General features: G+C 66.2%; 110 protein-coding genes (2 of these 110 cut by a window edge). 55 read left to right on the top strand and 55 right to left on the bottom strand.

Going from position 1 to position 112,145, the window contains the following annotated elements:
- Both LK540_RS04205 and LK540_RS04210 read right to left on the bottom strand, forming a co-directional pair.
- A protein-coding gene (locus LK540_RS04205; protein WP_229435772.1) for an ATP-binding protein crosses the window boundary here: on the bottom strand, positions 1-2,210 show its 5' portion. It extends 112 nt beyond the left edge of the window; only the first 2,210 of its 2,322 coding nucleotides appear in the window; the start codon lies at positions 2,208-2,210; the stop codon falls past the left edge of the window.
- A 259-nt stretch (positions 2,211-2,469) separates the two neighbouring features.
- Positions 2,470-3,099 (bottom strand): TetR/AcrR family transcriptional regulator, encoded by a 630-nt coding sequence (locus tag LK540_RS04210; protein ID WP_229435773.1) that lies wholly within the window; start codon positions 3,097-3,099, stop codon positions 2,470-2,472.
- 114 nt (positions 3,100-3,213) lie between these two features.
- Here LK540_RS04210 and LK540_RS04215 point away from each other — a divergent pair, with 114 nt between their 5' ends.
- The 4 genes from LK540_RS04215 (at position 3,214) to LK540_RS04230 (ending at position 7,709) form a co-directional block, all read left to right on the top strand.
- The gene (locus LK540_RS04215) at positions 3,214-4,692 is read left to right on the top strand and encodes an NAD(P)/FAD-dependent oxidoreductase (RefSeq protein ID WP_229435774.1); all 1,479 of its coding nucleotides are present in this window, start codon (positions 3,214-3,216) and stop codon (positions 4,690-4,692) included.
- Complete coding sequence (locus LK540_RS04220; RefSeq protein ID WP_229435775.1) at positions 4,689-5,498, top strand: SDR family oxidoreductase; 810 nt, start codon at positions 4,689-4,691, stop codon at positions 5,496-5,498. Before LK540_RS04215 ends, LK540_RS04220 begins: the two co-directional genes overlap by 4 nt.
- Positions 5,495-6,460, top strand: a complete 966-nt coding sequence (locus LK540_RS04225; RefSeq protein ID WP_229435776.1) for an alpha/beta fold hydrolase — start codon at positions 5,495-5,497, stop codon at positions 6,458-6,460. Before LK540_RS04220 ends, LK540_RS04225 begins: the two co-directional genes overlap by 4 nt.
- Before the next feature lie 406 nt (positions 6,461-6,866).
- Positions 6,867-7,709 (top strand): DUF817 domain-containing protein, encoded by an 843-nt coding sequence (locus LK540_RS04230; protein ID WP_229435777.1) that lies wholly within the window; start codon positions 6,867-6,869, stop codon positions 7,707-7,709.
- 6 nt (positions 7,710-7,715) lie between these two features.
- On the opposite strand, the gene LK540_RS04235 is transcribed toward LK540_RS04230, so the two are convergent.
- Complete coding sequence (locus LK540_RS04235; RefSeq protein WP_229435778.1) at positions 7,716-9,878, bottom strand: TonB-dependent siderophore receptor; 2,163 nt, start codon at positions 9,876-9,878, stop codon at positions 7,716-7,718.
- A 200-nt stretch (positions 9,879-10,078) separates the two neighbouring features.
- Entirely contained in the window at positions 10,079-10,915 is an 837-nt protein-coding gene (locus LK540_RS04240) for a class I SAM-dependent methyltransferase (protein ID WP_229435779.1), read from the bottom strand.
- 76 nt (positions 10,916-10,991) lie between these two features.
- Here LK540_RS04240 and LK540_RS04245 point away from each other — a divergent pair, with 76 nt between their 5' ends.
- The gene (locus tag LK540_RS04245; protein WP_229435780.1) at positions 10,992-11,408 is read left to right on the top strand and encodes a helix-turn-helix domain-containing protein; all 417 of its coding nucleotides are present in this window, start codon (positions 10,992-10,994) and stop codon (positions 11,406-11,408) included.
- A 178-nt stretch (positions 11,409-11,586) separates the two neighbouring features.
- Entirely contained in the window at positions 11,587-12,693 is a 1,107-nt protein-coding gene (locus tag LK540_RS04250) for a metallophosphoesterase (RefSeq protein WP_229435781.1), read from the top strand.
- Positions 12,694-12,849: 156 nt separating this feature from the next.
- Here the strand turns inward: LK540_RS04250 and LK540_RS04255 are convergent, their stop codons facing one another.
- The 10 genes from LK540_RS04255 to LK540_RS04300 all read right to left on the bottom strand — a co-directional run bounded on the left by LK540_RS04255 (position 12,850) and on the right by LK540_RS04300 (position 19,905).
- The gene (locus LK540_RS04255) at positions 12,850-13,263 is read right to left on the bottom strand and encodes a hypothetical protein (RefSeq protein ID WP_229435782.1); all 414 of its coding nucleotides are present in this window, start codon (positions 13,261-13,263) and stop codon (positions 12,850-12,852) included.
- A gap of 68 nt (positions 13,264-13,331) precedes the next feature.
- Complete coding sequence (locus tag LK540_RS04260) at positions 13,332-13,691, bottom strand: hypothetical protein (protein WP_229435783.1); 360 nt, start codon at positions 13,689-13,691, stop codon at positions 13,332-13,334.
- Positions 13,692-14,088: 397 nt separating this feature from the next.
- Positions 14,089-14,493, bottom strand: coding sequence for a hypothetical protein (locus LK540_RS04265; RefSeq protein ID WP_229435784.1), 405 nt, complete (start codon positions 14,491-14,493; stop codon positions 14,089-14,091).
- 128 nt (positions 14,494-14,621) lie between these two features.
- Positions 14,622-14,879, bottom strand: a complete 258-nt coding sequence (locus LK540_RS04270) for a hypothetical protein (RefSeq protein ID WP_229435785.1) — start codon at positions 14,877-14,879, stop codon at positions 14,622-14,624.
- Positions 14,880-15,033: 154 nt separating this feature from the next.
- The gene (locus LK540_RS04275) at positions 15,034-15,444 is read right to left on the bottom strand and encodes a DUF4279 domain-containing protein (RefSeq protein WP_229435786.1); all 411 of its coding nucleotides are present in this window, start codon (positions 15,442-15,444) and stop codon (positions 15,034-15,036) included.
- Between the two features lie 527 nt (positions 15,445-15,971).
- Positions 15,972-16,328 carry a tyrosine-type recombinase/integrase gene (locus LK540_RS04280; RefSeq protein WP_307729149.1) on the bottom strand — a complete coding sequence of 119 codons (357 nt, stop codon included), beginning with the start codon at positions 16,326-16,328 and terminating at the stop codon, positions 15,972-15,974.
- A 220-nt stretch (positions 16,329-16,548) separates the two neighbouring features.
- Positions 16,549-17,244: an aspartate/glutamate racemase family protein gene (locus tag LK540_RS04285; RefSeq protein ID WP_229435787.1), complete on the bottom strand. Its 696-nt coding sequence runs from the start codon at positions 17,242-17,244 to the stop codon at positions 16,549-16,551.
- 146 nt (positions 17,245-17,390) lie between these two features.
- Positions 17,391-17,762, bottom strand: coding sequence for a hypothetical protein (locus LK540_RS04290; protein WP_229435788.1), 372 nt, complete (start codon positions 17,760-17,762; stop codon positions 17,391-17,393).
- 129 nt (positions 17,763-17,891) lie between these two features.
- Positions 17,892-19,289 carry a chloride channel protein gene (locus LK540_RS04295; protein ID WP_374041317.1) on the bottom strand — a complete coding sequence of 466 codons (1,398 nt, stop codon included), beginning with the start codon at positions 19,287-19,289 and terminating at the stop codon, positions 17,892-17,894.
- Between the two features lie 118 nt (positions 19,290-19,407).
- A complete protein-coding gene (locus tag LK540_RS04300; RefSeq protein ID WP_229435789.1) occupies positions 19,408-19,905 on the bottom strand; it encodes a hypothetical protein in 498 nt (165 codons plus the stop codon).
- A 207-nt stretch (positions 19,906-20,112) separates the two neighbouring features.
- Here LK540_RS04300 and xth point away from each other — a divergent pair, with 207 nt between their 5' ends.
- Entirely contained in the window at positions 20,113-20,901 is a 789-nt protein-coding gene (xth, locus tag LK540_RS04305) for an exodeoxyribonuclease III (RefSeq protein ID WP_229435790.1), read from the top strand.
- A gap of 258 nt (positions 20,902-21,159) precedes the next feature.
- Here xth and LK540_RS04310 read toward each other — a convergent pair whose 3' ends face one another.
- The 4 genes from LK540_RS04310 to LK540_RS04325 are packed head-to-tail and all read right to left on the bottom strand — an operon-like array spanning position 21,160 to position 24,165.
- Positions 21,160-21,888, bottom strand: coding sequence for an amino acid ABC transporter ATP-binding protein (locus tag LK540_RS04310; RefSeq protein WP_229435791.1), 729 nt, complete (start codon positions 21,886-21,888; stop codon positions 21,160-21,162).
- Between the two features lie 11 nt (positions 21,889-21,899).
- Positions 21,900-22,616: an amino acid ABC transporter permease gene (locus tag LK540_RS04315; RefSeq protein ID WP_229435792.1), complete on the bottom strand. Its 717-nt coding sequence runs from the start codon at positions 22,614-22,616 to the stop codon at positions 21,900-21,902.
- Positions 22,617-22,626: 10 nt separating this feature from the next.
- Positions 22,627-23,322, bottom strand: coding sequence for an amino acid ABC transporter permease (locus LK540_RS04320; RefSeq protein ID WP_229435793.1), 696 nt, complete (start codon positions 23,320-23,322; stop codon positions 22,627-22,629).
- A 9-nt stretch (positions 23,323-23,331) separates the two neighbouring features.
- Complete coding sequence (locus LK540_RS04325) at positions 23,332-24,165, bottom strand: ABC transporter substrate-binding protein (RefSeq protein ID WP_229435794.1); 834 nt, start codon at positions 24,163-24,165, stop codon at positions 23,332-23,334.
- A 235-nt stretch (positions 24,166-24,400) separates the two neighbouring features.
- Here LK540_RS04325 and LK540_RS04330 point away from each other — a divergent pair, with 235 nt between their 5' ends.
- A complete protein-coding gene (locus LK540_RS04330; protein WP_229435795.1) occupies positions 24,401-24,790 on the top strand; it encodes a cupin domain-containing protein in 390 nt (129 codons plus the stop codon).
- A 305-nt stretch (positions 24,791-25,095) separates the two neighbouring features.
- Here the strand turns inward: LK540_RS04330 and LK540_RS04335 are convergent, their stop codons facing one another.
- From LK540_RS04335 to LK540_RS04350, 4 genes are all read right to left on the bottom strand, one after another.
- Positions 25,096-26,373 carry an RNA polymerase sigma factor gene (locus LK540_RS04335; protein ID WP_229435796.1) on the bottom strand — a complete coding sequence of 426 codons (1,278 nt, stop codon included), beginning with the start codon at positions 26,371-26,373 and terminating at the stop codon, positions 25,096-25,098.
- On the bottom strand, positions 26,373-26,783 hold the full coding sequence (locus tag LK540_RS04340; protein WP_229435797.1) for a VOC family protein: 411 nt from the start codon (positions 26,781-26,783) through the stop codon (positions 26,373-26,375). The genes LK540_RS04335 and LK540_RS04340 overlap by 1 nt, the downstream gene beginning before the upstream one ends.
- Positions 26,784-26,828: 45 nt before the next feature.
- Positions 26,829-27,251 (bottom strand): YciI family protein, encoded by a 423-nt coding sequence (locus tag LK540_RS04345; RefSeq protein WP_229435798.1) that lies wholly within the window; start codon positions 27,249-27,251, stop codon positions 26,829-26,831.
- A gap of 126 nt (positions 27,252-27,377) precedes the next feature.
- Positions 27,378-27,734 (bottom strand): YciI family protein, encoded by a 357-nt coding sequence (locus LK540_RS04350; RefSeq protein ID WP_229435799.1) that lies wholly within the window; start codon positions 27,732-27,734, stop codon positions 27,378-27,380.
- A gap of 214 nt (positions 27,735-27,948) precedes the next feature.
- On the opposite strand from LK540_RS04350, the gene LK540_RS04355 reads away from it, so the two are divergent.
- The 3 genes from LK540_RS04355 (at position 27,949) to LK540_RS04365 (ending at position 29,698) form a co-directional block, all read left to right on the top strand.
- Complete coding sequence (locus LK540_RS04355) at positions 27,949-28,404, top strand: hypothetical protein (RefSeq protein WP_229435800.1); 456 nt, start codon at positions 27,949-27,951, stop codon at positions 28,402-28,404.
- Between the two features lie 130 nt (positions 28,405-28,534).
- Positions 28,535-29,086, top strand: a complete 552-nt coding sequence (locus tag LK540_RS04360; RefSeq protein WP_229435801.1) for a M23 family metallopeptidase — start codon at positions 28,535-28,537, stop codon at positions 29,084-29,086.
- Positions 29,087-29,155: 69 nt separating this feature from the next.
- Positions 29,156-29,698 carry an ankyrin repeat domain-containing protein gene (locus tag LK540_RS04365; RefSeq protein ID WP_229435802.1) on the top strand — a complete coding sequence of 181 codons (543 nt, stop codon included), beginning with the start codon at positions 29,156-29,158 and terminating at the stop codon, positions 29,696-29,698.
- 98 nt (positions 29,699-29,796) lie between these two features.
- Here LK540_RS04365 and LK540_RS04370 read toward each other — a convergent pair whose 3' ends face one another.
- Positions 29,797-30,963 carry a 4-hydroxybenzoate 3-monooxygenase gene (locus LK540_RS04370; protein ID WP_229435803.1) on the bottom strand — a complete coding sequence of 389 codons (1,167 nt, stop codon included), beginning with the start codon at positions 30,961-30,963 and terminating at the stop codon, positions 29,797-29,799.
- Between the two features lie 125 nt (positions 30,964-31,088).
- Between LK540_RS04370 and LK540_RS04375 the strand changes: the two genes are divergently transcribed.
- Positions 31,089-32,021, top strand: a complete 933-nt coding sequence (locus LK540_RS04375; RefSeq protein ID WP_229435804.1) for a helix-turn-helix domain-containing protein — start codon at positions 31,089-31,091, stop codon at positions 32,019-32,021.
- A 51-nt stretch (positions 32,022-32,072) separates the two neighbouring features.
- Here the strand turns inward: LK540_RS04375 and LK540_RS04380 are convergent, their stop codons facing one another.
- The 3 genes from LK540_RS04380 to LK540_RS04390 all read right to left on the bottom strand — a co-directional run bounded on the left by LK540_RS04380 (position 32,073) and on the right by LK540_RS04390 (position 36,381).
- Positions 32,073-34,493, bottom strand: a complete 2,421-nt coding sequence (locus LK540_RS04380) for a TonB-dependent siderophore receptor (protein WP_229435805.1) — start codon at positions 34,491-34,493, stop codon at positions 32,073-32,075.
- Between the two features lie 304 nt (positions 34,494-34,797).
- A complete protein-coding gene (locus LK540_RS04385; RefSeq protein ID WP_229435806.1) occupies positions 34,798-35,451 on the bottom strand; it encodes a hypothetical protein in 654 nt (217 codons plus the stop codon).
- A gap of 156 nt (positions 35,452-35,607) precedes the next feature.
- Positions 35,608-36,381 carry an IclR family transcriptional regulator C-terminal domain-containing protein gene (locus LK540_RS04390; protein ID WP_229435807.1) on the bottom strand — a complete coding sequence of 258 codons (774 nt, stop codon included), beginning with the start codon at positions 36,379-36,381 and terminating at the stop codon, positions 35,608-35,610.
- A gap of 141 nt (positions 36,382-36,522) precedes the next feature.
- Between LK540_RS04390 and pcaH the strand changes: the two genes are divergently transcribed.
- The 5 genes from pcaH to LK540_RS04415 are packed head-to-tail and all read left to right on the top strand — an operon-like array spanning position 36,523 to position 40,892.
- Positions 36,523-37,215: a protocatechuate 3,4-dioxygenase subunit beta gene (pcaH, locus tag LK540_RS04395; protein ID WP_229435808.1), complete on the top strand. Its 693-nt coding sequence runs from the start codon at positions 36,523-36,525 to the stop codon at positions 37,213-37,215.
- 10 nt (positions 37,216-37,225) lie between these two features.
- On the top strand, positions 37,226-37,759 hold the full coding sequence (locus LK540_RS04400) for a protocatechuate 3,4-dioxygenase (protein ID WP_229435809.1): 534 nt from the start codon (positions 37,226-37,228) through the stop codon (positions 37,757-37,759).
- A gap of 27 nt (positions 37,760-37,786) precedes the next feature.
- Entirely contained in the window at positions 37,787-39,181 is a 1,395-nt protein-coding gene (gene pcaB / locus LK540_RS04405) for a 3-carboxy-cis,cis-muconate cycloisomerase (RefSeq protein WP_229435810.1), read from the top strand.
- Between the two features lie 10 nt (positions 39,182-39,191).
- Entirely contained in the window at positions 39,192-40,454 is a 1,263-nt protein-coding gene (pcaD, locus tag LK540_RS04410; RefSeq protein ID WP_229435811.1) for a 3-oxoadipate enol-lactonase, read from the top strand.
- Positions 40,455-40,514: 60 nt separating this feature from the next.
- Positions 40,515-40,892, top strand: a complete 378-nt coding sequence (locus tag LK540_RS04415) for a cupin (RefSeq protein WP_229435812.1) — start codon at positions 40,515-40,517, stop codon at positions 40,890-40,892.
- 260 nt (positions 40,893-41,152) lie between these two features.
- On the opposite strand, the gene LK540_RS04420 is transcribed toward LK540_RS04415, so the two are convergent.
- Together LK540_RS04420 and LK540_RS04425 are read right to left on the bottom strand one after the other, a co-directional pair.
- Positions 41,153-42,109 carry a PDR/VanB family oxidoreductase gene (locus LK540_RS04420; RefSeq protein ID WP_229435813.1) on the bottom strand — a complete coding sequence of 319 codons (957 nt, stop codon included), beginning with the start codon at positions 42,107-42,109 and terminating at the stop codon, positions 41,153-41,155.
- Positions 42,106-43,155 (bottom strand): aromatic ring-hydroxylating dioxygenase subunit alpha, encoded by a 1,050-nt coding sequence (locus tag LK540_RS04425; protein WP_229435814.1) that lies wholly within the window; start codon positions 43,153-43,155, stop codon positions 42,106-42,108. The genes LK540_RS04420 and LK540_RS04425 overlap by 4 nt, the downstream gene beginning before the upstream one ends.
- A gap of 129 nt (positions 43,156-43,284) precedes the next feature.
- On the opposite strand from LK540_RS04425, the gene LK540_RS04430 reads away from it, so the two are divergent.
- Positions 43,285-43,767: a MarR family winged helix-turn-helix transcriptional regulator gene (locus LK540_RS04430; RefSeq protein WP_229435925.1), complete on the top strand. Its 483-nt coding sequence runs from the start codon at positions 43,285-43,287 to the stop codon at positions 43,765-43,767.
- Between the two features lie 185 nt (positions 43,768-43,952).
- On the opposite strand, the gene LK540_RS04435 is transcribed toward LK540_RS04430, so the two are convergent.
- From LK540_RS04435 to LK540_RS04470, 8 genes are all read right to left on the bottom strand, one after another.
- The gene (locus LK540_RS04435) at positions 43,953-45,080 is read right to left on the bottom strand and encodes an ABC transporter substrate-binding protein (RefSeq protein WP_229435926.1); all 1,128 of its coding nucleotides are present in this window, start codon (positions 45,078-45,080) and stop codon (positions 43,953-43,955) included.
- 132 nt (positions 45,081-45,212) lie between these two features.
- Positions 45,213-45,914 carry an ABC transporter ATP-binding protein gene (locus tag LK540_RS04440; protein WP_229435815.1) on the bottom strand — a complete coding sequence of 234 codons (702 nt, stop codon included), beginning with the start codon at positions 45,912-45,914 and terminating at the stop codon, positions 45,213-45,215.
- Positions 45,907-46,659, bottom strand: coding sequence for an ABC transporter ATP-binding protein (locus LK540_RS04445; RefSeq protein WP_229435816.1), 753 nt, complete (start codon positions 46,657-46,659; stop codon positions 45,907-45,909). The genes LK540_RS04440 and LK540_RS04445 overlap by 8 nt, the downstream gene beginning before the upstream one ends.
- The gene (locus tag LK540_RS04450; protein ID WP_229435817.1) at positions 46,656-47,708 is read right to left on the bottom strand and encodes a branched-chain amino acid ABC transporter permease; all 1,053 of its coding nucleotides are present in this window, start codon (positions 47,706-47,708) and stop codon (positions 46,656-46,658) included. Before LK540_RS04450 ends, LK540_RS04445 begins: the two co-directional genes overlap by 4 nt.
- On the bottom strand, positions 47,705-48,571 hold the full coding sequence (locus tag LK540_RS04455) for a branched-chain amino acid ABC transporter permease (protein ID WP_229435818.1): 867 nt from the start codon (positions 48,569-48,571) through the stop codon (positions 47,705-47,707). The genes LK540_RS04450 and LK540_RS04455 overlap by 4 nt, the downstream gene beginning before the upstream one ends.
- An 84-nt stretch (positions 48,572-48,655) precedes the next feature.
- Complete coding sequence (pcaF, locus tag LK540_RS04460; protein ID WP_229435819.1) at positions 48,656-49,858, bottom strand: 3-oxoadipyl-CoA thiolase; 1,203 nt, start codon at positions 49,856-49,858, stop codon at positions 48,656-48,658.
- Complete coding sequence (locus LK540_RS04465; protein WP_229435820.1) at positions 49,855-50,520, bottom strand: CoA transferase subunit B; 666 nt, start codon at positions 50,518-50,520, stop codon at positions 49,855-49,857. Before LK540_RS04465 ends, pcaF begins: the two co-directional genes overlap by 4 nt.
- Positions 50,517-51,182, bottom strand: a complete 666-nt coding sequence (locus LK540_RS04470) for a 3-oxoacid CoA-transferase subunit A (RefSeq protein ID WP_229435821.1) — start codon at positions 51,180-51,182, stop codon at positions 50,517-50,519. The genes LK540_RS04465 and LK540_RS04470 overlap by 4 nt, the downstream gene beginning before the upstream one ends.
- Positions 51,183-51,350: 168 nt before the next feature.
- Between LK540_RS04470 and LK540_RS04475 the strand changes: the two genes are divergently transcribed.
- Positions 51,351-52,205: an IclR family transcriptional regulator C-terminal domain-containing protein gene (locus LK540_RS04475; protein ID WP_229435822.1), complete on the top strand. Its 855-nt coding sequence runs from the start codon at positions 51,351-51,353 to the stop codon at positions 52,203-52,205.
- Between the two features lie 357 nt (positions 52,206-52,562).
- On the opposite strand, the gene LK540_RS04480 is transcribed toward LK540_RS04475, so the two are convergent.
- Complete coding sequence (locus LK540_RS04480; RefSeq protein WP_229435823.1) at positions 52,563-53,660, bottom strand: porin; 1,098 nt, start codon at positions 53,658-53,660, stop codon at positions 52,563-52,565.
- Positions 53,661-53,871: 211 nt separating this feature from the next.
- Between LK540_RS04480 and LK540_RS04485 the strand changes: the two genes are divergently transcribed.
- Positions 53,872-55,053, top strand: coding sequence for an ABC transporter substrate-binding protein (locus LK540_RS04485; RefSeq protein WP_229435824.1), 1,182 nt, complete (start codon positions 53,872-53,874; stop codon positions 55,051-55,053).
- A 102-nt stretch (positions 55,054-55,155) separates the two neighbouring features.
- Here the strand turns inward: LK540_RS04485 and LK540_RS04490 are convergent, their stop codons facing one another.
- Positions 55,156-56,253, bottom strand: a complete 1,098-nt coding sequence (locus LK540_RS04490; protein WP_229435825.1) for a DUF1176 domain-containing protein — start codon at positions 56,251-56,253, stop codon at positions 55,156-55,158.
- A 241-nt stretch (positions 56,254-56,494) separates the two neighbouring features.
- Between LK540_RS04490 and LK540_RS04495 the strand changes: the two genes are divergently transcribed.
- The 3 genes from LK540_RS04495 to LK540_RS04505 all read left to right on the top strand — a co-directional run bounded on the left by LK540_RS04495 (position 56,495) and on the right by LK540_RS04505 (position 59,953).
- Positions 56,495-57,496 (top strand): aldo/keto reductase, encoded by a 1,002-nt coding sequence (locus tag LK540_RS04495; protein ID WP_229435826.1) that lies wholly within the window; start codon positions 56,495-56,497, stop codon positions 57,494-57,496.
- Positions 57,497-57,639: 143 nt separating this feature from the next.
- Positions 57,640-59,319: an AMP-binding protein gene (locus tag LK540_RS04500; protein ID WP_229435827.1), complete on the top strand. Its 1,680-nt coding sequence runs from the start codon at positions 57,640-57,642 to the stop codon at positions 59,317-59,319.
- A 10-nt stretch (positions 59,320-59,329) separates the two neighbouring features.
- Entirely contained in the window at positions 59,330-59,953 is a 624-nt protein-coding gene (locus tag LK540_RS04505) for a 2-hydroxychromene-2-carboxylate isomerase (protein ID WP_229435828.1), read from the top strand.
- Positions 59,954-59,966: 13 nt separating this feature from the next.
- On the opposite strand, the gene LK540_RS04510 is transcribed toward LK540_RS04505, so the two are convergent.
- Complete coding sequence (locus LK540_RS04510; RefSeq protein ID WP_229435829.1) at positions 59,967-60,434, bottom strand: MarR family winged helix-turn-helix transcriptional regulator; 468 nt, start codon at positions 60,432-60,434, stop codon at positions 59,967-59,969.
- 91 nt (positions 60,435-60,525) lie between these two features.
- Here LK540_RS04510 and LK540_RS04515 point away from each other — a divergent pair, with 91 nt between their 5' ends.
- From LK540_RS04515 to LK540_RS04535, 5 genes are all read left to right on the top strand, one after another.
- A complete protein-coding gene (locus LK540_RS04515; protein ID WP_229435830.1) occupies positions 60,526-61,359 on the top strand; it encodes a p-hydroxycinnamoyl CoA hydratase/lyase in 834 nt (277 codons plus the stop codon).
- A gap of 95 nt (positions 61,360-61,454) precedes the next feature.
- Entirely contained in the window at positions 61,455-62,900 is a 1,446-nt protein-coding gene (locus tag LK540_RS04520) for an aldehyde dehydrogenase (protein ID WP_229435831.1), read from the top strand.
- 12 nt (positions 62,901-62,912) lie between these two features.
- On the top strand, positions 62,913-64,790 hold the full coding sequence (locus LK540_RS04525) for a feruloyl-CoA synthase (protein WP_229435832.1): 1,878 nt from the start codon (positions 62,913-62,915) through the stop codon (positions 64,788-64,790).
- Positions 64,791-64,827: 37 nt separating this feature from the next.
- Positions 64,828-65,994 carry an ABC transporter substrate-binding protein gene (locus LK540_RS04530; RefSeq protein WP_229435833.1) on the top strand — a complete coding sequence of 389 codons (1,167 nt, stop codon included), beginning with the start codon at positions 64,828-64,830 and terminating at the stop codon, positions 65,992-65,994.
- A gap of 121 nt (positions 65,995-66,115) precedes the next feature.
- Positions 66,116-67,849, top strand: a complete 1,734-nt coding sequence (locus tag LK540_RS04535) for a tannase/feruloyl esterase family alpha/beta hydrolase (RefSeq protein WP_229435834.1) — start codon at positions 66,116-66,118, stop codon at positions 67,847-67,849.
- Positions 67,850-68,307: 458 nt separating this feature from the next.
- On the opposite strand, the gene LK540_RS04540 is transcribed toward LK540_RS04535, so the two are convergent.
- Both LK540_RS04540 and LK540_RS04545 read right to left on the bottom strand, forming a co-directional pair.
- Positions 68,308-69,438: a branched-chain amino acid ABC transporter substrate-binding protein gene (locus LK540_RS04540; RefSeq protein ID WP_229435835.1), complete on the bottom strand. Its 1,131-nt coding sequence runs from the start codon at positions 69,436-69,438 to the stop codon at positions 68,308-68,310.
- A 97-nt stretch (positions 69,439-69,535) separates the two neighbouring features.
- Complete coding sequence (locus tag LK540_RS04545) at positions 69,536-70,258, bottom strand: GNAT family N-acetyltransferase (RefSeq protein WP_307729151.1); 723 nt, start codon at positions 70,256-70,258, stop codon at positions 69,536-69,538.
- Here LK540_RS04545 and LK540_RS04550 point away from each other — a divergent pair.
- The 5 genes from LK540_RS04550 (at position 70,257) to LK540_RS04570 (ending at position 74,439) form a co-directional block, all read left to right on the top strand.
- Complete coding sequence (locus tag LK540_RS04550; RefSeq protein ID WP_229435837.1) at positions 70,257-70,631, top strand: hypothetical protein; 375 nt, start codon at positions 70,257-70,259, stop codon at positions 70,629-70,631. The two genes, LK540_RS04545 and LK540_RS04550, sit on opposite strands and share 2 nt — an antisense overlap.
- A gap of 410 nt (positions 70,632-71,041) precedes the next feature.
- Positions 71,042-72,742, top strand: coding sequence for a 2-isopropylmalate synthase (gene leuA, locus LK540_RS04555; RefSeq protein WP_229435927.1), 1,701 nt, complete (start codon positions 71,042-71,044; stop codon positions 72,740-72,742).
- A 116-nt stretch (positions 72,743-72,858) separates the two neighbouring features.
- The gene (locus LK540_RS04560; RefSeq protein ID WP_229435838.1) at positions 72,859-73,356 is read left to right on the top strand and encodes a hypothetical protein; all 498 of its coding nucleotides are present in this window, start codon (positions 72,859-72,861) and stop codon (positions 73,354-73,356) included.
- Between the two features lie 70 nt (positions 73,357-73,426).
- Positions 73,427-74,047: a TetR/AcrR family transcriptional regulator gene (locus tag LK540_RS04565; RefSeq protein ID WP_229435839.1), complete on the top strand. Its 621-nt coding sequence runs from the start codon at positions 73,427-73,429 to the stop codon at positions 74,045-74,047.
- A gap of 14 nt (positions 74,048-74,061) precedes the next feature.
- Positions 74,062-74,439 carry a cytochrome c family protein gene (locus LK540_RS04570; protein ID WP_229435840.1) on the top strand — a complete coding sequence of 126 codons (378 nt, stop codon included), beginning with the start codon at positions 74,062-74,064 and terminating at the stop codon, positions 74,437-74,439.
- Between the two features lie 38 nt (positions 74,440-74,477).
- On the opposite strand, the gene LK540_RS04575 is transcribed toward LK540_RS04570, so the two are convergent.
- Positions 74,478-75,023 carry a GNAT family N-acetyltransferase gene (locus tag LK540_RS04575; protein WP_229435841.1) on the bottom strand — a complete coding sequence of 182 codons (546 nt, stop codon included), beginning with the start codon at positions 75,021-75,023 and terminating at the stop codon, positions 74,478-74,480.
- A gap of 165 nt (positions 75,024-75,188) precedes the next feature.
- On the opposite strand from LK540_RS04575, the gene LK540_RS04580 reads away from it, so the two are divergent.
- Together LK540_RS04580 and LK540_RS04585 are read left to right on the top strand one after the other, a co-directional pair.
- Positions 75,189-75,965, top strand: a complete 777-nt coding sequence (locus LK540_RS04580; RefSeq protein WP_229435842.1) for a DeoR/GlpR family DNA-binding transcription regulator — start codon at positions 75,189-75,191, stop codon at positions 75,963-75,965.
- The gene (locus LK540_RS04585; RefSeq protein ID WP_229435843.1) at positions 75,962-77,167 is read left to right on the top strand and encodes an MFS transporter; all 1,206 of its coding nucleotides are present in this window, start codon (positions 75,962-75,964) and stop codon (positions 77,165-77,167) included. Before LK540_RS04580 ends, LK540_RS04585 begins: the two co-directional genes overlap by 4 nt.
- Before the next feature lie 267 nt (positions 77,168-77,434).
- On the opposite strand, the gene LK540_RS04590 is transcribed toward LK540_RS04585, so the two are convergent.
- Positions 77,435-77,911 (bottom strand): MarR family winged helix-turn-helix transcriptional regulator, encoded by a 477-nt coding sequence (locus LK540_RS04590; RefSeq protein WP_229435844.1) that lies wholly within the window; start codon positions 77,909-77,911, stop codon positions 77,435-77,437.
- 33 nt (positions 77,912-77,944) lie between these two features.
- On the opposite strand from LK540_RS04590, the gene LK540_RS04595 reads away from it, so the two are divergent.
- On the top strand, positions 77,945-78,676 hold the full coding sequence (locus tag LK540_RS04595) for a siderophore-interacting protein (RefSeq protein WP_229435845.1): 732 nt from the start codon (positions 77,945-77,947) through the stop codon (positions 78,674-78,676).
- A 26-nt stretch (positions 78,677-78,702) separates the two neighbouring features.
- Here LK540_RS04595 and LK540_RS04600 read toward each other — a convergent pair whose 3' ends face one another.
- Positions 78,703-79,179, bottom strand: a complete 477-nt coding sequence (locus LK540_RS04600) for an acyl-CoA thioesterase (protein ID WP_229435846.1) — start codon at positions 79,177-79,179, stop codon at positions 78,703-78,705.
- Positions 79,180-79,245: 66 nt separating this feature from the next.
- On the bottom strand, positions 79,246-80,103 hold the full coding sequence (locus tag LK540_RS04605) for a MaoC/PaaZ C-terminal domain-containing protein (protein WP_229435847.1): 858 nt from the start codon (positions 80,101-80,103) through the stop codon (positions 79,246-79,248).
- Between the two features lie 173 nt (positions 80,104-80,276).
- Here LK540_RS04605 and LK540_RS04610 point away from each other — a divergent pair, with 173 nt between their 5' ends.
- From LK540_RS04610 to LK540_RS04625, 4 genes are all read left to right on the top strand, one after another.
- Positions 80,277-81,374 carry a branched-chain amino acid aminotransferase gene (locus LK540_RS04610; RefSeq protein WP_229435848.1) on the top strand — a complete coding sequence of 366 codons (1,098 nt, stop codon included), beginning with the start codon at positions 80,277-80,279 and terminating at the stop codon, positions 81,372-81,374.
- 194 nt (positions 81,375-81,568) lie between these two features.
- A complete protein-coding gene (locus tag LK540_RS04615; RefSeq protein WP_229435849.1) occupies positions 81,569-82,195 on the top strand; it encodes an outer membrane beta-barrel protein in 627 nt (208 codons plus the stop codon).
- A 48-nt stretch (positions 82,196-82,243) separates the two neighbouring features.
- Entirely contained in the window at positions 82,244-83,161 is a 918-nt protein-coding gene (locus tag LK540_RS04620; protein WP_229435850.1) for a LysR substrate-binding domain-containing protein, read from the top strand.
- A 79-nt stretch (positions 83,162-83,240) separates the two neighbouring features.
- Positions 83,241-84,089 carry an alpha/beta fold hydrolase gene (locus LK540_RS04625; protein ID WP_229435851.1) on the top strand — a complete coding sequence of 283 codons (849 nt, stop codon included), beginning with the start codon at positions 83,241-83,243 and terminating at the stop codon, positions 84,087-84,089.
- A gap of 150 nt (positions 84,090-84,239) precedes the next feature.
- On the opposite strand, the gene LK540_RS04630 is transcribed toward LK540_RS04625, so the two are convergent.
- The 3 genes from LK540_RS04630 to LK540_RS04640 all read right to left on the bottom strand — a co-directional run bounded on the left by LK540_RS04630 (position 84,240) and on the right by LK540_RS04640 (position 86,639).
- A complete protein-coding gene (locus tag LK540_RS04630; protein WP_229435852.1) occupies positions 84,240-84,941 on the bottom strand; it encodes a pirin family protein in 702 nt (233 codons plus the stop codon).
- 183 nt (positions 84,942-85,124) lie between these two features.
- Positions 85,125-85,712 carry a flavin reductase family protein gene (locus LK540_RS04635; RefSeq protein WP_229435853.1) on the bottom strand — a complete coding sequence of 196 codons (588 nt, stop codon included), beginning with the start codon at positions 85,710-85,712 and terminating at the stop codon, positions 85,125-85,127.
- Between the two features lie 18 nt (positions 85,713-85,730).
- A complete protein-coding gene (locus LK540_RS04640) occupies positions 85,731-86,639 on the bottom strand; it encodes a LysR family transcriptional regulator (protein WP_229435854.1) in 909 nt (302 codons plus the stop codon).
- 130 nt (positions 86,640-86,769) lie between these two features.
- Here LK540_RS04640 and LK540_RS04645 point away from each other — a divergent pair, with 130 nt between their 5' ends.
- From LK540_RS04645 to LK540_RS04655, 4 genes are all read left to right on the top strand, one after another.
- Entirely contained in the window at positions 86,770-87,987 is a 1,218-nt protein-coding gene (locus LK540_RS04645) for an MFS transporter (protein WP_229435855.1), read from the top strand.
- Positions 87,988-88,890: 903 nt separating this feature from the next.
- Complete coding sequence (locus LK540_RS04650) at positions 88,891-89,322, top strand: hypothetical protein (RefSeq protein WP_229435856.1); 432 nt, start codon at positions 88,891-88,893, stop codon at positions 89,320-89,322.
- Between the two features lie 133 nt (positions 89,323-89,455).
- Complete coding sequence (locus tag LK540_RS25390) at positions 89,456-89,806, top strand: ankyrin repeat domain-containing protein (protein ID WP_374041318.1); 351 nt, start codon at positions 89,456-89,458, stop codon at positions 89,804-89,806.
- A 95-nt stretch (positions 89,807-89,901) separates the two neighbouring features.
- Positions 89,902-90,336 carry a DUF6678 family protein gene (locus LK540_RS04655; RefSeq protein WP_229435857.1) on the top strand — a complete coding sequence of 145 codons (435 nt, stop codon included), beginning with the start codon at positions 89,902-89,904 and terminating at the stop codon, positions 90,334-90,336.
- 50 nt (positions 90,337-90,386) lie between these two features.
- Here the strand turns inward: LK540_RS04655 and LK540_RS04660 are convergent, their stop codons facing one another.
- Entirely contained in the window at positions 90,387-91,190 is an 804-nt protein-coding gene (locus tag LK540_RS04660; protein ID WP_229435858.1) for a ferritin-like domain-containing protein, read from the bottom strand.
- 177 nt (positions 91,191-91,367) lie between these two features.
- On the opposite strand from LK540_RS04660, the gene LK540_RS04665 reads away from it, so the two are divergent.
- Together LK540_RS04665 and LK540_RS04670 are read left to right on the top strand one after the other, a co-directional pair.
- Positions 91,368-92,366 (top strand): sulfate ABC transporter substrate-binding protein, encoded by a 999-nt coding sequence (locus tag LK540_RS04665; RefSeq protein WP_229435859.1) that lies wholly within the window; start codon positions 91,368-91,370, stop codon positions 92,364-92,366.
- A gap of 73 nt (positions 92,367-92,439) precedes the next feature.
- Positions 92,440-93,075, top strand: coding sequence for an FMN-binding negative transcriptional regulator (locus LK540_RS04670; protein ID WP_229435860.1), 636 nt, complete (start codon positions 92,440-92,442; stop codon positions 93,073-93,075).
- 29 nt (positions 93,076-93,104) lie between these two features.
- Here the strand turns inward: LK540_RS04670 and LK540_RS04675 are convergent, their stop codons facing one another.
- Positions 93,105-93,779, bottom strand: a complete 675-nt coding sequence (locus LK540_RS04675; RefSeq protein WP_229435861.1) for a hypothetical protein — start codon at positions 93,777-93,779, stop codon at positions 93,105-93,107.
- 22 nt (positions 93,780-93,801) lie between these two features.
- The gene (locus LK540_RS04680) at positions 93,802-94,338 is read right to left on the bottom strand and encodes a hypothetical protein (RefSeq protein ID WP_229435862.1); all 537 of its coding nucleotides are present in this window, start codon (positions 94,336-94,338) and stop codon (positions 93,802-93,804) included.
- Between the two features lie 25 nt (positions 94,339-94,363).
- Between LK540_RS04680 and LK540_RS04685 the strand changes: the two genes are divergently transcribed.
- Both LK540_RS04685 and LK540_RS04690 read left to right on the top strand, forming a co-directional pair.
- A complete protein-coding gene (locus LK540_RS04685) occupies positions 94,364-94,624 on the top strand; it encodes a hypothetical protein (RefSeq protein WP_229435863.1) in 261 nt (86 codons plus the stop codon).
- The gene (locus LK540_RS04690) at positions 94,575-95,207 is read left to right on the top strand and encodes a PEP-CTERM sorting domain-containing protein (protein ID WP_229435864.1); all 633 of its coding nucleotides are present in this window, start codon (positions 94,575-94,577) and stop codon (positions 95,205-95,207) included. The genes LK540_RS04685 and LK540_RS04690 overlap by 50 nt, the downstream gene beginning before the upstream one ends.
- A gap of 50 nt (positions 95,208-95,257) precedes the next feature.
- Here LK540_RS04690 and LK540_RS04695 read toward each other — a convergent pair whose 3' ends face one another.
- From LK540_RS04695 to LK540_RS04710, 4 genes are all read right to left on the bottom strand, one after another.
- Positions 95,258-96,223, bottom strand: a complete 966-nt coding sequence (locus LK540_RS04695; RefSeq protein WP_229435865.1) for a sensor domain-containing diguanylate cyclase — start codon at positions 96,221-96,223, stop codon at positions 95,258-95,260.
- Between the two features lie 67 nt (positions 96,224-96,290).
- Positions 96,291-98,513 (bottom strand): molybdopterin cofactor-binding domain-containing protein, encoded by a 2,223-nt coding sequence (locus LK540_RS04700; protein WP_229435866.1) that lies wholly within the window; start codon positions 98,511-98,513, stop codon positions 96,291-96,293.
- Positions 98,510-98,995: a (2Fe-2S)-binding protein gene (locus tag LK540_RS04705; protein ID WP_229435867.1), complete on the bottom strand. Its 486-nt coding sequence runs from the start codon at positions 98,993-98,995 to the stop codon at positions 98,510-98,512. The genes LK540_RS04700 and LK540_RS04705 overlap by 4 nt, the downstream gene beginning before the upstream one ends.
- Positions 98,992-100,302 carry a cytochrome c gene (locus LK540_RS04710; RefSeq protein ID WP_229435868.1) on the bottom strand — a complete coding sequence of 437 codons (1,311 nt, stop codon included), beginning with the start codon at positions 100,300-100,302 and terminating at the stop codon, positions 98,992-98,994. The genes LK540_RS04705 and LK540_RS04710 overlap by 4 nt, the downstream gene beginning before the upstream one ends.
- A gap of 120 nt (positions 100,303-100,422) precedes the next feature.
- Between LK540_RS04710 and LK540_RS04715 the strand changes: the two genes are divergently transcribed.
- From LK540_RS04715 to LK540_RS04745, 7 genes are all read left to right on the top strand, one after another.
- Positions 100,423-104,814, top strand: a complete 4,392-nt coding sequence (locus LK540_RS04715; RefSeq protein ID WP_229435869.1) for a DEAD/DEAH box helicase — start codon at positions 100,423-100,425, stop codon at positions 104,812-104,814.
- Positions 104,815-105,040: 226 nt separating this feature from the next.
- A complete protein-coding gene (locus tag LK540_RS04720) occupies positions 105,041-106,504 on the top strand; it encodes an APC family permease (RefSeq protein WP_229435870.1) in 1,464 nt (487 codons plus the stop codon).
- Position 106,505: 1 nt separating this feature from the next.
- Positions 106,506-107,102, top strand: a complete 597-nt coding sequence (locus tag LK540_RS04725; protein ID WP_229435871.1) for a cyclopropane-fatty-acyl-phospholipid synthase family protein — start codon at positions 106,506-106,508, stop codon at positions 107,100-107,102.
- Positions 107,103-107,400: 298 nt separating this feature from the next.
- A complete protein-coding gene (locus LK540_RS04730; RefSeq protein ID WP_229435872.1) occupies positions 107,401-108,651 on the top strand; it encodes a DUF2325 domain-containing protein in 1,251 nt (416 codons plus the stop codon).
- Between the two features lie 136 nt (positions 108,652-108,787).
- Positions 108,788-110,032, top strand: coding sequence for an alpha/beta fold hydrolase (locus tag LK540_RS04735; RefSeq protein WP_229435873.1), 1,245 nt, complete (start codon positions 108,788-108,790; stop codon positions 110,030-110,032).
- A 321-nt stretch (positions 110,033-110,353) separates the two neighbouring features.
- Positions 110,354-111,796, top strand: coding sequence for a nucleobase:cation symporter-2 family protein (locus tag LK540_RS04740; protein WP_229435874.1), 1,443 nt, complete (start codon positions 110,354-110,356; stop codon positions 111,794-111,796).
- A 185-nt stretch (positions 111,797-111,981) separates the two neighbouring features.
- On the top strand, positions 111,982-112,145 hold the 5' portion of the coding sequence (locus LK540_RS04745) for a DUF4148 domain-containing protein (RefSeq protein WP_229435875.1). 100 nt of this gene lie beyond the right edge of the window; 164 of the gene's 264 nt are visible here — the first part of the coding sequence; the start codon lies at positions 111,982-111,984; its stop codon lies off the right edge, out of view.

A 112,145-nucleotide genomic window follows, 5' to 3' on the forward strand; every position in this document is an offset into this window, starting at 1 on the left:
TCCTCGACGATGCGCTTGCAGATGGCCAGGCCCAGGCCGGTGCCGCCGGTGCGCGGCTTGCCGCCGTCCTTCTGCCCGATCTGCACGAAGGGCTGGAACACGCGTTCGCGCAGCTCGGGGCGGATGCCGGGGCCGCGGTCGGCCACCGACAGGCGCGCGCCGTGCGCCTGGGCGATCACATGCAGGATCACGGCGCTGCCGCGCGGCGCCACCTTGATCGCATTCGACAGCAGGTTCGTCATCACCTGGGTCATGCGGTCGTAGTCGATGGCGGCCACGGCCTCGTTGGCGTCGGCCCCGGTGTCGAGCACCAGCGAAACGTCGTTCGCGGTGGCCATGCCCTGCATGGTGCGGATCGCCTCGCGCGCCAGCGGCAGCACCGGCTGGGTCACCGGCACGAAGGACATCATGCCGGCCTCGATCTTCTGGATGTCGAGCATGTCGTCGACCAGGCGGTTCAGGCGGATGCAGTTGTTGTAGCAGATGTCGATCAGTTCCTGCACGTCGGGCGTGAGTTCGCCCATGGCGCCGTCGGCCAGCAGCGACAGCGAGGCGCGGATCGAGGTCAGCGGCGTGCGCAGCTCGTGCGACACGGTGCCCACGAACTCGTTCTTGGCGCGGTCGATGCGCTTGCGCTCGGTGATGTCGCGCAGGAAGATGCTGAGCATGGTGGTCTCGCCCTCGCCCGTCAGGCTGGTGCTCATCTCGACCGGGATCTCGGCGCCGTGGCGGTCGGTCACCACGCGTTCCACGCGGCGGTCGAGGGCGCCCTGGCGGTTCGAGGCCAGCAGCTGGGGCAAGGCGTCGCTGTCGCTGGTGCGCAGCGGGTCGGCCAGGTTCAGGTCGTCCAGGCGCCGCCCCAGCGCCTCGGCGCGGCGCCAGCCCAGCATCTGCTCGGCCTGCGGATTCCACTCGCTGATGCAGCCCTTCAGGTCGACGCCGATAAAGGCGTCCTGGGCGGTGTCGACGATGGCGCGGATGCGCGCTTCGCTGCCCTGCACGGTTTCCAGTGCGCGCCGCAGCTCCACGGTGCGCGACTCGACCAGCTGCTCCAGGGTGCCGTTCAGCTGCTGCAGCTGGCGCCGGCGCTCGCCCAGGTCCTGCACCAGCAAATTCAGCGAGCGGCTCAGTGCCGATACTTCCGCATAGGGTCCACCGCTGGCGATCTGCACGGACCCGCCATCGCGCAGTTCGCCGGCGCTTGCCGCCAGCTGCTTGAGCGGGCGGGTGATGCGACGCGCCAGGGCTACGCCGGCCAGCGAGAACAGCAGGGCCAGCAGCAGGCCGCTGACCAGCGCGTGGCGGCGCATGTCGAACAGCGGCTGCCAGGCGGTGTCGACCTGCTGGCGCACCAGCACCACCCAGCCCAGGCCGGGGTAGCTGGCGTAGCCGCTGCCCTTCTGGAAGCCGACCACGTAATCCTTGCCGTCGGGCCAGCGCTCGACCGTGAAGTCGCCGCGCTGGGTGGGGCTGGCGTTGCGGAAGCTGTCCAGGGCCAGCGTGGTGTCCATCAGTTCGCGCGGACCGAGCAGCACGCGCCCGGTGCTGCTCAGGATCAGCGTTTGCGTATCGCTCTCGCGGTCGGCCGAACCGACCACCGAGCGTTCGACGTCGCGCGCCCAGTTCCACGACAGGTGGGCGCCGAGCACGCCGCGTACCTTGCCGTTTTCGTCGGCATACGGGAAGGCGACGTCGACGAAGCGGCGCGGCGCCTTGTCCGCCTGCGGCGGCAGCAGCTTGTCGAGCAGCAGCGCCTCATGCACGTCGCCGACGTGGCCGCCGCGCATGCCCTCGATGAACCAGGGCCGCTTTGAGACGTCGGCGCCTTCGAGCAGGCGGTTGCCCGAGACCAGCACCTTGCCGTCCGTGTCGGTGAGGCCGATCCACTCGTAATAATTATAGCTGCGCTGCACCCGCTCGAGCGCCTGGCGGCGCTGGTCGAGGGTGTATTCCTCGGTCGTCAGGACCGGGCGCGAAGTGACCAGCGCGATCTCGCGGTAGCGTTCGAACATGCCGCGTTCGAGCTTGTCCGAGGTCTGGGCGGCGAGGTCGGCCAGGCTGTGTCCGATGCGGTCCTTGATCTGGTCGATGGCGCGCCGCTCCACCACGAGGATCAGGGCGATCGTCAACACGACCGACAGCAATGAGAAGGCCAGCGCCAGCTGGGCGCCGAGGCCACGGGGAATGAAACTGGTGAATGTGCGTTGCAAGGCAGCCCTCTGGTTCGATCCGCTGATGCCGACGTGGCCGAGCCTATCACAGGGCATATTGCCGAGCGATTGACTTGCCAGGCGTGCGCATTCATGCGTCCTGCATGACGTGCAGTCCTGGCTGCCACGGAGGTCTCACCGCCGCCGCGAACACGGCCGCAGGGGCGGTCTTGCGCAGTATAGGGAGGGTCGCGTTGCTTGTTGAGAACTAAAAATGCGTAACCAAAAAGCTGGGCAAGAGGGTGCCCGCGGGTTCGTTTCAGCCGGCCTTGCGGCGCGGCGCCGGCCCGGCCAGCACCATGCCCAGGCGCAGCGCGGTCTCGACCACGCTGTCGAGCGGCGGCTGATAGCCCTGGTCGATCCAGCGCAGGGCGATGTGCATCACGCCGCCGATGACGCCGGCGCGCAACAGTTCATCGTCCGCGGCGCCGGGCGCGGAGTGGCGCGCGATCTCGTCGCCGATCGCCTGCAGCGAGGCGTCAAAAGCCTGGTCGACGGCCCGGCTCACGCCGCGGATCTCGACCAGGAACACGCGCGCCGACTGCGGGTCGCGCTGCAGCGCACCGAAGTAGGCGCGCAGCATGGCCCGCGCCCGCTCGCCGCGCGCGCGCCCCGCCGACTGGCCGGCGGCGGCGATCTCGCCGAACACTTTGTAGGTGACGGTCCGGTAGGACGTGATCAAGAGGTCTTCGCTGTTCTCGAAGGATTCGTAGAAATAGCGTTCGGTGAGCCCGGCTTCCTCGCACACGGCCTTGACGGTGGCCTGGCGGTAGCCGCGCTTGCCGTACACGGCGATCGCGGCGGCGATCAGCTTGCTGCGCCGCTGGGCGCGGCGTTCTTCGATGGATACGCCGCGGTAGGCGCGCGCTGGTTGGATTTCTGGCGTCATCCATCTATTTTGACACAGGCCGGGTGCGCTACGGAAAGTTTCAGCTTGCAAAGGCAAAGTTGACAATGTACAGTGTCAATTACGTTCTTAATACTAGATCAATATCGAGACACCATGCTGAACCCTCCTGAAGAGGACGGCCTGCTGGACGTGCTGATCGTCGGCGCCGGCCTCTCGGGCATCGGCGCGGCAGCCATCCTGCAGGCGCGCTGCCCCGGCAAGCGCTACGCGATCCTGGAAGCGCGCGACGCCAGCGGCGGCACCTGGGACCTGTTCCGCTATCCCGGCATCCGCTCCGACTCCGACATGTACACGCTGGGCTATGCCTTCAAGCCCTGGCTCGACGCCAGGGCGATTGCAGACGGCCCGTCGATCCTGCGCTACATCCGCGAGACCGCGCGCGAGCACGGCATCGACGCCCACATCCGCTACGGCCACAAGGTGGTGCGCGCCGAATGGTCGAGCGCGGCGGCCTGCTGGACCGTCCATGCCGATGGCCCCGATGGCGCCACCCGCACCGTGCGCGCCCGCTTCCTCTACATGTGCAGCGGCTACTACAGCTACGACCGGGCCTACCGCCCCGAGTTCGAGGGCGAGGACGGCTACCGCGGGCGCATCGTGCAGCCGCAGTTCTGGCCGCGCGACCTCGATTACAGCGGCAAGCGCGTGGTGGTGATCGGCAGCGGCGCCACCGCCGTTACCCTGGTGCCTGCCATGGCGCAACAGGCCGCCCACGTGACCATGCTGCAGCGCTCCCCGACCTACGTGGTGGCGCGCCCCTCGGAATACCGCTTCGCGCGGCGCCTGCAAAAACTGCTGCCGGCCAGGGCCGCCTACTGGGGCACGCGCTGGCGCGTGATCCTGGAATCGATGCTGCTCTACCGCCTGGCGCGCGCGAAACCTGACCTGGCGAAACAGCGCATCGTCGAGATGGCGCGCCACCAGCTGGGGCCGGGCTTCGACGTCGCCACCCATTTCACGCCGAGCTACAAGGTGTGGGACCAGCGCGTCTGCGTGGTGCCCGACGGCGACATGTTCCGCGCCATCCGCAAGGGCCAGGCCTCGGTGGTCACCGATCACATCGCCCGCTTCACCGAACGCGGCCTGCTGCTGGAGTCCGGCCGGGAACTCGAGGCCGACGTGGTCGTCATGGCCACCGGCCTGAGCCTGTCCATCCTCGGCGGCGCGGCGATCACGGTCGACGGCCGGCCGTTCGCGCCGAACGAGGCGATGTCGTACAAGGGCATGATGCTGTCCGATCTGCCGAACTGCGTAATGAGCTTCGGCTATACCAACGCCTCGTGGACGCTGAAGGCCGACCTTACCGCCGAGTGGGTCTGTCGCCTGCTGAAACACATGGACCGGCGCGGCCAGCAGGTCGCCGTGGTGCGGCGCGAAGCGGGCGTGACGCCCGCGCCCTTCCTCAGCTTTACCTCAGGCTACGTGCAGCGCGCCGCCGCCCTGCTGCCGCAGCAGGGCTCGCGCCGGCCGTGGCAGGTCTATCAAAACTATTTGCAGGACATGATGACGATCCGCTACGGCCGCATCGCCGACGGCGTCATCCGCTTTGGAAGAGAAGGAACCATGCCTTGAAGGTCTCGAACCGTGTCGCCCTGATCACCGGCGCCGGCAGCGGCATCGGCCGCGCCACCGCCCTCGCCCTGGCGCGCCGCAGCTGCCACCTGGCGCTGGCCGACATCAGCGCCGAAGGCCTGCGCGAATCGGCCCGCCTGCTCGCCCACATGGGCGTGCGTGTTACCACCCACCTGCTCGACGTGGCCGACCGCGAGGCGGTGCAGTCGCTGCCGGCCGAGGTGCAGGCCGCGCACGGACGCATCGACATCCTGATGAACAACGCCGGCGTGGCCCTGGGCGGCAGCTTCGAGCAGGTATCCGAGGCCGACTTCGAGTGGCTGATGGACATCAATTTCAACGGCGTGGTGCGCATGACGCGCGCCTTCCTGCCCATGCTCCGCCGCAGCGACGATGCGCGCGTGGTCAACGTGTCGAGCATCTACGGCATCGTCTCGCCGCCGGGCCAGTCGGCATACTCGGCCAGCAAGTTCGCGGTGCGCGGCTTTTCCATGGCCCTGCGTCACGAGCTCGAAGGCAGCACGGTCAGCGTGAGCGTGGTCCATCCGGGCGGCGTGGCCACCTCGATCGCGCGCAACGCCCGCATCCCGGCCGGCGCCCCGCCTGAGGAAATCGAGCGCGGCCGCAAGATCGCCGAACGCCTGCTGCGCCTGGCGCCCGAGGAAGCGGGCGAAATCATCGCGCGCGGCATCGAACGGCGCGACGCACGTATCCTGGTCGGCAGCGATGCCAAGGCCGTCTCCATCCTCGAACGCCTGGCGCCGGTGAATTACTGGCGCTACCTGAAGAAAGCGACTTCCCGATGAAAACCCTCCTCTTCTTCCTGGGCCTGGCGGCGCTGCCGCTGCTCGGCCTGGCCTGGTTCACGCGGCGCACCGCGGCGCGCATCGTCCAGTACCTGCCTGCCAAGGGACGTTTCGTCGACGTGCCCGGCGGGCGCCTGCACGTGCTCGAGAGCGGGCCAGAAAACGCCCCGGCCGTGCTGCTGGTGCATGGCCTGGGCGGCCAGATGAGCCATTTCGACTATGGCCTGGCCGAGCAGCTGGCGCGCTCGTTCCGGGTGGTCGTGGTCGACCGCCCCGGTTCCGGCCATTCGCTGCGCGATGAGCTGACCTCGGCCGACGTCTCGACCCAGGCCGCGGCATTGGCCCTGCTGATCGACAAGCTCGCGCTGGGACGCCCGACCGTGGTCGGCCACTCGCTGGGCGGGGCGATTGCCCTGGCGCTGGCCGTCGAGCATCCTGCCTCGGTCGGCGCCCTGGCCCTGGTGGCGCCGCTGACCCATGCGCCAGAAACCGCGCCGCAGGTGTTCAAGGCCCTGACCATCGAGACGCGCTGGGTGCGCAAGCTGTTCGCCTGGACCCTGGCCACGCCGGGCGCGATCGTCGGCAGCAAGAAGGTGCTGGCGGCCGTGTTTGCACCCGAAAAGGCGCCGGCCGACTTCGCGGTCAAGGGCGGTGGGCTGCACAGCCTGCGCCCTTCGCAGTTCCTGGCCGCCTCCAGCGACCTGCAGGCGATCCCGTTGCGCATGCCGCTGGTGCAAGGCCGCTACGCCGAACTGGCGCTGCCGCTCAGCGTGCTGTACGCGCGTCAGGACGCCATCCTCGACTGGCGCGAAAACGGCCAGGCACTGGTCGACAAGGTGCCGGGCGCGCGTCTGGAACTGGTCGATGGCGGGCACATGCTGCCGGTGACCCAGCCGCAGGTGGTGGCCGATTTCGTCGAACGCGCCGCGCGTGCGGCAGCGCCGCAACAGCGGGCGGGGTGAGTTAGTCAGCGAATGGTGGGTTCGAGCCGCACGCGGACCGACCCACCCTACGGGCATCTGAATACATCGCCGAAATCCAAAAGCGCTCACAGATCCGTAGGGTGGACTCCTGAGTCCACGCGGTACTACGTAAGCATATCGAAACGGGCACTGTCGTCCCGGAACGCATATTGCAACGATGTTCGCAACTGTCGCGATGTACGAAGGCACGACCGCGTGGACTCAGGAGTCCACCCTACCGACCTGCTGTAGGGTGGGTCGGTCCGCGTGCGGCTCGAGCCCACCAACCGCAACGCTGACACCCCGGCGTTTTTCCATTGCCTCCCACCTCGGCTTGGCTCTACACTGGCGTTGGCGCCCGGCCGTCGAGCCGGGTTTTTCGCAACCGACCCCCAACCCGGCCACCATGCTTACCGCGCTCGACAACCTCCTGCTCGACGACCGCCCGCGCCAGCTGGCCGGCCTGCGCCGCGGCGCACTCGAATTCTGGTACTTCGGCATCAAGCAGGCGCGTGCCTGCCTGTTCGTGTTCACCTTCATGGCCGCCGTGCTGCTCATGCCGCGCACCGGCATCGCCGGCATCCCGCGCTACGACCTGCTGCTGGTGGTGGCCCTGGCCATCCAGTTCGGCATGGTCTGGTCGAAACTCGAAACCTGGGACGAACTGAAGGCGGTCTGCCTGTTCCATGCGGTCGGCTTCGCGCTGGAAGCCTTCAAGGTGTCGAGCAGTATCCAGTCCTGGAGCTACCCCGACTTTGCCTACACCAAGGTACTGGGCGTGCCGCTGTTCTCCGGCTTCATGTACGCAGCAATCGGCAGCTACATCATCCAGGCCTGGCGCATGCTGGATCTGCGCGTGCGCCACCACCCACCCTACTGGATGGCGGCCACGATCGCGATCCTGATCTACGCGAACTTCTTCACCCACCACTACATCGGCGACTACCGCTGGTACCTGGCGGCCTGTGCGCTCGGCCTGTATTCGCGCACGGTCGTGATCTACCGCCCGCTCGACCGCGAGCGCCAGATGCCGCTGCTGCTGGGCTTCGTGCTGATCGGCTTCTTCATCTGGCTGGCCGAGAACATTGGCACCTTCTGGGGCGTGTGGCGCTATCCGAACCAGCTCGGGGCCTGGTCGCTGGTCCACCTCAGCAAATGGAGTTCGTGGTCGCTGCTGGTGATCATGACCTTCACCATCGTCGCCAGTCTGAAGCACGTAAAGGCGCGCATCCATATTCCCGAAGACTGAGCGCCTTCAGAACCGGTAGTACAGGTGGAGCGTCGCGGTGCGTTCCGCACCCGGATTCACCCAGGCCTCGCTGTAGGAACTGGCGTAATAGGTCCGGTTGAACAGGTTGTCGATGTTCAGGGAGATGCGCAGCCTGGCGCTCGGCGCATACGAGGTCATCACCCGCGCCGTGGTGTACGAGGGCAAGGTGAAGCGGCTCGATGCTGCCACGTTGCCGAAGCGCTCGCCCACATAATTCAGTCCGCCGCCCAGCGTCGCCAGGCCGCCGCCGAGCGCGAAGCGCCGGGTGACGATCAGGCTTGCGCTCTGGCGCGGCACGTTCGGAAAGCGGCTGCCGGTGACGATGGTGTTGTCGCCGCGGGTGACGGTGGCGTCAGTGTATGCATAGGCGGCCGACAGGCGCAGGTTCCGCTTGATCTCGCCGGAGACGTCCAGCTCCACGCCCTTGCTGCCGACTTCACCGGCCGAGATCGCGTAGTCGGTATTCACCGGATTCGTGGTCAAAACATTGGTCTTGTCGATCTTGTAGAGCGCCAGCGTCGCGCTTGCCTTGCCGCCGGCGCTGTCGAGCTTTGCCCCGATCTCGTAGGAACGGCTGCTTTCGGCCGGAAAGGCCGTGTTTTCCAGGCTGATGCCGCTGTTCGGCCGAAAGCCCCGCGCCGCGTTCGCGTACAGCGCGACATTCGGCAGCGGCTGGTACACGAGGCCGATGCGCGGGCTGGTCTCGGACAGCGTTTGCGTGTTCGACAGCGCCGTGCGCAGGTTGGCCACGGTCTGCTCGTAGCTGTCGTGGCGCAGGCCGAGCAGCGCCTTCCAGCGCGCCGACAAGTCGATCTGGTCCTGCACGTAGAGGCCGCGCGCCTGCTGCCTTTCCCGCGTCGAGGTCGACAGGGCGAGCGGGTCGGCCACGCCGCCGTAGACGGGGTCGAAGATGTCGATGAGGTAGCCATTGGCGGCCGAGGGATTACGCCGCAGCAGGATGCGCGCGTCCCTGAAGCGGTAGAAGTCGGCGCCGGCCAGGACGTTGTGGACCAGCCCCGCCGCGCGCAGCTTGCCGACAATCTCGATACGACCGGAGGCGTCGGTCGAGGACCAGTCGCGGTAGCGGTGCTGCCGGCGCGCGGTGCGGCCGTCGGCCAGGATGTCGTTGACTTCGCTGGAGAAGCCGCGCAGCGAACTGTCGCGGTAGGACAGGCCGCTCTGCAGCGACCAGTCGGGGTTGAACTCGTGGCGCAGGAACAGCTGCTGGCCGAAGGACTTGACGGTGACCTTGCCGTCGCCCGGCTCACCGAGGAAGCGCGTGTTCGGCACCACGCCCAGCACGCCCTTCACCGCCGGCACGCCGCGGTCGAACGGCGTTTTCTGCTGCGCGGCCTCGATTTCGTAGGATAGCGTGGTCGCGTCGCCGATCAGCCAGATGAACGAGGGCGCCACCAGCGTGCGTTCGACCGTGATGACGTCGCGGAAGCTGTCGCCCTTTTCAAAGGCCGCGTTCAGGCGGTAGGCGAGATTCTCGCTCAGCGGCCCGGTCAGGTCGACCGCGCTGCGCCAGGTGTGGAAGCTGCCGGCGGACAGGTCGGCCGAGTAGCCGGGGGTGAAGCGCGGCTTCTTGGTCACGATGTTCACGGTGCCGCCCGGTTCGCCGCGTCCGTAGAGCGCCGAGGCCGGGCCCTTCAGCACCTCGATGCTGTCGGTATTCGCGTTGTCGCGCAGGCCGTTGTAGCCGCGGCTGGAACTGAAGCCGTTGACCATGTAGTCGGAGCCGAAGTTCGGGTCGCCGGTGAAGCCGCGCATGGCATAGCTGTCCCAGAGGCCGCCCAGGTTGCTCTGGCGCGTGACGCCGCTGGTGAGGTCGAGCGCGCCCGCGAGCGTCTGCACGCCGGCATCGGCCAGCAGGTCGGAAGTCAGCACGCGCACGCTTTGCGGCAGGTCGATCAACAGGGCGTCGGTCTTGGTGGCGCCGGTGGCCGACAGGCTGCGGTAGTGCTGGCGCTGTCCGGTCACGCGTACCGTGGACTGGGCCGGTGCGGCGGGCGTGCCCGCATTGGCTGCATTGGCTGCGTCGGCAGATGCGCCGGCGGTCTGCGCCTCGCCGTGTGCATTACTGTTTGCAGCGCAGGACAAGGTGGCGAGCAGCACGGCAAGCGTGATACGACGGGGTACGGGCATTCTTGCGGTCATGTGGTGTGTTCAGCAATACGGCTGCCGGCCAGCGTGGTCGAAGGCCGGCGAGGCGGGACAAGCACAGCGGGAACTGGGCTTTAACGATAACTCATTCTCATTATAAGGAAGAGCTATCTCCCTGGCAATTAAATAACTGCGATGGCGCGTCGTGCACGACCCCGCTCGTCCCGCCGGGCTGGCCCCCGTCAACCGGCTTGCGCGCTGACCATCCAGCAGGCCGCCCGGAACGACACCGTGTCGCCGCTGATAAAAGCGTTGAACGCGGGCCGCACCGCGCCGAGCACGCGCTGCCGCATGCCGGCATCCAGGCCCGCGAGCGCCCGCCCGACCGGGCCCATGCGGCTGAGGTAGCCGTCGAGTTCGCTCTCGGGAAAGCGGCATGGCACATCGAGGCGTTCGACTGTCGCCCGCTCCCAGCCGCCCCGCGCCAGGATGGTACGAATCCTGTCCTCGCGTGCAAAGCCGAACTGGCCGGCTTCGTCGGCGTGGCGCTGCGGCAGGCTAGGGAGCAAGGGGCGCGCCGCGTGTTCGGCCGCCGTCATGAAGGGGTTTTCCTCGGCCGTGCGCCAGGCGACGAAATACAAGCGGCCACCCGGGCGCGTGGCCCGGCGCAGGTTGGCAAAGGCGGCGACGGGGTCGTCGAAGAACATCACGCCGAAGCGCGACAGCACCAGGTCGACGCTGGCCGGCTCGAAGCGGTGATGCTGGGCGTCGGCGCAGACGAAGTCCACCGGCAAGCCCTCCTGCCGCGCCTGGCGCCGGGCGCTGGCGATCATCGGCTCCGAGATGTCGATCCCGGTGCACCTGGCGCCCGGCCCCAGGCGCCGCGCCAGCGCCAGCGTCGTGCCGCCGGTGCCGCAGCCGACGTCCAGCGCCCGTTCCACCGGCGCCGTTGCCGCCGCCTCCACCAGCAGCGTCTCGATCGGCCGGAACATCTGGTCGAGTACCGCCTGCTCGTCCACCCAGGCATTGCCGGCGCTGCCTGTCCACAATGCGCCCTGCCCGCTCGCTTCGGTTCCCATGCTTGTCTCCTTGTCTGGAATGATCGTCCGATGCTATCGTGCCAGCTCAAGTGGACTTGAAGTCAAGGACGAATCGATGGACATCGCGGAAGTGGCGGCACGCAGCGGCTTGCCGGCCTCGACGCTGCGCTACTACGAGGAAAAAGGCTTGATCGCCTCGACCGGCCGGCGCGGGCTGCGGCGCGTGTTCGGCGCCGGCGTGCTCGAACGCTTGGCCCTGGTTGCCCTCGGCCGCGCCGCCGGCTTCTCGCTGGCCGAGATCGGCGCCATGTTCACGGCGGACGGCAGGCTGGCCATCGACCGCACCCTGCTGAGCGCCAGGGCCAACGAGCTCGACCACACCATCCGCAAGCTGACGGTGTTGCGCGACGGCCTGCGCCATGCCGCCGCCTGCCCCGCTCCCAGCCACCTCGAATGCCCGCGCTTCCGGCGCATCCTGGCCGGCGCTGCCCGGCCCGTATCGAAAAGGCGGCGTGTGCCTGGGCAGACCTGAGCGGCACGCCTGAGCTGGGTGCTTGAGCTGCACACCTGAGCTGCATGCCTGAGCTGCACCCGTGCACGGCCGAGTCCGGCAAGGGGGCAGCGGATGGGTTAAGATCGCCGCTCTTCCGGCGCCGCCTCCAGGCCCGCCGGCCCCATTCGATACTGCCGCCCGGCGGCGCAGCCAGACCATGTTTTCGATCATCCTGAACGTCATCGGTTCCCTCTTCCACTTCTACGTCGCCCACCGCATCCACCGCGTCGGTCCGGTCCACCGCCGCGTTCCGGCGCGCGCCTGGTGGATCGCCGCCGTCCTGGTCTGGATCGTCTACCTGTGGGGCGTGCGCCTGGGCGACGAAGCGATCGACTGGCGCTGGTGGCCGGGGCAGTTCGCCATGACCTGGCTCGGGGTGCTGTTCTTGATGACCCTGTGCCTGCTGGTAGCCGACCTGCTGACCGGCTTCGGCCTGTGGTGGCGCGACCGGGCGCCGCGCCTGCTCGGCATGGCCGCCGTGGCCGGCGTGCTGGTGAGCGGCTTCGCGATTTTCCAGGCGGTGCGCGCACCAGCCATCAGCGAATACGAGGTGGCCTTGAAGAACCTGCCGAAGGAGCTCGACGGCATGGTGCTGGTGGCGGTGTCCGACCTGCACCTGGGCGCCCAGCGCCGCTCGGCATGGATGGCGCAGCGGGTCGAGCAGATCAACGCCCTGCAACCGGCTGCCGTGGTGATGGTGGGCGACCAGGTCGAGGACAATCCGCTGGGCGAGCCGGAACTGGCCGCCGTGCTGCGCCGCCTGAAGGCGCCGCGCGGGGTGTGGGCGGTGACCGGCAACCATGAGTTCTACGGCGACGTCGACACCACGATCACCGAGTTTACGGCAGGCGGCGTGCGCTGGCTGCGCAACGAAAAAGTGGAGCTGGCGCCGGGCCTGGTGCTGGCGGGAATCGACGACATCGGCCGCACCATGCGCGGCGGCGGCGAGTTCCTGGGCGGACTGGATACCGTCGTGCCGGCGGATAGCGGCGTGGCAACCATCCTGCTGTGCCATATTCCGGCGACGCGCATCGTCGAGGGTGCGGCGGCGCGTGGTGTGGATTTGATGCTGTCGGGGCATACGCACGGCGGGCAGATCTGGCCCTTCAATTACCTGGTGCAGCGCCAGTTCTCGCGCTATATCGGCGAGTACAAGGTGGGGGGCATGGACCTCGTGGTCAGCCGCGGCGCCGGCGGTTGGGGACCGCGCATGCGCTTGTGGCAGCCGGGGGAGATTGTGAAGCTAACGCTGCGGTCGAAGTAAGTTGCAAGGCACCAGGCCTGTGCGGGGTTGTGCTAGGTGACACCGGCGGAGTTGGCCGGGTGATTCAGGAGAGCCTGCAAAAACGCCCTGTTTGTCCTGGAAGCGACACCGCATACTGAGTCCTTCGAACGTCTGCTAGCGACCTGAAGCGGGCGTTCAAGCTGCTTCGTACATTCTCAGCAATTCATCCTCGCGGCTTGCTGCCGCAATGTGCAAAATAACGGTTTGTATCAGTGCAACGGTAGGATGTTCCGCATGCGTTTTCGAGTATCGAAATACTTCCTCGAGCGACTCGTTCTCGTGCCACGTCGTCATCACAAGCGATTCTGGTGGCGCGTCTTCGAAATCGAACTTTTCCAGACCGGCACAGTCGACGGAGTCGTCCCATGCGCTGCAGTCCTTACCCCATGCCATCATGTACAGACAGCCACAATCCACTATCCAGGTGCTCAAAATATTACGCCAGGCATCGGAAACTTGGTCCTCGATGACGACGACGCACTTCGACTCCGTGGTTGTCAGCACAGGTGGATCTTGCCCAGGCTTGAGATGGACGTAAGTAACGGTCATCAAATCGTTCGTGGAATAGCCGCTCGTGGCCGATTATCAACCTGAGCGGACGTCCAGCTGCTCCTGACTCATGATGTTTGGAGCCGCCGTGCGTCCATTCGATTCACTAAAGCTGAGGTAAGAAGAAACAAGCCAAACATCGGTGGGACAACTGGCCAATCTGGTGCTGAATCACCGATCAGAAACGCCGGCACGCCGATTAACAACACGGAGTAAAACGCCCTGCCAATTCGCAACTCAGCAAGAAAGGGAACTGCAGCTTTATTTGGTGAAGCCAACAAAGATAGCCACGACAGGATAACTGCAAATGACGGAACAAAAAAGTTTTCCTCCGCCGTGGCAAGCAACATGTAAATATAGCTGGCTCCCCAAATTGCCAGCAGTGCTAACACAGCGTTTTGTCGTCTTTTCACAGGTTTTTCATTCATCGTAAGCGTCTGCTTTTGGTCGATTGCAGTCCTATTGTAGAGCTCGCTACCGACCCTAAGCGGAAGTGCCAAAAAACATTGAACTGCGCAGCCTATCGCTCCTGCCTTTTCCTGGGCCACACGGCAGAGCAGACACCGCAGAAGGCACCCACGAATACGGCACGCCCCCAGTCAGGTTCATGTGCACTGCTCAAAAAGCCAGTATAGAGAAGTGTGCCGACCGCTGTCCCCGAAGCTGTGATTAAAAAATTTTTCATTATTCGTCATGTAATCGCTGAGTTGAGCATGTTATTGCTGGCGGCTGCACTAGCGTCCGGTTCTGGTCGGCTACGGATTTATTGTAGCGTCCACAAACAACCAAAATCAGACGAATCAGTCGCAATCTTGCGTGACCAGGTTAATCCATATCGTTTTGAAGCGGCGCTTTGAAATGCTTCGGTCTTGGAACCACATTACGGCGCGCCTTTCTCAGCAAAACGGAAACATCTTCCGGCGCGTTTGTGCTTCTCAAAGAACGGGCCGTCAATGTCCTGCTGACATAATCGGCTAACGGAGAGTCTGGAATCTTTCGCCAGGAATTCTTGCCAGTCTTTCGGACTACTGGATCGGCCTCGCCAAGGACGACAACCAATTTAATCGTTGCGACGTTTTGCGCACGTCGTAGCGATCGGCTTGCAAGCGCCTTTCTATTTGCAATAGCCTTCCTGCTTAGAGCTCGGGACTCTGCGTAGGTATTCCGTCGGTCCTTTTCGTAGCACAAAACTTTTTTCTCTTGTGGTGTCAAGAAGCGTTTCTTGGGCATTTCTTTCTCTTGTCGTTTTAACACAGCCACCAAATAATGGGTTCGCTTCGGAGGTCCGCTCCTGGCCGATTACGCACCTATTGTATCGTCCGCTTCCGCCCCGAAGCAGACGTTCCCAAACCGCGCAGTCAGTCCTCGAAAAGCACGCTCTCAACCCAGATGTGCTTTCCCGGGTGATGGTTTTCGATTGTCCATAAGGCACGTTGAATTGTCGCCTTTTCGGCATTCGCGAGCGAGTAAGTGAACCGGGTGACATTGCTACGCTCCAGCTTCGCAAACTCAGCTTCGGACAACACATTGGCCCCACACCATACAGGCGCCTCTGCTGCTTCGGGAATATCAAGGATTTCTTGCAGACCTTGCGGAGTCAGAGCTAAGTACACCATTTCAACCTCGTTATAACTTCATGATCTGGGCGGGTTGCGACGTCCGCTTCTGGCCGGTTGCAGTCATTTGGCCGCTTCTGCTTGCGACCCAAAGCGGACCAACCGCCTTCTGTATAGCCGCTTTCCCGGTACCAATCTCCCGATTAGGCTTGTACTAATTCCGATATGTGTCGATGTCAATCGTTGCACTTATTGCGGTCAAAAAGGCCAAGACCGGCCGTTCAAATCCGATCGCAGGCATTGACGCGGTTTCGTCCTGGTCAATCCAAAGTACGACTTGAAGGACGGCAAATAGTCGAAACGATCGTACGGCTTCTACTATTTTTGATTCATAGGGCGCTAGCTGTTCAAGAAGACTATTTGACATCTCATACACGTCGATGACATCGGCTTCGACCTTACCGAGAGAGAACTTCCAAGAAGATTCCCTTGGTAGAGGTACCACAGCATTGCGCTCGCCTCTGCGCGCGATTTTGGTGGCTGGAAGGCCGATGAGAGCAGTAACATCCTCTGGCTCAAAATCGTCTCCATACAGCCCAAGATACACTTCTTCGGTACTCGCCATGAACTTGTCCTAGTTGTCATCGTTGTCCGCTTCTGGCCGATAGCGACTGTTCGAGGCAGCATAGCAGGTTGCTGAGGCACCAATTCTCCGACTGTCACGGCCGGCCGCTACCGACCCGAAGCGGACTGTCACGGGTTGAACAAATGGTGACTAACGATGCCTACGCAGCGTAGGTAGATCCTCGCAATTCATCAGTAATGCGTACGTGTCTTCGCTTCTCCCGACTATCGAAATTGGAACAGAGGTGTCGCCGCTGTCGATGGAGATGCGAACTTCCAGTTCCTGATTTTCGAAGGTTTGAAGCTCTTCGATAAGTTGCCTGACGGTTTTACCTCTTCGAGTCCATTCGGCTGAAGACATCCCGACTCCAAAGAAAAATTGAACATATCCCAACAAAATATACGTCCGCTTTTGGCCGATTGCGGACGGTCGGTACTGCCCAGTGTACTCGGCTGTTGCCTGAACAGCAATTAAAGAGTTTTCCAGGCGCTCTTATGATCAGGCGCTTACCAAGTGGTTTCACTGCACTAGCACGCAAATTTGAAAGTCGAGCTATCTTCGGGGCCTTCCTCTCGGTGGTCGTATATCCTTGGGGTCGAGATGTTCGCATGACCGACCCACATTTGCACCTTGCCTAAGTCCCCCTTGTTATCGAGCGCGTTCGCGAAGGCAGTGGCGCGCAAGGCGTGCGGGCCGAAGCCGTCGACGTCGATGCCAACCTGGCCGGCAAACCTGACCAGCACACGATAGATGCCACCGGCCTGATCGCGCGCCGCGCGCGTTGTTGCTGACGAGCCGGAACATTGACGTCGCCTTGTCAACGCCGTAGCTAACCGCTTCCATAGGGTGGGCCGCGCCGCGCTAGGCACTCCGTTGGGCATCATTGGGACACGTGCGGCGACATGTCGCTCGAAACATCCACCCCTGACGAACACCCGTCACGCATATCCTGCCATGCTGCCGAGGCCACGGAAATCTGCGGCACGGCCAACGGAGAATGGGTACGTACGTACCGCGTGGGCACGGAGTGCCCACCCTACCGTTGCGCGATCCCGATAATTCCAGGCACCTGCTTCACGCCACTGAGTCGAGCGGTCACCCGCCTCAACCCGCGTCCGCAGCCCTGGCCAGCGCCGCACGCGCCAGCAGGCGGGTCGAATCCAGCGTGGGCAGGCGCGAATTGCCGGGATTGATCACCAGCGGAATCTCGGTGCAGCCGAGCACGACCGCGTCGCAGCCCTCGGCGGCCAGCCCCTGGATCACGCTCTGGAAACGCGGCACGGCCTCCGGCGTGATGTCGCCGCGCACCAGTTCGTCCATGATGAGCCGGTTGATGTCCTCGCGCTCCTCCTGCGGCGGGCGCACGCATTCGATGCCGAGCGGCGCCAGGCGTTCCGGATAGACCTCGCTTTCGACCAGCCAGCGCGTGCCGAGCAGCCCGAGCCTGCTGTAGCCGCGCGCCTGCGCCTGGGCCGCGACGGCATCGACGATGTGCAGCCAGGGCAGCGGCGAACGCGCGGCGATCAGGGGCAAGGCCTGGTGGATGGTGTTGTCCGGGCAGATCAGGAAATCGGCGCCGCTGCGCGCCAGTTTCTCGCTCGACGCCAGCATCAATTCGCCCACACCCTGCCAGTCGCCCGCCTCGATGCAGGCAAGGTAGTCGGCCAGCGAATGCGTGTGCATGCTGACTTCGGGATGGGCGTGCGGACCGAGCTGCTGTTCGCCTTCGATGCAGATGGTGCGGTAGCACAGGGCCGCACCCTCGGCCGAGCAGCCGACGATACCGATGTGTTGGGTCATAGGTGTTTCACTCCGCCTGTTCGTTCCCGTGCGCCGCAGTGTGCACCACGGCGTGCGACGACGCACGCAACGAGACGCCCGCGCGGCATATTGCCCGGGCGTCCCGTCTTGCAGAAGCATCCGGTACGGGCCGGATGCCCGCCCGCTTAGCGGTTCTCGCTGCCGCTGCCCGACTCGGAGGCGCCGCGCGCCTCGGATTGGGCCTTCTGTTCGTCCTGCTGGCGGTTGCCGGCGCCGTTGCCGCTCAGGCTGCCGATGCCGGCCATGCCGGTCTGGATCTCGCCCTTGCCGTTCGGGTTCTGGAAGCCCTCGGCGCCGCCTTTTTCGTCGGCGCCGGATGCGAGCAGGTCATCGGTGCGCGTATCCTGCTGGCTGCTGCCGGCGTCGGTATTGCCCGACATGCTGCCGATGTCGCCGGTTCCGCCGGCGCCCATGCTGCCGGCGCTGCTGGTGCCGTCCTTGGTGATCTGGTCCCAGGAGCGGCCTTGTACGTCCTGCTTGTTGTCTTTCGTATCCATCGTGCTCTCCATATCGTGACTGTGGTGTCGATACTAACAATCCGGCAGAGCATCGCAATAGGTACACGGGCGATGGTGTTGTAGGACTAGCCGCACGGGGCCGTATGCATGGGTGAAGGAGGCAAGTTCTCAGGCACCGGGCTTGTCGCCGGCGCCCGGAATGCGCTCGAGCTGCAGGCGCGCCAGTGTCGGGTACAGCGGCGGGCTGATCAGCCGTGAGACGAAGCTGGCTACCAGTGCGCAGCTCATCAGGCTGAGCACCATCGCGTGGCCGTTCACCATTTCCATCACGATGATGAAGGCGGTCAATGGTGCCTGGGTAGCCGCCGCCAGGAAGCCGACCATGCCCAGCGCAATCAGGGCCGGCACCTGGGTATGGAAGACCAGCAAGGCCACGTCGTTGCCAAGCGCGGCGCCGATCGCCAGCGAGGGCGCAAAGATACCGGCCGGCACGCCCGACCAGGTCGAGAGCCAGGTAGCAACGAACTTGAAGACCACATAGGCCGGGTGCATCACCTCGCTGCCTTCGACCATCGCGCGGGTCGATTCGTATCCGGAACCAAAGGTGGCGCCACCGGTCACGATGCCGATCACCGCCACCACCAAGCCGCACACTGCGGCAAAGACCACGGGCCGGCTGCAGCGCAGCCGGCTCATCGGGTCCCGCCCCTGGCCGCGCAGCGAGGCGATCAGCAGGCGCGAGAACAGCCCGCCGGCCACCCCGGCAAGCAGGGTCAGCACCAGGCCCGGCAACAGCAGGCCGAGGTCGAGCTGGGCCACGCGGATGATGCCGAAATAGGTGGCGTTGCCGTACACCGACACCGCGACCAGGCCGGCAAGCACGATGGCGGTGATGATCAAGCCGCTGTTGCGCTGCTCAGGGGCACGCGCCAGTTCCTCGATGGCGAACACGACGCCGGCCAGCGGCGTATTGAACGCCGCCGCGATACCGGCCGCGCCGCCGGCCACCAGCAGGCCATGCACGGGAATGCGGCGCAGGTCGGGCATCAGGCGCCGCGCCTGCAGCATGACGCCGGCGGCAATCTGCACCGACGGGCCTTCGCGCCCGATCGACAGGCCGGCCAGCAGGCCGCCGGTGGTCAGCGCAATCTTCGCCAGGCTCAGGCGAAGGGAAACGAACAGGCCGCGCGCACCGGGGCCGGAATCGAGGGCCGCCATCACCTGCGGAATGCCGGAGCCGGCCGCGCCGGGAGCGAAGCGCCGCGTGAGCCAGACCAGGCCGGCGGCCAGCGCGGGCGTCCACAGCAGCGGGAACCACCAGCCCATGCCGCGCAGGTCCTGGAAGATGTGGAAGGCGTGCTCGCCCAGCGCGGTAAAGGCGACGATGACCAGGCCCGAAGTGACCGCCATCGCAACCACCACGGCGCGCGCCCACCAGGTGCGCCAGTCCGAGAACTCGGTGCGCATTTCCAGGCGCCAGTCGTGCCGTTGCCCGCCCTTGCCTGCCGGTGGAGGTGAAGGGTCCTGCGCTTCCGGTGGCTGTGCACCCGGATCTGGAGCTGTCATGTGAAACGTGGCCTGGAATGAAAAAACGAGCCCGCAGGCTCGCCTTTCAGCTTACTCCTGTCAGCAAAACTTGGCAACTCCATTTGTGCAAATGAAGTTGCGTTTCGCCCTTTTCGGATTACTTGTCCTTGTACAGCACGCGGCCGACCAGCTTGATGGTGCCCTTGCCGGTGGCCATGTCTTCGCCGCCGCTCAGGACGCCGCCGCCGGTGATCTTGGCATACTTGCCAGTGCCGCCGGTCACCTGGAAGGTGGCGCCCGAGAACACGTACTGGGTGCCCTGGCCGGTCGGCACGAACTGGCCGCTGTAGTTGGCGTAGATCTGGTCGCCCGAGGTGGTCATCACGATGAACTTGCCGCCGCTGAAGTTGAACAGCGGGCCGATCGGCGTGATGCAGTCGGTGCCGATGAAGACCACCTTGCCCATGAGCGCGCTGTTGCCGTGGCCGCTGATGGTGCCCCCGAATTTCGACAGGCAACGGCTCGCCGGGCCGACTTCCTCGACCAGTTCGCCTTCGATCTCCAGCGGCTTGTAGACCCAGCCGCCGGCGGCGGCGTGGGCGGAAGCGGCCAGCAGAACGGAAGCGGTGAGCACGCGCAGGGGGTTTTTGAACATGAACATCTCCAGTGGTGGTGTGTAAAATCTCATGTTACCTATTTTGCAAATTACAGCGCGCACGCTCAGCAGTATCCGCGCGCAAGCGGTAGCCTCATGCACGGGGCATGAAAAGGCCATAAAAAAGGGCTGAGCCGGGCCGCTGGCGTGCGCCAAAACGGGCCGCACTGGCATATAAATCAGTTAACTCATCAGATCGGAGAATCCATGCGCATCGCCACGTTCAACGTCAACGGCATCGGCAGCCGCCTGCCTGCCCTGCTCCAGTGGCTGGAAGAAACCAAACCTGACGTCGCCTGCCTGCAGGAACTGAAGGCGCCGCAGGAGCGCTTCCCGCTGGCGGAAATCAACGCAGCCGGCTACGGCGCCATCTGGCACGGCCAGAAAAGCTGGAACGGGGTCGCGATCCTGGCGCGCGGCGTCGACCCGGTGGAAGTCACGCGCGGCCTGCCGGGCGACCCGAGCGACGAGCAGAGCCGCTATATCGAGGCGGTGGTGAACGACATCGTGGTCTGTGGCCTGTATTTGCCGAACGGCAACCCGGCGCCGGGGCCGAAGTTCGAGTACAAGCTGGCCTGGTTCGAGCGCCTGATCACGCGCGCGGCGCAGTTGCTGGAGACCGGTGCGAAGGTGGTGATTGCCGGCGACTACAACGTGATGCCGACCGAGCTCGACGTGTACAAGCCCGAGCGCTGGGGCGACGACGCTCTTTTCCGGCCTGAGACGCGCGAAGCCTTCCACCGGCTGGTGGCGCAGGGCTGGACCGATGCGCTGCGAACCATGCATCCGGGCGAGGTGATCTATACGTTCTACGATTATTTCCGGAATGCCTATGGGAGGAATGCCGGGCTGCGGATCGACCACCTACTGCTCAGCCCCAGCCTGGCGCCGGCCCTGGTTGCGGCCGGGACCGACCACGAGGTGCGCGGACGGGAGAAGCCGAGCGACCACGTGCCGACCTGGGTCGAGCTGGATTTGTCGAAGGTACAGAAATAGCGATTGTTGCGGTAACCGGATGACGCAGCGACAACCGTAGGGTGGGCACCCCGTGCCCACGCGGAACGCGCTGCTATGTTGGCGGTGTTTGAACCCGAGACGTGGCCATGTGGACGCGCATCCGAATGATTATCCCGAGACGTTTCGACGATCACATCGCGCGTCTGAAAGGACGCCAACGATATGCATGATTCCGCGTGGGCACAGCGTGCCCACCGTACGGTTACAGTCCGAGGCCACCACAGGCATGGCCGTTACTCAACGATTGCTGCGATCCGCCAGGAACTGCTGCGCCCGTGGATGTTGCGGGTTCGCGAAGAACGCCTCCGGCTCGGCTTTCTCGAGGATCTTCCCCTCCGCCATGAACCAGATCCGGTCCGCCACGTCGCGCGCGAAGCCCATCTCGTGGGTCACGCACACCATGGTCATGCCCTGCCCGGCTAGCTTGCGCATCACCTGCAGCACCTCACCCACCATTTCCGGATCGAGCGCGCTGGTCGGTTCGTCGAACAGCATGATCGGCGGCCGCATGGCCAGTGCGCGGGCGATCGCCACGCGCTGCTGCTGGCCGCCGGACAACTCGTGCGGATACGCGTCCGCCTTGTGCGCCAGCCCCACGCCGTCGAGCAGTTCCATGGCAAAGGCACGCGCCTCGGCCTTGCTGGCGCGCTTCAGCGACACCGGCGCCAGCATGCAGTTCTCCAGCGCCGTCAGGTGCGGGAACAGATTAAATTGCTGGAACACGAAACCGATCCCGGCGCGCAGCGTGTTCACGTCAAGACCGCGCGCGTGGATGTCGCGGCCATCGATGGCGATGCGGCCGCCGTCGATGTCTTCCAGCCGGTTCAGGGTGCGGATCAGGGTCGATTTGCCGGAGCCCGACGGCCCGCACACCACCACCACCTCGTTCTTGCCGACGGTTTCAGACACGTCGACCAGCGCGTGATACTCGCCGTACCACTTGTTGACTTGTTCCAGAACGATCATCGTTCGAATCCTTACAGCGAAATGGGCGCCACCGGCGTGCCTTGTTGGCTCGACCGGCGCCCGAGCCGGCGTTCCAGCATGAAGGCCAGCCGTGACAACCCGAAGCACAGCACGAAATAGGTCAGCGCCAGGATAATGTAGACCTCGACCGCCTTGGTAAACACCAGGGTATTAACCTGGGTGGCGATGAACGACACCTCGGACAGGCCGATGATGTAGCCGAGCGACGTCGCCTTGATGGTCGATACCAGCTGGTTCACCAGCGAAGGCAGCACGTTCTTCAGCGCCTGCGGCAGCACCACCAGGCGCAGCGCCCCGAAGTAGCCCAGGCCGAGCGAGCGCGCGCTTTCCATCTGCCCTTTCGGCAGCGCGCGGATGCCGGCGGCCACGATCTCGGCCAGGTAGACGGCGTCGAACAGCACCAGCGTCATCAGCATGGTGGTAGCCTGGCCGGTCTTCACGCCGGTCACGGCCGGCAGGAAGAAGTAGGCCCAGAACACGACCAGCAGCAATGGCACGGCGCGCACCACCTGCACCAGCGCGGTGGCGGGCCAGCGCACGGCGCGGAAGGGACTCACGCGGGCGATGCCCAGCAGCAAACCGAGCGGCATCGCCAGCAGCAGCGCCGCGCCGGACAGCAAGATCGTCAGCGACAGGCCGCCCAGCGGCCCATTCGGGTACTGGCCGACGAGGAAGTACAGCCAGTATTCCTGGATCAGTTCGATCATGCCGTCTCCCTTACACCGTGCGCACCGGGAAGCGGCGCCCGTACAGCTGCGCGGCCAGGGAAATCAGCAGCGAAACCGTCAGGTAAGCCAGCGTCGCAAACGTAAACGCCTCCACGCTGCGAAAGCTTGCGGTTTCCACGCGCGCGGCCTGGTACATCATTTCGGCGGCGCCGATCACGGTGGCCACGCTGGTGTCCTTCCACAGGTTCACGGTCTGCGACAGCAGCGGCGGCACGGAAATGCGGATCGCCTGCGGCATCAGCACCAGGCGCACGGCGGCGAAGCGCCCCAGGCCCAGCGAACGCGCGGCTTCGAGCTGGGCGGCTGGCACGGCGCGGATGCCGCTGCGGATGTCCTCGGCCATGTGCACGCCGGCGTACAGGCTGAGGGCGATCACGGCGCAAATCGCTTCCGGATTGCTGTCGTAGAGCGCCATCTTCACCGGCTCGGGCAGCAGCTCGGGAAAGGCGAAGTACCAGAACAGCAGGTGCGCCAGCAGCGGCACGTTGCGGATGCTCTCGACGATGACGGCGCCGATCGATTGCAGCACGCGGTTCGGCGAAGTGCGCATCAGCGCCACGAGCGCGCCAAACGGCAAGGCCAGCACAAAGCTGGCCGCCGTCAATTGCAGGGAAAGGATGAGACCCTGCACCAGCCAGTCATGGTACTGGCCGGATTGCAGTATGGATGGATCGAAAAAGCTCAAAGCGACAACTTAGATCTTGTCGGTGCTGATGGTGAAGTTGCGCTTGGCGATGTTCGGGCGGGTGCCCGGGCCGTACCACTTGTTGAACAATTGATTGGCCGCGCCGCTGGTTTCCAGCTCGCGCAGGGTGGCGTCGACCACGCCCTTCAGGTTCTTCTCGCCCTTGCGCAGGCCGAGCGCGATCGACTCGACGCCGATGCTGGTCGGCAGGATGGTGAAGTTCTTGGCTGCCGGGCCCAGCTTGCCGTAGTCGGCCAGCAGCGAGGATTCGTCGTTCACGTAGGCGATGCCCTTGCCCTGCTGCAGCGCCTGGAAGGCTTGCTGGGTGTTCTCGAAGGTGACGATGTTCGCGGTCGGGACGGCGGCGCGGATGTTCGTTTCCTGGGTGCCGCCGCGGACGGTAACGACCTTCTTGCCGGCCAGTTGCGGCAGCGCCTTGATGCCGCTGGCGCTGCGCACCATGACTTTCGAGCCGGTGACGAAGTGGGTCAGCGCGAAGTCGACCTGGGATTCGCGTTCCTTGTTGTGGGTGAGCGTGGCGGCCAGCACGTCGACGTGGCCCTGCTGCAGCTCCGGAATGCGGGCGGCCACCGACAATTGCTTGAACACCGGCTTGACGCCGATCTTTTTCGCCACGGCCTTGGCCAGGTCGATCTCGTAGCCGACCAGTTCGCGGGTTTTCGGGTCGATGAAGCTGTTCGGTTCGTCGGTGCCGAGCACGCCGAAGACGATCTCGCCCTTTTTCTTGATGTCGGCCAGCTGGTCGGCGTGTGCGGTGGCAGCGAACGACAGCTGCGCGGCAAGCGCGGCTGCGACGGCGATGAAAGTGCGGCGATTGCCCATGAATTCTCCAACGGCGAAATAACGAGCCGTGCAGTATAGGGCATGTTCACTTCTGCAAGAACGATAAATTTCCCATATAAACATCCGTAGTTGCTATAAGCGGAGCCGCAGTCCAGGTCCCATCGTTTCATCGATGGCAAGGAAAGGGCCGCTGCCAGCAAGCCCGGATTCGCTGCTATACAATCAATATTGAGCAGCGCTCAACACGGCGCAGCCAGTTTATTTTGGAGAAATCATGTCGGGCTTTAGCATTAACATCGAACAAAAAACGCTCGCGGGCAACAACTTCCGCGAAGTCCTGTACACCACCGAGCGCAGCCAGCTGGTCATCATGACCCTGCAGCCGGGTGAAGAGATTGGCCTGGAACACCACACCGGCCACGACCAGTTCATCCGCGTGGAAGCGGGCGAAGGCGTGGCGATCCTGGACGGCGAACAGCACAAGCTGGAAGACGGCGTCGCGGTCGTGATCCCGGCCGGCACCGAGCACAATGTGATCAATACCTCGCAAACCGAGCCGATGCGCTTGTACACGCTGTACACCCCACCGGAGCATCCGGATGGCATCGTGCACGCGACCAAGGCGGAAGCGGACGAGTACGAGAAAACGCATCACGCGGAGTAAGCTGGTATTGCCGTGGCGGCATGCCATCGTCTCGGTGGTGGGTTCGAGAACCCACCCTACGATCAGCACCACGGTTCTGTTTTTCCGCAGTTGTAGGGTGGACTCCCGAGTCCACGCTGTACGGCGGACGCATGTCGATATGCGGCAGGAGCCCCGGATTGTGTGCGCAATGGGTTATTGAAATAGCTTGTGGTTCGCATACGTACGACAGCGTGGACTCGGGAGTCCACCCTACGAACTTCGGCGCCCGTAGGCGATTTTGGAGTGGTGGGTTCGAGAACCCACCCTACGGCCCCGCGCCACGCTTAGTCGTTTGCGCGGGCACGCTCTTCCAATAAGGCGCGTTCGCGCGCATTTGCAGTGAGCGCCGCGGCGCGGGTGAACTCGGCGCGCGCTTCTTCCCTCCTCCCCAGCTTTTCCAGCAGGTCGCCGCGCACGCTCGGCAGCCACTGGTAATCCCTGAGCAGTGTTTCGCCCGCCAGCACGTCGACCAGCGCCAGGCCGGCCGCCGGCCCCTCGGCCATGCCCACCGCCACGGCCCGGTTCAGTTCGACCACCGGCGAGGGCATGGCGTGCGCCAGGTCGCCGTACAGCGCCGCGATCCGCGCCCAGTCGGTGTCCTGCGCCGTGCGCGCCCGCGCATGGCAGGCGGCAATCGCGGCCTGCAGCGCGTAGGGGCCGAGCTGGCCGCCGAGTTGTTCGGCGCGCGCCAGCGCCGCCAGCCCGCGCCGGATCAGCAGGCCGTCCCAGCGCGCGCGGTCCTGCTCCAGCAGCAGCACCGGCCGCCCGGCCGCATCCACCCGCGCTTTGGCGCGCGAGGCCTGCAATTCCATCAGCGCGATCAGGCCATGCGCCTCCGGCTCCAGCGGCGCCAGCCCGGCCAGCATGCGGCCCAGGCGCAGCGCTTCGTCCAGCAGCGCCGGGCGCATCCAGTCGTCGCCGGCCGTGGCCGTGTAGCCCTCGTTGAAAACCAGGTAGACCACCTCGAGCACCGAGCCCAGGCGCTCGACCAGCTCCGCGCGCGGCGGCAGTTCGAACGGCACGCCGGCCTGGCCGAGGCTGCGCTTGGCGCGCACGATGCGCTGCGCGACCGTCGGCTCCGGCACCAGGAAGGCGCGCGCGATCTCGTGCGTAGCCAGGCCGCCGACCAGCTTCAGGGTCAGGGCGAGGCGCGCCTCCTGCGGCAGGATCGGATGGCAGGCGATGAATATCAGGCGCAGCAGGTCGTCGCCGACGCCGCTGCGCGCCTCGTCCAGGCTGTCGACAAAGTCCGGCACGGTGGCGGCCTCCTGCGCTTCCAGGTCGAGCCCGATCTGCTGGAGCTTTTCCCGGAGCAGCTTGTCGCGGCGCAGGCGGTCGAGCGCGGCGTTCTTTGCCGTGCGCATCAGCCAGGCGCCTGGGTTGTCGGGCAAGCCGGCGCCCGGCCAGGTTTCCAGCGCGGCCACCAGGGCGTCGCCGGCCAGTTCCTCGGCCAGGCCGATGTCGCGCACCAGGCGCGCCACGCCGGCCACGATCTTCGCGGACTCGATGCGCCAGACCGCGGCGATGGCCTTGTCCGTGGCCGCCCTGGTGGTGGCGTGCATCAGGAGTGCGGCGGCACGGCGTTCGGGTCCATGTACATCAGCTCCCAACCGTGGCCGTCGAGATCCTCGAAGGCGTGGTAGTACATGAAGCCATGGTCCTGGCTGGCATTCGGCGCCCGCCCGCCGCCGGCAAGCGCTTTCGCCACCAGGCTGTCGACCTGCTCGCGGCTGTCGCACGACAGGCAGGTCAGCACCTCGGTGCTGGTCCTGGCGTCCGCCACCGGCTTCGTGGTAAAGGTCTGGAAGTAGCTTTCCTGCAGCAGCATGGCGTAGATGTTCTCGCCGATGATCATGCAGAGCGCGCGCTCGTCGCTGAACTGCGGATTGAAGGCGAAGCCGAGGCTGCCGAAGAATTCACGGGTCTTGCCGATGTCTTTGACCGGCAGGTTCACGAAGATCTGCTTGTGCATGGGATATCCCTGTTCTATGTGGTCGAGGATGGTGTCGCGCGGCGCTCAGTGCTGGACCGGGCCGCCGGCTTCCAGCTCGCGGAAGCGCTCGATGGCCGGCGTTTCCGGAAAATCGTCGAGCTCGATGATCTGGCGCACTTCGATTTCCGCGTCCAGGCCCTCGCCGCGCGGGTTCGGAAAGCGGCGCGCCCATTCCAGGGCTTCCTCGCGCGAGCGCACTCCAATCATGGTGAAGCCGGCGATCATTTCCTTCGACTCCGTAAACGGACCGTCGATCACGGTGCGTTCGCCGCCGCGGTAGCGGATGCGCATGCCGTGGCTGCTCGGATGCAGGCCGCTGGCGTCGAGCAGGACGCCGGCACGGGCCAGCTCGCCGTGGTAGTCGGCCATTGCATTGAGCAAGTCTTCGCCGGGCATGCAGCCGGCTTCGGACTCGGGCGTGGCCTTGACGATGATCATGTAGCGCATGTTCGTTCTCCTGTGCTTGAAGACACCGGTCCGGGTCGGGCGACCCGTGAAAACCGGCTTTCGACAACACGACGAACGGGCGCGCCGGAAATCGACACGCCCTGCAAAAATTATTTAGCGCACTGGTCAACGCTCGTAGCAAGGCGCCAAGCCGCGCACCTCCACAGTGGCCCACTCGGCCGCAGGGCAACGTGCGGCGAGCGCCAGCGCTTCTTCGCGCGTAGCCACGTTCACATGGAAAAAGCCGCCGATCATCTCCTTGGCCTCGGCAAACGGACCATCGACCACCCGCGCCTTGCCGCTGTCGACACGCACCCGCGCCGCCTGGCCCAGCGGCGCCAGCGATTGCGCGTCGAGCAGCACGCCTTCCTCGCGCAGGGCATCGCCGAAGCGCAGCATGCGCTCATACAGGGCGCGGCCCTCGGCTTCGCTGCGGGTGGCGCGCTGGCTGACGGGTTCGTGGATCAACAGCATGTAAGACATGGAGGCGGCCCCTGTGAATCGACATGGATGGGAGCACGTATTCTACGGGCGGATGGCCGAGTAAAGCACGCTGCGCTGCGGTATCCAGCCTTTTTGCTCGGACTAGGCTGAGGCGCCGTCCGACCATTCCTACAGACTTGTCGCCCTCTCTCCTATTGCCCCACACTGGCGACGCGCTACCATGGGTCATCGACATTCAAAGCGGGAGGCCAGAATGGGTGAAAACAAGGGTAAAGGTACGAAAGGCCGCAACTACGACGAACTGAGCGGCGTCGGCACCAGCAGTGCCGGCATCACCGGGACGACCGGCAACCTGAACAACGGTGTGCGCGACGGCGGTATCGGCAAGCCATCGGCACGCGACAGCGGCAACCGGGCGGGCAACATGCAATCGGCCGACCTGGACGACGATGTCACCCCGGCACTCGGCACGGGCAGCCGCTCGGGCGGTGCAGCCGGCAACCAGCAAAGCGGTCAGCCGCAGGGCCAGCAGTCGAACCTGCAGCAGTCCGGTTCGCAATCCGGTTCGCAACAGTCGGGCCTGCAGCAATCCGGTTCCCAGCAGTCGGGGTCCCAGCAGTTTCAATCCGGGCAATCCGGGTCGCAACAGTCCAGCACGCTGCAATCGAAGCGCAGCCTGGACCAGGACGTGTTAGGCAAGGAGAATTGAACTCCGGCGGCATCCTCCGCCGCCATGACTCCGACCGGCGCAGGCGCAGCGGCACACACCGCTCGCCTGCGCATTCTTGCGTCCGGCGCCGTCCCGCGCGCCGGGCAGCGCCTACCCTACTCCTTATCCCATGCGAATACTGCTGCGCAGCCTGGTCCTGATTGCCCTGTTTGTCGGCGCCTACGCGCTGTTCGGCCCGTATATCAAGAACGCGCTGTATGCGATGCGCCTGGCATCGCAACCGGTGCCGACAGCCCTGCCGGTGCCGGTGCGCGGCGTCGAAGCGCGCGCCCTGCGCGACACCTGGGGCGGCGCGCGCAGCGGCGGGCGCCGGCACGAAGGCATCGACATCTTTGCCAAGCGCGGCACGGCCGTGGTGTCGGCCACCGAAGGGGTGGTACTGCGCGTGAGCACCAATTCGCTCGGCGGCCAGGTGGTGTGGGTGCTCGGTCCCGGCGGCCAGCGCCACTACTATGCGCACCTCGACCGCTATGCCGACATCGAGAACGGCCAGCGCGTGCGTCCAGGCACCATCCTCGGCTATGTCGGCACCACCGGCAACGCGGCCGGAACGCCGCCGCACCTGCACTATGGTATCTACGAAAGCGGCGGCGCCATCAATCCCTATCCGCTGCTGCGGGCGAAAGCCGCGCCGGCGCGCACCACGACGCCCGCGCGCTAGGGTCCCGCGGCGACGCCCTTCGCCCGCCTGTGATGTAATGCAGTCCTGACTACCGAACAGGAGAACCCGATGCAAGCCCAGGAACCGACCCGCCCCGCCAACCCCAGCGAGCTCGACGAAGACACCCTCGCCTTCGTGCGCCGCGTGTTCCAGCACGCGCGCACCGGGGAAGCCGGCGAGCTGGCCACGCTGCTGGGCCAGGGCCTGCCGCCTAACCTGCGCAACGAACGCGGCGACAGCCTCTTGATGCTGGCCTGCTACCACGGCCACCTGGACGCCGCGCGCGTGCTGCTGGAACACGGCGCCGACCCGGAACTGCTGAACGACGCCAGCCAGACCCCGCTGGCCGGCGCCGCCTTCAAGGGCGACCTGGCCGTGACCACGCTACTGCTCGACAGCGGCGCCGGGGTCGACGCCGCCGGCCCGAACGGCAAGACCGCGCTGATGATCGCCGCCATGTTCAACCGCGTCGACATCGCCCGCCTGCTGCTGGCGCGCGGCGCCGATCCCTTCGCCGTCGACGCCGCCGGCATTTCGGCGCTGGACGCCGCCGCGAAGATGGGCGCCCACGACACGGTCGCCCTCCTGACCTCGATCACCGAAGAACGTTGATGTAGGGTGGACCGGGCCGCGCAAGACGGCTACGCCGTCCACGCGTTCAACGGACACCGAACATTCGCGCTGCGATTTCTTCTTCCGGATCACTCGCCCTAAAACGCCCCCACATAATTCTCCGCCAACGCCGTACTCATCGCCCGCGACGCCACCACATTCTCCAGCTCCGCCCTCTGCACCTGGCGTTCGAACGGCGACGCATCCGCGAACGTGTGCAGCATCCTCGTCATCCACCACGAGAAATACTCCGCGCGCCAGATGCGCTTGAGCGCCGTCTCCGAATACCCATCCAGCCCCGCCTCGCTGCCCTTCTTGTAGAAGTCGTCCAGCGCCTGCGCCAGGATCTTCACGTCCGAAATCGCGAGGTTCATCCCCTTGGCCCCGGTCGGCGGCACGATGTGCGCCGCATCCCCCGCCAGGAACAGCCTCCCCGAACGCATCGGCGCACACACGAAGCTGCGCATGCCGATGATCCCCTTCTGGAAAATCCGCCCTTCGTTCAGTTTCCAGCCGTCGTCGTTCTCCAGCCGGCCGTGCAGCTCGGCCCAGATACGGTCGTCCGACCAGTTGTCGACGTGGTCCTTCGGGTCGCACTGGAAGTACAGGCGCTGCACGGTGGGCGAGCGCGTCGACACCAGCGCAAAGCCGCGTTCGTGCTGCGCGTAGATCAGTTCATTCGATGACGGCGCCGATTCCACCAGGATGCCGAACCAGCCGAACGGATAGGTCCGTTGAAAGTCCTGGCGCAGCGAAGATGGAATCGCCGGGCGCGACACGCCATGAAAGCCGTCGCAGCCGATCACGAAATCGGCCTCGATGCGTTGCGCCTCGCCCGCATGCACGAAGCTCACCGACGGACGCACGCCATCGGTGCCGTCCAGCGCCACCTCGCTCGTCTCGAACAGGATCTGCCCGCCGGCAGCCAGGCGCGCCGCCACCAGGTCGATGATGACCTCGTGCTGCGGATAGACGGTGATCGCCTTGCCTGTCAGTTCGGTCAGGTCGATGCGGTGGCGGCGCCCGCCGAAGGCGAATTCGACGCCATGATGCAGCGCCCCTTCCGCACGCATGCGCGCGCCGACGCCGGCGTCGTTGAGGATGTCCATGCTGCCCTGTTCCAGCACGCCGGCGCGGATCGTGGCTTCGATCTCAAGACGGCTGCGCGACTCGAGCACCACCGACTCGATGCCGTTCAGGTGCAGCAGATGGGATAGCAAAAGGCCGGCCGGACCAGCGCCGATGATGGCGACCTGGGTACGCATGGTGATGTCTCCGTTTGTGTTTTGTATAAGGAGATCGTAGCGCGCAAGGCCACCGATATGAATGGATGAAACGCGATAAAACTTGTACTATTTTTGCATTCGCCAGCGGACACTCCAGACCAGCCATGCATTCGACGACCTCGCACCTTCCCGCCCGGATCCCGCAATTCGCCTTGTACGGCGAGCTCAAGCGGGGCACGGACGCCGAAGGCGTGCATATCGAGCTGATCGAAACGCGCAGCCGCAAATACGACTGGCATATCGACACCCACACCCATGCCGGCCTGTTCCAGGTACTTTTTTTACTGGGGGGACAAGTCCGCGCGAACATCGACGGCGACCTGTGGGAATGCGACGGGCCGGTGGCGCTGACCATCCACCCCTCGCTGCCGCACGGCTTCGATTTCTCCGCCGAGGCCCACGGCTACGTGCTGACCATCGACCAGGACATGCTGTTCGCGGCGGACGGCCACGAAGGCGACCTGTTCACGCCGCTGTTCGTGCAGCCGCTGGCTGTCCGGCTCGATGCCGTACCCGAGACCTGCGCCCGCATCGAAGCCCTGCTGCAGAACCTGATCTTCGAGGCCGCCTGGCCGCGCCAGGGCCATACGCTGATGCTGGAATGGCTGGCGCGCAGCGCGCTGTTGATGCTGGTGCGAGTACAGGCCGAACGGAGGATTGCCGACACCTCCGGCCGCGGCGATTTCGAGCTGTTCAGCCGCTTCCGGGTCGAAGTCGAGCGGCACTACAGGGAGCAATGGCAGGTCAGGCGTTATGCCGACCTGCTGCGGGTGGCGCCGACGCGCCTGAACCGGCTGTGCCTGAAGCTGTCGGGGAAGTCGGCCTTCGAGATCACGCAAGACCGGTTGATGCTCGAAGCCTGCCGCAAGCTGACCTACGTACCGGCGGGGATCGCCAGCATCGCCTACGAACTCGGGTTCCAGGACCCGGCCTACTTCAGCCGCCTGTTCAAGAAGCTGATCGGCGTAACACCCAAGGCGTTCCGCCAGCAGACCGCCGGCGGCGCGGCCAGGACGATCGAAGACGTCCCGGCCTGATCGCACACACCGGAATGCCGCCTGCGCCGCGGGAGCGCAGGCGGCTTTTCATCACCAGGTATAGCCCGCCTTCAGGTAGTAGTAGCGGCCATTGAAGCCGTTCGGCGCCCACACGCTGTACGGCTGGGTGCCGTTCACGTTCAGGTTGGCCAGCGAGGTCACCTGCGCCGGATAGCGGTTAGTGGCGTTGTCGATGCCGGCGGTCAGGCGCCACCCGCTGCCGACACGCACGCTGGCGGCCAGGTCGAGCACCCATTGCGGATCGTAGTCCTGGTCCAGCGCCGGGTCGTTCTGCGGCACGGTGAACTCACCGTAACGGGTGACGGTGGCGCGCCCGTTCCAGATGCCGCGGGTGTAGTCGCCGGCCAGGCTGAACTTGTCCTTCGGCGAGCCGACGGTCAGGCGGTTCACGGTCTGGCGGTCAACCAGGCGCAGGTTCTGCGCCGCCAGCACGGCCGGCGAGTCGGCCACGCGTTTTACTTCGTTGTCGTTGTGGTTGTAGGCGAGCGTCAGGTCGGCGCGGCCGTACTGCTGGAGGTTCAGGCGATAGGTGCTGACCAGGTCCACGCCCTTCGTGCGGGTGTCCACGGCATTCGTGAAGTAGCGCGCGGCGCCGACGTAGATGCCCTGGCTGGCCAGGGTATTGGCGAGCGCCGGCGCATTGGCCAGCTGCAGGTTCGACGAGAACACGATGCGGTCGTCGATGTCGATGCGGTAGAGATCGAGGGTCGTGGTCCAGTTGCGGGTTGGCTGCCACTGCGCGCCGATGCTCAGGTTGCGCGCCTTTTCCGCCTTCAGCGGCTGCGCGCCGAGGGCGGCGGCGGCGGCGCTGGCGACCGGGAAGGTGCCGGTTTCGACCAGCGCGCTGGTGCCGTTCACCAGCAGCGAATTGGTGGTCGTGATCGTGTAGAACGACTGGGCCAGCGAGGGCGCGCGGAAGCCGCTCGACGCGGTGCCGCGCAGCGCGAATTCCGGCGTGAATGCGTAGCGCGCCGAGGCCTTGGCCGAGGTGGTGTTGCCGAAGTCGCTGTAGCGCTCATGGCGCACCGCCAGCGCACCCGACAGGTCCTGCGTGATCTCGCCTTCCAGGTTCAGGTAGAGCGACTTGTTGTTGCGCGTGTTCTTGCCGGCGTTCTCGGGACGGAAGCCGGAGTAACCCTGGGCGCCGCCGCCGAAATACGAATTCGCTTCGCCCGCGCCGATCTTGTACGACTCGAAACGCGCCTCGGCGCCGAGGGCCACCGTCAGCGGGCCGCTCATGAAGGAGACCGGAATGTCGCGCGCGACATCGAGGTTGGCCAGCTTCTGGGTCGAGATCAGCTCGCCCGCATAAAAGCTGGTCGGGCTGGCGGCGCCCAGGCTGTAGTTGACGGTGTTGTCGACGTCGAGCGTGAAGCGGTTGCGGCCGAAGTTGACGCTCGCATCCCAGCGCCAGCCGGCCAGGTCGCCGCGCAGGCCGGTGACCAGCGATGAGTCTTCCGATTTGCTGTCCAGCAGCGGGCTGAAGCCTTCGGGATACAACGGGGTGCGCAGCGTGGTCTGCGTGTTGTCGGTAAAGGCGGTGCGGAAGGTCGCTGCCGACGAGGTCTTGCGCTCGCCGTAGTTGGCGAAGCCGTACCAGTCCATGTTCTCGTTGATGCGGATCTGGCTATTCAGGAACAGCGTGCGCGGTTTGCTGTCCGGGTCGCCGTAGCGCTGGGTCACGGTGCCTTGGCGCGGGCCGGCCGACGGACGCGGGTCGGCGAAGGCACGGTTGGTGTAGTCGCGGTCGGCCGCTTCCACCGCCACGCGCACCCAGCCATCCTCGCCGATCTTGAAGCCAGCCGAGCCGCGCACGGTCACCTGTTCGCCGTCGCCCTTGTCGTATTGGCCGTAGACCAGCTCGGCCTCGCCGCCATCGGCGCCCTTTTTCAGGATGATGTTGACCACGCCCGCGATCGCGTCCGAGCCGTATTGGGCGGCGGCGCCGTCGCGCAGCACCTCGATGTGGTCGATGGCGGCCAGCGGGATCGCATTCAGGTCGACCGGGGCCGAACCACGGCCGAGGGTGCCGTTGACGTTCACCACGCTCGACGCATGGCGGCGCTTGCCGTTCACCAGCACCAGGGTCTGGTCGGGCGACAGGCCGCGCAGCTGTGCCGGACGCACCGCGTCGCTGGCGTCGGCGCCGGTCGGGCGCGGGAAGTTCATCGACGGCAGCAGGCGGCCCAGCACGGTGGCCAGCTCGCTCGATCCGGTGCTCAGCAGCTCCTTGCTGCCGATGACGTCGACCGGGGACTCGGTTTCCAGGGTGCGGCGGTTCAGGGAGCGGGTGCCGGTGACGACGACGGTTTGCAGCTGGGCGTTGTCTTGTTGCGCGTCCTGGGGGACTGGGGCGGTCTGGGCGAAGGCCGCTGGTGGGACCAGGGCGGCGATCAGGCCGAGTACGAGGACGGCGCGGGCCGGGTTGGCGTGTGGGTGTCTGCAGCTCATGAATTCTCTCTGTTTTCTTGGATGTGAGGCGACAGCTCCATGGCTGCCGACGGTGACCAAGCTTAACAGGGAGGCCATTGTGACACCAATAACGATTCGTCCTATGCTTATGCAACAATTTGAGCGATATGCAGCCTTCGGCGCACGGATACCGTGCGAGCCGACTGGCTTACTGCCTGTCGTTCAACGAGGACAGGCATCGGGCATTAACGAACATTTGTTCGCGAAAAAGAGACAACTGTTGTCACTAAGTCAATTAAAGATTGATCGCAGATGACAAAGCCAGAAGGTACGGCATGTGAGCCTAGCGGGTATTGCCGCGCAGTTCGTACCATTCTTGAATGGTCGTCGACGCCATCTTTTCAGGCGTGTTGCCATCCCCTCTTTGTAGCACCCACCCCCGAATGTCCGTTTCGAGTGGAATCGCATTGATCGCTGTCGCTGCCCATTTTCCAACGACGCGTTTTTCGGGTTGCCGCACCCCGTTCGCATAGAAATCGAGCGTATAGCGCAATGAATCGCGTTCGCCCTCGACTGTCCCGGTAACCCTGTCGGCGCCCCTGCCCCACCCATCGTCCTTGCCGGGTGTTAGCTGGAACGCCGATGCCAGGAACGCATCGCATGGCGTGGCAAACTTCTTCTGGAGGATATGAACCGGTGCACTGGCCGCGAGGTCGGCAAACATGAAGTCCTTGGGTCCGTGAACTGCGCCACGGTAAAACTGTTCGCCTTTTTCCAGTTCGATCAAGGATTTCTCTGCACCAGCGCTGTCGATGTCGATGCGAACGGCATTCGTGTAACGCTGGATGCGCATACTGGTTTTGCTCTCTTCGGAATACATCGACACAAACGTCGCCGACGCCCAGCTTATGCCATTTCCGCACAAAACTGGTACGCCTGCATGCGCAGGAACGCTGACACACCAAACGGAAGCCATCAATGCGAGCGGGAGCATCATGCCTCACATGCTGTAGCGGGGTAAATCTTGCCTGCCAGGCTCGTTGGAGATTAAGGGCATGCGCGGCATCCTCTCGTTGACGCTAAATAGACGAATGATCCGCTTATATTAACAATAAAATAATTCCGAGAAACAGAAAATGACGGGAGCCCGCATTCATAGTAAAGCCCCCAATTCCACCTGGATCTTGATCATCGCCGGCAAACAGTGCTCGACCATCTGCTCCACCGGCAACCTGCCGGCGTGCACGCTGACATTCATCGCCGCCACCACCTCGCCGCGGAAATTGCGCAACGGGACAGCCACCGTGCGCAAGCCCAGCTCCAGCTCCTGGTCGACCAGCGCATAGCCCTGCGCCCGCGCCCGCGCGATTTCCAGCGCCAGGCGCTCCTTGTTGACGATGGTATGCCGGGTGATCTGCTCGGGCTCGGCGCGGCCCAGGAAGCGATCGATCTGCTCCTGCGACAGGCTGGCCAGCAGCATGCGCCCGTTCGCGGTGCAGTAGGCCGGCACCCGCGTGCCCGGCTGCAGCGTGGCCGACACCAGCTGCCCGGCGCTGACCGCCGCCACGCACACCAGCTGGTCGTGGTCGAGCACCCCTACCGAGGCGGCCTCGCCGAGCGAGTAGGCCAGCCGGTACAGCAGCGGCTGGGCAATGCGCGGCAGGCGCGCCGAGTGCAGGTAGGACTGGCCCAGCCGCAGCACTGCCGGCGTCAGCGAAAACAGCTTGTTTTCGTGGCGCATGTAGCCGAGGTGGGTCAGCGTGATCAGGTAGCGCCGGGCCGCGGCGCGGGTCAGGCCGGTGGCTTCGGCGACTTCGGCAATGGTCAGGCGCGAGCGCTCCTGGTCGAAGGCTTCGATGACTTTCAGGCCCTTTTCCAGGCCGGTGACGAGGTCGCGTTCGAGAGGTGCTTCGCTGTCTGGCGCCATTGTGAGCAGAAAATCCACGGTTTGTGCGAGTATCGCACACTTCGTGCGCTCTGCGATCATCGCCGTTACGCCACCGCTTGTGAGTAAATGCGTGATTGCCTACCATTTTTGGCACCAAGACCAAAGCGAAGGAGACACGCCGTGAAATTCGATACCGTCGAACCGGGCACCTGGCCGGAACTCATCTATCCCCCGTATAAATCCACCGTCAAGCGCGGCCCCCTGCAGCCGAGCCTGCGCATCGAGGCGCCCGTGCCGGTATCGCAGAACATCGCCGCCACCCCGCGCATCCTGCTGCCGCACGACGCCGACCTGACTGCGCACGGCGAATCCGAGCCGCTGGGCGAAAAGATCGTCGTCACCGGCCGCGTGCTCGACGAGGACGGCAAGCCGGTGCGCAACTCGCTGGTCGAAGTCTGGCAATGCAACTCGGCCGGCCGCTACTGGCACAGCCGCGACCAGCACGCCGCGCCGCTCGACCCGAATTTCTATGGCCTCGGCAAGATGCTGACCGACGACGACGGTCGCTACCGCTTCGTCACCATCAAGCCCGGCCCCTACCCCTGGGGCAACCACGACAAAGCCTGGCGCCCGGCCCACATCCACTTTTCCCTGTTCGGCAACGTGTACGCCCAGCGCCTGGTGACGCAGATGTACTTCCCGAGCGACCCGCTGTTCGACTACGACCCGATCTTCCAGAGCATTCCCGACGAAGCGGCGCGCCAGCGCCTGGTTTCGCGCTTCAGCCTGGAGCAAACCGTGGGCGCCGAGATGCTCGGCTACGAATTCGACATCGTCCTGCGCGGACGCAACGCCACGCCGATGGGCCTGTAAGGAGACGACCATGGAAAACATCACTGCAAAGATCACGACGTCGCAAACCATCGGCCCGTTCTCGCACGAAGCCTGGAAGTGGGCCACCGACGCCGCGCAGCCCGGCACCCTGAAGATCGACGGCCCCAGCATCCTGGTCAGCGGCGTCATCTACGACGGCGACGGCAACCCGATCAACGATGCCCAGATCGAAGCCTGGATGCCGGATGGCGCCGCCATTGAAGCCGAGCAGGCGATTCCCGGTTTCCGCCGCGTGCCGAGCGGCGCCGACGGCGAGTTCAGCATGCGCGTGTCGCTGCCGCAGCCGGCCACGCGCGGCGAGCCGGTCATGTACGTGACCGTATTCGCGCGCGGCCTGGTCAAGCACCAGTTCACTGCCGTCTTTTTGGAAGACGACACCGGCCTGGCCCAGTCGACCATCCTGAACCAGGTGCCGGAAGAGCGCCGCGCCACCCTGCTGGCGCGGAAAACCGGCGACGAGCAGTATCATTGGGACATCTGGATGCAGACCGAGAAGGAAACCGTCTTCTTCGACTATGCATAAGCCTACGCATCAACCACGGGAGCCTGCATGAGTGTGTCGATCTTCGACAGTTTCCTGACCACGCCCGACATGATCGCCGCCTTCGACGACGCGGCGGTCGTGCAGGCGATGTTCCGTTTCGAGGCCGCCCTGGCGCGGGCCCAGGCCGAGGAAGGCCTGATTCCAAAGGCCGCCGCCAGCGCGATTGCGGGCGTGTGCAATGCCCAGCTCTACGACATCCCGGCCCTGATCGTCGCCGGCCGCCGCGCCGGCAGCCTGGCCATTCCGCTGGTGAAGGAACTGACCAGGACCGTCGGCCTCTACGATGAAGCGGCGGCGCGCCACGTACACTGGGGCAGCACCAGCCAGGACGTGATCGACACGGCGATGGTGCTGGTCACGCGCGAAGCCCTGCAACTGCTCGACGACGGCCTGCACGACCTGTGCGGCCACCTGCTGCGCCTGGCCGACGCGCACCTGGCCACGCCTGTACTGGCGCGCACGCTGATGCAGCCGGCCCAGGTGACCAGTCTCGGCTTCAAGGCCGCCGGCTGGCTGGCGCCGCTGGTGCGCGCACGGGCGAGATTGCGCGAGGCGGCGTCGCGCGCGCTGCAGCTGCAGCTGGGCGGCGCGGTCGGCACCCTGTCGGTGATGGGCGAGGCCGGGCATGCCGTGGCCGAACGCATGGCGCGCGAACTGGGCCTGAAGGTGGCCGACGCCGCCTGGCATACCCAGCGCGACGAATGGGTGCGGCTCGGCATGGAAGTCGCCGTACTCACCGGCAGCCTGGGCAAGCTGGCCACCGACCTGAGTCTGATGGCGCAGGGAGAAATCGGCGAGCTGGCCGAGCCCTCCGGCGGCGGGCGCGGCGGCTCCTCGGCCATGCCGCACAAGCGCAATCCGGTGTCGGCCATGATCACGATTGCCGCGGCGCGGCGCACTCCCCAGCACGCGGCGGCCCTGCTGGCCTGCATGAACGGAGAACACGAGCGCGGGCTCGGCAACTGGCAGGCGGAACTGGCCGAGTGGCCGCAACTGTTCCTGTCGGCGCACGGCGCCCTGCGCGCGCTGCACGAAGCCTTTGCCGGCCTGAAGGTCGACAGCGAGCGCATGCTGGCGAATATCCACGCCCTGCACGGACTGGTGTTTGCGGAAGCGGCATCGAGCTACCTGGCTTCGGCCGTCGGCCGCCCGAAAGCGCACGCGCTGCTGGAAGACCTGAGCGGCCGCGCCGCCGGCGGCAAGCACGGCCTCGACGAACTGCTGAAGGAGGCGGTACAGGCCGATCCGGCCCTGGCCTCGCATGTGGACCTCGACAAGCTGGCCAGCATCTTCGACCCCGCCACCGCCGCCCTGCCCGCACGCCGCCTGGCCGAGCGCCAGCTGGACGGACTGCGCGCCGACATGGCCGCCTTCGGCCACCACCACCCTTTTCACGAGTGATTGACAAAACATGAGTTTCGACCCGATTGACCACGACTTCGAACGCGGCCTGCAAAACCGCCGCAATGTGCTCGGCGACGCCTGGGTGGACCGTTCGCTGGACAAGGCCACCGGCTTCAATGCCGACTTCCAAAATTTCATCACCCGCTTCGCCTGGAACGAGATCTGGGGCCGGCCCGGCCTGGACCACAAGACGCGCCGCGCGATCGTCCTGTCGATCACGGTCGCGCTCGGGCGCTGGGAAGAATTCGAGTTGCACGTGCGCGCCGCGCTGCTGGGCGACGAGGGCAGCCGCCTCACGCCCGACGAGATCATGGAAATCCTGATGCAGTCGGCCATCTACGCCGGCGTACCGGCGGCGAATACCGCCTTTACGCATACGCTGGCGATCCTGCGCGAGGTGGGCGAACAGATTGGGTACGTGCTGGAGCCTGCCGCCCCGGCCGATGCAAGCCACAGCGGCATCGGCCGCGAAGGCCGCACCGCCAGCAGCCCGGTACTCCACTACAGCGTGCGCGAACCGCGCAATGGCAAGGCGCCGCGCCACACGGTGGTGCTCAGCCACGCGCTGGGCTGCGACCTGACCATGTGGGATACGCTGGCCAACACCCTGGCGCTTGAACACCGCGTGATCGCCTACGACCACCGCGGGCATGGCAGTTCCGATGCGCCCGACGCCCTGTACTCGATGGCCGAACTGGCCGACGACGCCGCGCGCCTGCTGCGCGAACTCGATACCGGGCCGGTGGTGTGGGTCGGTTTGTCGATGGGCGGCATGGTCGGCCAGGAGCTGGCGCTGCGCCACCCTGCCCTGGTGCGCGCGCTGGTGCTGGCGAATACCACGAGCGGCTACCCGGAAGCCGCGCAGGCGGTCTGGGAGCAGCGCATCGCCACCGTGCGCGAACAGGGAATCGAGGCGATCGCCGATGCGGTGATGGGGCGCTACTTCCACGATGGCTTCCGTGCGCAGAAGCCGGGCACCGTGGCGCGCTTCCGCCGCCGTGTGGTGAGCACCGATGCGGTCGGCTATGTGGGCTGCTGCAATGCGGTGGGCAAGGTGGATACGGCTTCGCGCCTGGGCTCGATCGCCGTGCCGACGCTGGTGATTGCCGGTGAACTGGACCAGGGCACGCCGGTGGCGATGGCGCAGGCGCTGGCCGATGGCATTCCCGAAGCGCGCCTGGTGGTGCTGCAGGAGGCGTCGCACCTGAGCGCGATCGAGCAGCCGCAGGCGTTCCAGGAGGCGGTGGTCGGCTTCGTTACCTGGATCTGATCCGGGCGGCCGGTGTGATGCTAGGATGACGGGACTTCCTTCGCATCCATCGGAGCGGTCATGGTCCTGCATCCCCAGCACACCTACGTTCATCTTGCCGAAGACGGCGCTGCGCGCACGTTTTCCGCCGCCGAGTTCTGGCAGCTTCCCGAGGGCGAAGCTGAACAAAGCGGCCGGGGATGGCTGATCAGCGAGTACGAGTTCACCGAGGATTGGCCGACCTGGGAGATGCATCCGGAAGGTGACGAATTCGTTTACTTATTATCGGGCGCGGTGGAGTTGTTGCTGGAACGTGAAGGCACGATCGAGCGCATTGCCGTGGATGGCACCGGCGCCGTGGTCGTACCACGCGGCGTCTGGCACACCGCCAAGGTCCGCACCCCAAGCCGCATGCTGCACGTTACGCGTGGCGCCGGCACCCAAACCCGTCCCGTGTAGGGTGGACACCCGTGTCCACGCTGTACTGCACCTGCAAATCGAAACACCGCCCGGTAGGCATCGAGATGCCAGCACGGTTTCTTAGGGTGGGCTCCCGAGCCCACGCGGTGCGGCATCCGCAAGTCGAATCACCACCCGGTAGGGTCGGGACGCAGGCACAGAGATAGGTTTGCGGGCGAAACCTCCCTGTCACAGGTGTAAGCAAACGCACGTAGCCGCGTGGGCACGGAGTGCCCACCGTACGGGGAAGGTTCCCGATTTTATAAGCCCAGCACCAGCATTGGCGTCTTCGCCCTTGAACAGCACGGCGTAAACTGATCGTTCGCCGCCTGCTCCTCTTCGGTCAGGTACATGTCGCGGTGATCCGGCACACCCTCGATCACGCGCGTCAGGCAGGTCCCGCACACCCCCTCCTCGCAGGAATACGGAATCACCACACCCTGCTCTTCCAGGATCTTGATCACCGTCTTCCCGGCCGGGATGGTAAACGTCTGCCCGCTCGAGGCCAGCTTGACCTCGAACGACCCATCCCCGCTGGTATCCACCGCCGCCGCACTGAAATATTCCACGTGCAGCTGCGCCGCTGGCCAGCCCTGCGCATTGGCCGTGTTCATCACATACTCGATAAAGCCCTGCGGACCGCACACGTAGACGTGCGTGCCCTCTTCCGGCTTCGCCAGCAGCGTCGCCAGGTCGAGCTTCTGCCCCGCGTCGCCGCTATCGTAATGAAACTGCACCTGCGCCGCGAAGCCGCAGGTCGCCAGGCGCTCCTTGAACGCCGCCTTCTCCGGCGAACGGGCGCAATAATGCATCTCGAAAGCGGCTCCCTTGGCTGCCAGCGATTCAGCCATCGCCAGGATCGGCGTCACCCCGATCCCGCCCGCCAGCAGCACGGTGCGCTGCGCCTCAAGCAGCGGAAAATGGTTCTTCGGCGCGCTGATCTGCAGGACCGATCCGAGGTCCACATGATCGTGCATGGCCTGCGAACCGCCGCGCGAGTCGGCGTCGCGCAGCACGCCGATCTGGTAGCGGTGGGTCTCGCCCGGTGCATTGCAGAGCGAATACTGGCGGATCAGGTTCCCGGCCAGGTGCACGTCAATGTGGGCGCCGGCCTCGAAAGGCGGCAAGGCCTGGCCATCGGTGCGCACCAGTTCGTAGCTGCAGATGCCATCAGCCTCGCAGACACGGTTCGCCACCTTCACTTCGATGGTGCTCATGCCGCCACCTCGTGCTGTTGCGGCTGCTCGCGCGCCAGCCATGCGTCGATGACGCGGCGCGACTGCACGCCGCCGGCGTCGATGTTCAGCATCAGGAGCTTACGGTCCGGGTGGCGCAGGATGTTCTGCTGCTGCAGCTCCAGCATCTCGCGGTCTTCGCTGAAGATCTTGCCCTGGCCGGTGCGGATGGTGTCGGTCAGCGCCGCGTCGTCCGGCTTGAAGTGGCGCGCCATGCCCCAGAAGTACCAGTGCGAGGTTTCGGTTTCGGGCGTGATGAAGTCGACCACGATACTCGACGCCTTGCATTCGGCCGGCGCATGGTAGCCGCCCTTGCCCGCGTGCGCCACGCCGACCTCGATCATCACGTGGCTCGGCGCGTTGAAGCGGCAGATCTGCCAGCGGTCGACCGGTACATCGTCGGCCAGGCCGTTGCCGCGCAGCGCCGCCTGCCAGAACGGCGGCGGCATGATGTTCTCCATGAAGCGGCTGGTCACCACCTGCTCGCCTTCGAGCTTGGTGGTCACGGGCGCCTCGTCGATTTCCTTCTGGCCGATGGACGAGGCATGCACGTAGGTTTCGTGGGTCAGGTCCATCAGGTTATCGACCATCAGGCGATAGTCGCAGTTGATGTGGTACAGGCCGCCGCCGTAGGCCCACTCCGGGTTATCGGCCCACTCCAGGTGGTGGATGGTGGCCGGATCGGCCACCGCCTTGTCGCCCGGCCAGACCCAGATGAAGCCGTAGCGCTCTTCGACGGCGTAGCTGCGGATGCAAGGGAAGCCGCGCACGCGCTGGCCGGGCATGCTGACCGCCTTGCCTTCGCAGCCCATCTCCAGGCCGTGGTAGCCGCAGACCAGGTTACCGTCGCGGACGAAACCGAGCGACAGCGGCGCGCCGCGGTGCGGGCAGAAGTCTTCGACGGCGGCGACCTTGCCGCCTTGCCCGCGGTAGAACACGATTTTCTCGCCGCAGATCTGGCGGCCGAGGGGCTTGCCTTCTATTTCGTCGGGGGTGCAGGCTACGTACCAGGCGTTTTTCGGGAACATGCTCGTCTCCTTGATGGTTTAATCTTCAGTGCACTGAATGTAGAAAAAAGTATCACGCGTTTGCGGGACAAAGTAAACTAGGTTTTCAGACTTTTTGATGGTGCAGCGCACCAGATTTAGATGGGAAATATGCCGACAGAAAAAGCACACGAAAACCAGGGCAGGATGCTGGATTTGTACGAACATCCGGGGCACTTGCTGCGGCGGGCGCAGCAGATTTCGGTGTCCCTCTTTTACGACGAAATGGGCGATGAATTGACGCCGGTGCAGTATGCGATGTTGAGCCGGCTGGCGGAGCATCCGGGGATCGACCAGGTGTCGCTGGCGGGGCTGGCGGCGATCGATACCTCGACCGGGGCGACGGTGTGTGCGCGGCTGGAGGAAAAGGGGCTGCTGGAGCGGAAGGTGTTGCCGCATAATCGGAGGCAGCGGGCGTTGACCATTACGGCTGAGGGGACGCGGCTGTTGCAGGGGCTGGTGCCGGGGGCGCAGAAGTTGCGGGATCGGTTGCTGGCGCCGTTGAGTGAGGCCGAGCAAGCGCTGTTCATGGAGTTGCTGGGTAAGTTAGTGCGCGAAAATAACGGGCAGAGCCGGGCGCCTTTGACGTTGTAGGGTGGGCACCTGTGCCCACGCGGTCTCATCGAATGCGCATCGGCCCCGCAAATCAACACCGTATGCTTGCGCTAATGGGGCTGTTGCCTGTGCCGTTATTGGTGTGTTGAATCCGCGTGGGCACAGAGTGCCCACCCTACGGGAGACGTCCCGGACTGGCGATTGCGAAAACCGCGCTATTTGTCTTAATCCACGCCTGGGTCCTTGAACTTCTCGACCTTGTCGAACTCGACGTTGTAGATCCCGCCATCGACCTGCTCGGCCTTGCGGATATACACGGTCTGCACGATATCGCGCGTCGCGGGGTCGATGCTCACCGGCCCGCGCACGCTATTCCACGACAGGCCCTTCATCGCTTCGACCAGCTTCGGCCCCGTGCTGTCGCCGTTCGTTTTCTTCAGCGCCGCATACAGCATCTGCATGCCGTCGTACGCGCCAACGGCGTGGAAGTTCGGCCGCATGTCCTTGTTCGCCTTGGTGAAGGCGGCGACGAAGGCCTTGTTCTCGGGCGATGGGTGGGCTGCCGAATAATGGTGGCTGCTGACCACGCCCAGCGCAGCCTGGCCGATGCTCGGCATCAGGTCGTCATCCAGCACGTCGCCGGTGGCGATCAAGCGAATGCCGGCGGCAGCCAGGCCTCGGTCGGTGAACTGCTTCAGGACGGCGGCGCCCTCCCCCGACGGCACGAACACGAACACGGCGTCCGGCTTGGCATCCTTCACGCGCGCCAGGAATGGCGCGTAGTCGGGATTGCGCAGCGGTGCGCGCAGCGAGGCGACGATCTTGCCGCCGGCCGCGGTGAAGTCCTTCACGAAGACCTTTTCGGCGTCGATGCCGGGGCCGTAGTCGGAGACGAAAGTGACCACCGACTTGATCTTGTTCTTTGCCGCCCATTGCGCCATCGGCGCGGTCACTTGCGCCAGGGTGAAGCCGCTGCGCACGATATAGGGCGAGCGCTGCGGGATCACCGAGGTGGCGGCGTTCATGACGATCATCGGCACCTTGGCTTGCGTGGCGACCGGGGCGGCGGCAAAGGCCAGCGGCGTTAGCCCGAAGCCGGCCAGCACCTGCACCTTGTCGCGCGCGACCAGTTCCTGGGCCAGGCGCTTGGTGACGTCGGGCGAGACGCCGCCGTCGTCCTTCAGGATGATCTGCACCTGGCGGCCGGCGACCGTGTTGCCATTCTGCTGGAGGAAGAGCTTCACGGCTGCGTCGACCTGGCGGCCGGTGGAGGCGAAGGGGCCGGACATAGGGACGATCAGGCCGACTTTCAGGGGTTCGGCGGCGTGGGCAGTGAAGCCTGCTGTGAGCATGGCGGCGCCGAGCAGGATGTGGCGGCGGGTGGTGTTTGCTTTGTTTGACACGTTGTCTCCTCGTTTTTATAAGTTCGCCCGTCGGGGCGTCTGGAAAACCGCAGGGTGGACGGCGAACCCGTCCACCCTGCGTCAAGCAACTGCTACCAGCCGGTCCAGCTTCTCGCCATCGGCCAGCAAGCTAGCCGAATCCGAGTCATGCACGATCCGCCCACGATCCAGCACGATCGCACGCGAGGTCAGCGACAAGGCCAGCCGCGCATGCTGCTCGACCACGATCACCGACATGCCCTCGTCCGCCACCAGCCGCCGGATCACGCGCACCAGTTCCTGCACGATGATTGGGGCCAGGCCTTCCATCGGCTCGTCCAGCAACAGGATGCGCGGGTTCGTCATCAATGCCCGGGCGATGGCCAACATTTGTTGCTCGCCACCAGACAATTGATTGCCCATGTTCGCGCGACGTTCGTGCAAGCGTGGGAAGATCTCGTAGATCTTGGCCAGGTTCCACGGCCCCGGGCGTTCCACCACGGTCAAGTGTTCCTCGACCGTCAGCGAGGGGAACATGTGGCGCTCCTGCGGCACCCAGCCCAGCCCCGAGCGCGAGCGTTGATAGGTCGGCACGCGCGCGATGTCGCCGCCGGCCCAGCGGATCGCGCCCTTGCGCAGCTTGGTCAATCCCATCAGCGTCACGAGCAGACTGGTCTTGCCGACGCCGTTGCGGCCCAAGAGGGCCAGGCTGTCGCCCTCGTTCATCGCGAACGACACGTCTTCCAGCACGATCGACTCGCCATAGCCGGCGGTCACGCGGTCCAGCGCAAGCAATTCAGGCATGTTCGGCCTCCCCCAGATACACTTCCTTCACGCGCGGATCGGCCGCGATTTCCTCGGGCGTCCCTTCGGTCAGCACCTTGCCGCCCACCAGCACGGTGATGCGGTCGGCGAAGCGGAACACCAAGCCCATGTCGTGCTCGATGAAGAGCACCGTCACGTCGCGCGGCAGGCCGGCAATCACCTCAAATAGTTCCTTGCTCTCGGCCGATGGAATGCCGGCCGCCGGTTCGTCCAGCAGCAGGATCGTCGGCCTGGTGGCCAGCGCCAGGGCGATCTCCACCAGGCGCTGCTTGCCGTAGGCCATGCTGCGCGTGATGCTGTTCGCTTCCTTCGTCAGCTTGAGCGTGGCCAGCAAGGCCATCGCTTCCTCGACCACGTCGGCGTGGTTCGCCACCGTCTCCCACCACACCTTTTGCAGGCCGCGCCGCTCGCAGATCGCCAGCATCACCGATTCCAGCACGGTCATGCCGGCGAACAGGGTATTGATCTGGAAGGTGCGGGTCATGCCACGTTTTACGCGCTCGTGCTGGGCCAGGCGGGTGATGTCCTCGTCGCCCAGGAACACCTTGCCGCTCGATGGCGGAAAGCCGCCGGTAAGCAGGTTGATGAAGGTGGTCTTGCCGGCGCCGTTCGGGCCGATCAGCGCATGGCGCGCGCCGGGTTCGAAGGTCAGCGAAATATCCGTGTTGGCCTTGAAGCCGCCCCACTGCTTGCAGAGCGCTTCGGTGCGCAGGGTCATGGTCATGCTGCCTCCGAACGTTTGAAACGGGCGACGATCTTCTCCAGGCCGCCCAGGATGCCGCCGCGTGCGAACAGCACGATCAGCACCAGCAGCAGGCCGATGTAGAACTGCCAGTAGGTCGGATCGAAGCCCGAGATCTTGTCCTGCGCGACCATGAACACGGCCGCGCCGACGAGCGCGCCGTACAGGCGCCCGGTCCCGCCCAGCACCAGCATGATCAGCAGTTCCGCCGAACGCGGGAAGCCGAGTACGTCCAGGCCCACGAACTGCGTGGTCTGGGCCAGCAGCGCGCCGGCAATGCCCGCCACCGCCGCACCGAGCGTGAAGATGGCGACCAGGCGGCGGTCGACGTTCGCGCCGATGGCCGGCATGCGCCGCCCGCCTTCGCGGATGCCGCGCAGCGACAGGCCGAAGGGCGAACTCACCACGCGCCGCATGACGACGAACAGGATGAACAGCACGGCGAAGCTGTACCAGAAGGCCGTCTTGCCGAAGAGGTCGAACTCGAAGGCCCCGAACAGCGGCTCCATCACCATGCCCGACAGCCCGTCGACGCCGCCGGTGATGAAGGCCGCTTTATTCGCCGCCTCGAACAGCATCAGGCCGATGCCGAGCGTGACCATCAGGCGCGCCAGGTCCTGGCCGCGAATCACCAGGAAGCTGACGATGAAGCCGGCCACCGCCGCCACGACCGCCGCCGCCAGCAGCCCGGAAATCGGCCCGCCCCAGCCATGCACCGACAGCAGGCCGGCGGTGTAGGCGCCCAGCCCGAAGAAGGCGGCGTGGCCCAGCGAGACGATGCCGGCATAGCCCAGGATCAGGTCGAGCGACATCGCGAACAGGCCGATGATCATGATCTGGCTGATCAGGACCAGGTAGTCCGGGAAGAAGAAGTAGGAGGCGACCGGCAGCAGCCAGAACACGATTTCCAGCGCCTTCCAGCGGTCGTTCGGCAGGCGCAGCGCGCTGTGGTTCACAGGCTGGGAATCGGCCGCTGCCGGCGTATCGGTGGCAGCCTTGGCCTTGAGAGCCGTCGTCGAATAGGCGTTCATGCTTTCCTCCGTACCAGGCCAAACGGGAACAGGATGAGCAGCACCACCATCAGCGTGTAGATGACGAAGGCGCCCACTTCCGGCACATAGTATTTACCGGCGACGTCGAACACCCCGAGGATCACCGCCGCGATCAGCGGCCCCTTGATGGAACCGGCGCCGCCCACGGCCACGACCAGCAGGAAGTAGACCATGTACTTGACGGGGAAGCTCGGGTCCAGGCCCAGCACGTCGATGCCGAGGCCGCCGCCCAGGCCGGCCAGGCCCGAGCCCAGCGCAAAGGTCAGCGAGAACACGCGGCTGACGTTGATGCCCAGGCCTTCGGCCGCCGTCTGGTTGTCGACCGAGGCGCGGATCTGGGCGCCGAAGCGGGTGCGCTCGATCAGCAGGTACAGGCCGAAGGTAATCAGGATCACCACGGCGATCAGGAACAGGCGGTAGGCGCCGAGGTCGAGGCCGAGCACGTGCACCTGGCCGCGCAGCCAGTCCGGCAGGTGCACCGGCTGCTGGGTGGGGCCGAACAGGAAGGTGGCGCCGGCCACCGCCATGAAGGTCAGGCCGATCGAGAACAGCACCTGGTCGAGGTGGGTGGCTTTATACAGCTGGCGGTACAGGGTGCGTTCCAGCACCAGGCCGACTACGGCCGCCGCGACGAAGGCCAGCGGCAGCGTGGCCAGGAAAGGCAGGCCTAGCTTGCTGAGCAAGGTGACGCAGACATAGCCGCCGACCATGGCGAAGGCGCCGTGGGCCAGGTTAATGAAGTTCATCATGCCCATCGTGACCGACAGGCCGACGCTGATCAGGAACAGCAGCGCGCCGTAGGCAACGCCGTCGAATAGCACGCCGATGAAATTGCCGATCATGGCAGCCTCCCGCGTGAAGATGCTTTGTAGTTCATGTTTGTCTCCTGCTTCTCTTCTGCTTCTTTTCTTGTGGTTGCGGGTGGATCAGACGCGCTCGATGACCATGGCGATGCCCTGCCCCACGCCGATGCACATCGTGCACAGCGCGTAGCGCCCGCCGGTACGGTGCAGCTGGTACATCGCCGTGGTCACCAGGCGCGCGCCGCTCATGCCCAGCGGGTGGCCCAGGGCGATGCCGCCGCCGTAAGGGTTCACTCTTGGATCATCGTCGGCAACGCCGAGTTCGCGCAACACGGCCAAGGCTTGCGATGCGAAGGCTTCATTGAGCTCGATGATGTCCATCTGGTCGATGGTCATATTCAGCTGGGCCAGCAGCTTCTTCGACGCCGGCGCCGGGCCGATGCCCATCACGCGTGGCGGCACGCCGGCCGTGGCCATGCCGACGATGCGGGCACGCGGCGTCAGGCCATGTTTGGCCGCCGCTTCGCCGCTGGCGATCAGCACGGCGCAGGCGCCGTCGTTCACACCCGATGCGTTACCCGCGGTAACCGTTCCTTCCGGATGCACCACGCCCTTCAGCCTGGCCAGCGCCTCGAGGCTGGTCTCGCGCGGATGCTCGTCGTGCTCGAACTTGATGTGGTCGCCTTTTTTCTGCGGAATCAGGACCGGCACGATCTCGTCCGCGAACAGGCCTTCCTTCTGCGCGCGCGCCACCTTCTGCTGGCTGGCCAGGGCAAAGCGGTCCTGGTCTTCACGCGACACCTGGTAGTCGACCGCCACGTTCTCGGCCGTTTCCGGCATCGAATCGGTGCCGTACAGGTGCTTCATCTGCTTGTTCGGGAAGCGCCAGCCAATGGTGGTGTCGTAGATCGTGGCCAGGCGCGAGAAGGCGGAATCCGCCTTGCCCATGACGAAAGGCGCGCGCGTCATCGATTCGACGCCGCCGGCGATCATTAATTGCGTCTCGCCGGCCTTGATGGCGCGCGCGGCGATGCCGATGGCGTCCATGCCCGAGCCGCACAGGCGGTTGACGGTGGTGCCCGGAACGTCTGGCGGCAGGCCGGCCAGCAGCGAGGCCATGTGGGCGACGTTGCGGTTGTCTTCGCCGGCCTGGTTGGCGCAGCCGTAGATCACGTCGTCGACCTGCGTCCAGTCGACGGAAGGATTGCGCGACATGAGTTCGCGCAGCGGGATGGCGCCGAGGTCGTCGGCCCGCACGTCCTTCAGTGCGCCGCCGTAGCGGCCGATCGGGGTGCGGATGGCGTCACAAATGAAAGCGTCGGTCATGCTGGGTCTCCTGATTCAGGCGGCAGCAAAGGCGCCGCGGTAACAGCCTGCAGTTCGTAAAGGCTCAGGCCCGGCGCCATTTCGCGCACGCGCAGGCCATGCGGGGTGACGTCGAGGACGGCCAGGTCGGTATAGATGCGGTTCACGCAGGCCACGCCGGTAAGCGGATAAGTGCATTGCCGGACCACCTTGCTCTCGCCGGTCTTGGTCTGGTGGTCCATCATCACGAATACCTGCTTGGCGCCGATGGCGAGGTCCATCGCGCCGCCCACGGCCGGAATCGCATCCGGCGCGCCGGTGTGCCAGTTGGCCAGGTCGCCCTTTTCCGAGACCTGGAAGGCGCCCAGCACGCAGATGTCGAGGTGGCCGCCGCGCATCATGGCAAACGAATCGCCATGGTGGAAATAGGCGCCGCCGGTGAGGATGGTGACCGGCTGCTTGCCGGCGTTGATCAGGTCTTCGTCTTCCTCGCCTTCAAGCGGAGCCGGGCCCATGCCGAGCAGGCCGTTCTCGCTGTGCAGGAAGACTTCGCGGTCCGCCGGCAGGTAGTTGGCCACCTTGGTCGGCAGGCCGATGCCGAGGTTCACGTAGGCGCCTTCGTGGATGTCCTGGGCCACGCGCGCGGCGATCTGGTCGCGGGTGAAACGCGTTTCGATGGTCATGCTGCCTCCTTCACGACGCGCTGGACGAAGATGCCCGGGGTGACGATGACTTCCGGATCGAGTTCGCCCAGCGGCACGATTTCCGCTACCTGGGCAATGGTGATCTTGGCGGCCATCGCCATGATCGGGCCGAAGTTGCGTGCGGTCTTGCGGTACACGAGGTTGCCCCAGCGGTCGCCGCGGTGCGCTTTAATTAATGCGAAGTCGGCGTGAATCGGCGCTTCCAGCACGTAGTGGCGGCCGTCGATCAGGCGCGTTTCCTTGCCCTCGGCCAGCAGCGTGCCGTAGCCGGTGGGCGTGAAGAAGCCGCCGATGCCGGCCCCGGCGGCGCGGATGCGTTCGGCCAGGTTGCCCTGCGGGGTGAGTTCGAGTTCGATTTCGCCGGCGCGGTACAGGGCGTCGAAGTGGTAGGAATCGGTCTGGCGCGGGAAGGAGCAGATAATCTTGCGTACCCGTTTGGCGGCCAGCAGTGCGGCCAGGCCCGTGTCGCCGTTGCCGGCATTGTTGTTGACGATCGTGAGATCACGCGCGCCCTGCGCGATGAGGGCGTCGATCAGCTGCGCCGGCATGCCCGCATTGCCGAAGCCGCCGATCATGACGGTCGCCCCGTCGTGCACGTCGGCGACGGCACGCTCCAGCGATTGGTAGGTTTTGTCGATCATGTCTCCGCCTTGGGGCCAGAACCATCCGGCCCACTTGAAATGATGTTGCCGTTGTTCGATAATCGAACTATTGTTTGATTACCGCCCAACGCAGTGTAGTAGTAGCGTGGCCGAAAGGTCAAGAAAAAAGACCAATCGAAGCGCACCCCACTGCATTACAATCCCGCCATGACAAATATTGCGATCACCAACAACGAGGCCGACAGCCCGGAGACACTCGACGCCGGCGAGGAGCGCGAACTCAGCATCGCCGAGCAGATCGACGCCCTGACCGATCCCAGTTTCATGACCTCGCTGGCGCGCGGCCTGGCCGTGGTGCAGGCCTTCAGCGACTCGCGCAAGCCCCAGACCATCGCCCAGATCAGCCAGAAGACCGGCATCCCGCGCGCCGCCGTGCGCCGCTGCCTGTACACGCTGCAGCAGCTCGGCTACGTCGACGCCGAGCACAACAACTTCTCGCTGCGGCCCAAGGTGCTGACCCTCGGCTACTCCTACCTGTCGTCGACGCCGCTCACCGTGTCGAGCCAGCCCTACCTGAACAACATCAGCCGCGAGCTGGGCGAATCGAGTTCGCTCGCCGTGCTCGACGACGGCGAAGTCCTGTACGTGGCGCGCGCCGCCACCACGCGCGTGATGTCGGTGGCCCTGAACACCGGCAGCCGCCTGCCTGCCTACTGCACCTCGCTGGGCCGAGTGATGCTGGCCCACCTGGCGCCGGACGAGCTGAACGCCTACTTCGCCAGGACCCGCCTGAAGGCGATGACCGACAAGACCGTCACCACGCAGAAGCGCCTGCGCGAGATCCTGGCCGGCGTGCGGCAAAGCGGCTATGCGATCAACGACGAGGAACTGGAACTGGGCCTGCGCTCGATCTCGGTGCCGGTGCGCGGCGCCTCCGGCCAGGTGGTCGCGGCGCTGAACGTGGGGGCGCAGGCGGCCCGCGTCAGCGTGGAGCGGATGCAGGGGGAGTTCCTGCCGGTGCTGCTGCGCGGGGCGCAGGAGCTGTCGGTGCTGCTGCCCTAATGGTAGTCGGACGTTCGTAGGGTGGGCTCTCGAGCCCACGCGGTACTGCGCATGCATCTCGAAATGCGTCTGCAGTTCGTAGGGTGGACTCCCGAGTCCACGCGGTACTGCGCGTGCATCTCGACATGCATGCATAGGCAGGCCCGCATGCAGTACTGCGCGTGCATCTCGACATGCATGCATAGGCAGGCCTGCATGCAGGATCCGGTCATGTCACGCTTAGCGATGTGCACAGGTACGACAGCGTGGACTCGGGAGTCCACCCTACGAACTACGAACGACAACACCATCGCGGTGCCATCAGAAGTACCGTAGGGTGGGTTCTCGAACCCACCAGCCAGCACCGTAGCCTGTAAATCAGAAGTGGTGCCGCAGCCCCAGCATCACTCCATTCTGCGTCTTGCCCGCACCCACCGTGCCGCCCGCATCCAGCGCCACTGCCGAAGCGCCATCGTTGTCCATGCGGCCGACTGCCGTGTACAGCACGGTGCGCTTCGACAGCGCGTAGCTCAGGCGCGCCACCAGCATGGTGACGTCGTCGTCGGAGTTCTTCGTGTTGCGCGCCGCCGCCTGGACGTCGATCACGAAATTGTTGACCGGGTGGCTCACGCCCAGGTACCACAGCAGCGACTCGGTCTGGCCGGTGGCCGCATTGGTTTCGCGGTCGATGGCACCGCCGCCGATCTTGGTCGGGCCGATCATCAGGTAGCCGTTGACGGTGGTGCGGATGTCGGTGTTGTTCGCGCTGGTCAAGCCGCCGGCTGCGCCGGTGTTGCCGTTCAGGCGGTCGTAGGAGGCGTTCAGGCCCCACTGCTTGTTCTCGTAGCCGAGCAGCGCCGTGTACTGGCGGCAGGCCTTCGAATTGCCCGCCACTTCGCCGGCGCAGTTGGTGGCGGCCGGTCCGCCGGCGGCGGAGGCATCGCGCCCGAAGCTGTAGGTGGCACCCACCACGACGCCATTGAAGTTGCCCATGTAGCCGATGGCGTTGTCGCTGCGCGCGTTCGGCAGGTAGGGGTCGATGCTGCCGATGGCGAACAGGTGCGGGCCGAGGACGTCGGTCTTCAGGCCCGAAATATAGGTCATGTTGTTCTGGCGGCCCAGGGTCAGGATGCCCCAGTCGCCCTTCAGCCCGACCTGCGCGGCGCGGCCGAACATGCGCCCGCCCTGCTGGGACGAGCCGTTGTCCATGGCCAGGCCGCTTTCCAGCACGAAGAACGCCTGCAGTCCACCGCCCAGCTCCTCGGTGCCCTTGAAGCCGATGCGCGAGGGGAAGGAACTGGTCAGCGACGGCACCTTGGTGTTGGAATCGCCGGCGGCGTTGACGTTGGTCAGGTGGGCGACACCGCTGTCGACGATACCGTAAACCTGGACCGAGGTCTGGGCGTGGGCAGAAGTGCTTGCGGCGGCGGCAAGGCCGCACATCAGCGCGGCGGCGCTGGACAGGACGTTCTTCATGTTGTCTCCATGGGTTTATTGGTATGGCGTGTGCGATTACCGAACAAGAGGTTGTTAATCGAACGCTAAAACGATACTATTGTTGTCACGTAACCTTGTCAACAATATGCTTGAGTCATTTTTTGATGAGGTTGCGACATGGCGACGACATCGCCGGCGCGCACATAGACGACAAGCAGACGACAAGCAGACCAACCGACAGGAGATAAGCATGCAATCGAAGACCATCGCGGCGCTCGCCGTAGCCACCGCCTTTGCCACCACGTTTGCCGCACCTGCGGCCTGGGCCCAGGACACCATCAAGGTGGGCGTGATCGCCTCCTTCTCGGGTCCCTTCGCCGACTACGGCAAGCAGATGCAGGGCGGTATCAAGGCCTGGATGGCCCAGCATGGCGACAGCGTCGCCGGCAAGAAGATCCAGATCATCTACAAGGACACCACCGGCCCCTCGCCGGAGATCGCCAAGCGCCTGGCCCAGGAACTGGTGGTGCGCGACAAGGTCGATTTCCTGGCCGGCTTCGGCCTGACGCCGGAAGCGCTGGCCGTGGCCCCGATCGCGCAGCAGGCGAAGAAGCCGATGATCATCATGAACGCCGCCACCTCGATCATCACCACGAAGTCCGACTACATCGCGCGCTTCTCGATGACGCTGCCGCAGATCTCGGCGCCGATGGGCGACTGGGCGCTGAAGAACAAAATCAAGAACGTGGCGACGGTGGTGGCCGACTACGGCCCCGGCATCGACGCCGAAAAGGCCTTCAGCGACCGCCTGGTGAAAAACGGCGGCAAGATCGTCGAGGCGATCCGCGTCCCGCTGCGCAACCCGGAATTCGCGCCCTTCATCCAGCGCATCAAGGACGCCAAGCCAGACGCCGTGTTCGTGTTCGTGCCGGCCGGCGAGCAAAGCATCGCCTTCATGAAGGGCTACCGCGAGCGCGGCCTGGCCGCTGCCGGCATCAAGGTCATCGCCACCGGCGACCTGACCGACGACCACGTGCTGCCGGCGATGGGCGACAACACCCTGGGCGTGATCACCACCTTCCACTACTCGGCCGCGCACAAGTCGCCCGAGAACGACGCCTTTTTGAAGAACTTCGCCGCCACCAACCCGCAGGGCGGCCGTCCGAACTTCATGGCCGTGGCGGCGTATGACGGCATGAACGCGATCTACCAGGTCAGCAATAAACTGGGCGGCAAGATCGACGGCGACAAGGCGATGGCGGTCCTGAAAGGCATGAAGATCGCCAGCCCGCGCGGCCCGATCAGCATCGACCCGGCCACGCGCGATGTGGTGCAGACGGTGTACGTGCGCAAGGTCGAGAAGGTGAACGGCGAACCCTACAACGTCGAGTTCGACCAGTTCCCGAACATGAAGGACCCGGGCAAGCAATAAGCTGGAAATAGCCGGAGAAACAGCCAGGGTCAGGTCTGACATCCGGACACGAGCCCAGCCGTGGTATGGCGGTGCCCGTGTCCAGGGCACCGCGTGCGGGACTCAGGGCTGGGCCTTTCCTCCCGCCTCTCCCGCCTTGCGCACGGTCGCCACCACCACCGGCAGCGACCAGGCGCCGCCCGGCGCCACCATCCGGCAATCGCCCGTATCGCCCTCGCTGGTCTGGACGAAGCGCCTGCCGTCCCAGGTCCAGGCTTCGTACGCCCAGCAGTCGCCCAGGCCGCGTCCCTTGTGCGAGCCGCTGATGGTGCCGCCCTCGTACTCTGAGCCGGCGGTCGTGACCAGCTGCGGCGCATACGGAGGATTCGCGTTGACGACCCAGTAGGCATAGCCCTCGTTGTAGGCTCCGCGCCAGCAGAGCATGGAGGCCAGCAGCTTGCCGCCCGTCAGGCGGCTTACGCTGATGTCGGCGGGTTTGCCCTCGCTATCCGTCGATTCCGTGCACGTTTCGTCGTCCACCTGCAGGGCCTTGCGCAAGGCGGCGATGCGCTCCTTTGGCAGGTTGATCGCTTTGTCGTCGAGCGCCGGGACCACCACCACGGGTTCGGCCAGGGCGGGCAAGACGCTGCTCTCGGGCTTCGCGCCCTTGCGCATCACGGCGCCGGGCGTGCCGATGCGGCCCTGGAACTCGTCCATCTTGAGCAGCACCGCCGCCGCACCCGCGTCGGACAAGCGCCAGGTGCGGGCGCCGTCGGTCCATTCGATCTTGCTGACGCGCGTGAGCGCGGCCAGCAGGGCCTGGGTCTGGGCCGGAGACAGGCCGACGGTCCAGTCCTCTTCCGGCACCATGAGCTTGCCGTAGGCCTTGCCGTTGATCTTCATCGTCGGCGCCAGCGTCTTGGGCAGGGATTTGGCGGTGTCGTCGTCCATGTAGGTGCCGAACTGTACTTCGCCCTGCACGGGAGCGTTCGGTCCGGCCTTGCGGGTCAGGAGCACCGACACCGCCAGCGGTTCGGATTCGCTGTCGTCCTCGCCGCTCCTGCCGATGTAGTAACCGGCGGCACGGCAGGTGCGCGTGTTGTCGCAGGCGATTTCCCAGTCGCCGTGGGAGAACTGGAGCTTGGGCAGGTCGGCGGCGCTGGCGTGAGAGGCGCCGGCCAGGAGGAGCAAGCCGGCGCATGCGGCGATCGTTCTGTTCATAGGTTTCGAGGTGTGCGTGAACCCGGTGCGGCGTGGCGCCGGGTGGTCGGAAGCCAGAGTCTACGTTGCCGTTGTTTTCCAGGCAAGCTTTCGCACTCGGCTTACCGGGCCGGCACGGCGCGCGCGTCCTCGCACCCCGCTCCCGGCCAACCGTGCCAGCCGCCATGCTGGAGCGGTGTAGCATAAGTCAGCGGGGCAGCAAGGCGGCCCCACCGACTATCCGAACACGAAAGGAACAAGGGTGAACCAACGCTATCGACCGATCACGCGCCTGGGCCTGGGTGGCACCGGGCTGGGCGACATGTACCACACCACGAGCGACGAGGCGGCCATGACCACCGTCGACGCCGCATGGGAAGCGGGCATCCGCTATTTCGACACGGCGCCGCACTATGGCGCCGGCCTGTCCGAGCACCGCTTCGGCCAGGCCCTGCGCCGCCGCAAGCGCGAGGAGTTTACGCTCTCGACGAAGGTCGGCCGCCTGCTGGTGCCGCACGGTCCCGGGGAGATTGCGGCGCCTTTCGTCGGCTCGCTGCCCTTCAAGCGCGTGCTCGACTACACGGCGGACGGCGTGCGCCGCGCGGTGGAAGACAGCCTGCAGCGCCTGGCGCTGGGCCACATCGACATCGTCTACGTGCACGATCTCTCGCCCGACGCCCTGCCCCAGGCCGAGTTCGAGCATCACTTCGGCATCGCCGCCGGCAGGAACGGCGCCTTCGAAGGCCTGGTCAAGCTGCGCGAGGAAGGCGTTATTAAAGGCTGGGGCATGGGCGTGAACACGATCGAGCCCTGCATGCGCGCGCTGCAGCAGTCCGACCCGGACATCTTCCTGCTGGCCGGCCGCTACACGCTGATGGAAACCACGCCGCTGCAGGAATTCTTCCCGCTGTGCGAAGCGCGCGGCGCCAGCGTGGTGATCGGCGGGCCGTTCAACTCCGGCTTCCTCGCCGGCGGCGAGCATTACGATTACCAGCCGGCCAAGCCCGAGCAGCACGCGCTGCGCGAGCGCCTGCGCAAGGTGGCCGCCGAGCACGGCGTCGACTTGCCGGCGGCGGCGCTGCAGTTCGGCCTGGCCCATCCGGTAGTGGCCGCGACCATTCCCGGCGCCAGCAGCCCGCAGCACCTGAAGCGCAATGCCGCGTTGATGGATGTCCAGATTCCGGCCGCGTTCTGGGAAGCGCTGCTGGCCGAAGGCCTGCTGCCGCAGGAGGCGCCCATCCCACCGCGCAAGCCGGTGGTGTAAGCTGTAGCATAAGCAAACGGGCCGCCGCGCTTCCATGCGGGCGCGGCGGCCCGATGCCCTGCGCCTGCGGGGCATTGCCGTATGCATCGCACAGACCGATACGACGGCACACCATAGACAACGACAAGGATATGGAGACAACCATGCAGCCCCTGCCCAGCTACGTCCATGGCGCGCACGACGTGCCGCTCATCGGCGACACCATCGGCGACTTCCTCACCAACATCGCGGCGCGCCATGCCGATAACGACGCCCTGGTCGTCCCGCACCAGGATGTGCGCTGGACTTACCGCGAATTTAATGAGCGCGTGACGCGCCTGGCCGCCGGCTTGCTGGCGCTGGGCCTGGAACCCGGCGACCGCGTCGGCATCTGGTCGCAGAACTGCGCCGAATGGGTGCTGGTGCAGTTCGCCACCGCCCGCGCCGGCCTGATCATGGTGAACATCAACCCGGCCTACCGCCGCTCGGAACTCGAATACGTGCTGGGCAAGGTGCAGTGTTCGGCCCTGATCCTGTCGCCCGTCTTCAAGACCAGCGACTACATCGGCATGGTGCAGGACGTGGTGCCTGAAGTGCGGGATGCGGCGCCGTCGCAGCTGCGCTCGGAAAAGCTGCCGCAGCTGCGCCATGTGATCCGCTTGGGCAGCGAGCGCACGCCCGGCATGCTGAGCTTCGGCGACTTGATGGTCGAACCGAGTGCAGATCAACTGGCGCAGCTGGCCAGCCTTGGCGCGGCGCTGCAGTTCGATGACCCGGTGAACATCCAGTTCACCTCGGGCACCACGGGGTCGCCGAAAGGCGCCACGCTCACCCACCACAATATCCTGAACAATGGCTTCTTCATCGGCGAGGCGATGAAGCTGACGCACATCGACCGCCTGTGCATCCCGGTGCCGCTCTACCACTGCTTCGGCATGGTGCTGGGGAACCTGGCCTGCGTGACGCATGGCGCGACGATGGTGTTCCCGGGCGAAGGCTTCGAGCCGAAGTCGGTGCTGGAAACCGTGCAGGCCGAGCGCTGCACCGGCCTGCATGGCGTGCCAACGATGTTCATTGCCCTGCTCGACCATCCGGATTTCGCGCAATACGACCTGTCGACGCTACGCACCGGCATCATGGCCGGCTCGCCCTGCCCGGCCGAGGTGATGAGCCGGGTAATCGAGCGCATGCACCTGTCCGAGATCACGATCGCCTATGGCATGACCGAGACCTCGCCGGTCAGCTTCCAGAGTTCGACCGACGACCCGGTGCATTTGCGCGTATCGACCATCGGCCGCGTGCACCCGCACCTGGAAGTCAAGATCGTCGACGCCGACGGGCGCATCGTGCTGCGCGGCGTGAAGGGCGAGCTGCTGACGCGCGGCTACTCGGTGATGCTCGGCTACTGGGGCGACGAGGAAAAGACCCGCGAGACGATCGACGCGGCGCGCTGGATGCACACGGGCGATTTGGCCGTGATCGACGAGAACGGTTTTGCCACCATCGTCGGCCGCGCCAAGGACATGGTCATTCGCGGCGGCGAGAACATCTACCCGCGCGAGATCGAGGAATTCCTGTACAAGCACCCGAAAGTGCTGGACGTGCAGTGCGTCGGCGTGCCGGATGCGAAGTTCGGCGAGGAGCTGTGCGCCTGCATCATCCTGCGGCCCGGGATGGAAGCCGAGGCCGAGGAGATCCGCGAGTTCTGCAAGGGGCAGATCGCGCACTACAAGATCCCGCGCCATATCCGCTTCGTCACGCAGTTTCCGATGACGGTAACCGGCAAGATCCAGAAGTATCTGCTGCGCGAGCAGGCGGCGACCGATCTCGGGCTGGCCGGCTGAGGGCGCCGACATGGAACGCGCGCTCTGGTACTACGATTTGATTTCGCCCTTCGCTTACCTGCATTTTCATTCCCTGGCGCCGCTGCGCGAGCGGCTGCGGATCGAGCCGGTGCCGGTGCTGTTTGCGGGCATGCTGAAGCACTGGGGCACCAAGGGGCCGGCGGAGACGGCGCCGAAGCGGCTGCATACCTACCAGTATTGCGTGTGGCAGGCCGGTGTGCAGGGGATTCCCTTCCGGATGCCGCCGCGTCATCCTTTCAATCCGCTGGCGGCGCAGCGGCTGATGGTGGCGCTGGAGGCCGGCGATGACGTGATCGGGCAGGCCTTCGGCTTCGTGTTTGGCGAGGGGCGCGATCCGGAGCTGGAGTTCGATGCGCTGGCCGAGCGGCTCGGCGCCGGCGATGCTGCGGAACGGGTCGCCAGGCCGGAAGTGAAGCAGCGGCTGGTCGCGAACACGCAGCAGGCCATCGACCAGGGCGTGTTCGGTGTGCCTACGCTGGTGCTGCGCGGGCAGGTCTTCTGGGGCAATGACACGGTCGAATGGGCGACGCGCTTCCTCGATGAGCCGGATTTGTTCGAGCACCCCGAGTACGCAACCGCACGCGCAACCGGAGCCGGTATCGTCAGAGGCTAGTGTGCATTCGGGGCTACAGCCCCTGCACGCTCAGCGCCCTGACCGCCCCGCGCAGCTGCGCCTGCAGCGTCGCCTTCGCGTCCTCGTCCAGGTCCGCAAACATCAGCCGCTCCAGCTCGGCCACGTGCGCATCGCACTCGGCCAACACCGACTGCCCGGATTCGGTCAGGCTGATCTGGATGATGCGGCCATGCGCCGGGTCCGGCGTGCGCGCAATCCAGCCCTTCACTTCCATCTGCTTGACCATCTCGTTGGCCGACTGCGGCGACGTCATCGTGCGTGCGGCCAGTTGCGCATTCGACAGCGAACCATGCGCGCGGAATACCGACAGCGCCGTGTACTGCGGCACCGAGAGGCCGCAGGGCGCCAGGCTATCGCGCAGGCGCTGTTTCAGGATGTGGTCGAGGCGGCCAACGAGATAAGCCAGGCTGGTCGGTTTCGAGGTCTTCGGGACGGGCGATAATTTTTTTGCAGTGTTCATAAAAAGCTACTTGTAAAGCCGATCAGGCCCGTATAGTATAAGCCACATATCAGGCAGCCTGATAACAAATTTACTACCGAGGAGACATTGTATGTCCAAATACGAAGCACGCTGGCAAACCGTCAAAGTGGATGTAGAGAACGGTATCGGCTGGATCACCCTGAACCGCCCGGAGAAGCGCAACGCGATGAGCCCGACGCTGAACCGCGAGATGATCGACGTGCTCGAAACCCTCGAGCTCGACGACGATGCCCAGGTCATCGTCCTCACCGGCGCTGGCGACGCCTGGACCGCCGGGATGGACTTAAAAGAGTATTTCCGCGAAACCGACGGCAAGCCCGAGATCACCCAGGAACGCATCCGCCGCGACTGCTCGCAGTGGCAATGGAAACTGCTGCGCATGTACAGCAAGTCGACCATCGCCATGGTCAACGGCTGGTGCTTCGGCGGTGCGTTTTCTCCGCTGGTGGCCTGCGACCTGGCGATTGCCGCCGACGACGCCGTGTTCGGCCTGTCCGAAGTGAACTGGGGCATCCCGCCCGGCAACCTGGTAAGCAAGGCCGTGGCCGACACCATGGGCCACCGCAACGCCCTGCACTACATCATGACCGGCGACACCTTCACCGGCAAGGAAGCCGCCGCCATGGGGCTGATCAACAAGAGCGTGCCGAAGGAACAGCTGCGCGAAGCCGTGATCGAGCTGGCGAATAAACTGCTGGAGAAGAACCCGGTGGTGCTGCGTTACGCCAAGATCGGCTTCAAGCGCGCCCGCGAACTGACCTGGGAGCAAGGCGAGGACTACCTGTACGCCAAGACTGACCAGTCGAATTACCGCGACCCGGAAAAAGGCCGCAAGGAAGGCCTGAAGCAGTTCCTGGATGACAAGACCATCAAACCAGGGCTGCAGACCTATAAACGTGGCTAATAAATAAAGTCGCGTATTAAGAACAAAACAATAATAATGGCGGCGGCCCTGCACGGCAGAGGCCGCCTTCTATCCGATAACAGAGGAGACCTCTGATGTTCCAGACCGATCTGCTGATCAACGGCGAGTCGCGCCCCGCCTCCAACGGCGCCAGCTTCGAACGCCACAATCCCGCCACCGGCGACGTCGCCACCCGCGCCCCGGCCGCCACGCTCGACGACGTCGCCGCCGCCATCGCCGCCGCGCAAGCCGCCTTCCCGGCCTGGTCTGCCATGCAGCCGGGCGCCCGCCGCGCCTTGCTCCTGAAAGCCGCCGACAAGATGGAAGCCCTGCGCGGCCAGTTCGTCGAAGCCGCCGTCGAGGAAGCCGGCGGCGCGCCGGTGTGGTACCAGTTCAACGTGACCCTGGCCGCCAACATGCTGCGCGAAGCGGCGTCGATGACGACGCAAATCGCCGGCGAAGTCATCCCGTCCGACGTGCCGGGTTCGCTCGCCATGGGCGTGCGCCAGGCCTGCGGCGTGGTGGTCGGCATCGCGCCCTGGAATGCGCCGGTCATCCTGGGCACGCGCGCGGTCGCCATGCCGCTCGCCTGCGGCAATACCGTGATCCTGAAAGCGTCCGAGTTGTGCCCGGCCCTGCACCGCCTGATCGGCCAGGTGTTCGTCGACGCCGGCTTCCCGCCAGGCGTGGTCAACGTGATCACCAACGCGCCGGACGACGCGCCGGCCATCGTCGAGCGCCTGATCGCCGCACCGGCCGTGCGCCGCGTGAACTTCACCGGCTCGACCAAGGTCGGCCGCATCATCGCGCAGACCGCCGCCAAATACCTGAAGCCGGTGCTGCTGGAACTGGGCGGCAAGAACCCGGTCGTGGTGCTGGACGACGCCGACCTCGACGCCGCCGTGGAAGCGGCCGCCTTCTCCGCCTTCTTCAACCAGGGCCAGATCTGCATGTCGGCAGACCGCATCCTGGTCGATGCCAAGGTGGCCGATGCCTTTGTCGCCAAGCTCGCCGCCAAGACCGCCACCCTGAAGGCGGCCCGCGCCGACGCGCCGCTGGCCGGCATGGTCGACCCGAGCGCAGCCCTGCGCGTGGACGCCATGCTGCAGGACGCGCGCACCCGCGGCGCCACTGTCACGCAATCCGGCGAAGGCGTGGACGGCAACATCATGCAGCCGGCGATCGTCGACAAGGTGACGCCGGAGATGCTGGTCTACCAGGAAGAATCCTTCGGCCCGATCGTCTTGGTGCTGCGTTTCGACAGCGACGAGGAAGCGATCCGCCTGGCCAACGACAGCGAATACGGTTTGTCGTCGGCGGTGTTCAGCCGCGACATCGGCCGCGCCATGGCCGTGGCCCAGCGCATCGAATCGGGCATCTGCCACATCAACGGCCCCACCGTGCACGACGAGGCGCAGATGCCCTTCGGCGGCGTGAAAGGCAGCGGCTACGGGCGCTTCGGCGGCAAGGCGGCGATTGCCGAGTTCACCGACCTGCGCTGGATCACGGTCCAGACCACTCCGCGTCACTTCCCGATCTGAGCGGAGGCCGCCATGACACTATCATCGATTGTGGAAGGCGGCAGCAGCGAGGTGGGTCAAACCACGAAACGGCGGCACGTCGAGCTCGGGCACCCCGAGGTCGCAGCGTACCAGGTGGATGGCACCTGGCACGTGGACGCCGTCACGCCGCTGCAACCCGTGCCGCAGCGCTTTACCGACCGCCTGGTCGACGGTGCGCGCGCGCACCCCGAGCGCACCCTGGTGGCGCGCCGCGGGGCGGATGGCGAATGGATACGCCTATCGTATGCCCAGGTGCTGGACAGCGCACGCCGCATCGGCCAGGCGCTGCTCGACCGCGGTCTATCGGCGGAGCGTCCGCTGGTGATCCTGTCCGGGAACGACCTCGAACACTTCCAGCTGGCGCTGGGCGCCATGTATGCGGGCGTGCCCTATTCTCCGCTATCGCCGGCCTATTCGCTGGTGGCGACCGACCCGGCCAAGCTGCGCGACCTGATCGAGCAGCTGACGCCCGGCGCCATCTATGCTTCCGACGGCGCAGCGTATGCACGCGCCATCGACGCCGTGCTGCCCGATGGCGTGGAACTGATCCTGGCCGATGGCGCGGTAAGCGGGCGCACGGCGACAAGCTTTGCTTCGCTGCTCGCTACCGAGCCGGCCGGCATCGACGCCCGCAACGCGCAAGTCGGCCCGAAGACCATCGCCAAGTTCCTGTTCACCTCGGGCTCGACCAAGAAGCCGAAGGCCGTGATCACCACCCACGGTATGCTCTGCAGTAACCAGCAGATGCTGCTGCAGACCTTCCCCTTCCTGGGCATGGACCCGCCAACCCTGCTCGACTGGCTGCCCTGGAACCATACCTTCGGCGGCAGCCACAACGTCGGCATCGTGCTGTACAACGGCGGCACGCTCTACATCGACGACGGCCGTGCGACCCGCCGCGAGTTCGAGGGCACGCTGCGCAATTTGCGCGAGATCGCGCCGACCGTCTACTTCAACATCCCCGCCGGCTGGGAGATGCTGGCCGAGGCGCTGGAAACCGACGATGAGCTGGCCGCCAACTTCTTCTCGCGCGTGAAGCTGTTCTTCTGCGCCGGCGCCGGGCTGTCGCAGGCCTGCTGGGACCATCTCGACCGCGTCGCCCTGCAGCGCGCCGGCGAAACCATCCGCATCATGACCGGCCTGGGCATGACCGAGACCTCGCCGTCCTGCACCTTCGGCACCGGGCCGATTGTGAAAGCCGGTTACGTCGGCGTGCCGGCGCCGGGCTGCAAGGTCAAGCTGGTGCCGATCGGCGACAAGCTCGAGGCGCGCTTCCACGGCCCGCACGTGACGCCCGGCTACTGGCGCGCGCCGCACCTCACGGCCGAAGCCTTCGACGCGGACGGCTACTACTGTACCGGCGACGCCCTGCGCTTCGTCGACCCCGCGCAGCCGGCGCTGGGATTCATGTTCGACGGCCGCATCGCCGAGGACTTCAAGCTCAGCTCGGGCACCTTCGTCAGCGTCGGCCCGCTGCGGGCGCGCGTGATCAGCCAGGGTGCGCCCTACGTGCAGGACGCGGTGGTCACGGGCATCAACCGCAGCAGCATCGGCCTGATGGTGTTCCCGCGCCTGGACCACTGCTGCGAGCTGGCCGGCTTGCCTGCCGGTTCGCCGGTCGAGGACGTGCTGGCCAGCGAGCCGGTGCGACATCATTTCAAGGCGCTGCTCGACAAGCTGAACGTCGGCGCCAGCGGTTCCTCGATGCGCATCGAGCGCCTGCTGCTGCTGGCCGAGCCGCCGTCGATCGACCACCGCGAGCTGACCGACAAGGGATCGATCAACCAGGCGGCGGTGCTGAACCGGCGCGCGGCACTGGTCGAGGCGCTGTACGACGGGGCGGCGCCACACACGATCGTTGCGGCATAAAGACAAGCATCAATAACTACGACAAACTGGAGACGACATGAAACTGAAGACCCTGGCTTGCATCGGATTGGCATTTTCTTTCGCGGGCGGCAGCGCATATGCCCAGGACGACACCATCAAGATCGGCGTCATCGCCGCCCTGACCGGCCCCTTCGTCAACATCGGCAAGCCGTTCGAGGACGGTATCAAGACCTACATGAAGCAGCATGGCGACACGGTGGCCGGCAAGAAGGTGCAGATCATCTACCGCGACGACGGCGGCAGCAACGTCGAGCTCTCCAAGCGCGCCGCGCAGGAGCTGATAGGGCGCGAGAAGGTGAACTTCCTGATCGGCTTTTCGCTGACGCCGAGCGCGCTGGCAGTGGCGCCGGTGGCGACCCAGGGCAAGACCCCGATGATCGTCATGAACGCGGTCACCACCGGCATCACGGCCAAGTCGCCCTACATGCTGCGCACCTCGATGACGATGCAACAGATGACCGAACCTTTCGGCACCTGGACCGCGAAGAACAAGATCAGCAACGTGTACTCGCTGGTCACCGACTACAGCACCGGCCACGACGCGGAAGCGAAATTCGCCAAGGGCTTGCAGGAAGGCGGCGGCAAGATCGTCGGCTCCTCGCGCGTGCCGCTGGCGAATCCCGACTATTCGCCTTTTGTCCAGCGCGTGAAGGACCAGAAGCCGGACGCGCTGTTCTTCTTCGCCCCCGGCGCGGAAGACGGCGCGGGCCTGCTGAAAGCCTTCTCCGACAAGGGCCTGGACAAGGCCGGCATCAAGTTCCTGGGCGTGGGCGACATGACCAGCGATTCGCCGACCCTGGAAGCGCTGGGCGAGCGCGCGCTGGGCGCCGTCACGGTCCTGAACTATTCGACGGCACTGGACAACGACGCGAATAAAAGCTTCCTCAAGGCGTATGCCGAGGCCAATCCCAACCGTCCGGCGCCGACCTTCGTCACCGTGGCCGCCTACGACACCATGGGCATGATCTACGAGACCGTGCGCCGACTCAATGGCAAGGTCACCGGCGACGCCGCCGTCAAGACCCTGTCGGGCATGAAGTGGAACAGCCCGCGCGGGCCCATCTCCATCGACCCGAAGACCCGCGACATCGTACAGAACATGTACATCCGCGAAGTCAAGAAAGTCAACGGCAAGCTGGTGAACCAGCCGATCGGCACGCTCAAGGACGTGATGCCCGACTAAGGCTCGTGTAGTCCCTTTCCCCGCAGTGCAGGCCTGCCGCAGCCCATTCGATGGGCTGCGCGGGCCGGTTCGTCCCGACGTTTTGCAAATCCATTCGGTTTCACGACAGGAGACAACGCGCATGAAGATCATCCACACCACCCACCTCGCTGGCCTCGCCACCCTCGCCCTGCTCGGCCTTGCCGGCTGCGGCAGCAACAACCACGACGATCCGCCCGGCGTTCCCGCGCCGCCACCGGTGGCCCAGCTGCCGCAACTGAGCCCCGCCGTCGGCGCCACGCTGGGCGCCTGCACCGAGCTGGCAACGCGCGTCAACATCGCGGACACCACCATCACCGCCGCCAACGAGATCGCCGCCGGCACGCTGGCCATCGCCGGCAAGCCGGTCGCCGCGCATTGCCAGGTGCTGGGCCAGATGTTCCGCCGCGTCAGCCCGGTGGACGGCAAGAGCTACGCCATCGGCTTCGAGATGCGCCTGCCGCGCAACTGGAACGGCCGCTTCTTCTACCAGGCCAACGGCGGCGTCGATGGCAGCGTGGTCACGGCAACCGGCCCGGTGGGCGGCGGCGGGCCGCTCGACAACGCCTTGAACCAGGGTTTTGCCGTGCTCAGTTCCGACGCCGGGCATGGCGCGCCGACGCCCTTCTTCGGCATCGACCCGCAGGCGCGCCTCGACTATGGCTACCAGGCCGTCGGCAAGCTGACGCCGATAGCCAAGAGCCTGATCGCGGTCGCCTATGGCAAGGCGCCGGACCGTTCCTACATCGGCGGCTGCTCGAACGGCGGACGCCACACCATGGTGGCGGCGGCGCGCTATGCCGAGCAGTACGACGGCTACCTGGCCGGTAACCCGGGGTATCGGCTGCCGCTGGCGGCGCTGGCCAACATCGCCGGCGCCAAGACTTATGCCGCGCTGGCGTCGACGCCCGGCGACCTGACGACCGGCTTTACCCAGGCCGAGCGTACGCTGGTGTCGAATGCGGTGCTGGGCAAGTGCGATGCGCTCGATGGCGCGGCCGATGGACTGGTCCAGGACACCGGCGCCTGCCAGGCCGCCTTCAGCCTGGAGCGCGACGTGCCGACCTGCAGCGGCACGCGCGACGGCACTTGCCTCAGCAGCGCGCAGAAGACCGGGATCGCGGCGCTGTTTGCCGGCGCCAGGACTGAGAGCGGCACCACGATCTATACCAGCTTCCCGTACGATGCAGGGTTCGGGACGAACGGCTGGGCGAGCTGGAAGTTTGGCGCGCCGATCGACCGCGACTCGGGCGCGGCGGCGTTCATCTGGGCGGTGCCGCCGGAAGACCCGGCCACCTTCAACGGGCGCGACTTCGTGTTGAACGTGAATCTCGCAAGCCTGCTGGCGCGGGTGAATGCGACGAATGCCACCTACACCGAATCCGGCACGAGCTTCATGACGCCGCCCGACGGCGCCAACCTGGCCAGGCTGAAGAACCGTGGCGCCAAGATGCTGGTCTACCACGGCACCAGCGACCCGATCTTCTCGAGCGACGACACCACCGCGTGGTATGAGGCTCTGCGCACGGCGAACAGCGGCGATGCGTCGAACTTCGCGCGCTTCTTCCGGGTGCCGGGGATGAACCACTGCTCGGGCGGGCCGGCGCTGGACCAGTTCGACATGCTCACGCCGCTGGTGAACTGGGTCGAAAAAGGACAGGCGCCGGACAGCGTGCTGGCCAGTGCGCGCGGTGCGGGGAATGCGGGTGGGGTGAATGCGGACTTGCCGGCGGCGTGGTCGGCGGCGCGTAGCCGGCCGCTCTGCCCCTATCCGAAGGTGGCGCGGTACAAAGGGAGTGGGAACGTGGAGGATGCGGCGAGTTTCAGTTGCCAGTGAATTGAAGCTGGGAGCGGGCGCGCGGGCGGAGGATGGCCCGTGCGCTCGGTTTGGTTTTTGGGTGGGTGCCGACCTCTCTTCGTGGTGGCTTGTTCGAGAGTGGTAAGTCTGGTCGTAGTCAGGGGCGGTTGAGTTATAGGTTTGGTGTGTTTTATTGGTTGGTTAGTTACATTTTTATTCTGATGTGATGCTCGTGGCGGTTGATTCTTTTCTTGGCTTGTTACTGCTGGGGTGCGAGGGGTCGACTCGCGCTGGGTGGCGGATGAGGCTGGGGTTTGATGAAGGCGCTCTACTGGTAACGCGAGCGCCGCGGCGACCGTCGCCGATGGGCATGGGGTGAGACGGCGTGGGCTCGAGAGCCCACCCTACCGGCGGGGGTTCGCGGCGTCGCGTCATGGTGGGTTCGAGAACCCACCCTACCCGATGCCGACGTGGTGGGTTCGGGAACCCGCCCTGCCTTATTTGGTGACGGCGAGGACGGTGCGGCGGCCGCCCTTGAAGGTGTACAGGGTGATGGTGCCGTCGCGGATGTCGCCTCGCGCATCGAAGGCGATCGGGCCGGTCACGCCCTTCGTTTCGATCTTCGCCAGCACCGGCAGGTACTTGGCCGGTGCGCTGGAGCCGGCCTTGACCATGGCTTCGGCCATCGTCATCACGGCGTCGTAGGCATACGGCGCGTTGATCTGGACGTCGATGCCGAAGCGCTTCTTGTAGTCGGCGCGGAACTTGTCCATGCCGGCCTTGCCGGCCGCGTCCACCCCGCCCGCTTCCGCGCAGAACACCTGGCCGTCGGCCATCACGCCACCCGACAGTTTATGGATCTCGTCCGAGCAGATGCCGTCGCCGCCCATCATCTTGACGTTCATGCCGAGCTGCTTCATCTGGCGCAGCATCGGGCCGGCCACGGCGCTCATGCCGCCGAAGAAGACCAGGTCCGGTTTCGCGGCGCGGATCTTGGTGAGAATCGCATTGAAGTCGCTTGCCTTGTCGTGCGTGAATTCGCGCGCGACGACGGTGGCGCCCTGGTCGCGCAGGCCTTTCGAGAACTCGGTCACCAGGCCCTGGCCATAGGCGGTGCGGTCGTCGATCACGGCGACGCGGCGCGCGTTCATCTTCTGCACGGCGTAGTGGCCCAGCGCCTGGCCCAGCTGCACGTCGTTGGCCACCACGCGGAAGGCGGTGTTGAAGCCCTGCTTGGTGTAGACCGGGCTGGTGCTCGACGGCGAAATCTGCGGGATGCCGGCCTGGTTGTAGATCTTCGAAGCGGGAATCGTGGTGCCCGAGGTCTCGTGGCCGACCACGCCGTTCACGCGGCCGTCGACCAGCTTCTGGGCCACGTTGGTCGCCTGCTTCGGATCGCCGCCGTCGTCTTCGGCCACCAGCTCGAAGCGCACCTTCTTGCCGCCGATGGTCACGCCGCGCGCATTCAGGGCCTCGATCGCCATGCGGGCGCCGTTTTCGGTGTCCTTGCCGAAGTAGGAGACGGGGCCGGTAACGGCGGCCGAGTGGCCGATTTTGACCACTTCCTGGGCCGTTGCGGTTCCGGCGACGGCCAGGATGGCGGCGGCGATGATCGTGTGCTTCTTCATTACTTCCTCAAATGATGTTGACTGCGCGCGTACTTCGCGTACGCCGCGCGCGAAAGGAAGAACTATAGCAAGGATGCGCACTTCCCGCGCAGCAGGCCTACGCCCCGCTGCACATGTAGAGCGCCACCGGCGGGTAGGTCGCCAGGGCCACGCGCGCCTCCTCGCCGGCGCAGTCGGTTGCGCGAAAACCCAGGCGCTCCCAGAAGGCTTGCGAGGACTGCACCGAGACCAGCGCGCAGTTGCTCAGCCCTCGTACGCGCGCCAGTGCCTGCAACTGCTCCACCAGCAAGCGCGCCAGGCCGCGCCCCGCGGCGGCGGGCGATACCGACAGGTCGTGGATGTACAGGGTATCGCCGTCCTCGGCGACATCGAAACGGGCATCCAGCGGCGTTACCGCGCCTTGCCGGCTGCGGTAGGCGAACACATAGGCGCAGACTTCGCCATCGCACTCGGCCACGAAGGAGGTGTCGCCGGCGGCACGGATTCGGGCGAGCACGACATCCGCCGCCTCCTGCATCGCCGGTGGATAGCATGCGGCCTGCACACGCAGCGCAGCGTCGAGATCGGTGTCGCGGATGGTGCGCAGGAGGACGGGTGACTGGAGCGTGGTTGTGGAGTCGCGCGGGTTCATGCAGGGTCGAGCCGGACAAAACCGCCATCCTAGCGCCCCGCCCCGCATTTGCCCAGCCGTGACTTGCTTGCAACGCAGCGCTGCCACGCAGAATTTTGTTTCCGCACGGTTTGACACTGCCGGGCAGCGCCTGCCCGGCTTCCGGCATACTGGGGTTTCGTTTGCCCGCCCTGGACGAAAGCCGACCATGACGACCACGCCGGAACCACAGCGCACACCGCCCACGACCGCACAGCAGGCCGAGGAGCTGCCGTTTTGCACCCTGCTCTACCGCTTCATCTTCTTCGACTGGCTGTTCAAGGACGTCGGCGGCGCGCGCACGGCCATCGAGCGCCATGCCGCCTTCCAGCACAACCGGCGCATGAGCAAATACCTTCCGATCTACCTGCGGCGCTGGTCCTTCCTCACCGCCTTCGACTTCGTGCTGGGCTTCGTGCTCGAGCGCGCCTTGCAGGCCACTCTGCTGTCGGCCTGGTTCTTTACCTGGAGCTGCGTAACGGCTACCGGCATGGTCGTAATCACGGTTGCGTGGATCTTCCTGACCCAGCCGCCGCAGTCCTAGATTCACGTTCGCGCAACACCTGTTCAAAATCGAGGGTTGACACCGAACTATATTCGGCCTACAGTCATATCAATGTCTACCCAATTGCATCTGCTAACTGTCCTACCGCTCGCCGGCGCGCTATCGCCAGCGTTGCTACTACTACGCGCCTGACCGTCGCGTTCGAGTCCGGCCACCGTTGCCGGAACCCCAAAAGTAGTTACAGGAAGTTGTACGATGCCAGTCCCTCAGAATTCCTCGTCATTCATCATCCGCCAGGGCGCGACCCTGCCAGCCGGCGCACGCGCTGTGTTCCGCCTGCTGCTAAAACTACCGATCGGTTGCCGGGCCTAGCGTTCGTGGCCCGTCCGGCAGCCTCCGCCACATCGACGCCTTCCAGGCACGCATTCACAGCACAAGCAGGAGTACCGATCATGTTGACCAACCCATCCGCCAAATACCGCCCCTTCGCCGCCGTCCCATTGGAAAACCGCCAGTGGCCGGGCAAGACCATCACCCAGCCGCCGATCTGGATGAGCACCGACCTGCGCGACGGTAACCAGGCCCTCATCGAGCCGATGAGCGTCGACAAGAAACTGCGCTTCTTCCAGACCCTGGTGCAGATCGGCCTGAAGGAAATCGAAGTCGGCTTCCCGTCTGCCTCGCAGACCGACTTCGATTTCGTGCGCATGCTGGTCGAGGACGGCCACATTCCCGACGACGTCACCATCATCGTCCTGACCCAGGCGCGCGACGAGCTGATTCGCCGCACCGTGGACTCGGCCGTCGGCGCCAAGCGCGCCATCGTCCACATCTACAACTCGGTGGCGCCGGTGTTCCGCCGCGTGGTGTTCGGCATGGAGCGCGAGGAGATCGTGCAGATCGCCGTGAACGGCACCCGCCTGATCAAGGAGCTCGTCGCCCAGCACCCGCAAACGCAATGGGGCCTGGAGTATTCGCCGGAATCCTTCTCCACCACCGAGCTCGATTTCTCGAAGCAGATCACCGATGCGGTGAGCGCCGTCTGGCAGCCGACGCCCGAGAACAAGATGATCGTGAACCTGCCGTCCACGGTGGAAGCGAGCACGCCGAACGTGTACGCCGACCAGATCGAATGGATGTGCCGCAACCTGAACAACCGCGAGTCGCTGGTCATCAGCGTCCACCCGCACAACGACCGCGGCACGGCCGTGGCGGCGGCCGAACTGGCCGTGATGGCCGGCGCCGACCGCGTCGAGGGCTGCCTGTTCGGGAATGGCGAACGCACCGGCAACGTCGATCTGGTCACCCTCGCCATGAACCTGTACACGCAAGGCGTGCACCCGGGCCTGGACTTCTCCGACATCGACGCCGTGCGCCAGCTGGTCGAGGAATGCAACCAGTTGCCGGTGCACCCGCGCCACCCGTATGCGGGCGACCTGGTGTTCACCGCCTTCTCGGGTTCGCACCAGGACGCGATCAAGAAGGGCTTCGCCCAGCAAAAGGCCGACGCCATCTGGGAAGTGCCGTATTTGCCGATCGACCCGGCGGACCTCGGCCGCAGCTACGACGCCGTGATCCGCGTGAACAGCCAGTCGGGCAAGGGCGGCATGGCTTACCTGCTCGAACAGGAATACGGCCTGCAACTGCCGCGCCGCCTGCAGATCGAATTCTCGCGCGTGGTGCAGCAGCTGGCCGACAGCAGCGGCCGTGAAATCGCCGCGGGCGACATCCACGCCCTGTTCGGGCGCGAATACCTGGAACAGCGGACGCCGTGGCGCTACGTGTCGCACCGCATGACCGAAGACAGCACGGGCGAGCAGCCGGTGCAGATCGAGGTGACGGCGCAGCAGGAGCGCGTCCAGTCGGTGCGCCGCGGCGCCGGCAACGGCCCGATCGACGCCTTCGTGAATGCGCTCGGCCTGGACATCCGCCTGATGGACTACCACGAGCATTCGATCGGCTCCGGCGCGAATGCGCGCGCGGCCTGCTATGTCGAGCTGCGCGTCGGGAACGGCCCGACCCTGTTCGGCGCCGGCATCGACAGCAACATCGTCACCGCCTCCTTCCACGCGGTGCTGTCGGCGGTGAACCGCCATATGGCGGCGCAAGGCGCGGCAGGGGGCGCGGCGCACAGCGCCATCGCGGCCTGAGGCAGCGGCCCCGGCAAACAGGGCTGGCGGCAGCGCACTGCCCGCCGGCCCCTTCATGTGGCTATAATTGGACTCAGCCGTGCACTGGCGCGGCGTGTCCACTTAACGGAAAGCCCATGAAGAAAGCTTCGCTCCTGCACGCGCATCTGGTTTTGTCCCTGTCCCTCGCATCCGGCGCCGCCCTGGCCGACGATGCCGCCGTCCTGAAATGCCGCACCCTGCCTGACACCGCCCAGCGCCTGGCCTGCTACGACGCGATGCCGGTCGGCGCCGCGCCGGCCGCCGCAAGCGCAGCCACCACCGCCGCCGCCGCAGCCGCCCCGGTCCGCGCCGCCCAGGCGCCGGAACAGCAGTTCGGCATCGAACACAGGGCCAAGGAAGCCGAGCCCGACCAGATCGAAAGCAGCATCGCCGGCGACTTCGACGGCTGGAGCGGCAACACCACCATCAAGCTCACCAACGGCCAGGTCTGGCGCATCACCGACGGCAGCCAGGCCGTGCTGCCTCTGATGCATAACCCGAAGGTCCGCATCAAGCGCGGCCTGTTCGGCGCCGCCTTCTTCTTCCAGGTGGACGGCCAGAACAGCACGGCGCGCGTCCGCCGTGTTCAGTAACCGCGTCCAGTAACCGCGTGCAGTAGCGCAGCTTCCCGCCGGCGGCGCCGGCCATTCCCTACACGAGCCCATGACGAAAAGCGAAGCCCGGCGCACGGCCATCCTGCGCACGGCCACCGAAGTGTTCCACGAGGCCGGCTTCGACCGCGCCTCGATGTCCGACATCTGCAACCGCGTCGGTTATTCGAAGGCGACGGTGTATGCCTACTTCAAGTCGAAGGAAGAGCTGCTGGTGGCGATCGCCCTGGACGCCGCCGAAGCCGAGTACGAGGCGGCGCGCGCGGCGCTGGCGGAGAGCCCCGCAGGCATCTGCGCCGCGCTCGAACACGTGGGCCGGCGCTACCTCGCCTTTGCCTGCGCGCCCGAGACGCTGGCCACGCGCCGCCTGGTGCTGGCCGAAGCCGGGCGCGCAGGCCTCGGCAACCAGTGCTACGATCTCGGCCCCGGCCGTGTGATCGCCGCCCTGGCCGCCCTGCTGCACGGGGCCATGGACGACGGCGAACTGGTGGAGGCCGGTAGCGAACTGGCGGCGCGCCACCTGAAGGCCCTGTTCGATGCCGAGTGGGGCGAGCGCCTGCTGTTCCAGGCCATCGAGGCGCTCGGGCCGGAACAGCTGGAGGCCAGCGCGGAGCGCGCCGTGGGCGTTTTCCTTGCCGCGTATGGCGCCGGCAAAGCCGGAGCCGCCACCTGAATCCTGCCTTACCGATGAAAACACTCTGCCTCATTGCCCTGCTCGGCCTGCACCTGAGCGCCGGCGCCGCCGACCTGGCCAACGGCCAGCGCCTGTTCAACGTGCGCTGCGCCTCCTGTCACGCCGTGGGCCCGTCGGCCAGCAACGGCTTCGGCCCGCAGCTCAATGGCCTGTTCGGGCGGCGCGCCGGCAGTGGCCCCGGCTACAGCTATTCGCCCGCCATGAAACGCGCCGGCATCGTCTGGAACGACAAGACCCTGGCCGCCTTCCTCGACGACCCGGACGACCTGGTCCCCGGCACCAAGATGCGCTTCTGGGGCATGAGCAACCAAAAGCAGGTGGGCGACCTGCTGGCCTGGCTGCGCAGCCAGCAGCCGGCGCCGCAGCGCTGAACCTGCCGCTGCCTGCGCGCGGCGGGGTCCCCTGCTTCTCAGTCCGGACCGGGCCGTGCGATGCGGTAGAGCACATGCTGCGACAGCGGGTGTTCGGGCGGCAGCGCCGGATGGGCAAAGTCGTCGGCGGGATCGCGGCGCATGCCAAGGCGCTCCATCACGGCACGCGAGCGCAGGTTCGCGGGCACGGTGAACGAGACGATTTCCTCCAGGCCGAGCTTGTCGAAGCCATACGCGATGCAGGCGCGCGCGCCTTCGGCCGCGTAGCCCTGACCCCAATAATCCCTCCCCAGGCACCAGCCCAGCTCGAAGCATGGCGCGAACGGCCGGTCGAAGTCCTGGTGTTTCAATCCCACGAAGCCCAGCAGCGCACCGGTCTCGGCCAGCGTCGCGGCAAAGTAGCAGGTGCCGTGGCGTTCGTACTGGGCGTTCTGGGCGGCCGCGAGCGCTGTGGTCTTGTCGCGCGTCCAGGGGCCGGGCAGGAATGCGTGGACCGCGGGGTCGGCAGTGACCCGCACGAAGGCGTCGATATCGTCCTCGCGCCAGGTGCGCAAGGCGAGCCGGGAGGTACGCAGGATGTCCACTGTTGTCCTTATATCGGGGGAGGCCTGCGATTGTAAGCCTGAGCCGGGGACCAGGCCAAGCGTCTGGTGCGCTGCACGAATCTGCACCTTCTAATGCGGAAAACTGCGTTTACTTGCCGATTCGGGCAAGAACAGCTAGTATCGAGGCAAATTCCTGGAGCAATCATGCAACTACCCGAAGAACGGCGCCGGCTGATCCTCGACGCTGTCGAGCGCGAGGGCAAGGTCCTGGCCGCCGAGCTTGCTACCCGCCTGGGCGCGTCGGAAGACACCGTGCGCCGCGACCTGCGCGACCTCGACAACGCCGGCCTGCTGCGCCGCGTGCACGGCGGCGCCCTGCGCCGCAGCGCGGGCGAAGCGCCGCTGCAGCAGCGCGCCGAACGCGATGCGCCGCGCAAGGCCGCCCTCGGCCTGGCCCTGCGCAGCCTGGTCCAGCCGACCGACACCGTGCTGATCGACGCCGGCTCGACCAACCTGGCCCTCGCCAACCAGCTCGATGACGGCTGCGCCGCCGCCATCGTCACCAACAGCCCGCAGGTGGCGCTGGCGCTGCGCGGTTTCCAGCGCACGCGCATCGTGCTGATCGGCGGCGTGTATTCGCCCGCCTGCGGCGCCGCCCTCGGCGCCCAGGCCGTGGCCGAGGTCGGGCGCATCCATGCCGATCTGTGCATCGTCGGCGTGTGCGCGGTCCATGCGCAGAAAGGCCTGTACGCCGCCGATCCGGAAGAAGCCCTGTTCAAGCGCGCGATGCTGGCGGCATCCGGCCGCCGCGCCGCCGCCGTCCTCAACGAACGCCTGCTCGACACCGCGCCGTTTGCCGTCGGCGCCCTCGCCGAACTCGATCACCTGGTGCTCGAGGCGGACGCGCCGCCCGAGGTGCTGGCACGCCTGCGCGATGCCGCCGATGGCCCCGATATCCTCCTCGCCAACAAGGTTTCATGATGTCTCCAACCAGCCCCTCGCCAGACACGGTGCGCCGTGCGCGCCGCGCCATCTCCACCATCTTCCTGCTGAACGGAGCCGGCATCGGCGCCTGGGCCGTGCACGTGCCCACGGTGCAGGCGCGCGCCGGCTTCGACACCGCCACCCTCGGCCTGCTGCTGCTGACCATCGCCGCCGGCGCCATGACGGCGATGCCGCTGTGCGGCGCGCTGATCGCGCGCCATGGCAGCCGCCGCCTGACCTTGAGTTCGGCGCTGCTGTTCCCGATGATGCTGGCGGCCCTGGTCGGCGCCTCGTCGCCGGCCTTTTTGTTCGTCTTCGCTTTCCTGTTCGGCGCCGCCAACGGCACGCTCGACGTTGCCATGAACGCGAATGCCACCGAAGTCGAAAAGGCGCGCGGCGTGCCGACCATGTCGTCGTTCCACGGCTTTTTCAGCCTGGGCGGCCTGTTCGGTGCGGCCCTCGGCGGCCTGATGCTGAAGTTCGGCCTGGGAGACGGCGACGGCGTGCGCATGCTGGCAATGGCGATGCTGGTTGTGGTGATGCTGACGGTGAGCTCGACGCTGCATGTGGCGCCGGTGCCGGGCGAGCACGGCCCCGGCCTGCGCCTGCCGCGCGGCCCGGCGCTGTATCTCGGCCTGCTGGCCCTGCTGTGCATGGCGGTGGAAGGCGCGCTGGTCGACTGGAGCGCGCTGGTGCTCAGGGAACGTACCGGCGCCTCGGCGGCCGGGGCGGCGCTGGGCTTTTCGCTATTCTCGATCGCGATGGCGGCCTGCCGCTTTGCCGGCGACGGCCTGGTACTGCGCTTCGGCGCGCGCGGCGTGATGGTGGCGGGCGGGCTGGCGATGGCGGCCGGCGTGCTGCTGGCGGTCGGCACCGACCATTACGTGCTCGCGGCGCTGGGCTTCGGGCTGGTCGGGCTGGGGGCGGCGAACGTGGTGCCGGTGATCTTTACGGCGGCGGCGCGTACGCCGGGCATGGCGCCGGGCGTCGGGCTGGCGACGGCGGCCACGGTCGGGTATAGCGGCTTGCTGCTGGGGCCGCCGGTGATCGGGTGGATCGCGGCGCATGCGGGGCTGGCGGTGGGGGTTGGGTCGCTGGCGCTGGCCGGGGTAGTGATTGCGGCGAGTGCGAATATCGTGCGGGGTGCGGGGGCGAATCCGGTGGTGGCGCAAGCGGATGGCGGGGTGGTGCAGGATTAGTGCGATGCCGGTTGGCAGACCTTGGCGGCAGGGTCATCGTTTCGACCGGCAACTGTTCCATACCGCATGGACACGGGTGTCCACCCTACCCGCCTGCAGGCGTTCCGTGCCGGTGGGTTCGAGAACCCACCCCAACGAAACCCTGCGATGCGTAGGGTGGGTTCTTGAACCCACCATGCCCCATCGCATTCCACGCAAGTTCGTAGGGTGGACTCCCGAGTCCACGCTGTCTCACCACCTGCATCGACGCAGCGCCAACGAAAACCGCTACGGCTCCCCTTCCCCCGCCAGGTTCGCCCGCACCCGCTGTAGCAATGCATACAGCTGCTCGCGCTCCGCCTCGCTGATCCCATCCAGCGCCACGCCCGACAACGCCGCGCCAACGTGGTGCAGCTGCCCGTGCAGCGCCGCCCCCGCCTCGCTCAGGTTCAGCCGCGTGCTGCGCCGGTCCGCTTCGTCCGCGCTGGCGTCGAGCAGCCCGCGCTCGCGCAGGCCCTTGATCAGGCGCGTCAATTGCGCCTTGTCGCGCCCCGAGTGCGCCACCAGGTCGCTCAGCGTCGCGCCCGGCTGGCGCGCGAAGAAACGCAGCACCTTGCTTTCCATGTGCGTCAGTTCGTGCTCGCCGCCGGCGAACGCGCGGAACTGCTGCGTCCGGTACAGGTGCATGATCGAATGGATGGCATCGAATACGTCGCCCACCGTCCCCGACGGTTTTTGGTTGACTTTATCAACTGGTTTTCGCATAATGGGTGACATTATCAACTAATTGGAAGAATCATGGAACAGCCATCCCGCAAGACCGTCCAGCGTGTGCGCCATGAGCTGCGCATGCGCGAGGTCAGCGTCGCGAGCATCGAAACAGTCGGCGAACACTTCGCCAGCATCACCTTCCAGGGCGAGGCCCTGGCCGATTTCGTCTCGCTCTCCTTCGACGACCACGTGAAGTTCATGTTCGACGACGGCGCCGGCACCCAGGTGCGGCGCGACTATACGCCGCGCCGCTTCAACGCGCAATCGCGCGCGCTGACCATCGAATTCGCCCTGCACGGCGACGGCGCGGCCTCGAACTGGGCGCGCCATGCGCAGCCGGGCGACCGGGCCATCATCGGCGGCCCGCGCGGCTCGATGATCGTGCCGCCCGACTTCGACTGGCACCTGCTGGCCGGCGACAGCACCGCCCTGCCGGCCATGCGCCGCCGCCTGGAAGAACTGCCGGCCCACGTGCACGCCACGGTGGTCGTGCTGGCCGGCGCGGGCGACCGGCTGCCGTTCAGCAGCGCCGCGCAAGTCGAGGTGCATTGGGTCGACAGCGAAGACGCCCTGCTCGAACGCGTGCGTGAGTTCACGCCGCCGGCGGGCGAAGGCTTCGCCTGGGGCGCCGGCGAAGCGGCCACCATGCGAAGCCTGCGCGCGCTGCTTGCCGAGGAAAAAGGCTTCGCCAAGGAAGCGATGCGCGTCTCGGCCTACTGGAAACAGGGCGTGGCCGACCACCACGAGAACCTCGAGTAAGCGTTGGTCCCGGCGGGCCGCACCGCTCAGCGCTTGCGGCCGTGCAGGGCCTGGCGCGAGCGCTTGCGTTCCTCGGCCTTCTGGTAGCGCCGCACCGCGTCTTCGCCTTCCGGCACCAGCTTCGGCACCGCCTGCGGCTTGCGGTGCTCGTCCACCGCCACCATCGTGAAATAGCAGCTGTTCGCGTGGCGCACGGTGCGCTGCTGGATGTTTTCCGTCACCACGCGGATGCCGACTTCCATCGAGCTGGTGCCGGTGTAGTTCACCGAGGCCAGGAAGGTCACCAGTTCGCCCACGTGGATCGGTTCCAGGAACATCACCTGGTCCACCGACAGGGTCACCACGTAGGACCCCGAATAGCGGCTGGCGCAGGCATAGGCCACGCTGTCGAGAAATTTCAGGATGGTGCCGCCGTGGACGTTGCCGGAAAAGTTCGCCATGTCCGGCGTCATCAGGACCGTCATGGTCAGTTCGTGGATCGGGCGTCCGTGTTGGTCGTTCATGGTGTAGGCCTGCGAGACTGAGAGTCAAAAAACCATTGTAGCGGGATTTTCCCTGGCGCAACCATCTTAGGCCGGTGCAAACGCCACGCTCCCCTCGACCGCCAGCCGGCCCTCGCACACCAGCGCAAACTTGGCGGTGCCAGGCGCATGCAGCATTTGCACGCTTGCGCCCAGCGGCACGGCCGAGCGAAAGCGCACGCCGACCGCGCGTACATGCCCGCCCTGCGCTTCCAGGCAGGCCAGCGCCTTGGCCACAGAATGCATGCCGTGGATGATGGGCGCGCGCAGGCCGAACAGCCGCGCCGCCGGCCGCGCCAGGTGGATCGGATTCCAGTCGCCCGACACGCGCGCGTAGGCGCGCCCGGCGTCGTGCCGCACGTCCCAGCCGGCGAACAGCGGTAGCGCCGGCGCCGGATGGGGCGCGCTGCGCGCACCGCCGCGCCGCCCGGCCAGCGCCAGGTACTTGCTGGTGCAGCCGAACACCGCGGTCGAACCATCCCAGGCCGTGGTCTCGAGCACGCAAAAGCGCGCGCCAGATGCCGTGGCCGGCTCGAACCGCAGCTGCGTCGCCAGCCGCAGCTGCGTGCCTGGTGCCACCCGCGCATGCTCGGCGATGGCGTTCTCGACGTGGACCATGCCCGGCAGCCGGAACGGAAACGCCGGCGCCAGCATGCTTGCCAGGTGGGCGCGCTGCACCAGCAGGTAATGCGCGCTCACCGGCTGCGCATCCGGCGCGAAGCCCAGCAAAGCGTTGTAGCGCGCCAGCGCTTCCGGACCCGGGGCGGTGCAGGTGAAGACGGTTGCCGGCAGCTGCGGCGGGTCGCCGGTGCGGGCGCCGCGCTTGAACAGCGCACGCAACAGCAGGCCCGCGCCGGCGGGCGGCAGCGGGGCACCTGGTGTCTGCGGTGGCTGGTTCTGGAACAAGGCGTCACTCCTGCGGGGTGGAACCGAATTATACGAGGCCAAAGCGGCCATTCCGGCAATGTTGACGCTTTCAAAACGGCGCCTGCAACAAATACCGCGAATTGACCGATAATAGTGGTTTTGCGGGCCAGCCGGGCAGCACTGAGCGCCCACCCGCCGTTTCTGGAGACTGTATGACCAAAGAAGGCCAATCGACGCTGTCGATCGAAAAATGCTTGATTCCCCTGCCGCCGGCGGAGCGTTCGGCGCTGCTGCAAAACCCGGGCTTCGGCCGCGCGTTCAGCGACCACATGGTCACGATCCGCTACACCGAAGGCAAAGGCTGGCATGACGGCAAGGTCGTGGCGCGCGCCAACCTGCCGCTCGACCCGTCGACCATGGTCCTGCACTATGCGCAGGAAATCTTCGAAGGCCTGAAGGCCTACCGCCTGCCGCAAGGCGGCGCCGCCCTGTTCCGCCCGGACGCCAACGCGCGCCGCTTCGCCAACTCGGCCCGCCGCCTGGCCATGGAACCGCTGCCGGACGAGCTGTTCCTGGAATCGGTGCACGCCCTGGTCAGCGAAGACCGCGACTGGATCCCGGAAGCCGAAGGCTCGGCCCTGTACCTGCGTCCGTTCATGATCGCCACCGAAGCGGCCCTGGGCGTGAAGCCGGCCAACGAATACCTGTACTGCGTGATCGCCTCGCCGGTCGGCGCCTACTTCAAGGGCGGCGCCGCCGGCGTGACGCTGTGGGTCTCGGAAAACTACATCCGCGCCGCGCCCGGCGGCACCGGTGACGCCAAGTGCGGCGGCAACTACGCCGCCAGCCTGGCCGCGCAGGCCGAGGCGATCCGCCAGGGCTGCGACCAGGTCGTCTTCCTCGACGCCGTCGAGCGCAAGTACGTGGAAGAGCTGGGCGGCATGAACGTGTTCTTCGTGTTCGAAGACGGTTCGATCCAGACCCCGCCGCTGACCGGCACCATCCTGCCGGGCATCACCCGCGACTCGCTGATCACGCTGGCGCGCGACATGGGCATCACCGTGCGCGAAGAAGCCTACTCGATCGACCAGTGGCGCGCGGACGCCGCCAGTGGGCGCCTGACCGAAGCCTTTGCCTGCGGCACCGCGGCAGTGGTGACCCCGATCGGCAAGGTCAAGGGCAGCAGCTTCGAAGCGACCATCGGCAACGGCGGCGCCGGCGAGGTGACCACCAAACTGAAGGCGGCCCTGCTCGACATCCAGAACGGCCGCGCCGAAGACAAGCACGGCTGGCTGCAGCGCGTGTTCTAAGCCAGGTTATTCCCTTTGGCTACCCGCGCGGCCCTTCCGGCCGCGCGTCTTATCGCAGCGGCGTCCTGCCGCTGCAACACTTCTCCCTGGTGAACCTGTCAAGATTGCAAATAAGCAATTGCATCTTTACAATGCTTGAGCACGGAAATGCGCAAGCCCGCGCAGTGCCGCGACTACAACAACGACAAATCACCATGAAAACCATCGCACTCGCACTTGCATTCTCCCTGGCTGCGCTGAACGCGGCCCAGGCCCAGACCACCACCGAACCGGCACCGGCGGCGCCCGTTGTCCAGTACGAGCCCGTCGGCGCCAAGCCGCTGCGCTTCGTGGTCGGCGCCGGCCTCACCCACGGCGGCGACAAGCTGGCCACCGTGTACTACGAGGACGGCTTCGACATCAACATCCGCGGCGGCGGCACGGTCGCCCTGCTGGCCGGCCTCGACTACCGCATCAGCCCCGAATTTTCGGTCCAGGGCACGGTCGGCTACCACGTCGACAACGCCAGCGCCCGCAACGGCGACACGCGCTTCCAGCGCATTCCCTTCGAGCTGCTGGGCTACTACCACGTGAACGACAAGGTGCGCGTCGGTGGCGGCCTGCGCTGGGTAACCGGCACCGAGTTCCGCAGCAGCGGCGCCAGCGACATCGGCGACTACGATTTCAAGGACACGACCAGCGCCGTGGTCGAACTCGAATACCTGTTCACGCCGCAAATCGGCGTCAAGCTGCGCTACGTGAACGACGAGTTCAAGGAAAAAACCTACGGCGGCAAGGTCAAGGGCGACCACGCCGGCATCTTCGCCAACTTCTATTTTTAAAGTAGCGAGGCGGCCGGCACTCTCGCCGCCTTTCGCTATCATCCAAGCATGTTGAAACTCAGCCTCGACGCCCTGCTCACCGTCGACACCATCGCCCGGCGCGGCTCCTTTGCGGCCGCCGCCAAGGAATTGTTCCGGGTGCCGTCGACGATTTCCTACACCGTGGCCAAGCTCGAGGAAGACCTGGGCGTGCAGTTGTTCGAGCGCTTCGGCCCGCGCGTGGCGCTCACCGAAGCCGGCGAGGAACTGCTGAAGGAAGGCCGCTACCTGCTCAAGGCAGCCGGCGACCTGGAGCGGCGCGTGCGGCGCGTAGCCTCGGGCTGGGAAACCGAATTCACGATCGCCATCGACTCGATGCTCGACCCGTGCGCGCTGATGCCCGATGTCCAGGCCTTCTACGAGGTGGCGGACCAGACCCGCCTGCGCCTGCTGAAGGAAGCCCTGTCCGGCACCTGGGAAGCCCTGCTCGACCGCCGCGCCGACCTGCTGGTGGGCGCGGCCGGCAGCGGACCCTCGGGCGGCGGCTATAGCTCGATGCCGCTGGCCACCGTGTCGTTCGCCTTCGTCGTGGCGCCCGCGCATCCCCTCGCCGGCATCGACCGTACCCTGTCGAAGGCCGATCTTGCCGCCTACCGCGCGGTGTCGGTGTCGGATTCGGCGCGCCAGCTGCAGGCGCGCACGGTCGGCCTGCTGTTCGGCCAGGACACCCTGGCAGTGCCCGACATGCAGACCAAGTACGACTACCAGCGCGCCGGCCTCGGTTTCGGCTTCCTGCCCGAACCCTGGGTGCGCGAGGACGTGGCCGAGGGCCGCCTGGTGGTGAAAACAGTGGACGAACCGAAGCCGGACGAAACCCTGCACCTGGCCTGGCGCACCGGCGAGGAAGGCGCGGCGCTGGCCTGGTGGAAGGCGCGCATGCGCGACGGCGCCACCGTGACGGCCATGCTGCAGCGCGGCCCGCGTTGAGCGCACGATAAAAAAAGCGCCGAACGTTTGGCGGCGCGCCGGGTCCAATCGCATGAGCTAACGATCTTGCGAGGACGCCATGACCACCAGCACGAGCACTGACTCCGGCAACACCGTCACCACCCGCGACGGCACCGCCATCTACTACAAGGACTGGGGCCAGGGAACGCCCGTGGTCTTTTCCCACGGCTGGCCGCTGCAGGGCGACGCCTGGGAAGACCAGATGCTGTTCCTGGCCGAGCGCGGCTACCGCGTCATCGCCCACGACCGCCGCGGCCACGGCTTCTCAGGCAAGCCCTGGGACGGCAACCACATGGACACCTACGCCGACGACCTGGCCACCCTGCTCGACGCGCTCGACCTGCGCGGCGCGGTGCTGGTCGGCCACTCCACCGGCGGCGGCGAAGTCACGCGCTACATCGGCCGCCACGGCACGGCGCGCGTAGCCAAGGCCGTGCTGATCAGCGCGGTGCCGCCGCAGATGCTGCGCACCGACAGCAACCCCGAAGGCTTGCCGATGGAGGTGTTCGACGCCATCCGCGCCGGCGTGCTCGCCGACCGCTCGCAATACTTCAAGGACCTGGCCCTGCCGTTCTACGGCTACAACCGGCCGGGCGCGACGCCCTCGCAGGGCGTGATCGACACCTTCTGGCTGCAGGGCATGCAATGCAGCATCCGCAGCGCCCATGCCTGCATCGCCCAGTTCTCGGAAACCGACTTCACGGCCGACCTGGCCAAGATGACGATCCCGACCCTGCTGCTGCACGGCGACGACGACCAGATCGTACCGATCGTCGCCAGCGCCCGGCGTTCGGTGGAACTGCTGCCGCAGGCGCGCCTGGTCGTCTACGAAGGCGCGCCGCACGGCATCCCGACCACGCACAAGGAGCGCATCAACGCCGACTTGCTCGACTTCCTGCGCTCCTGACCGCGGCCGATGAAAAACGCGCCAGCCACGATTGCCGGTGCCAGCGCGCTTTACGGTGGGTTCTCGAACCCACCCTTGTCACCACCGGCCCGCTACCACGTGTAGGGTGGGTTCTCGAACCCACCATTCACCACCGGCTTGCTACCACTCTCAGTGCGGCAAATCGAACAGCAGCACTTCGGCATTGTCTGCCCCATTCAGGGTGATGGCCGCTTCATCGTCCACCCGTACCGCATCGCCAGCCTTCAGTGCGATCCCGTTCACGCTCAGCGCACCCTGGGCGACGTGCAGGTAGCCGATGCGCCCAGCCTGCAGCGGGAAGCTGACCTCATCGCCGCCGGTCAGGATGCCGGCATACAGCGCCGCGTCCTGGCGGATCGTGACCGAGCCCTCGCGGCCATCGCTGGACGCCACCAGGCGCAGGCGGCCCAGCTTCGACGCGCGGTCGAAGTGCTTTTCTTCGTAGCCGGCCGGAGCGCCGACCTGGTTCGGCTGGATCCAGATCTGCAGGAAATGCACCGGATCGGTCTTCGAGCCATTGAACTCGCTGTGCACCACACCCTTGCCCGCGCTCATGCGCTGCACGTCACCATAGCGCAGCACCGAACCGTTGCCCATGCTGTCCTTGTGTTCCAGTGCGCCGTCGAGGACGTAGGAGATGATTTCCATGTCGCGGTGGCCGTGGGCATCGAAGCCGCGGCCAGCCTGCACCCGGTCTTCGTTGATCACGCGCAGCGGACCGACGCCCATGTGGGCCGGGTCGTGATAGTGCCCGAACGAGAAGGTGTGCTTCGAGTCCAGCCAACCCAGGTTGGCGATGCCGCGTTCTTCGCTTTTACGTACTTTCAACATGATGCGCTCCTGTTCTTGTGGGCCGTTCGAAGGGTTCGAACATCTGCGCCGGTATCTGCTTCGCTTCACCGTGTGCGCCGTGGCCGCGTTGTCGATGGAGTCATTATGCGATGCCGGAGCGGGAACAAAAAGCGAGTAGTTTGCCGTCCTATCGTCGAAATTTTCGAACGCCGGCAGGAAGCCTTATTCGTCGTCCGTCGACCGCGCCGCCATCGGCTCGCCGATCGCATAGAAATGGCCGCCCGCCACGTGGTGGATGCTGCGCCATTCGGGACCGGCGCTCTCGAATTCCCAGTGGCCATTGCGGAAAACGCGGTCATCCGCCCAGGCAGCCGTGACTTCGCCGATGAACAGATCGTAGACCTGCTGATTGTGCGGCTCCGGCAGCAGCCGGCATTCGAGCCAGGCCGAGCAGCCGGCCACGTAGGGCATGCCGCTGGCGCCAAGACGCATCAGCTCGACGCCGATGGCATCCAGCTTGCCGGGCTCGCTCGCGCGGCTGCGTGTACCGACCTCGTGCGTCAGCTGGAGCAGTTGCGCCGTCGGCACCTGGATCACGAAGCTGCCGCTGGCCTCGATCAGTTCGCGCGTCAGGGTACTCTTGTCGAGCACCACGGTCAGCTTCGGCGGCGCGAAGTCGAGGGCGCAGGCCCAGGCCGCGGCCATGACGTTGTCGACGCCGGCGTGGTGGGCCGAGACCAGCACGGTCGGCCCGTGGGTCAGCAGGCGGTAGGCTTTGTCGAGCGGGACAGGCTGGATATGTTCATTCATTGTCGATTCCATGTTCGGTCAAAGGTGCAATTGCGGGTGGGAGGCGAACAGCGCCTCGATCCAGGCGCCAAAGACGCGCAGCTTGGGCGCCGCCATCTGCCCCTTAGCATAGACCAGCGAGACCGGCATCGCCGCACACGGGTAGTCGGGGAGCAGCGCCACCAGCGCGCCGCTGTCCAGGTGCGGCGCGACCTGGTAGCTGGCCGCCTGGATCAGGCCCAGGCCCTGCAGGCCGGCGCAGACGTAGGCGTCGGCATCGTTGACCGATACCGGGCCAGTGAAATTGAAGCGCCGCACCGCGCCATCGACCTCGAAGTCCCAGTCGAAGGGCCGGCCGGTGCGGCCCGAAAAATGCACGACTGCCTGGTGCTTGCCGAGGTCGTCCAGGGCCGTGGGCGTGCCGTGGCGCGCCAGGTAGGATGGCGCCGCGCAGGTGACGAAGCGCATGCTGCCGACGCGGCGGCCGACCAGGGCCGAATCGTCGAGTTCTCCCACGCGCAGCGCGCAGTCGATGCCGTCGCGGTTCAGGTCGGCCAGGCGGTCGCTCAGGCCGACCACCAGCTCCACGTCCGGATAGGCGGCATGGAACTCGCCCAGGCGCGGCATGACCACGTTGCGGCCGAGGGCGCCGGGCAGCTCGACGCGCAGGCGGCCCTGGGGCGGCGCACCGTCCGCCCGGAACGGCGCTTCCGCCGCATCGAGGGCGGCCAGGATCTCCCGGCAGCGTTCGTAGTAGTCGGCGCCGTCGGTGGTGAGCGACAGGCTGCGCGTGGTGCGCTGCAGGAGCTTGCGGCCCAGGTAGGCCTCGAGGTTCTGCATGGTCGCCGTCAGCGAGGCGCGCGGCAGGTCCAGGCTTTCGGCGGCGCGCGAAAAACTCCTGGCTTCGACGATGCGGACAAAGGTCTGCATGGCTTTGATACGGTCCAAATCACCTCTCCCCAGCATGGCGCTGATTGTTCAGATAAGATGAATTGTAAGGGAGGCTGGGCAGCTGATTATCTTTCGCCCCAGACTTTCTAGAATGGACACATCGCATGTCCATACCACAGGAGAATCCATGAACCACCCCACGACACACGGCGCCGACATCGCGCCCGGCATGGTGCGCCTGCTGGCGCTTGCCGCCGGCCTGATCGTCGCCAACCTGTATTACTCGCAAACCCTGGTCGGCCCGATCGCCGCCAGCACCGGCCTGTCGCTCGACGCTGCCGGCCTGATCGTCACGCTGACCCAGATCGGCTACGCGCTCGGCCTGTTCTTCATCGTGCCGCTCGGCGACCTGCTGGAAAACCGCCAGCTGGTCTTCGTCCTGCTGCTCGGCACCGCCGCCGCCCTGGCCTGCGCCGCCCTGAGCAGCAACGCCTGGCTGTTCCTCGGCAGTTCGCTCGCCATTGGCCTCGGTTCGGTGGCGGCCCAGGTGCTGGTGCCCTTTGCCGCCCACCTGTCGCGCGAAGAGACGCGCGGCCACACGGTCGGCAAGGTGGTCAGCGGCCTGCTGCTGGGGATCATGCTGGCGCGCCCCGCTGCCAGCCTGGTGGCCGACCATGGCGGCTGGCACACCGTGTTCGGCGCCGCCGCCATCATCGTGATGGTGCTGGCCTTTGTGCTGCGCACCCGCCTGCCCGAGCGCCAGCCCGCGCACAGCATGTCCTACGGCCGCCTGATCGCCTCGCTGGGCAGCCTGTTCGCCAGCACCCCGGTGCTGCGCCGCCGCGCCGCCTACCACGCCGCCATGTTCGCCTGCTTCAGCCTGTTCTGGACCGTCACCCCGATGCTGCTTGCCGGGCCGGCATTCCACCTGTCGCAGACCGGCATCGCCATCTTCGCCCTGGTGGGCGTCTCGGGCGCCGTGGCTTCGCCGATCGCCGGCAAGCTGGCCGACCGCGGCCATACCCTGCCCGCCACCGCGGTGGCCATGCTACTGGCGATCAGCGGCTTCGCCCTGCCACTGTTCGCCCCGGATTCACGCAACATCGCCCTGGCCCTGCTGGTGATCGCCTCGATCGTGATCGACATGGGCGTGGCCGCCAACATGGTGCTGGGCCAACGCGCGATCTTCTCGCTGCCGGCGGAAGTGCGCAGCCGCCTGAATGGGCTGTACTTCTCGCTGTTCTTCGTCGGCGGCGCGGTGGGTTCGGCGGCCGGCGGCTGGGTGTATTCGCAATACGGCTGGCATGCCGCGCTGTTGCTCGGCACGGCTTTCCCGGCCGTTGCTCTGCTCTACTGGGCCAGTGAGCTGATGGCCAGCACCAGGACCGTGCGCGAGACCGTGTAGGGCGGGCCGCGCTCAACCGAAGCGCGCCAACTCCGCTGCGATGAAGCCCGCTCCCCGGCGGGCTTCGAAATTGAGCCGCCGGCTCAACACAGGCGCCCTGTAGCTTCGCGAAATCCGTAGGGTGGACTCCTGAGTCCACGCGGTACGACCGGTGCACATCGAAATGAGTAACGTAGTCCCTTAAGGCATAGCCGCGCTGACGTCCGCAAGTGCTCCCACGAATAAATTCACAACCGCTTATCCTCATTAAGTCCATGGACGTAATGATGAGCCTTTTAGGACTGGAGCATTCAAACAGCACAGGGCTAAGTACCGACCAGCATGCGCCTCATTTTCGGTTTGGAACGCCTGACAAAACCGGTTACTTGCGGTGATAGCAACAAGTCCGTAGACTGAGCCATTCCGATTGTCTGCTCGCGGCCACAAGCGGACGTCGACTGAAAGCTCAGGATGAACCAAGAAATTAACAAAATCGCAACGAGCTCGATCCAAGAAGGTCTTGATTTTGCATGCAGCCTTCTCTCCGATGCGATCGCGACTGAGAGCCGATCTGAGCCGGCTAAGGCCGTGCAATTACTTAACGAACTTACGAGCTATATCCGATTCCGATATGTCGGCGAAGAGGGGCTCGCATTAGAGAGCCTCTGGTGGCTTGGGCGCATGTGTGATGCTGGGGCATTTCAAAGCAACCAGTTTTGGTCGCAGATGAGGTGGCTGGCATCTGCGTGTGGGTTGGAAGGTGAAGATTTGGCGAGACTCGAACTGCCCCAGTAACAAGGTTGATGATCCGCTCTATAAAGTCGACCGCCGCGCTTGCTGTTGATTCCGGGTTAGGTCTGCTCTGGGCCCGGAGCCGCCTGTCAGGACAGGCAGGGCTTGGCCAATAGCGGCCATAAGGAACATATGGAAACGCTGGACAGTTTGCTGGACGAGACATATGAAGACGCAACTTTTCATGATGCAGAACTGTTGTCGTTTGCCGTCGACTTTCTGCGCGCAACTGCGACGCTCGAGTTCGACATCCAGTGCCGTGTAGCCGCGCCAGACCAACAATTCTCCCTGCAGCGGGGAACGGTTGAGTTTTCTGGGCTATGTTTTTGGTTGGTTGAGCCAGCACTCTGCCAAACCAGGCCAACGGGCGACTCTTCTTTGTGGATCACCGCAAATGGCCCACTGCCCGACAAACGACTGGAGATAAGCAAGATTGTGCCTAGTGCTCTACCTTCCGGTGCCTTCGTGCATTATTTGTATTCGAGTTCAACGAACAGCTTCCTTGTCATCGGCGCCACAAACGCGACATTCAACTGGAAGCACGGTGAGACGAATGTTCGCTGAGGGAGCGCGCCTGCTTCGGGTTGGATGCGGTTCTTCGTGACAGTCTGCGATTTTTCCTTCCCGCTGGCCAACTATCCCGAACTAAACGGCCGCCTTGGGCCAGGATCGATTTGACCATCGTACGTAGAGAAAAATGAGAAAGCCCACGTATTTCAGTCCCAACGAGCAAGCGTCTTTCAACGAACTGCATTCTTGCTGCTGGCAATGTAGTCCTAGCGGGGCACGTTGGTGCTTGCGTAATGGGTTTGATCCAAACGCTCAGGACGATCGAGGGTGGACTCCACTGATATGGCTCGTCCGTATGCATGACAAGCACGCGAGAACGCGAAAGAAAATGTTCAGATGGCTCATCCGAGCCGGCGCCGATATTGAATACCGTACGAAAAGTGGTGACGGTCTTCTTGAGCTGGCTAAAGGTTGCTGTTCAAAAGAATTCTATCGTTTTGTACGTAGCGAATACCAGCGTCTGACGCACCAGTCATAGGACTTGGCCAAGGTCTGTTTTGGGTCGACAATGGATGCACCAGACAGGTCTGCTACTGCCCAGACGGTCGCACGCCCAAGATCACACGGAGTGAAATGGACGAATTACCACACGCAGGCCTTGTGCACGATGGTGCGACACGGAAAAGCATTGATGCTGCTGTCTCTGCCAGAAATCTGGCATGCGCTTCGAATAATACTCGCTGGGATGAACTCATTAACTATTTCCGTAAGCAAACGGGATGGCGGCCGTCGTATAGGTCCAAGTCGGTCACAGGCTATATTTCTGGATGGGATGTTGAGTGGTTTTACCATCTGCCGTTTCCGTTTGCGTCGGTTGAGTGGTTCGATATTGCCTTGTATGAGAGCATACCGGCGGAAGGACGGCTTCTTAAACCTAGAGTTATCGACCATACGAAAGATATCTCAAACGCCGTCCAAGCCATTGGCTTCGAATTCGAAGTGCGTGGCGGTGTGCTTAGGATCTGGGGCTACTTGCCTAAACCGTATGAGGATTTTCTTCCTGCGTAATGTCGGCTTTAGGATGCAAAGCCGCAGCCAGACCAGTGCAAATCCACCAGTCACCCGAAACGCGCCAACTCCGCTTCGCTGAAGCCCGCCCGCCGCCGGGCCTCGATGTTGAACGGTCCCTTCAACACCGGCGCCTTGTAGCGCAGCGTCAATTCGTCGTAGGTCGCCATCGGTTCCAGCCCCTGCTGCGCGCACAGGTGGAAGAACCAGCGATTGCCGATCTCCACGTGGCCCTCTTCCTCGACCAGCAGGATGTCGAGGATGGCGGCAGCCGCCATGTCGCCGGCCTGGGCCAGCTTCGCGCGCAGCGGCGGGATCGCATCGAGGCCGCGCGCTTCCAGCGTGCGCGGCACCAGGGCCATCCGCGCCACGACGTCGCCGCTCGTTTTCTCGACCATCTCCCACAGGCTGTTATGGGCCGGGAAGTCGCCGTAGGCATGGCCGAGCGTCGCCAGGTGCTTTGAGAGCATGTCGAAGTGCGTGGCCTCTTCCTTCGCCACGCGCAGCCAGTCGGTGTAGTAGGCGTCCGGCAAGCCAGGGAAGCGCCACAGCGCGTCGAGCGCCAGGTTGATGGCGTTGAACTCGATGTGCGCCAGCGCGTGCACCAGCATCGCCCGGCCTTCGTTGGTCGCCATCGAGCGGCGGCCAACCTGGAGCGGCGGCACCAGGTCGGGTTTCGACGGACGTCCCGGGATGCCGACAGGGGCCGCCAGCGCGGCGGCGGCGTCGACCGACCAGTTGCCGTTACGCTGATGCGCGGCGAGTTCCAGCACCATGCGCACCTTGGCCGCCGGATCGCATTCCAGCAGGCAGGCCAGCGCGCGCGTGCGCAGCTCGATAGGGAGCGACTTCATACACTTTCTCTATATGTTTAGAAGGAGGCGCGCAGTTTACCGCATCGCCGCCCGGTCCTGCCCCGGCAAGCGGCTTCTTATGCGAAAAACAAATACGCATGGTCAAAAAGCTTCGTTCACACGCCCATGCCCCGCCAGTAAGGTAATCCCACTGATGACTTCCTTACAGAAATAACCATGATCAAGAAAAAACTGCTGGTCCTGCTCGCCGCCACCGCCCTGCTGCAACCAGCCTTTGCTGCCGACATCAACCTGCTGAACGTGTCCTACGACCCGACCCGCGAACTGTACCAGGACGTGAACGCGGCCTTTGCCAAGTCGTGGAAAGCGAAAAGCGGCGACAACGTCAAGATCAAGCAGTCGCACGGCGGCTCGGGCAAGCAGGCGCGCTCGGTGATCGACGGCCTGGAAGCGGACGTGGTGACGCTGGCCCTCGGCTACGACATCGACGCCCTCACCGACAAGAACCTGCTGCGCAAGGATTGGCAAACCCGCCTGCCGCACAACGCCTCGCCTTATACCTCGACCATCGTGCTGCTGGTGCGCAAGGGAAATCCGAAAGGGATCAAGGACTGGAACGACCTGGTCAAGCCGGGCGTGGCCGTCATCACCCCGAATCCGAAGACCTCGGGCGGCGCGCGCTGGAACCACCTGGCCGCCTGGGGCTATGCCCTGCGCCAGCCGGGCGGCAACGAAGCCAAGGCCAAGGACTTCCTGACCAAACTGTATAAAAACGTGCCGGTTCTCGATTCCGGCGCGCGCGGCGCCACCACCACCTTCGTCGAACGCGGCATCGGCGACGTGCTGATCGCCTGGGAAAACGAAGCCTACCTGGCGGTCAAGGAACTCGGCCCGGACAAGTTCGACATCATTACCCCATCGGTCAGCATCCTGGCCGAGCCGCCGGTGGCGATCGTCGACAAGTTCGCCGACAAGCACGGCACCCGCAAGGTGGCCGAGGCTTACCTGAACTTCCTCTACACCGACGAAGCGCAGGCCATCATCGCGCAGAACTACTACCGCCCGGCCACGCCGAAAGCGGCCCAGCAATACGCGAAGAACTTCCCGCAGGTGAAGCTGTTCACCATCGGCGATGTGGCAGGCAACTGGGCGAATGCGCAGAAGACCCACTTCGCCGACGGCGGCGTGTTCGACCAGATCTACCAGCCGAAGTAATCGCTGTCTTGTTGGTCCACGGGCGGGAAATCCGGGCGATAATCGAGCGATTGTCGCCCTGAGCATGACCGCCATGTACATCCCCGCCCATTTCGCCGAATCCCGCCCCGAGGTCTTGCACGACCTGATACGCCGGCATCCGCTCGGCATGCTGGTCACGCATGGCGCGGCGGGACTCGACGCGAATCACCTTCCCTTCGAACTCGATGCCGCATCCGGCAGCCTGGGCACGCTCGCCGGCCACGTGGCGCGCGCCAATCCTGTCTGGCAGCAGCTGCGCGATGGCGACGAGGTGATGGTGATCTTCCGCGCGGCCGACGCCTATATCTCTCCGAACTGGTATCCCTCGAAGCACGAACAGCACCGGCAGGTGCCGACCTGGAACTACATGGTGGCGCATGTGCACGGGCGGGTACGGATCGTCGACGACGAGCGTTTCGTGCGCGGCATCGTCGGGCGCCTGACGAAGACGCATGAAGCCTCGCAAGCGCTGCCGTGGAAGATGGCGGACAGCCCGCGCGAATTCATCGACGGGCTGTTGCAGGCGATCGTCGGCATCGAGATCGAGATCACGCGGCTGGAGGGCAAATCAAAGCTCAGCCAGAACAAGGATGCGCGCGACCTGCGCGGGGCAATCGAGGGACTCGCGGCGGTGGGCCGGAACGATGTCGCGGAGGCCATGCAGGCGGCCGCGCCGCACGCGCCCTGACGCGCGCCTGGGCTGGCGCGCTGAATGCTTTACGCGGTCCCGGGTGTTGCGGTGCCGGATGCAGTGCTGTGCGCAGTTCCATGAACGCGCGCCAGCGCCGTGGCGACGAGTTCCCGCACGTCCGGGACCAGCTCATCCCATCCGAACTCCTGCAAATGCCGTTCGAGCGGCGCGACTTCCTCGGGAAGCAGCACCACGCCGATCAATGCTGCAACCGCCACCTCTTCCGCATTGAAGTGCTTCAGCCGGACATAGTGCTCGGCCAGCGTGTTCAACTTCGGAATGATCTCGGCCGGTGAGCGCGGCACGCGCACGCGTGGCGCCTCCTTTCTGAGCAGCTTGACGGGAATCGACGCGGCAGCCTCGTTGCGCATCAGGCCGACTGCCTGCGCGAGCAAGTTAGCCACGTCCCCGCACGTGGCTTCATCGACGCCGTCGCCGATCGACACTTCCACGCGGTCGAGGTCATCGGGACGCGTGACATACTCCCAGGCCCTGAAACACTGGCCGCGCAAGTAGAAGCTGAGCTGGCGATCCGGATACTCCGAGTAGTGAAACGGATGCGGAATCAGCGCGCTGCACGCGGCAAGATCATGGATAAGGTCACGGCCGATCGGATTCAGGCTTTCCGATTCGTGCAGGCTTGCCGGCAAGCGCAATGCATCGAACACCTGTTCCGTACACGGCGCCTTGGTAAAACCCATCCGCATCCTTTCCACAGGCGTATCAGTGCTTCTCGTTGTTCAGCGCTTGGAGCAGCTTGAACGCCTCATGCTGGATGGCCGGCTCCGCCGCGGCCAGCTCCTGGCTCGCCTGGACATACGCCGCGCGCTTGCGCTCCTTCTTTTCTTCCGGCGACACGGCGCCCGACATCCCCGGCATCATGATTTGCGGGCCGCTGTTGTACTTCTGGTGGATGATCTTCTTGCCGTACGGAGTGCCGTAGAAACGGGTCATCTCGGTGGCGGTATCGAGCGAAATCACGCGCGCCAGCGATGGCGCCAGGCGCCGATGCACCTCGGCCGGCGGCATCTTGTCGAGCTTTGCGTTCACGGCCTTGCGCTGCGCTTCAGTCGGGAAGCGGGTGCGGGCGGCGACGGCGCGCAGTTCGTACTCGACGTGCATCACGCCGAGCAGGTTTTGCACTGCCTGGATGTGCGCGGTACTGGCCGCTGCGGCCTTGGGCGCCGGCGCCGCGGTCGCGGAAAATGCCGGTGCGGCGACAAGGATGGACAGGCCGAGCACGGCGTGAGTGAACTTCATTGATTCCCCTTCATATGAGCGTGGCATGGCGTCGAAGAAAACGCGCAAGGAGTATAAACCGCCGGCTGCCCCGGAAATCTCGCCAATTGTTGCAGGCGGCCCTGGTGTCGAAAAAACTGACAGCACAGTTGCATCGGTAGTTGATCAGTGCGCCAAGTACTTGTTACTTCAGGCTTTTGCAGGCATGGCATTCGGCTTGCTATACCGTGGTCACCACTTAACCGGGGATCACAATCATGATGAAAAAACTTGTAGCGTTCGCAGCCGCCGCATTATTTTCGCTTAACGCATCCGCGGGCTATGCCCGTTATGACCTGGACGGTCCTATGCTGAGCGGGTATTTCTTCCAGAATGAAGAAGACTTGTCGATCGCCGGGTACAACTTCACCGTCGACAATGGCCGCTACGCCTTTAATCTCTTTGCCAGCGGTAATTATGGAAACCTGAACTGGACCCGTGCGCGATACGACAACGAAGGGCCATCCCGCTTCAGCGTTTTCAGTTATCTCGACGAATGGACCAACGTGAACATGTGGTTCAATTTCTCGCCGACTGATAACGCCGATGTCTGGAGGATTACCTCGCGCTTTTCGGCCGTGCAGTGGTACCGCGAGCCATTCTGGGAACCCTTCCCCAACCTCGTGCTGTACCCGACGGGAACGGCCACGCGCCACGCGGTCGAGGACGGCGTCGCGGACGAGTTCGATCTCTATCTGCGCGAAATCGGCGAGTATCCGGACGGCCTGGAACATATCGCCCCAAGGCTGAATGTCATTCCCGAACCCGGCAGCCTTGCGCTGCTTGCTCTGGGGGCCGCTGGCCTGACGGGCGCGGCACGTCGCCGCAAGGCACGCAACGCCGCCTGCTGATACGGCAAAACAGGCCTGCATCTTTGGCGCCAGCCGCCTGCGGCAATGTCCTAAGCGGCTGCGATAGCAGCGCCATCGGCAACCACCCGGTCGCGCCCGCCGCGCTTGGCTGCATACAGCGCCCGGTCCGCCGCCGCGATCAGGGCGGCGGCATCGCTCAGGCGCGCCTTGTCGAAGCTCGCCACGCCGATGCTGAGCGTCATCACCGGCCACACCGCCGCCGGCGCCTGCTCCAGCGCCAGCGCCGCCACCTGCGCGCGGATCGCATTCGCATGCGCGCACGCCTGCTCCAACGTGGTATCCGGCAGGATCGCCGCGAACTCTTCGCCGCCGTAGCGCGCCGCCACATCGGCCGGGCGTTTCAGCATGGCCGCCAGCGCCTGCGCCACCGCCGTCAGACAGGCGTCGCCCTGCTGGTGGCCGAAGTGGTCGTTGTAGGCCTTGAAGGAATCGATGTCCATCATCAGCAATGACAAGGGGCTGCCGGTGCGCCCGGCGCGGCGCAGCTCGCGGTCAAGGGCGACGTCGAAGTAGCGGCGGTTGGCGATCCCGGTCAGGCCGTCGCCATACGAACGCGCACGCAGCGTTTCGGCGTGCTCGCGCAGCTGGCGTTCGCGGTCGACCGTGCCGCTGACGTCGCGCACTTCGATCAGGCAGTAGCGTTCACCATCCTCGGTGAACGGTGTCACCGACACCGCCTGCTCGATGCGCGCGCCGTCGAAGCTGCCGGCCTCGCGCAGCGGGAACGGCGCCGGCGCCTGGCCTTGCGGCAGATTCGCCGCCACGCCCGCGCCCAGCGCCGCCAGCACCGCCTTCTCCACGCGCGCGCCGCGCAGTTCCGGGAAGACCTCGAACAGCGAACGTCCGTGCACGCGCGTGGCGGCATATCCCGAGCGCGCCGCCATCCAGCGGTTCCACAGCACGATGCGCTGCGCACTGTCGAGCACCACCAGGCCGCAGTTGACGAGGTCGAGGGTACGCGGCAGCAGGCTGGTTGGAGAGATCGTGGCGCTCACGGGCAGGTTCGCGGATGCGGAACCGGCGATGATAGCGGAAAAGCATGCCCCTGCGCAGGGGCAGGTTCTACTTTGCCGCGCGCATACGTGCCCGGTCGAGCGGCAAATCGCGCACGCGCACGCCGGCGGCCTGCGCCACCGCGTTCGCCAGCGCCGCCGCTGCCGGCCCCTGCGCCGCCTCGCCGGTGCCGAGGAAAGGCTGGCCGGGGCGGTCCATCAGGTGCACCTCCAGGCTGTGCGGCACCTGGTTGAAGCGCAGGATGGGATACGAGGCCCAGTCGACGGTCTGCACCTGGCGCTCGTCGAAGCGCACCTGCTCCAGTAACGTCCAGCTGGCCGACTGGATGATGCCGCCCTCGATCTGGTTGCGTACACCGTCGGGATTCACGACCTCGCCGCAATCGACCGCCGCCACCGCGCGCAGGATGCGCACGAAGCCGGTCTCACGGGCGACCTCGACTTCCAGCGCCAGCGCGCAATACGCCGCCAGGTTCTTGTAACGCGCAAAGGCGAAGCCGCGGCCGCGGCGCGGGCCTGGCCGGTAGGCGTTCCAGCCGAACTTGTCGGCGGCCAGCTTGACCACGTCGATGGCGCGCGGATCGTCCAGGTGGCGCAGGCGGAAGGCGACCGGGTCGGCATTCGCCGCCAGCGCCAGTTCGTCCATGAAGCTCTCGATGGCAAACACGTTGCAGTAGGCGCCGAGCGAACGCAGGGCCGAGGTGCGCAGCGGCGCGTTCTGCTGGAAGCGGTGGGTCACGCGCGCGTTCGGCAGCACGTAGTACGGAATCGCGTTGCGGTCGCCGCCGCCCTCGGGCTGGGGAATCGGCTTGCCCGGAGGCGGCGTGAACGCCTTGGCCAGGTGGGTCGCCGCCAGCAGGTTGCCGGCCTTGCCCGGGCGGTTGTTGTGCGAGGGGCTGGTGACCGCGTACTCCCAGTCGGCGATGCGTCCGTCGGCGCCGAGCGTGGCGCGCGCATCCACCAGCATGGCCGGGCCGAAGGGTTCCCAGGCGTGTTCTTCCTCGCGCATCCACTGCACCCGCACCGGACGGCCCGGATAGCTGCGCGCCAGCAGCGCGGCGTCGGCGGCCACGTCGTCGGCCGCGTTGTGCCCGTAGCAGCCCGAACCCTCGACGTGGATGCAGCGGATGGTTTCCTTGTCCACGCCCAGCAGCTCGGCCAGCGCTTCGCGCAGCGGGTAGACGCCTTGCGAGTGGGTCCACACGGTGTACTGTCCGCCGATCAGCTGGGCCACCGCGCACGACGGGCCGATTGAGGCGTGCAGTTGCCAGGGGCGGGTATAGGTTGCGCTGATGGTGCGCCCCCCTGACCCGGCCGAACCGCGTTCCAGGATAGGCATGTCTTCGGCAGGCCGCGCCCGCACGTCGGCCGGCACATTTTTCGTTCCGGGCAGCGCGGCAGGCACGTCCCAGCGCGTGGTACGGGCCAGCATGGTGGCTGCCTTCACGGCGCGGTATTCGCCATCGGCGATGACTGCCAGATAGCGTCCATCGCGCACGACTTTCAGTACACCGGGCTGGCGCGCCACGCCCGCCGTATCGACGGCCACCAGTTGCGCCGCCTGCGAAGGCGGACGCACCACGCGCGCATGCACCATACCCGGCAGGCGCAGGTCCTGCACGTAGGCGCTGCCGCCGGTGACCTTGGCCGGAATGTCGGTACGGCGCAGCGGCTTGCCGGAGACCGTGTGCGCGGCACGCGGGCGCAGGGGCGCCTTGCCGTCGGCGCGCAGGTGCAGCTGGCGGCCGGCCAGCAGTTCGCCGTACGTCACGCGGCGCCCGCCCGGCGCCTCGAACACGCCGTCGCGCAGGGTCAAGGCGTTCTCGGCGACCTGGAAGCGCTGCGCCGCCATCCCGGCCAGGATGAAGCGCACCTGGGCGGCGGCGTGGCGCAGCGCGGTGCCGCTGTCCTGCATCGAGTGGCTGCCGGCGGTATAACCTTCGTTCGGGGTGCGCGCGGTGTCGGCGGTGACCAGGCGGATGCGGCCCGGGTTCACCTGCAACTCTTCGGCCGCCACCTGCAGCAAGGCAGTCTTGATGCCCTGCCCCAGTTCGGCCTTGCCGGTAAAGACGGTGACGGCGTTGTTCGCCTCGATGCGGATCCAGGCGTCGAGCCAGGGTTCCTTTTCCAGGCTGCCGGGCAGGCCGCCTTCCTTGCCCTTGGCGCCGCCCTCGCCCTGCGACCAGGCCGGCGCCAGCGAGAACGCGAGGGTCAGGGAGCCGGCGGCAGCCAGCAGGCGGCGCCGGCCCGGGTTCGGCAAGGGCGCGTTCACGAACGGCCTCCGGCCGGCTGCCTGCTCAAGGTATTCGCCGCGCGCCGCACCGCGCGCAGGATGCGCATATGCGTGCCGCAGCGGCACAGATTCGGCATCATGTGGCTGCGAATCTGCTCGTCGGTCGGGCTCGGATGCTTGTCGAGCAGGGCTTGCGCACGCATGATCATGCCGGCGATGCAGTAACCGCACTGGGCCGCCTGCTCGTCGATGAAGGCCTGCTGCAGCACGCCGGGCTTGTCCACCGTGCCCAGTCCTTCCACCGTGCGCACCGGCCGCGCACCCACGACCGACACCGGCACGATGCAGGACATCACCGGCGCGCCGTCGAGCATCACGGTGCAGGCGCCGCACTGGCCAAGGCCGCAGCCGAACTTGGCCCCATTCAGTTGCAGGTCGTCGCGCAGCACGTAGAGCAAGGGCGTGTCGGCGTCGGTGTCGACGCGGTGCCGTTTGCCGTTGACCTGGAGTTCGTAGTTCATTGCTTGCCTTTCCGGACCTGTTTCTCGAGCTCGGGCCAGACCGGCTGGCCGGCGCCATAGCGCCGCAGGTAGGCCGCCAGCGCGACCGTTTGTTCGTCGGTGAGGATGGCGCCGAAGCCGGGCATCCAGCGCGCCGGTTCGCCGTCGGGCGGGGCGATGCCGTCGCGTACCAGGTGGATCAGGCTGCGCGGATCGGGGTCGTACAGGGCCACCGCCTGCTGCAGCTGCAGCGCCGTGCCCGAGCTTTCGGTGCGGCCGGCGTCGTGGCAGCGCGCGCAGGCGTTCACATATACCTGGTGGCCGAGCTGCATGCGCGCCAGGTCGGGATCATCCGGCTTTGGCGGCGGCAGGCTGCCGGGGCGGCGTGCCGGGGTGTCGCGCGCCGGGGCCTGGGCCAGGTAGCTGTGGATGTAGGTGGCCAGCGCCTCGACGTCGGCCGGGTCGGCCTGGCGCAAATTCTCGACCACGCCCTGCATCGGCCCGCCCGCGGCCGCGTGGCCGGGCGCGATGCCGGTGCGCAGGTAGGCGAACAGGTGTTCCTGCGTCCAGGGCAGCGGCGATGGGGACTTCGCATTCAGCGCCGGCACGTACCAGTCCTCGGCCTCGCCGCCGTCGAAGAAGCGCTTGTCGTCCGGCCCGCCCAGGCGGGTGCGCGGCGTGTGGCAGGCGCTGCAATGCGCCAGCGCGTCGGCCACGTAGGCGCCGCGGTTCCATTCGGCCGACTGCTTCGCGTCGGGGCGGACCGGTTCGTCGCTGAGATACAGCATGTTCCAGAAGCCGACCAACGGACGCAAGCCGAACGGGAAAGTCATCTCGTTTTTCCGCGCCGGGGCATCCAGCGGCGGACGCGTCATGAAGTAAGCGTAGAGGGCGCGCACGTCGTCCTGCTCCAGGCGCGCATAGTGATTGTAGGGAAAGGCCGGATACAGCAGATGGCCGTCGCGCGACACGCCCTCGCGCATGGCGCGTGTAAACGCTTCTTCGCTCCAGCCGCCGATGCCGGTACGGGCGTCGGGCGTGATGTTGGTGCTGTAGACGGTGCCGAAAGGCGTCTCGATGGGGAAGCCGCCGGCGAAGGGACGCGCCGGGTCGACCGTATGGCAGGCGGCGCAGGTCCCGAGCGCCGCCACGCGCGCGCCGCGCTCCACCAGGCCGGGCTCGAAGCGCGGGGCGGCCTCGACCGGCGCCAGCGCCGGGCGCCACATGATGGCCACGGCCACGATGCCCAGCAGGGCGGCAGCCAAGGATAGCCAACCCAGCCGGCGCCGGGTATGCCCGCGGCGCCGCCGGCGCCCAGCCTGTTCCATCTCCGCTCCTGATTCTTGTGTATTCTTGACATGCATTGTCGAGCGCCCCGCCAAGCCCGGTCTGTTCGCTCGCGCACGATCCGGCCTTGCCTCCTGCCGATCGAACCCCATCTGATCCCGATGAACGACCGCCCTCCTCTCGACAATTTGCGGCACGACTTCCACCCGGCCGTCAGCGCCTGGTTCGACGCCAGCTTCCCGGCCGCCACCGAGGCCCAGCTGCGCGCCTGGCCGTCTATCCAGTCCGGCCGCGCCACGCTGGTGGCGGCGCCCACCGGCTCGGGCAAGACCCTGACCGCCTTCCTGGCCGCCATCGACGCCCTGGTGCGCGAGGGCGCCGTGGCGCCGCTGCCCGACGAGACCCGGGTGCTGTACGTGTCGCCGCTCAAGGCCTTGTCGAACGATATCCGCGTCAACCTGGAAGGGCCGCTGGCCGGCATCGGCGCCCGGCTGGAAGCGATGGACCTGCCGCCGCACGGCATCCGCAGCGCGGTGCGCACCGGCGACACCACCACCGCCGAGCGCAACGCCATGCGCCGGCGCCCGCCGCACATCCTGGTGTCGACGCCCGAGTCGCTGTACGTGCTGCTCGGTTCCGACAGCGGGCGCGCCATGCTGCAGACCGTGCGCACCGTGATCGTCGACGAAATCCACGCCGTGGCCGGCAGCAAGCGTGGCAGCCACCTGGCGCTCAGCCTGGAACGCCTCGATGCCCTGTGCGCGCAGGGCGGGCGTCCGCCGCCGGTGCGCATCGGCCTGTCCGCGACCCAGAAGCCGATTTCCGCCGTGGCCGACTTCCTGGTCGGGCGCGCCGGCGGGCCCTGCGCCGTGGTCGACGTCGGCCACGTGCGGGCGCGCGACCTGGGCCTGGAACTGCCGCCGGTGCCGCTGGAAGCGGTGATGCCGAACGAAGTCTGGGAGCGCGTCTACGACCGCATGGCCGAACTGGTGGTGCTGCACCGGACCACGCTGATCTTCGTGAACACGCGGCGCATGGCCGAGCGCCTGGCGCGCCACCTGGGCGACCGCCTCGGCGCCGGCCACGTGGCCGCCCACCACGGCAGCCTGGCCAAGGAATACCGGCTGGAGGCCGAGCAGCGCCTGAAGCGCGGCGAACTGCAGGCGCTGATCGCGACTGCCTCGCTGGAGCTGGGCATCGACATCGGCGACGTCGACCTGGTGTGCCAGGTCGGCTCGCCACGCAATATCGCCGCCTTCCTGCAGCGCGTGGGCCGTTCCGGGCATTTTGTCGGCGGCACGCCCAAGGGGCGCCTGTTCCCGACCTCGCGCGACGACCTGGTCGAATGCGCGGCCCTGCTCGACTGCGTGCGGCGCGGCGAACTCGATATGCTGCGCATTCCGCAGGCGCCGCTCGACGTGCTGGCCCAGCAGATCGTGGCCGAAGTGGCCTGCCAGGAGTGGAGCGAGGACGCCCTGTTCGCGCTGGTGCGCCAGGCCCAGCCCTATGCGGAGCTGGCGCGCGAAAAATACGACGCCCTGCTGCGCATGCTGGCCGAAGGCTATACCACGCGCGCCGGCGTGCGCGGCGCCTACATCCACCGCGACGCCGCCACCTGTTCGCTGCGCGGGCGGCGCGGCGGCAAGCTGGCGGCGGTCACTTCGGGCGGCACCATCCCCGAGAATGCCGACTACACGGTGCTGCTGGAGCCGCAAGGGCTGTCGGTCGGCACCGTCAACGAGGACTTCGCAGTCGAAAGCCTGGCCGGTGACGTCTTCCAGCTCGGGAACACCTCCTACCGCATCATGAACATCGAATCGGGCCGCGTGCGCGTGGAAGACGCGCATGGCGCGGCGCCGAACATCCCGTTCTGGCATGGCGAGGCACCGGGACGCAGCGACGAACTGTCGCACGGCGTGGCGCGCCTGCGCGCGGAGGTCGAGCGCCAGCTGGCCGGTCCGGCTGGCGGCAAGCGCAAGGACGCCCCAGTTGACAATAGCGCCGCACTCGAGCGCGCCGCCGACTGGCTGGGCGAACACCTCGGCCTGAAGGAAGACGCGGCCGGCCAGATCGTCGACTACCTGGCCCGCGCCCGCGCGGCGCTGGGCGCGCTGCCGACCCAGGACACGCTGGTGATGGAGCGCTTCTTCGACGAATCCGGCGGCATGCAGCTGGTGATCCACACGCCTTTCGGCAGCCGCATCAACCGCGCCTGGGGCCTGGCGCTACGCAAGCGCTTCTGCCGCAGCTTCAATTTCGAGCTGCAGGCGGCGGCCACCGAGGACGCGATCATCCTTTCGCTGTCGACCAGCCACAGCTTCCCGCTCGACGAAGTCTGGCGCTACCTGCGCGCCGCCAGCGCCGAACCGATCCTGGTCCAGGCCCTGCTGGACGCGCCGCTGTTCAACGTGCGCTGGCGCTGGAACGCCACCACCGCCCTGGCCCTGCCGCGCTTTGCCGGCGGGCGCAAGGTGGCGCCGCAACTGCAGCGCATGAAGAGCGACGACCTGCTGGCGACTATTTTCCCCGACGGCGCGGCCTGCCTGGAAAACATCGCCGGCGACCGTGAACTGCCGGACCACCCGCTGGTCGACCAGACCCTGGACGACTGCCTGCACGACGCCATGGACAGCGAGGGCTGGCTGGCGCTGCTGCGGCGCATGGAGAACGGCGAGATGCGCCTACTGGCACGCGATTTGCCGGCGCCCTCGCCGCTGGCGGCCGAGATCCTGAATGCCCGCCCCTACGCTTTTCTCGACGACGCGCCGCTCGAAGAACGCCGCACCCAGGCCGTGCTGAACCGGCGCTGGAGCGACCCGGCTTCGCCGGACGACATGGGCGCGCTCGACCTGGAGGCGATTGCCGCCGTGGCCGAGGAAGCCTGGCCGCGCGCGCGCAACAGCGACGAAGTCCAGGAAGCGCTGGTGGCCCTGGCCTGCATCACCCAGGAGGAGGCCGTGCGCCAGGCGCAGGCAGATGAAAATTGGCCGGCCTGGCTGGCTGAACTCGCGGCGGCAGGCCGCGTGACGCGCATGCGCGATGCGGGCGGCATCGATTTCTGGGTGGCCCTCGAGCGGCTCGATTGCCTGCAAGCGGCCTATCCCGATACCAGCATCGAGCCGCCATTGATTGTGCCCGACAGCCACCGCGGCAACGATGGCGAACCCTGGACGCGCGATGCGGCGCTGGTTGAAGTGGTGCGCGCGCGCCTGTCCGGGAGCGGGCCGCGGCCGCTGGCCGCGATTGCCGCCAGCCTGGTCCTGCCAGTGAGCACCGTCGCCATCGCCCTCGGCCAGCTGGAAAGCGAAGGCTATGTCATGCGCGGGCGCTTCACGCCGGGCGTGGAAGAGGAAGAATGGTGCGAGCGTCACCTGCTGGCGCGCATCCACCGCTACACGATCCGGCGCCTGCGGCGCGAAATCGAGCCGGTCGAGCTGCAGGACTTCATGCGCTTCCTGTTCGACTGGCAGCACCTGACGCCGGAGACGCAATGGCAGGGCCAGGACGCGCTGCCCCAGCTGCTGTCCCTGCTGGAAGGCTACGAGGCCCCGGCCGGTTCCTGGGAACCGGATTTGCTGGCGCTGCGCCTGCCGGATTACTCGATCCTGTGGCTGGACGACCTGTGCCGCGCCGGCAAGACCGTCTGGACCCGCATCGACGCGCCGCGCTCGGCCGCCGGAGGGCCGGTGCGCACGACGCCCATCGTGCTGCTGCCGCGGCGCCAGACCGCGCTCTGGCATGGCATCCCACAGCCGGACGGGCCGCCCGAGGTGTCGCCGCGCGCCGCCCTGGTGCTCGATGCCCTGCGCCGCCACGGCGCCATGTTCTTCGACGAACTGCAGTTTGAGGTGCGCATGCTGCCGATGGAACTGGAAAACGCGCTCGGCGAACTGGTCACCACCGGCCTCCTGAACGCCGACAGCTTCGCCGGCATGCGCGCCATGCTGCTCCCTTCCAGCAAGCGCGCCAGCAACGACCGCAAGCGCCGCCGCGGCGCCGGCCCGACGATGGAAGAAGCCGGGCGCTGGGCCCTGGTGCGGCGTGCCGAAGCGCAGGCGCCGCTCGATCCCGGTACGCCGCCACGCCGGCGCCGGCTCGCCCCGGAAACCCTGGAGCACGTGGCAATGACCCTGCTGCGCCGCTATGGCGTGATGTTCTGGCGCCTGCTCGAACGCGAGGCCGGCTGGCTACCGTCGTGGCGCGAGCTGCTGCCGGTGTACCACCGCCTCGAAGCGCGCGGCGAGATCCGCGGCGGGCGCTTCGTGGCCGGCTTCTCGGGCGAACAGTTCGCGCTGCCGGAGGCGATCGCCCAGCTGCGCGAGGTGCGGCGCCGCCCGCACGACGGTGCGCTGGTCGCCCTGTCCGGCGTCGATCCGCTGAACCTGGGCGGCATCCTGCTGCCGGGCGACAAGGTGCCGGCCCTGGGCGCGAACCGCATCCTGTTCCGCGACGGCTTGCCGGTGGCCTCGATCGTCGGCGCCAAGATCGTCTACCCGACGCCTCCGGGCGCCGACCGCGATTTGTTCCACGCGCACCTGGTCGGGCGGCGCTGACGGCGGCCGGCGGCGCGTTGTGGCGCAGCCACTCGGCAGCTGGCTGCCGCGACATTTTTGCTGGACAAAAGCCGCCGGGAAGCGAACTCTCCCATGCCGCTGGCATACTCGCTTGACCGGATGCCAGCGCGCCGCATGCAATGCGAACTCGGCGTGCCCCCCGCTGTCGAACCGGTTTTGACACGCACTCTGCCTTCGTTGCCAGACCTTGCCACCGGACTCCGCCATGGACCCTGCCGAAGCCGCACACGCCGCCTCTGCCGCACCCGCCTCCGCCGCATCCTCTGCCGCGGCGGCCCGGCCCCAGCCGGCCATCGGCCTGCGCGCGGCCATCGCGCTGATCGTCGGCGTCGTCATCGGCGCCGGCATCTTCAAGGCGCCCTCGATCGTGGCCTCGCTCAGCCCCAGTGCCGAGGCGATGTTCGGCATGTGGCTGCTGGGTGGCGTGGTCTCGCTCATCGGCGCGCTGTGCTACGCCGAACTGGCCACCGCCTACCCGCATGCCGGCGGCGACTATCACTTCCTGATGCGCGCCTACGGCCGCCCGGTGGCATTCCTGTTCGGCTGGGCGCGTTTCTCGGTCATCACCACCGGGTCGATCGCGCTGCTCGGCTTCGTGTTCGGCGACTACCTGCAGCAGGTCCTGCCCTTCCCGCTCGGTCCGCCCGGCGCCGGCCCCACCCTGTACGCCGCCGCCATCATCGTGGTGCTCACGCTGGTGAACGTGCGCGGCATCCGCGCCGGCGCCGCCACCCAGACCTGGCTGACCCTGCTCGAAGTCGGCGGCCTGCTGCTCATCGCCGCGGCCGCCGCGCTGCTGGCCGACCCGCCGCCCGCTGCGGCCGTGGTCGCCGGCGCCGCCGGAGCAGGCGGGCCCCCTGTCTCCTATGGCATGGCGATGGTCTTCGTGCTGCTTACCTACGGCGGCTGGAACGAAGCCGCCTACATCAGCGCCGAAGTGCGCGACGGGCGGCGCAACATGGCCCGGGCCCTGACCCTGTCGGTGCTGCTGATCACGAGCCTGTACCTGCTGGTGGCCTGGGCCTGCTGGCATACGCTGGGCATGGCCGGCATGGCGTCGTCGGAAGCCCTGGCCGCCGACGTCATGCGGCGCACCCTCGGGCCCGGCGGCGAAGCCCTGATCGCGCTGCTGGTCGCGGTCTCGGCGCTCACCTCGATCAACGCCACCATGATCGTCGGCGCGCGCAGCAGCTATGCGCTGGGCTGCGACTGGCCGCGCCTGCGCCGGCTCGGGCGCTGGGACGGCGCGCGCGGCACGCCGGCGGTGGCCATGCTGGTGCAGGGCGCGGCCGCGCTGCTGCTGGTCGCCTTGGGCGCCGGCTTCGGCAGCGGCTTCCGGGCCATGGTCGAGTTCACGGCACCGGTGTTCTGGCTGTTCTTCCTGCTCGCCGGCCTGTCGCTGTTCGTGCTGCGCCGGCGCGAGCCCGACCTGCCGCGCCCGTTCCGCGTGCCCCTGTTCCCCCTGCTGCCCCTGCTGTTCTGCGCCACCTGCGCCTGGATGCTCTGGTCCAGCCTGTCCTACGTGTTCTCCCAGTCGCTTGGCGGGCTGAACGCGGCCTGGATCGGCGTGGCCGTGCTTGCCGCCGGATTGCTGCTGTTGCCCCTGCTGGGCGGCCCTGCCCCGCCCCAGGCCCCCGCCCACCCGCTAGCCCCCACCGAGGAGAACTGACATGAACGAGAATCCGAGCCGCCGCAAGCTGCTCCTGCTGGGCGCCGCCAGCGCCGGCCTGGGCGTGCTGCCCGCACGCGCCGTGCTGGCCCAGACCGACACCGCCACCGCGCCCAGGCTCGACGTGCCCTATGTGCCGACGCCGCAGGAAGTGGTCGACCGCATGCTGGCGCTGGCCAAAGTCGGCAAGAACGACGTGCTCTACGACCTCGGCTGCGGCGACGGCCGCATCGTCGTCACCGCCGCCAAACAGCTCGGCGCACGCGGCACCGGCATCGACATCGACCCGGTACGCATTGCCGAAGCCCAGGACAATGCGCGCAAGGCCGGCGTCGACAAGCGGGTCAGCTTCAAGGTGGGCGACCTGTTCCAGGCCGACCTGTCGGACGCCTCGGTCGTCACGCTCTACCTGCTGCCCACCATCAATACCCGGCTGCGCCCGCGCCTGTGGCAGCAGCTGAAGGTCGGTTCGCGCGTGGTTTCGCACGCCTTCGACATGGGGCCGGAATGGCCGCCCGAGAAAACGGCAAGCGTCGAGGGACGGACGATTTATTACTGGACTATTACCGAGGCGCAGAAGAAGAAGGCAAAGGCCTGAGCGGCTGGATCGGCCCGGGGCAGCCCTGGCTGTCCCCCGGGCCGTGCCGGATGGCGCCCGGCCGGGCTGGATGGGCTGCACTGGATGGGTTGCGCTGGCTGGGTTGCGCCCGATGCCTTGAACCGGATGGCTGAGCTGGATGGCCGGACCGCGCGCACGGCAGCGATGCTGTTTGCACGCGCGGCGATTCCGTGTACACTTGAATGCGAATCATTCTCATTCAAAAGCTAAGCGAGGCCATGCCGCCCGCTTGCCGGAGACCTGAGACCGTACACAGCCATTCGCCCAAAGGATCCGTATGTGCGACAAACACCCTTCGCTCGACCCAGCCAATGTGCAGTTCCAGACCCAGCATAGCTCGCGCCGGCGCCGCATCTGGGAATTGTCCCGCAATTGCCACTGCCCGCTGATCGGCGTCGCCCTGCCGCTGGGAACGCTGCGCAAGCTGGTGGAAAAAGTCACCGGCGGCGCGCTCATGCACGACGACTACGAGGTGCACGTCGGCGCCGTCAACGATTGCACCAGCCGCAACCGCCTGGCCGAGGCCGTGCAGAAGGAACTCGAGCGCCGCTATGCGCAAGTGATCTTCCGCTTCCGCAGCGCACGCACGGCGGCCCAGGTGGCCGAGCTGTGGGAAGCGGCGGTGAACGCGGGCGACGTCGCCGGCGCCTTCTGGGCCGGGCTATCGCACCCGGCCTGCGTGCCGGCGCTGGAAGAAAAGATGTGCCGCGACATCCACATGGTCCAGCACCAGGCCGGCGCCTGCGCCCGCGCCGACATCGGCAAGTACAACGCCCTGCTCGGCGACAAGGCCCGGCTCGAAGGCGAACTGGCGCGGCTGCAGGCGCGCTGCAACACCCTGCTGCAGGAAAGGAAAGGCGACGCCGACCGCTTCGAGCAGCAGCTGATGCAGGCCCGCGCCACCACCATCGCGCGCGAAACCGACGTCCACAACCTGCGCAACGAGCTGGCCCAGCTGCGCTCGACCATTCCCGAGCTGGAAACCCGCAAGCGCCTGGCCAACCAGCTGGCGCGCATGGAGCTGCGCGAAGCGGCGCTGCGCGGACAGATTGCCGAGCTGAAGGCCAGCCGCGCGGAAGCCGTCGCGCGCGCAAGCGAAGCGGCGCCGCCAGCGGCGCCTGCCGTGCCCACGCCCGCCGCTCCCCAGGTCACGATCCCGATCCAGCTGGTCAACCAGAGCGTGCTCTGCGTCGGTGGGCGCAGCGGCAACATCTCCTTTTATCGCAAGATGGTGGAAAAGATCGGCGCCCAGTTCGCCCACCACGACGGCGGCCTGGAGGACAGCAGCAACCAGCTTGACGCCAGCCTGGCCGCCGCCGACCTGGTCATCTGCCAGACCGGCTGCATCAGCCACGGCGCCTACTGGCGCGTGAAGGAATACTGCAAGCGCACCGGCAAGCGCTGCGTGTTCGTCGACAACCCGAGCGTGTCGAGCCTGGCGCGCGGACTGCAGGAAATCGGCGCCGAACCGGTCCTGGCTGGACAGGTGGAAGAAGCGGCAAGCGACAGCGATACCTGCAAGGCTTAGCCTGGCGGCAAGCATTGCGGGGCCGCGGCTGTCCGCATTTAACGCCGCGCAAACGGGGCCGCGTTCGATTGGATTGCGCTTGGAAGCGGGCGCAACGCGGCGTAGAGTGCTGCCACCAGAACCGGACGAGGACGCCATGTACGCAAGCAACTGGAACGATCTGTCGACCCTTGGGGTCGCCGCCCTGAAGCAAATGGACCGCTCGCGCCAGGCGCGCGGGCAGCTGCTCGACCGCGCCGGCTACGGCCCGCGCGAAACGCCTTCGATCGTGCTGCACGCCGAGCCTGGCCTCAAACTGCGCCGCTACGCTGCGGCCGAGACAACGGCCGACGGTCCGGCGCGCGCCCCGGCGGACGGGCCGGCCGTGCTGCTGGTGCCGGCGCCCATCAAGCGCGCTTACATCTGGGACCTGGCGCCCGGGATCAGCGTCGTGCAGCGCTGGCTGGAACGCGGCTACCGCGTCTACCTGGCCGAGTGGGTGCCGCTGGGCGAGCAGCACACCGGCGCAGGAAGCGACGCCGATGCCGCCTCCGATGACAATGCCGATTTCGGCCTGGCTGGCTACGGCGACCGCTTGCTGCGCAGTTGCCGCGAGCAGATCCGGCAAGACAGCGGCGAGGAGCAGGTGATCATCGCCGGCCACTCGCTCGGCGGCATCCTGGCGGCCATCCATGCCTGCCTGTATCCCGAGGCGGTTGCCGCCACCGTGCTGCTCGAAGCCCCGCTCGGCTTCGATCCGGCCAGCGACTGCTTTGCGCCCCTGGTCCGGGCCACGCCCGACGCGCGCCGCATCGCCGACGCCTTTGGCCAGGTGCCGGGCAGTTTCCTGAACATGATGAGCGCCGCCGCCGAGCCGCACGCCTTCGGCTGGGAACGCCTGCTCGATCGCACGGCGTCGATGACCAGCCCGCAAGCCTTGAACAGCTACATGCAGGTCGAACGCTGGACCCATGACGAATTTCCGCTGCCGGGGCCGTTGTTCGTCGACCTGGTGGAATCGCTGTACCGCAACGATGCCTTCACCCAGGGCAAGCTGGCGATCGGCGCGCGCACGGTCGGCCCGCAGGACCTGCGCTCACCGCTGGTCAGCGTGTTCGACGGGCGCAGCAAGGTGATTCCGCCGCAATCGGTGCATCCCTTCCACGAGGCGGCGGCCAGCGTCGACAAGCTCCTGCTCGAGTACAGCGGCGACATCGGCGTCAACCTGCAGCACGTCGGCGTACTGGTCGGGCGCAATGCGCATGCGCGCATCTGGCCGGCGATCTTCAACTGGCTGGAAACGCTGCGCACGCGCGACCCTGCCAAGACGGACACGCAGGCGGAGGCAGAGCCGAACGCAGAGGTGGGCGTCAAGCCGGACGCAAAAGCGCCGTCCGCCTGAACGGCTCCGCCACAGGTGCGAGGCAGCGGCACCCGGTGCCTGCAGGCGCGGGTGCCGCAAATGCAGCTGCTGCCGTTGCCGCTGCCATTGCGGCAGCGGTTGCGGTTGCGGTTGCGGTTGCGGTTGCGGTTGCGGTTGCGGTTGCGGTTGCAGTTGCGGTTGCAGTTGCCGTTGCGCTTGCCGTTGCGGTTGCGATTGCCATTACCGTGAATGACGCGGATGGCGCCAACGGCGCCGGTCCGGACAGTTCCGCCAATTCGGCCCAAATTCCCCGCACAAGGCCCGGCAGCGTAAAATCGCGTTTTTGCCCGGTGCCCGCGCATGACTACCCCACCCAAGCTGTCCACCCCGCTTCCCGAATCGCCCCATGCCTCGCCTCCCGGCTCGTCTGCCGGCGCTCCGCCCGCCACACCGGACCTGGTCCTCGGCCTCGAAGACCGCCCCACCGCCTGGGTCGGCATGCTCGCCGCCCTCCAGCACCTGCTGGCCATCATCGTCCCCATCGTCACGCCGGGCCTCCTGATCTGCCAGGCGCTGGGCGTGCCCGCGCGCGATACCAATCTGATCGTCTCGATGTCGCTGGTCATCTCCGGCATCGCCACCTTCATCCAGTGCCGCCGTTTCGGCCCCTTGGGCGCGGGACTGCTGATCGTGCAGGGCACCAGCTTCAACTTCGTCGGCCCCTTGATTGCCGGCGGCTCGCTGATGGTGAAACAGGGCACGCCGGTGGAAGCGGTGATGGCGGCGATCTTCGGCGTGGTAGTGGCCGGTTCGTTTGTCGAGATGGGCGTCTCGCGCATCCTGCCTTTTGTAAAACGCATGATCACGCCGCTGGTCACGGGCATCGTGGTACTGATGATCGGCCTTACCCTGATCAAGGTCGGCCTGATCAGCATGGGCGGCGGCTTTGCTGCCATGGCCAACGGCAGCTTCGCGAATGGCGAAAACCTACTGCTGTCGGGCATGGTCCTGGCCATCATCGTGGCCCTGAACCGCATTCCGGTGGTCTGGCTGAGGAGCAGCGCCATCGTGATCGCGCTGGCCGCCGGCTACGCGCTGGCCGGCTTCATGGGACGGCTCGATTTCACGGGCATGCATGAGGCCCCGGCCTTCCAGGTGCCGGTGCCGCTGCACTTCGGCCTGAGCTTCTCCTGGTCGCTGTTCATTCCGATGATCGTCATCTACCTGGTGACCTCGCTCGAAGCGATCGGCGACGTCACCGCCACCAGCAAGATATCGCGCGAGCCGGTCGAAGGACCGGTATGGATGCGCCGCATCAAGGGCGGCGTGCTGCTGAACGGCGCGAATTCCCTGCTGGCCGGTATCTTCAACACCTTCCCCAGCTCGATCTTCGCCCAGAACAACGGCGTGATCCAGCTGACCGGCATCGCCAGCCGCCACATCGGCATCTGGATCGCCCTGTTCCTGGTCGTGCTCGGTTTGTTCCCGAGCGTGGCCGGCGTGATCCAGGCGGTGCCGGAGCCGGTGCTGGGCGGCGCGGCGATGGTGATGTTCGGCGCCGTGGCCGCGGCCGGCATCAACATCCTGGCCAGCGTGGCGCTGGACCGGCGCGCACTGCTGATCATCGCGGTGTCGCTGGCCCTGGGCCTGGGCGTGTCGCAGGTGCCCGAGTTCCTGGTGCACATGCCGGCCGCGATCCGCAACGTGCTCGAATCGGGTGTCGCCACCGGCGGCATCTGCGCCGTGCTGCTGAACTGGTTCCTGCCGGACAGCCACCCGCAGCAAGACAGCGCCGCGCACTGAGCCGCACTGAGCCGCACTCCCGGCTCCCGCCCCGCGCGGGAGCCACCTCCCCTCCCCGCCCCCTTGTCACATTCTCACGAGTAAGTGATTTCACGTACTTACTTCAGAAATGTACTATTCAGTGTTAAAATACGTTCCGACGGACCGATACGGCCCGCCTTCTTTCACTCACATTGGCGGACAACATGAAAACCACTTACCTGATTCCAGCACTTCTCGTTACCCTCCTTGCCGGTTGCGCTTCGACCAACCAGGTTGCCTCGAACGACCCGGTGCGCCAGCGCGTCCTGGCCGAGCTCGAGCAAGCCAAGGCCGACGGTTCCTACCCGTTGACTGAAGCCTTCTACGC

The organism is Massilia sp. IC2-278, assembly GCF_020708045.1.
Lineage (GTDB): Bacteria > Pseudomonadota > Gammaproteobacteria > Burkholderiales > Burkholderiaceae_D > Telluria.

Coding starts and splice junctions, on each gene's coding strand:
- LK540_RS04340 (WP_229435797.1), bottom strand. CDS start 26,783: ATGCACAAGCAGATCTTCGTGAACCTGCCGGTCAAAGACATCGGCAAG.
- LK540_RS04525 (WP_229435832.1), top strand. CDS start 62,913: ATGACACTATCATCGATTGTGGAAGGCGGCAGCAGCGAGGTGGGTCAA.
- LK540_RS04595 (WP_229435845.1), top strand. CDS start 77,945: ATGGAACAGCCATCCCGCAAGACCGTCCAGCGTGTGCGCCATGAGCTG.
- LK540_RS04315 (WP_229435792.1), bottom strand. CDS start 22,616: ATGATCGAACTGATCCAGGAATACTGGCTGTACTTCCTCGTCGGCCAG.
- LK540_RS04540 (WP_229435835.1), bottom strand. CDS start 69,438: ATGAAGAAGCACACGATCATCGCCGCCGCCATCCTGGCCGTCGCCGGA.
- LK540_RS04720 (WP_229435870.1), top strand. CDS start 105,041: ATGGACCCTGCCGAAGCCGCACACGCCGCCTCTGCCGCACCCGCCTCC.
- LK540_RS04635 (WP_229435853.1), bottom strand. CDS start 85,712: ATGAATGAACATATCCAGCCTGTCCCGCTCGACAAAGCCTACCGCCTG.
- LK540_RS04465 (WP_229435820.1), bottom strand. CDS start 50,520: ATGACCATCGAAACGCGTTTCACCCGCGACCAGATCGCCGCGCGCGTG.
- LK540_RS04740 (WP_229435874.1), top strand. CDS start 110,354: ATGACTACCCCACCCAAGCTGTCCACCCCGCTTCCCGAATCGCCCCAT.
- LK540_RS04300 (WP_229435789.1), bottom strand. CDS start 19,905: ATGTTCAAAAACCCCCTGCGCGTGCTCACCGCTTCCGTTCTGCTGGCC.
- LK540_RS04265 (WP_229435784.1), bottom strand. CDS start 14,493: ATGCCCAAGAAACGCTTCTTGACACCACAAGAGAAAAAAGTTTTGTGC.
- LK540_RS04520 (WP_229435831.1), top strand. CDS start 61,455: ATGTTCCAGACCGATCTGCTGATCAACGGCGAGTCGCGCCCCGCCTCC.
- LK540_RS04580 (WP_229435842.1), top strand. CDS start 75,189: ATGCAACTACCCGAAGAACGGCGCCGGCTGATCCTCGACGCTGTCGAG.
- LK540_RS04725 (WP_229435871.1), top strand. CDS start 106,506: ATGAACGAGAATCCGAGCCGCCGCAAGCTGCTCCTGCTGGGCGCCGCC.
- LK540_RS04585 (WP_229435843.1), top strand. CDS start 75,962: ATGATGTCTCCAACCAGCCCCTCGCCAGACACGGTGCGCCGTGCGCGC.
- LK540_RS04325 (WP_229435794.1), bottom strand. CDS start 24,165: ATGGGCAATCGCCGCACTTTCATCGCCGTCGCAGCCGCGCTTGCCGCG.
- LK540_RS04230 (WP_229435777.1), top strand. CDS start 6,867: ATGCTTACCGCGCTCGACAACCTCCTGCTCGACGACCGCCCGCGCCAG.
- LK540_RS04565 (WP_229435839.1), top strand. CDS start 73,427: ATGACGAAAAGCGAAGCCCGGCGCACGGCCATCCTGCGCACGGCCACC.
- LK540_RS04590 (WP_229435844.1), bottom strand. CDS start 77,911: ATGCGAAAACCAGTTGATAAAGTCAACCAAAAACCGTCGGGGACGGTG.
- LK540_RS04600 (WP_229435846.1), bottom strand. CDS start 79,179: ATGAACGACCAACACGGACGCCCGATCCACGAACTGACCATGACGGTC.
- LK540_RS04675 (WP_229435861.1), bottom strand. CDS start 93,779: ATGGGTTTTACCAAGGCGCCGTGTACGGAACAGGTGTTCGATGCATTG.
- LK540_RS04365 (WP_229435802.1), top strand. CDS start 29,156: ATGCAAGCCCAGGAACCGACCCGCCCCGCCAACCCCAGCGAGCTCGAC.
- LK540_RS04350 (WP_229435799.1), bottom strand. CDS start 27,734: ATGTCTTACATGCTGTTGATCCACGAACCCGTCAGCCAGCGCGCCACC.
- LK540_RS04375 (WP_229435804.1), top strand. CDS start 31,089: ATGCATTCGACGACCTCGCACCTTCCCGCCCGGATCCCGCAATTCGCC.
- LK540_RS04665 (WP_229435859.1), top strand. CDS start 91,368: ATGATCAAGAAAAAACTGCTGGTCCTGCTCGCCGCCACCGCCCTGCTG.
- LK540_RS04510 (WP_229435829.1), bottom strand. CDS start 60,434: ATGAACACTGCAAAAAAATTATCGCCCGTCCCGAAGACCTCGAAACCG.
- LK540_RS04730 (WP_229435872.1), top strand. CDS start 107,401: ATGTGCGACAAACACCCTTCGCTCGACCCAGCCAATGTGCAGTTCCAG.
- LK540_RS04515 (WP_229435830.1), top strand. CDS start 60,526: ATGTCCAAATACGAAGCACGCTGGCAAACCGTCAAAGTGGATGTAGAG.
- LK540_RS04480 (WP_229435823.1), bottom strand. CDS start 53,660: ATGAAGAACGTCCTGTCCAGCGCCGCCGCGCTGATGTGCGGCCTTGCC.
- LK540_RS04505 (WP_229435828.1), top strand. CDS start 59,330: ATGGAACGCGCGCTCTGGTACTACGATTTGATTTCGCCCTTCGCTTAC.
- LK540_RS04445 (WP_229435816.1), bottom strand. CDS start 46,659: ATGACCATGACCCTGCGCACCGAAGCGCTCTGCAAGCAGTGGGGCGGC.
- LK540_RS04685 (WP_229435863.1), top strand. CDS start 94,364: ATGGCGTCGAAGAAAACGCGCAAGGAGTATAAACCGCCGGCTGCCCCG.
- LK540_RS04550 (WP_229435837.1), top strand. CDS start 70,257: ATGACGACCACGCCGGAACCACAGCGCACACCGCCCACGACCGCACAG.
- LK540_RS04235 (WP_229435778.1), bottom strand. CDS start 9,878: ATGCCCGTACCCCGTCGTATCACGCTTGCCGTGCTGCTCGCCACCTTG.
- LK540_RS04385 (WP_229435806.1), bottom strand. CDS start 35,451: ATGATGCTCCCGCTCGCATTGATGGCTTCCGTTTGGTGTGTCAGCGTT.
- LK540_RS04610 (WP_229435848.1), top strand. CDS start 80,277: ATGACCAAAGAAGGCCAATCGACGCTGTCGATCGAAAAATGCTTGATT.
- LK540_RS04705 (WP_229435867.1), bottom strand. CDS start 98,995: ATGAACTACGAACTCCAGGTCAACGGCAAACGGCACCGCGTCGACACC.
- LK540_RS04735 (WP_229435873.1), top strand. CDS start 108,788: ATGTACGCAAGCAACTGGAACGATCTGTCGACCCTTGGGGTCGCCGCC.
- LK540_RS04625 (WP_229435851.1), top strand. CDS start 83,241: ATGACCACCAGCACGAGCACTGACTCCGGCAACACCGTCACCACCCGC.
- LK540_RS04670 (WP_229435860.1), top strand. CDS start 92,440: ATGTACATCCCCGCCCATTTCGCCGAATCCCGCCCCGAGGTCTTGCAC.
- LK540_RS04560 (WP_229435838.1), top strand. CDS start 72,859: ATGAAGAAAGCTTCGCTCCTGCACGCGCATCTGGTTTTGTCCCTGTCC.
- LK540_RS04535 (WP_229435834.1), top strand. CDS start 66,116: ATGAAGATCATCCACACCACCCACCTCGCTGGCCTCGCCACCCTCGCC.
- LK540_RS04655 (WP_229435857.1), top strand. CDS start 89,902: ATGGACGAATTACCACACGCAGGCCTTGTGCACGATGGTGCGACACGG.
- LK540_RS04225 (WP_229435776.1), top strand. CDS start 5,495: ATGAAAACCCTCCTCTTCTTCCTGGGCCTGGCGGCGCTGCCGCTGCTC.
- LK540_RS04310 (WP_229435791.1), bottom strand. CDS start 21,888: ATGATCGTTCTGGAACAAGTCAACAAGTGGTACGGCGAGTATCACGCG.
- LK540_RS04270 (WP_229435785.1), bottom strand. CDS start 14,879: ATGGTGTACTTAGCTCTGACTCCGCAAGGTCTGCAAGAAATCCTTGAT.
- LK540_RS04240 (WP_229435779.1), bottom strand. CDS start 10,915: ATGGGAACCGAAGCGAGCGGGCAGGGCGCATTGTGGACAGGCAGCGCC.
- LK540_RS04620 (WP_229435850.1), top strand. CDS start 82,244: ATGTTGAAACTCAGCCTCGACGCCCTGCTCACCGTCGACACCATCGCC.
- LK540_RS04275 (WP_229435786.1), bottom strand. CDS start 15,444: ATGGCGAGTACCGAAGAAGTGTATCTTGGGCTGTATGGAGACGATTTT.
- LK540_RS04370 (WP_229435803.1), bottom strand. CDS start 30,963: ATGCGTACCCAGGTCGCCATCATCGGCGCTGGTCCGGCCGGCCTTTTG.
- xth (WP_229435790.1), top strand. CDS start 20,113: ATGCGCATCGCCACGTTCAACGTCAACGGCATCGGCAGCCGCCTGCCT.
- LK540_RS04250 (WP_229435781.1), top strand. CDS start 11,587: ATGTTTTCGATCATCCTGAACGTCATCGGTTCCCTCTTCCACTTCTAC.
- LK540_RS04660 (WP_229435858.1), bottom strand. CDS start 91,190: ATGAAGTCGCTCCCTATCGAGCTGCGCACGCGCGCGCTGGCCTGCCTG.
- LK540_RS04650 (WP_229435856.1), top strand. CDS start 88,891: ATGGAAACGCTGGACAGTTTGCTGGACGAGACATATGAAGACGCAACT.
- LK540_RS04260 (WP_229435783.1), bottom strand. CDS start 13,691: ATGAATGAAAAACCTGTGAAAAGACGACAAAACGCTGTGTTAGCACTG.
- LK540_RS04570 (WP_229435840.1), top strand. CDS start 74,062: ATGAAAACACTCTGCCTCATTGCCCTGCTCGGCCTGCACCTGAGCGCC.
- LK540_RS04715 (WP_229435869.1), top strand. CDS start 100,423: ATGAACGACCGCCCTCCTCTCGACAATTTGCGGCACGACTTCCACCCG.
- LK540_RS04630 (WP_229435852.1), bottom strand. CDS start 84,941: ATGTTGAAAGTACGTAAAAGCGAAGAACGCGGCATCGCCAACCTGGGT.
- LK540_RS04290 (WP_229435788.1), bottom strand. CDS start 17,762: ATGGATACGAAAGACAACAAGCAGGACGTACAAGGCCGCTCCTGGGAC.
- LK540_RS04295 (WP_374041317.1), bottom strand. CDS start 19,289: ATGACAGCTCCAGATCCGGGTGCACAGCCACCGGAAGCGCAGGACCCT.
- LK540_RS04210 (WP_229435773.1), bottom strand. CDS start 3,099: ATGACGCCAGAAATCCAACCAGCGCGCGCCTACCGCGGCGTATCCATC.
- LK540_RS04345 (WP_229435798.1), bottom strand. CDS start 27,251: ATGCGCTACATGATCATCGTCAAGGCCACGCCCGAGTCCGAAGCCGGC.
- LK540_RS04360 (WP_229435801.1), top strand. CDS start 28,535: ATGCGAATACTGCTGCGCAGCCTGGTCCTGATTGCCCTGTTTGTCGGC.
- LK540_RS04680 (WP_229435862.1), bottom strand. CDS start 94,338: ATGAAGTTCACTCACGCCGTGCTCGGCCTGTCCATCCTTGTCGCCGCA.
- LK540_RS04450 (WP_229435817.1), bottom strand. CDS start 47,708: ATGAACGCCTATTCGACGACGGCTCTCAAGGCCAAGGCTGCCACCGAT.
- LK540_RS04530 (WP_229435833.1), top strand. CDS start 64,828: ATGAAACTGAAGACCCTGGCTTGCATCGGATTGGCATTTTCTTTCGCG.
- LK540_RS04400 (WP_229435809.1), top strand. CDS start 37,226: ATGGAAAACATCACTGCAAAGATCACGACGTCGCAAACCATCGGCCCG.
- LK540_RS04690 (WP_229435864.1), top strand. CDS start 94,575: ATGATGAAAAAACTTGTAGCGTTCGCAGCCGCCGCATTATTTTCGCTT.
- LK540_RS25390 (WP_374041318.1), top strand. CDS start 89,456: ATGAGAAAGCCCACGTATTTCAGTCCCAACGAGCAAGCGTCTTTCAAC.
- LK540_RS04455 (WP_229435818.1), bottom strand. CDS start 48,571: ATGATCGGCAATTTCATCGGCGTGCTATTCGACGGCGTTGCCTACGGC.
- LK540_RS04490 (WP_229435825.1), bottom strand. CDS start 56,253: ATGAACAGAACGATCGCCGCATGCGCCGGCTTGCTCCTCCTGGCCGGC.
- LK540_RS04335 (WP_229435796.1), bottom strand. CDS start 26,373: ATGCACGCCACCACCAGGGCGGCCACGGACAAGGCCATCGCCGCGGTC.
- LK540_RS04215 (WP_229435774.1), top strand. CDS start 3,214: ATGCTGAACCCTCCTGAAGAGGACGGCCTGCTGGACGTGCTGATCGTC.
- LK540_RS04425 (WP_229435814.1), bottom strand. CDS start 43,155: ATGTTCCCGAAAAACGCCTGGTACGTAGCCTGCACCCCCGACGAAATA.
- LK540_RS04645 (WP_229435855.1), top strand. CDS start 86,770: ATGAACCACCCCACGACACACGGCGCCGACATCGCGCCCGGCATGGTG.
- LK540_RS04470 (WP_229435821.1), bottom strand. CDS start 51,182: ATGATCGACAAAACCTACCAATCGCTGGAGCGTGCCGTCGCCGACGTG.
- pcaF (WP_229435819.1), bottom strand. CDS start 49,858: ATGACCGACGCTTTCATTTGTGACGCCATCCGCACCCCGATCGGCCGC.
- LK540_RS04280 (WP_307729149.1), bottom strand. CDS start 16,328: ATGATGCCCAACGGAGTGCCTAGCGCGGCGCGGCCCACCCTATGGAAG.
- LK540_RS04330 (WP_229435795.1), top strand. CDS start 24,401: ATGTCGGGCTTTAGCATTAACATCGAACAAAAAACGCTCGCGGGCAAC.
- pcaD (WP_229435811.1), top strand. CDS start 39,192: ATGAGTTTCGACCCGATTGACCACGACTTCGAACGCGGCCTGCAAAAC.
- LK540_RS04485 (WP_229435824.1), top strand. CDS start 53,872: ATGCAATCGAAGACCATCGCGGCGCTCGCCGTAGCCACCGCCTTTGCC.
- pcaB (WP_229435810.1), top strand. CDS start 37,787: ATGAGTGTGTCGATCTTCGACAGTTTCCTGACCACGCCCGACATGATC.
- LK540_RS04420 (WP_229435813.1), bottom strand. CDS start 42,109: ATGAGCACCATCGAAGTGAAGGTGGCGAACCGTGTCTGCGAGGCTGAT.
- LK540_RS04430 (WP_229435925.1), top strand. CDS start 43,285: ATGCCGACAGAAAAAGCACACGAAAACCAGGGCAGGATGCTGGATTTG.
- LK540_RS04245 (WP_229435780.1), top strand. CDS start 10,992: ATGGACATCGCGGAAGTGGCGGCACGCAGCGGCTTGCCGGCCTCGACG.
- LK540_RS04435 (WP_229435926.1), bottom strand. CDS start 45,080: ATGCTCACAGCAGGCTTCACTGCCCACGCCGCCGAACCCCTGAAAGTC.
- LK540_RS04255 (WP_229435782.1), bottom strand. CDS start 13,263: ATGACCGTTACTTACGTCCATCTCAAGCCTGGGCAAGATCCACCTGTG.
- LK540_RS04615 (WP_229435849.1), top strand. CDS start 81,569: ATGAAAACCATCGCACTCGCACTTGCATTCTCCCTGGCTGCGCTGAAC.
- LK540_RS04710 (WP_229435868.1), bottom strand. CDS start 100,302: ATGGAACAGGCTGGGCGCCGGCGGCGCCGCGGGCATACCCGGCGCCGG.
- LK540_RS04475 (WP_229435822.1), top strand. CDS start 51,351: ATGACAAATATTGCGATCACCAACAACGAGGCCGACAGCCCGGAGACA.
- LK540_RS04500 (WP_229435827.1), top strand. CDS start 57,640: ATGCAGCCCCTGCCCAGCTACGTCCATGGCGCGCACGACGTGCCGCTC.
- LK540_RS04415 (WP_229435812.1), top strand. CDS start 40,515: ATGGTCCTGCATCCCCAGCACACCTACGTTCATCTTGCCGAAGACGGC.
- LK540_RS04440 (WP_229435815.1), bottom strand. CDS start 45,914: ATGCCTGAATTGCTTGCGCTGGACCGCGTGACCGCCGGCTATGGCGAG.
- LK540_RS04545 (WP_307729151.1), bottom strand. CDS start 70,258: ATGGTCGGCTTTCGTCCAGGGCGGGCAAACGAAACCCCAGTATGCCGG.
- LK540_RS04380 (WP_229435805.1), bottom strand. CDS start 34,493: ATGAGCTGCAGACACCCACACGCCAACCCGGCCCGCGCCGTCCTCGTA.
- LK540_RS04390 (WP_229435807.1), bottom strand. CDS start 36,381: ATGGCGCCAGACAGCGAAGCACCTCTCGAACGCGACCTCGTCACCGGC.
- LK540_RS04355 (WP_229435800.1), top strand. CDS start 27,949: ATGGGTGAAAACAAGGGTAAAGGTACGAAAGGCCGCAACTACGACGAA.
- LK540_RS04285 (WP_229435787.1), bottom strand. CDS start 17,244: ATGACCCAACACATCGGTATCGTCGGCTGCTCGGCCGAGGGTGCGGCC.